Raw genomic sequence first — 114,233 nt, 5'->3', positions numbered from 1 at the left:
AAGTCAGTTCCTTGTAAACGGTCTGTAAATTTATTCAGTGGTGCTTGTTTCATCTTATTTCTTGCCTCCAAGTGTCCGGTTGGCTCCCCGCCCGTAGACGAAGTAGATTACTAGGGTATTAATCACCATTAAGAGTACTGAGTATACCAAGTTGATAGCTTTGGCGTCAATGGTCGACGAGGGGTCGGAGTTGGCCCGGATAATTATCCCGAGGGTTTCGCTCCCTGGCTGGAAGAGGAAGGCTGACATATTGTATTCAGCCAGATTGCTGTTGAAGTTCAAGGCAATCAAGGCCAGGGCTGTTGGCATGAGAGCCGGCAGGATGACCTTCCAGAAGGACCGCATGCTGGAAGCCCCTAAGATTTTAGAAGCATCTTCGAGGTTGGAGTCAAAAGAATAATAGGCACTCTTTAGATAACGCATGGTATTGGGCAGGAGAATAACCATGTAAGCGATGGGAAGAATCCACTGCGACCCGATGACGGATTGGCCGAAAAGTAGGGGGTGGGGCCGGTCATAGGTCAGGATATAGCCCAGGGCAATCATGATGGTAGGGAAGAGCCAGGGAATGTAATAGGTGTATTCCATAGCTGTTCGGAAGAGGCCACTCTTCTTCTGCATAATCCAGCGCACCAGGAGGAGCATTAGAAGTACGGACCCAACCGCCGCAAAGGCAGAGAAGGCTGCTGAACGCAGGAGGGGCTCATAGGTAGCGGGATTGGTGATGATCTTACTGTAGTGCTCCAGGGTGAAGCCTGAGAGTGACAGCTTAGAAGCTGCAATCGAAGCTGTATCCATAAAGGAGAAGAGGATCACAAAGACGATAGGCAAGGTATAAATCACAAAGAGGACCCAAGAGACAATATGGACAATTAGATTAGCCGTCGGATTATTAATCTTTTGCTTGACTAACTTTCCCTTGGTCTTTGAAATCGAGAGATAGTTACCCTTGCGCTCGTTGGCTGTAATAACAAAGAGTAAGAGTATTTGTGCAGCCCCGAGGATAATGGAAAGCAAGGCAGCAATATCACGTGATGCTGGCCGTCCGGAGAAGGTTAGAATCATGGGCGCAATGGTCTGGAAATCTTTGCCTCCAACCATTAAGGGCGCTGAGAAGGCACCCAGACCAGTGGCGTAGGTCATGACAATCAAGGTCAGAAAAGTAGGCTTAAAAGTAGGTAGCACAACTTTCTTTAGGATAGACCATTGACTGTCTCCCAAGTTTTTGGCGGCATCAATGGTATTATTATCCAAGCTGCGTACAGCATTGCTCAAAAAGAGCATGTGGTTAGAGGTACAGGCGAAAGTCATTACTAAGAGGACCGCTGGAAAACCCGTGAACCAGGCTGTATTCATATTAGGAAAGAAATTGGTCAGAAACTTAGTAACGACACCTTCTTGGCCATAGAGGTAGAGCCAACCATTGGCTACAATCAATCCGCTAAAGACTAGAGTCGACATAAAGCCGACTTTAAGAATTTTTGACCTTTTAATATCGAAGTATTTGGTGACTAAGACGATGAAGGTTCCCACAATATTCACTGTGAAGGTCAGAACCACAGCCAATAGGAAGGAGTTAGCGACTGACTTGAGGGCCCGCTCGGAATCCAAAATCTTATCAATCGCCGTAAATGACAAGCTACCGTCTTGAACAAAGGTCTGTAAAAAGACGCCAACCAGCGGATAGACTAGGAAGGTAATGGCGAACCAAATTAAAAAGACAATGAAGATAATCTTGAAAAGATTGAGGTCATTGGATTGTTTCTTGAATAATTTGTCCATCTTAGACCACCTCATAACTTAGAATGTCTTCTGGGTGGATCAGCAAAGTTACCGTATCGCCAATGTTATAGCTGGAATTACGATCTTCTTTATTAATCACCTCAAGCAAGTCGCTACCGTTAACATCAACAAAGAGGCTGCTGAAGGCCCCCTTGTAGCCGACACGTTGGACGGTTCCTGTCACTTTAGCTGTATTGCTTTCATCGACGCTGTAGAAGCGGATCTTTTCGGGACGGATGTAATGGCGCAGCTTGGGATCAAGCTGGCCTGGAATCTGCTCATTAATGCTCTGGACTAAGCCATCGTTTAATAATTTCGATTCACCAATAAAGTCGCAGACGAATTCAGTTGCTGAATGGTTGTAAATTTCTTCAGGGGTACCGATCTGTTCGATAAAGCCCTTATTAAAGACGGCAATATGGTCAGAAAGCTCGAGGGCTTCTTCTTGGTCGTGGGTCACATAGATGGCAGTCATCCCTGTCTCACGTTGGATACGTTTGAGCTCCACCCGCAATTGCTTTCTGAGCTTAGCATCCAGGTTAGATAGGGGCTCGTCAAAGAGAACCACATCTGGACGCATGGCCAGGGCCCGGGCAATAGCTACCCGCTGTTGCTGGCCCCCAGATAATTCAGATACGTTTTTTTCTAATTGTTCGGGCGTCATGTCCACGAGTTCAGCGAGTTCCATGACCCGTTTTTTGATGTTTTCTTTGCTGACTTTTTTGACTTCCATCCCATAGGCGATGTTGTCGTAGACACTCATGGTAGGGAAGAGAGCGTAAGATTGGAAGACCATGCCCAGTTCACGCTTTTCAACTGGTACATGGGTCAGGTCACGGTCATTGAGGACGATCTTCCCCTTAGAAGGGAACTGGAAGCCCGCAATCGCTCGGAGGGTGGTCGTCTTCCCACAGCCAGATGGCCCGAGCAGGGTAAAGAATTCGCCATCCTGAATCTCTAAGTTGACCCCATCAATAGCAACAAAGTCACCGTATTTTACTTGTAAATCTTCGACTAATAACATATTTTTTCTCCTTTAAATAAATGACAGGGGAAAAAAGGCTTTCCCCTGTGGCATTATGTTATGGTAAGATGTCTAATTCGACTTTTTCAATCCAGGCGTCGATGTTTTCGTTGATGAAGTCCCAATCGACACGCTTAGCTGTGGTTTGTTCCATTAATTCTTTCATGCGGTCAGAGGCACCGTCTTGGGCCTTAGGGTTGACAGGCCAGGTCCCAAATTCCTTGGCCCATTCCCGTTGGACGTCAGCTGAACCGAACCAGTTGACAAATTTCTCAGCAGTCTCGTAGTTGTGGTCGTCGCCTTTATTTACAATACCGATTTGTTCGGACATGGAGAAGACACCGCCTTCACTATTAATTGGTTGAGCTTTGAAGTCGTATTCTTCTTCAGCTGCTGGAATACCTGACGAATAGTAGTAAGAGATTGGTGTGGTCCCATCAGCGAATAGTTGGAGGGCTTCTTCTGATTCAGAAGGCATATAGCCGTTATCGAACCATTGTTGAAGGGTATTCCAACCTTCTTCGGAGATGCCGAGTTCACCGTTCTCATCGCGGTAGTTGAAGAGGACGCTCATGGTTGCCTTTTGGTCGGTACCACCCCCAACGCCAGCTGGCACTCGGTATTTTTCTTTGAGGGCCTCGTCTTTAGCAGGTTCTTCCCAAGACTTAGGCAGGTCTGCTTCATCGATATGGTCTGGATTAGCGATCATAAAGATCCGTTGCTCAACCAATGGGGCATAGGCTTCCTTGTTTTGAAGCATTTCTTCAGGAATATCAGCTACCCAGTCTGCTGTATAATTGTGGAGGATGCCCTCTTCGTCTAACTTCTTGAAGTAGCCTTCATCCATCCCAAAAGTGACGTCTGCTTGTGGGGCATTCTTCTCAGCCAAGAGCCGGTTATAGATATCACCGCCTCCTGCATCAACGAATTCAAGCTCCATACCTTCTTCGCTTGCTTTCTCTTTCAACCAGTCGCTACGGCCATCACTCAAGGAGTTGGAGTAGATAATGAGTTTAGAATCAGCTTCAGCACTTCCTTCGTTTGAAGAGGAAGCACTTGAACTTTCGCCGCCGCCACCTGAACAAGCAGTTAACATGATGGCTGAAGTTAACAAGACCCCAGCAGATTTAAGCCATTTTTTCATAAAATATAACCTCCAAATAATTATTGTAATAACATCTTTCAACATCATACCTGACGATTGTTTTTTTTGTAAAAAAAGATGTAAATTTTGTGTAAATCTTGCTGGCTCCAGACTATTTCTTATTTTAGATGTCAATAATTTACTTGAAGGACCCTATCCACAATAAAAAGCCTCATAGCGACTATCTGAAATCTTGATAGGAGGCTATGAGGCTAGGCCTTTTACAAGTAATCTGTTAAGAATGCTGCGACTTTTTAATCACTTTACTGTCTTCCCCCATCCAACTCAACCGTCACTGGTTCACCCAAGGAGGTCCGCTGGTCCCTTGCTATCCGACCGCTTTCTTCAGGTAGGGGGATCTTAAAGAGTTCCACTTGGATGGCGTCTTGCTTGATTAGGTCTTGGTAGGTTTCTTTGCTTCTGGCATCGCCTGAGAAGTCAAAATTGGCTTGGAAGTCGACTAGTCCGGCTGTAGTTGAGGCTTTCATTTCAGAAGCGCCTGTCAGGGTCAAGCGGCGGCCATCGGGGAGGATGAGGTCGGCTTCGATCATGGCGTCTTTAGCGTCTGCTTCAGGGATTTGAGCTTGGATTTGGGTTTTTAAGGGGTGGAGTTTGACAGCTTGGATGTTGACTGCATCCGCTTTAGCTGGGGTGTCCTTGTTCGGGTTAATATATCGGGTCCCGCCGTTCAGGTCTTCCGGCCGGCCAGAGAGGTCGAAGGCGGCGTCGGTCATGGAAATAACTTCCTTAGCATTCTTCATCAAGCCAGAAATCTGTAGGTAGATCTGGTTATTGGTCTGAAGCTCGACCGGTTCATCGAAGCTATAGGTCATGGTCGTTTGGTAGATGCCGTTATCCAACAAGCGAGCCGAGCCAGCTGCTGAAGAGATCCGGGTCGTTTTTCCGTTAACCGCTATGGCCATGCCGACAAAATCATAAAAGTCTTGATCAGATAAGGTTTGGGGCGATTCGACCAGGAAGGAAGCGGTCACGGAGTTCTCATCCAGAAGGGCATCCTCCAGCTTGACTTGGTGGTCGCCCATTTGGATGGTCTGTCCGACTGGAAAGGTCTTTTCATCCATGTCTCCGGCGCTAGCCGAGAGGGTGAAATGGGTGGTATCGATCAGTGACTTGACGGAAGCGGAGGCTTGCTGGCCCCAGGGGGTGAGGGTCAGTAAGGCGATGGCAAGCACTAGGCCTAGGATTAGGGGGCGTCGATAGGATTTGGTCTTTTCTTGGACGACAGAAGCCTGGAATTGGGCGTAGAGGCGGTCTTTTTGCTGGGTGGACAATTGCTCGTCGGGATAGTCCGATAAGTTCATTTGTGCCTGGTTGAGCAGTTGGTAGATCTTATTCTTGTTCATGCTTTCTCTCTCCTTTTAATTTTTCGCGGCCGCGGTGGATACGCTGGTAGAGGGCATTGGGGCTCAGCTGGTGGGCCTGGGCCACTTCCTTGACGTCCTGCCCCTCGTAGAAGAGGGCGAGGAAGATGGCTTGGTCCTCCTCAGACAGGGACGAAATTAAATGCTCGAGGTCTTCTCTAAGGATCAACTGGTCGAGAATTTGCCTGTCCCCAGATTCATAGTGGTCGTCATAGCTTTCCTGCTGGGCAATGCGTCGGTTATCACGAACCAGGTTCAAGGCCTTGTAGCGGGCGATGGCACAGATCCAATTCTTGAAGGATGACTTCTTGGCGTCATAGGCCGAAATATTATCCCAGATCGCTAAGAGCGTGTCGTTAAAACATTCCTCGTGATAGGCCTCATAACCCAGGGCGTGACGCTTGATGACCGCCATCAAAAGCCCGCCGTACTGGTCGATCACAGCGCGGATGCCGCTTTCCTTGCGGCGTTTAATTTGTTGGATGGTCCAAAAATCTTTCAACATGGCCTGTCCTCCTTTCACTATGAATACACCAGCTAAGGGGCAATTCTTACACAAAATCCGATTTTTTTTTTGATTTTTTGTCGAGGAGAGAGCTAGCAGTGATGAACAAGTCTTAGGTCCACTATAACCTGTCCCAGCTCTTTTTGCATTCGTTATTATTGAGCAAATTTGCGTCGAAAGTGAGCATGGGAGGGGCTGATAAGTTTTGAAAAGCATGCTGAAGCTTGACCTAACAAGCTTTTAGAAAAATAGCGGAGTTTCTGCTTGTAGATTTAAATTTAGTTTGTAAGGTAATTCCCTTACGCGCACGCGTGCCTTTAATTTATTTTAATTCATTTTGTCAATTCGTTATTTGTAAACTTAGTAATTAGTATTTTGTTAGTTAGTACTTAGTAGTAGGCGATTTCCATCTACTAGCTTTTCTAGTTGATGGAAAGTAAGGGAGAAGCTTTCCATGTTCTAGCTTTTCTCTTCCTAAAAGCGACAAGCTTGTCACATTTAAATTCAAGCTAGAGAACATATAGAAAAAATTCATTTTATGGGAAGAAGCAGATTGATTTATCTGCTTCAAACATCTAGGACCAGTAGTGATGCAAATTGAACAGCTTGCTTATTTGATAGATACCCAATTAAAGAAAGCAAAGGAATTGTTTTTCAGCATAGCCTCTGTTAGACTAGGGTTTATCTTTAAGCCATAATAAATAAAGGAGGAAAAGTGATGCCATTAGAAATAAGACCTTACCAAGCGTCAGATTTTGATGCGGTTAAGGCTATGATCCAAGAAACCTGGTATCCTGATGTGACGACAGAAGACCCTGCTTTAGCCGCTCGCTTGGCTGATATTGATGCTAAGATGCGTTTGGAGATGGGAACTTTTGCCTTGGTGGCGGACTTTGATGGTGAGAGCCTGGGGATCTTTATCGGGGATGTCCAAGGGGCGGACAAGCTTCAAGCTCCGCTTGATTGGGAGGCCTATCTAGAAGAATTAGAGATTCAGGATAAGACCGTTCTCCAGGTGCTTGACCGTGAGCGTGAAGCTAATGCTTGCCTGGACCGCGGCCACCAAGAGGCCTACCAAGGCGTTCTCCAATTGTTTATCTTGAGCGCTCGGTCCCGGGGCAAAGGGATTGGTGGCAAGCTCTGGCGGGCAGGTTTGGAGGCTTTCCGCGATTACGGGGTGGATGACTTTATCCTTCACACGGATAGCGATTGCGATGTTAGCTTCTATGACTACAAGGGCTTAGTGGCTGATGAGCCTTTTAGCTTCGATGACAAGGACGCCTTCCAATACTTCCTCTACCACGGCAAGACTCGTTAAGTGACCCAGGGCGCATATGACACGCAGTCTAGCTTGTGTTATGATAGCATTGCATGAAAGAATGAAGGGGGAGGCTGATCATGGTGAAGCAATTATCTTCGCAAGTGATTCAGAAGGGGGACCGTCAAGCGATTGCTTTGAGTCAGCGGGCCTTAGACCTGTCAGATTTAGAAGTGGGCGACCAGGTTAATCTAACCATTGAGAAGGAATCGATTTTAGTGACCAAGAAAAAAAGCCCCCTCAAAGAAAAAATTCGCGCCTTTTACCAGGCTGGGGGGACTTATGAGGAAGGCCTGATCGATTATGGAGAAACTGCTGGTGAAGAATGGTAAAACAATTCGATATTGCGGTGATTGACCTCGATCCCGCCAGAGGCCATGAAAAAGGCAAGACACGTCCGGTTCTAATTGTCAGCAATGAAATGATGACGGAGAGTGCCGGCTTCGTCTGGGCCATGCCGATCACCGAGCGGGATGCTAAGTATCCCATGGACCTGAAGCTAAAAACCGAGAAAAATGCGGTCCAGGGAATTATCGATACGGTTCAAATCCGCTGCCTCGATTATGACAACCGCAATGGACGCGTGGTCGATCATTTAGTGGAGGACTTGCACCAGGATGTCCTGGATACCATTATGGCGCATATTGATCCTGATTGATATTAGAGAAGTTGAAGACTGGTCTTTTTGGGACCAGTCTTTTTTGTGCTACAGAATTATTTTCAAATCAAAAAGCCTCTTACCGGCAAGTAAGAGGCTGATATTTTTAGCATTTATTCTAAGCTTTTAACATAGGCGTCGACTGCGATGAGGGCATCCGCGATATCTTCTGGTGTGAAATCCCCGACCATTTCGTGGATGGTTTCGCCGTCTTGGAGGGCGAGTTCACCGACTTTAACTAGGTCTTCATAGGATGTTTGGTCAAGTTTGAGTTCGGCAAGTGTGGTCGGAAGACCGACTGCTTGGTAGAAGTGGATGAAGCGGTCGATGATGGCCTTGTCAGCTTGTTCAAGGAAGAGTTGGGTGAGGGTGCCATAGACGACTTTTTCACCGTGTTGCATGTGGTGGATGTCCCCGCTGAGGGCGGTAAAGCCATTATGGATAGCGTGAGCAGCTGCTAATCCGCAACTTTCAAAGCCTAAGCCACTGAGTAAAGTATTAGCTTCAATGACGGCTTCCACAGCTGGGGTAACGCGCTGTTCCTTAACAGCAGCTAAGGCAAGCTCGCCGTATTCAAAGAGGGTTTCCTGGCATTTTTCGGCGATGGCCTGGCCCGCTAAGCTAGCTTTTCCGCCTGCCATAGTCTTACCTTGGGCTTTGATAACAGATAAACCTTCCACACAGGTCGCCATGGCATCGCCGATTCCGGCCGCAAAGAGGCGAGCGGGAGCTTGGACGACAACGCTGCTGTCTACTAAGACGAGGTCAGGGTTCTTGTCATAGAAGCGGTAGCCTTCGAAGACCCCTTCATCACTGTAGATGACGGATAGGGCAGAGGTTGGCGCATCACTCGAAGCGAGGGTCGGTACTACAATCACAGCAATTTTAGCATTATCTCCGATTGCCTTGGCTGAATCGATGGTTTTCCCTCCACCTAAGCCAATCACGGCGTCGCAGGCTTTTTCTGTGACGATTTCTGAGACACGGTCAATTTCGTTGACTGAGGCTTCACCGTTGAAGGGCACATGCTCCACTTCTAAGCCTTGGTTATTGAGGAAGTTATGGAACGATTCCCCGACAATTTCCCAAACGGTGTCATCACAGAGCAGGAGAGGGCGTTTAGTTAAGGCTTTGATGTAGTCAATTCCTGTTTTCAAGGCACCTTTCCCTTGAACATAACGTGATGGGCTCGCAAATACTCGATTCATATGAACTCCTCCTTGGCATATGTTAATTATTTCACATGTTTATTTTAACACTTTTCGTGGAAATGATGAAGGAAAAAGACTAGAGAATTTCATAATGGGACCAATGATAGATAAATATAAAGGAAATGGTTACCATACGCCTAGCATGCTATAATAATTAAAAATTAAAAGCGATGGGAAAAGGACGCTCAGCTTAATCACAGATAGGATGACCTGTTATCTCTGACCAAGGCTGAGCGTCTTTTTATAGTTTGATTAGGGGTAGTTTCTTACAATTATTTCCTAGTCACAGCCAACCATCGCCAATCAATAGAAATGAGAGACGTCATGTTTTTGATGATTGACAATTACGATTCCTTTGTTTACAATTTAGCCGCCTACTTTAGGGAATTGGACGCTGACTTGGAGATCTTATCTGCCGCTGACTTGGAAGAGAGGAGAGCTGAGCTTGATCTGACGGCTTATGAGGGCCTTATCATTTCCCCTGGTCCCAAACGTCCTGAAGATGCGACAGTTTCACTTGACCTCTTCCAGCTAGCCCAGGGCAAACTGCCTATCTTAGGGATTTGTCTCGGCCACCAGGTGATTGCCTATGCTAGCGGGGCCCAGGTGGCTCGCGCGCCTCGTCCCCAACATGGCAAGCTCCATAGCTTAAGGCATGAAGACCGGGGCTTGTTTGAGGGCTTGCCCCAGGCTTTTCAGGTCACCCGCTATCATTCGCTCTGTGTCGATCCAGCTTCTTTGCCAGCAGAGCTCAAGGCAGAGGCCTGGACTGAGGACGGTTGTTTGATGGCCCTAGCCAATCCTGACGCTTGTATCTACGGTGTCCAGTTCCATCCCGAGGCCGTCTTAACCGACTATGGCCATGAGATTCTCACTCGTTTCATTCAATTAGCCAAAGCTTGGAGGACTTAAGCTGTGGAATATAAACATTATCAAGACTATCCTGACTTGTACCAGATTTTTGCCTACTTAGCCGACCAGGGACCCTGCGTCTTCCTGGACTCCTCAAGCCGAGACCAAGAAGGGCTGTATTCAGTCTTAGCCTTGGAGCCTAAACTGGTCTTAAAAGATGTCGCTGGGCAAGCTTACCGGAATGACCAAGCCCTGGCAGGTGACTTTCTTACTGAGTTGCAGGCCTGTTTGGACGCCCAGGACAAGCTTGCGATTGATGGGCTGCCCTTAGTCAACCCTGCCCTCGGCTACTTCTCCTATGATTTTGGTTGCCACTTGCAGGGCCTAGCTAGCCAGCACGAGAAGCAATTGATATATCCCGATGCGGCGTGGACTTTTTATGAGACTTATCTAGTTGAGGACCATAGCAAGGGTCGCTTGACCTTAATCAGCCTGCATGAGGAACAGGAGAGCTCGTCTTTTTTTGCCAACTGGGAGAGGCGTTTTGAAACTATCAGGAAACAGGTCCCCATCTTTCAAGAGGGGACGGGCATCGACCAGGTCATCGCGGACTGTTCACCCGAAGATTATATGCAAAAGGTTGAAGAAATTATTGACTATGTTGAAGCAGGGGATACTTATGTGACTAATCTCAGCCGGCGCATCTGGCTGCTTACCGAGCAAGATCCCTTAAGTTATTATTTGACATTACGAGAGCTTAACCCAGCTCCATATGCGGCTTACTTTAACTTTGGCGACTTTCAGCTCCTATCTTCTTCGCCGGAACTTTTCCTCGAAGTGGCAAATGGACAAATCACCACCCGGCCCATCAAGGGGACCTGCCCGCGAACGGGGAATCCGGCTAAGGATAGCCGTTATAAAAAGGCTTTAGAAAAGTCAGATAAAGACCGTTCCGAGCTCTTGATGGTGACTGACTTGGAGCGCAATGACCTTAATCGGATCTGCCAACCGGGCACCGTCGAGGTCAAGGGGCTCTTTGAAGTTGAAGCTTATGCCACGGTCTACCATTTAGTGTCAACCGTTGTCGGCAAGTTAGCATCAGACACAGACTTAAAGCAAATCTTTGAAGCGACTTTCCCTGGCGGCTCGATCACCGGGTCACCTAAGCAGCGTACCATGGAGATAATTGACGAATTGGAGGCTTCCGCCCGCGGCATCTATACGGGCTGTCTGGGTTATATTAGCCCCAACCAGGACATGAAGTTTAACATCATCATCCGCAGCCTGGTCCACCAGTCCGGCACTTATGAAATCGGTCTCGGTGGGGGCATCACTTGCGAATCCGACCCTCAAGCCGAGTACGAGGAGACTGTATTGAAAGGGCAAGCCTTAGTCCAAAGCTTCCAAAAAAGCTCAGAGCAAAAGGGGGAAGACGAATGATTCACTTAGATAATGGTTTTTATTACGGGATGGGCGTCTTTGAAACTATTGCGGTTGAAGCAGGCTGTCCGATCTTTCTCGACCGCCACCTGGACCGCTTACAGGCAGGGGCAGACTTCTTAGGAATTGATCTTTCGCTCGGGGCAGCAGATGTCCTGGCCTACCTAGCAGCCCATCCCTTAGACCACCAGGCCCTAAAGATTGCCGTGTCAGAGAAAAACCTCATTTATTCAATACGCCCTAACTCCTATACAGAGAGCCAATACCAAGAGGGAATCAGTTGTTGTTTGACTGACATTCAGCGCAATCCCAGTTCACCCTTTGTCTACCATAAGACCTTCCAATATGGGGACAACCTGTTCAGCCTCAAAGCAGCCAGAGCTAAGGGGTACCAGGAAGCCCTCTTCACTAATCCTGACGGCCTGGTCTGCGAAGGCGCAACTTCCAATCTCTTTATCGTCAAGGCGGGGGACCTCTATACACCTAAGCAAAGCGCAGGTCTCCTAGCCGGCACCGTCCGCGCCTATCTCCTTGATAACTTCCCAATCAAAACAGAGGGCATACCCTTAGCAAGCCTCTACCAGGCCGATGAAGTCTTTCTGACCAATGCCTTGATGGGGATCATGCCCGTCTGCCAAGTGGACCAGGAGACCTATCCCGTAGGCCCTCTTACCCAGAAGCTGATGGCGGCTTATAGGGAAGAAGTTAAGCGGCAGCTTGAAGCGTGCCAGCGCTAGAATAATTAATTTAGAGCCAATCAAGAGAACTGAATCGTGCGAAAGAAAGGATTGAAGTCTTTGAAGCTCAAAAAAGCCCAGCAAATAGTGGGCTTTCGAGCCTTAGACACCTAATTTTTCCTTGAGCGCTTCAGTTAGAGTTTGTGAGAAATTAATACCCTGTTTAGTGGCTTCGGCATTCAGCCAAGCAGGGATAGTGGTATTCTTCTTAACAGTAGGTGTTGTAATATCTTTAGCTGCTTGGTCTAAGTCAACGCCTACATAGAGTACTTGATCATCAGGAAACTGTTGTTGAATATCTGAAAGAGATGAGGGTTGGGGCTTTTCAACTTCGTCATAGAGCATGAGGGATAGTGCTTCAGAGGCGTTATACATGGCTTCTTTAAGGCCATTTCCGTAAGTTAAAGCACCAGGTACATCGGGAAACTCCACATTTAGAATATTAGGGTCGTCTTCGTCTGGGGTAAAGACGGCAGGATAGATAACATAGTTTGCAAGTGACATTTTTAATCCTCCTTTAAAGGCTATTTTAGCCCATTTGTTTTAAAATTGACTTGTATGTTTTTTTAGGGATAGTGTCTTTTTTAGATGTGTTCTGTAAATATAATATGCGCCCTAGTACGCATAAAAGCAAGTAATTTAATCCATTTGAAGTGATTATATTTGAAAGTTAATGAAAAATTGAAAAGAGGCAGAAAGATAGATGAGTTGGTAGATAGCTTAATAGTCAGTATCGAGAGTATTGGCCAATTACAATATAAATCATATGACTGGGCAATAGCTTGCTGTAAACAATTACTGAACTTATCGGCACACACTTGGGCTCCACGGTAAGGGTTTAGTTAGATAAAATATGCACATCTGAAGGGCAGTTTTGGCAAAGTGGGGGCTCCGCCGGAACGGATTGGTTGGCTTTCAGCCGTCTATTGCGTATTTTTTGTGCGGAAACATAGGGGTAAAAGATGATTTTGCTCGCAATTATTTTTTAAGTCGGAGACATGTTTAAAGGTATATGGGAATAGTTTATGAATGATAAAGTTTCTATAGTGAATGATAATTCCGATGATGTTAGGTCCAATTCTATTCAGTTTTGACCGAAAGAAAATTTATAATTTCTGGTCTGATTATCCCCACAAGTTAACGGCAAAGGAGAAACAGCTATTTGATGATGAGTTCCCAGACTTGACGAAGATGAAATAGCTGAGCGTTATCTACATAGGAAGCTGCCTAATTCTGATTACTTCAATAACTAATATTTTAGATTCACTTGAACTGGTTGAGGGCTTAGATTTACTAGCTATTGAAAGTGATGTTCATAAGCTTATTAGAAAGCTAACAGAAAGCAATGATGGCTTATTTCTATTAGAAAAGTGGCAGTTGGATGAATTGCTTGGCGAACGGTCTAACGAAGCTTGGAAGCTACTAACTGACATGCCCCTTGAGAAAGATGATTTCAATATTTATGTAGCTTTAGATCATGATGAGGGGAACCATTATGACCGTTGTCATCTAGAAGGCAAAATAAAAAGCACCTAATTTACTAGGTGCCAACTTACTCATTTAGCAGTGGGGATAGATTCAACAATTTTAAGCTTTAATTCGAAGGCTTAAAGCTCATTTATACGCCCAGAGGGAATCGAACCCCCATCTCAAGAACCGGAATCTTACGTGATATCCATTACACTATGGGCGCAAAAAATAACAACAAAATTATTATACAATTTTTCCTTGGAAAATGCAAATCTTTTTTAGGACTTTTTGCTTGACCATTGTTGACCAACCGTGTATGATAGAATTAAACAATGTATAGGGAGGTAGTTTTAATTTATGAATTTAATTCCTACAGTAATCGAACAATCTTCGCGTGGTGAACGTGCTTATGATATTTATTCTCGCTTATTAAAGGACCGTATTATTATGATGTCTGGGGGAGTAGATGACAATATGGCGAACTCAATTATCGCCCAATTGCTCTTCCTGGATGCCCAAGATCCTGAAAAGGATATCTACATCTATGTCAACTCACCAGGTGGTTCTGTCACAGCTGGCCTTGCCATCTATGATACCATGAACTTTGTGAATGCAGATGTGGTAACTATTGTGACTGGTCTTGCGGCTTCTATGGGTTCTGTGATTGCCATGGCTGGTGAGAAGGGCAAGCGTTATGCCTTACCTAACTCGGAAATCTTGATCCACCAACCTTTAGGCGGGGTCCAAGGACAAGCCACTGAGATTGAAATCACTGCCCGCCACATTCTGAAGACCAAGAAGAACTTGAACCGGATCATTTCCGAAGCAACCGGTCAAGATATTGAAGTGGTTGAAAAGGATACCGACCGTGATAATTGGATGTCTGCTGAAGAAGCCAAGGAATATGGGATCATCGACCATATTATGACCTCCAATTCAGAATTACAAAAATAGTCGCTTGAGTCAAGCTGTGCGAGCTGAGATTTTCTTACACAACTTAACAAGTGAGACTAGCTATAGACTGGAGTTTTTCCAGTCTTTTTTTACAAGCAATCATGTTCAAAGCATCACAAATAGCACTCTCAGTCAAAAATTAAGCGCTTTTAAACAAATTTATCTAATGATTAAAAGCGCTTTCTCTAGTATAATAAGGGTGTACGAGGCAGGTGGCAGAATGGAAGAAGAAATTTATGCGGGCTATGACCTGAAAGGCGGCGATGAGTGGTTAGAATTTCACACCCACCGCCAGCTGGAGATCTACCAGTTTATTGCTGGCTGCTGCTACTTTCAAATTGGCAGCCAGTTTTATGAGCTGGAGCCAGGGGATACTTTACTGATTGATGGCATGCGCCTCCACAAGGCTTTTGTCAAAGATGAGGGGGAGGTCTACCGACGCCATGTGGTGCATTTCACCCGGGAGTCGATCCAGCCCCTCTTGGCCAGCTTAGACGCTAGCCAGCTCTTGGAGCTCTTTAAGGAGGGCCAGGGGAGTCTCTACCGGATGACCAAGTCTTCGGACAAGGAAATTGTGGCTGAGAAGATGCGAGCTCTGGCGGAACTCACCCAGCTGGATTCCTCCTATGCCTTCCATGAGCAGCAGGTCAAGCTACAGATTGTGGACCTCTTGATGACCTTGGACCGGATGGACCACCAGTCGATTGTGGAAGTGAGTGCCCGCCAAGAAGAGCCCTTGCTCAGGGTCCAGGAGATTGCCTACTATTTGACCCAGCACTACCAAGAGAAGTTAGACTTGGATAAAATTGCAAGCGGTGTCAACCTGAGTAAGTCCTATGTCTCTCACTTGTTCCGTGAGGTGACCGGGATGACGGTGATCAATTTCCTCATGAAGTACCGCCTCTTACAGGCTCGCTATCATCTGATGATGAGCGATGATTTATCCATCCAGGAGATTGCCTTGGCGAATGGTTTTGAGAGCAATGCCCATTTTTCGCGTTATTTTAAGCAGAGTGTGGGCATGACCCCCAGCCAATTCCGCAAGGCTAACCGCTAAGTCAAAAAATATATTATAGAAGATAAATGAAGGAGATGTTATTATGGCAGACAAATTAAAATTCGCTATTATTGGTTTTGGGACACAGGGTTCAGCATACGGACGCTTTATTGATGAAGGTATGGTGCCTAGCATTGATTTAGTCGCTGTTTGTGATATTGATGAGGAACGTACTAAATTAGCTAAAGAACTCTACCCACAAGTAGAAACTTATTCTGACTACAAAGAACTAATCGATTCCGGCAAGGTGGAAGCAATTGTGACCACAGTGCCTCACTACCTCCACCCTGAAATGGCTATTTATGCCTTGAGCAAGGGCGTTCACGTCTTGAACGAAAAGCCTGCTGGGGTTTACACCAAACAAGTGAAGGAATTAAATGAATACGCTAAGACCGCAGATGCGACATATGCGATTATGTTCAACCAACGGAATAATCCGCTCTACCAAAAGATTAAAGCGATTGTTGACTCTGGTGATTTAGGAAACATTCGTCGTTCGAACTGGATCATTACCACTTGGTGGCGGCCACAAGCTTACTATAACCAAAGCGACTGGCGGGCAACTTGGGGCGGTGAAGGCGGCGGCGTCTTAGTGAACCAAGCCCCTCACCAATTAGACTTGATTCAATGGATTGCTGGTGTCCCTGAATCAGTTTATGCCATGGTTCAAGAAGGTTACCAACGCGAAATTGTCGTTGAAGACCAAGTCCATGCCATGCTCCGCTATGCTAATGGGGCAACAGGGGTCTTTGTGACTTCTACTAATGAAATCGCGGGCTCAGACCGCTTAGAACTTTACTTCGACAAGGGTAAAATTGTCGTTGATGACTCCCAAAAAGCAACGGTTTACCGCTTGAAGGAAACTGAACAAGAAATTAACAAGGAATTCGACGCCGCTAAGGTGAAGAGCATGATGGCTGGGGAAGATGTCTTCGGCGACCTCTTTGAAGCCGTTGATACCATTGAAGAAGACAATGTCTGGGGTGCCCAACACTCAGGCGTTATGGAAAACTTTGCCCAACATATCTTACACGGTAAGGACTTAATTGCACCAGGGGCAGAAGGAATCAATGGCGTGCGTCTGGCCAATGCCATCCAAATGTCAGGCTGGACAGGCGAAGAAGTGTCGATTAAGAACTTCGATGATGAAAAATTCCTTGGCATGTTGAACGAACATATCGCTGAAGAAGGTAAATTCGAACAACGCCAATAAGAAAGGAAGCTAGACATGCTTAAGGTTGGAGTTGTCGGATTAGGAACGGTGTCCGTGGTCCACTTGAGAGCGATCGAGAATGCCCAGGCAGCTGAGTTAACAGCTGTCTGTGACCTCGACGAAAGCCTAAAAACTCAAGCGGAAGGGGCTCGTTTCTATACCGACCTAGATAAGATGCTTGACCAGGAAGATTTGGATGTGGTCCACATCTGCTTGCCCCACTACCTCCACGATGAGGCAGCGCTCAAATGTTTAAAGGCAGGGGTTCATGTCTTCCTTGAGAAACCGGTAACAATTGACGCCGAGCGGACCCGCGAACTACTGGCAGCCCAGGAGAGTTTAGACAATAATGCGAAGTTAGCTATCTGCTTTCAAAATCGCTTAAATGCTACGGTTCAAGAGCTCAAGCGTATTCTGACAGAGGAAGATACCTCGCCAGTGATTGCGGTTAAAGGGATTGTCGCCTGGTACCGGCCAGAAGACTATTACACCATGAAGCCTTGGCGGGGACGGGAAGCTGAAGCAGGGGCTGGGACCATTATCAACCAGTCCATCCATACCCTGGACCTCATGCATTATGTGACCGATACGGACTGGCTAGCTTGCCGAGGCATGCTGGGTAATCTAATGGAATATGATATCGAAGTGGAAGATTCAGCAATGGCCAATTACAAACTAAGCGATGGTAGCCACGGCTTCTTTGCGGCAACCAATGCCTATTACGGCAACGATTCGATTGAATTACAAGTTGTAACCCAAAAGACCCGCTATACCATTAAAGACGACAAGCTCTTCGATGACCAAATGAACTGCTTAGCCGAAAACGAAAGCTTGCCAGGGACTAAGATCTACTATGGACCTAGCCACCAGCGCTGCATCGAAAACTTCTACCAGGCCATTATTGACGGCACAGACAACTATTGCCAACTGTCCGATGCCTTAACCACTATGGAAATGATCGATGCTATGAAAGCATCATCGAAGACCAAGCAAACCATCTATAAGGGGGATATTTAAATGAGCAAAATTGGCGTTCAAGCAATGATGTTGAAGGATAAGTTTGAGGAATTAGGAGCCTATGAAACCCTGAAAAAAGTTTCAGAACTCGGCTATTCAGCGGTTGAAATTTCTCAAATTCCGATGACAGAAGAGAATGTCCAAGAAATCAAACGAGCTAAGGAAGATTTCGGGATGGAAATTGCTTCCTTATCTTGTAACGTGATCGATGAAGGGGTACCAGGCGGGAACGATGCCTTGGATACCAAATTCGACAAAATTGTTAAGGACTGCAAAACCTTAGATGTGGACTTGCTCCGGATCGGCATGCTGCCCTTTAAGAATATGAAGAACAAGGAAACTGCCTTGGAATTTTGCCGGGAAGCGAATAAGTATGCTAAGCAGTTAAAAGAAGAAGGCATCCGTCTCTTCTACCACAACCACCATGTGGAATTCCGCCGCTATGAAGGCAAGTTCCTCTTGGATATCATTGCCGAAGAGTGTCCAGACCTCGACTTCGAATTCGACTTGCACTGGGTCCAACGGGGTGGGGCTAGTCCGATTTCAATCTTAGAACAATACGCGGACCGGACCGACCTTGTCCATATTAAAGACTACCGAATCGGTGAGATTCCGGACGAAGCTTTTGAAGCTCTCGAAGCTGAAGATGTAGAAACCTTCTATGGTTACTTCACGAATATTGTCGAATTTGCGGAAATTGGCCAAGGCTCTATGGACTACAAGGCGATTATCGACAAGGCGGTAGAATTAAATATTTCTTACCTCTTAGTTGAACAAGACATGCTTTACGGTCGCGATCCTTTCGACTGCTTGGCCGATTCACGGGATGCTCTTTATGAGTTAGGCTTCAAAGACTTGTTCTAAGATCTAACAGACGCAATGAAAGAATGATGAAGGAGGAATAACTTTGGGCGCAAATGATGGGATGAATTATGCACCAAAAGGAAAGGTTAATCATGTGGTTGAAGCTGGCGAATTCCAGGTTGGAGTGACGGCTCTTGACCACGGCCATATCAATGGGATGACCAATGGCTTAATCGAAGCAGGGGCCACGATTAAATACGTTTACGATCCGGACCCTGAGAAGGTCGCTGAATACCGGGAGACCTTCCCGGATGTGGAAGTGGCTGATTCCTTAGAACAAATTCTAGAGGATCCAGAGATCAAGATGGTAGCTGCAGCAGCTGTGCCTAATCTGAGAAGTGCCTTGGGTAACCGTGTCATGAAGGCTGGTAAGGATTACTTCACTGATAAGACTGGTTTTACGAGCCTAGACCAATTGGCAGAAACTCGCCGCGTACAGAAGGAAACAGGGCGTCGCTACTTTGTTTACTTCTCTGAACGCTTGCACGTCGAAGCCGCTGTCCTAGCGGGCCAACTGATTGAAGAAGGACGGATCGGCAAGGTCATCCAAGTAACGGGCTTTGGCCCTCATCGTTTGGACAAGGAAAAACGTCCGGACTGGTTCTTCAATAAAGAAGAATACGGCGGTATCTTAGCCGATATCGGCTCCCACCAAATTGAGCAATTCCTCTATTATACCGGTAATGAGGATGCGGAAGTGATCGCTTCTAAAGTGGCTAACTACGACAATCCAGATGTGCCTGAATTAGAAGACTATGGCGACGCGACCCTAGTCGGGGATAACGGCGCGACCTTCTTCTTCAAGGTGGACTGGTTCACACCAGATGGCTTGCCGACTTGGGGCGACGGCCGGACCTTTATCACTGGGACTAAGGGCACCATTGAATTGCGCAAGTACTTAGATGTAGGGCGCGAAGACAGCCTGGACCATGTTTACCTGGTGACAGAAGAGGGTGTTGAACACCGCCAAGTGACCGGCGAGATTGGTTTCCCTTTCTTTGGCCAAATGATTCTAGACTGCCTAAACGGGACTGAAGAAGCCATGACTCAAGAACATATCTTCAAGGCTCAAGAGCTCTGCTTACTTGCCCAGGAAAAGGCCCAAGTCATCCAAAGCAAAATATAAATTCGATAGCTTGGACTAATTATGTCCAAGCTATTTTATTTTTTGCCCCATATTTAGCGTGGATTTACATACTTTTTACAAATTTTTGCCAAAGTTTTTAAGCTGATAACTTGCACTTTGGACGGAAGCTTGCTATACTAACGGTGTAAAGAAATTGATCGCAAATTTTTTTTACAGACACTTGGTCAGAAATTGTCTACCTGGACGATATCTGTCCAAAGAAATGAGGGAGCTTATGGATCTATCTTTAAGTTTAATTGAAGATGTGGTTCCAGAGCTACACACAACTTACCGCTTGCGGATTCGGATGCTGAGTTTGCTCTTAGCTGAGGGGCCCATGGGTCGTAAGACCATGGCCTTGCGCTTGGATCTCACGGAGAGACGGGTGCGAGCTGAGACGGATGTCTTGGACAGGCAGGGGCTATTAGAGAAATCGGCCTCGGGCATGGTCCTGACAGATAAAGGGGAGGAAGCGATTACGCTTGCCCACCGTTTATTTAGACTCGAAACCGATATCCAAGTCCTTGAAAGAGAATTAGCTGACCTTCTAGGTATCCAGTCGGCCCTGATTGTTAATGGGGTTCTAGGCTTGGATGATGGGACGGAAGCTAAGATGGCCCAAGCCTTGTCAACTTACTTGGCTGACCATCTGGACAAGGGCCAGCAAGTGATTGCTGTGACAGGTGGATCGACCGTCCAAGCTGTGGTGCCTCATCTCTCCAACCGTCTCTTAACAGATGGCCGGGCCTTTACCGTCGTCTCGGCGCGTGGTGGTATGGGAGATGAAGCGGCTAACCAGCCCAACACCATCAGCGAAAGACTGGCTCAACTCTTGGGTGGCCAGAGTATTTCACTCTACGCTCCTGAAAGTTTGAACACAGCAACTTATCAAATGTTGCTCAAAGAGCCACAGATTAACAAAACCCTGCACCGCTTAAAGGAAGCTAATGTCTTAATATTTAGTGTAGGGAATGCGGATATCATGGCCAAGCGACGCGACTTGGATGCCAAGGCTTGTGACTTTATTAAGTCCAAGGCAGCCATCGGTGAAGCTTTTGGTTGCTTCTTTGATAAAGAAGGTAAGATTGTTTACCGGGTACCACGGATCGGGATTCAAATTGAAGATATCCACCAAATTAAGTGGCCCATTCTCGTGGCCGGTGGCGAAGTCAAAGCAGATGTGATTACTGCCTTCGCCAAAATCGCCCCCCAACAATTAGTTTTAATTACGGATGAAGGGGCAAGTCATATGGTATTAAATGGAGCCAAGCTCTATTGATATAAAATTGTTGTATAACTGTTGTAGTTCTTACAAGGAGGAATTTACATTATGGCAAAGAAATTAGCAATTAACGGTTTTGGCCGTATTGGTCGTTTAGCTTTACGTCGTATTTTAGAAAAAGGTTCAGATTTAGAAGTAGTTGCAATCAACGACTTAACTGACAACGAAGACTTAGCTTATCTTCTAAAATATGATACTGCTCAAGGACGTTTCCCTTACAGTGTTGAAGCTAAAGAAGATGCCTTAATTGTTGATGGTAAAGAAATCAAATCCTATGAAGAAGCAGATGCTTCTAAATTACCTTGGGGTGACTTAGGAATTGACTTCGTACTTGAATGTACTGGTTTCTACACATCAGTTGATAAAGCACAAGCTCACATCGATGCTGGTGCTAAGAAAGTTTTAATTTCAGCTCCTGCTAAAGGCGACCTTAAGACTATCGTTTATGGTGTTAACCACGATATCTTAACTGCAGACGACAACATTGTATCAGCAGCTTCATGTACAACTAACTGCTTAGCTCCAATGGTTAATGTATTAAACAAAGAATTCGGTGTGAAACGTGCATTAATGTCAACAATCCACGCTTACACTGCAACTCAAAAAACTCAAGATGCTCCAGGTGGCCGTAAGAACCGTGCTGGCGCTGACAACATCATCCCAGCTTCAACTGGTGCAGCTAAAGCTGTTGGTAAAGTAATCCCTGAATTAGATGGTAAGATCGACGGGACTGCTCAACGTGTTCCTGTAATCACTGGTTCAGAAGTTGAACTTTACTCAGTTCTTGAAAAAGAAGTTACTGCTGAAGAAGTCAACGCTGCAATGAAAGCTGCTTCAAGCACTGCCTTCGACTACACTGAAGATGAAATTGTTTCATCAGACATCATTGGTTACCCATACGGTTCTGTATTCGATGCAACCCAAACTAAGATCATGGATGCAGATGGTGGCCAATTAGTGAAGACTGTTGCTTGGTATGATAACGAATATGGTTTCACCAGCAACATGATCTCTACTTTAGAACACTTTGCTAACCTATAAGAGAAATCTTTAAACTAGCGGGGAGCTTCGCGCTTCCCGTTTTTTTAAAAGTAAGTAGACAAGGATAGAAAAGGGGTTTAGCATGGCTAAAAAAACAATTGAAGATATCGATGTAAAAGGGAAAAAAGTATTAATGCGCGTGGACTTCAACGTGCCAATGGATGGATCAACCATTACCGATGATAACCGGATGGTCCAAGCTCTTCCTACAATTAAATATGTCTTAGACCACCAAGGGAAATTAATCCTCTTCTCTCACTTAGGCAAGGTTAAGACCGAAGAAGACAAGGCTTCTAAGACCCTACGTCCAGTAGCTGAACACTTGGAAGAATTACTCGGTCAAAAAGTGACTTTTGTTCCTGAAACGCGTGGTAAAGACTTAGAAGACGCCATCAATAACTTAGGAGAAGGCGAAGTTCTTCTCTTTGAAAACACCCGTTTCGAAGACATTGATGGTAAGAAGGAAAGCGGAAATGATCCTGAATTAGGCAAGTACTGGGCTTCCTTAGGCGATGTTTTCGTTAACGATGCTTTCGGTACTGCTCACCGGGCTCACGCATCTAATGTTGGGATTTCTTCTAACATTGATACCGCTGTTGCCGGCTTCTTAATGGAAAAAGAATTAAAATTCTTAGGCGACGCTGTTGAAAATCCTAAACGCCCATTCGTAGCTATCCTCGGTGGGGCTAAGGTTTCTGATAAGATCCAAGTCATCGAAACCTTACTTGACAAAGCTGATAAGGTATTGATCGGTGGCGGTATGGCCTACACCTTCCTCAAGGCAAAAGGCTATGAAGTTGGGAATTCCCTCTTAGAAGAAGATAAGGTTGACCTGGCTAAAGACTTAATGGAACGCGCTGGCGACCGTTTGGTATTACCAGTTGACGTAACCATTGCAGATGACTTCTCTAATGATGCCAATACTAAGGAAGTTGCTGCGGATGAAATTCCTGCAGGCTGGGAAGGTTTAGACTGCGGGCCTAAGACTATTGAAGCCTTCAAAGAAGTGCTTAAAGATGCGAAAACAGTGGTATGGAATGGACCAATGGGTGTATTTGAAATGCCTGCCTTCGCTAAAGGGACCAATGCGGTCTGCGAAGCCATTGCCCATCTTGACGATGCAACAACTATCGTAGGTGGTGGGGACTCTGCAGCAGCAGCCCAAAAATCTGGCTTCGGCGATAAGTTCTCCCACATCTCAACTGGTGGGGGCGCATCCATGAAATTCTTGGAAGGCGCTGAACTTCCAGCTGTTGCCGCTTTAGATAACAAGTAAACCTTGCCTGAGCTTATACTAGGAAGGATCTGCCAAGCCGTAACTTCTGCGCGTCAGCTTGACCAAGCTATCGCTGGAGTCGATCGGGACCTTGGCCAGTCGGAAAGCGTCCAGCATATCCACTTCCTTCCTGCTATATTTATCAGCCAATTTTGCCCCAGCGCGTTTCAGGCATGCGCGCTTGGTAGCCAAAACTGCTCGGTTCAAAGTGACTATGCCGAATTAGGCGAAACTACAGCCTACCAGCTTCACCAAGCAGGCGTTACGCATTGCTTAATTGGTAGCGCTAGTCGCCGCCAAGCCTTCATGGAGGATGATTCCGACTTGTCTAGGAAGATTAAGAATTGCCTAGACGTCGGTATTCGTCCCGTGCTCTGCCTAAGCCTTCCCCAGATTAGTCGGGAATGGAACATGCAGAGCGTCTGGTTGGCCCAGCAGATTTGGCAGATTTATTCCAATTTGACGGCTGAAGAACAAGGTCAAGTCTTAATTCTCTTCGAAGGGGCAGAAGGAGACGAGCTCTCGGCTCAAGCCCTGGAAAGGGTGGCCCAATTAATCCGTGATACGGTCTTTGAGATTGCGGGTGAGGCCATTGCCCAGTCCCTTGAGCTTATCTACAGCATTAAGGCTTTAGAGGGGCTGAACTTGGACCTTTTAGCTCAAGGCGTATTTGATGGAGTTTGTTCCAATGACCGGACCCTATCAGATGACGATTGGCTAGCTGTCATTAAAAATTTGCAAGCCCATTATCTTATGGTAAAATGAATTTAATTTAAAAAAAGGAGCAATTAAAGCATGTCATTAATTACTGATGTTTACGCACGCGAAATCTTAGATTCACGTGGTAACCCAACCATCGAAGTTGAACTTTACACTGAATTAGGTGGCTTTGGCCGCGGTATGGTACCATCTGGTGCTTCAACTGGGGAATACGAAGCTGTTGAACTTCGCGATGGTGACAAAGACCGTTACCTTGGTAAAGGCGTTACCAAAGCTGTTGAAAATGTAAACACTACAATTGCGGAAGCCATCCTTGGTTTAGATGTCCAAGACCAAATTGGGATTGACAACACTATGATCCAATTAGACGGTACACCAAACAAAGCTAAATTAGGCGCTAACGCTATCTTAGCGGTTTCTTTAGCTGCTGCACGTGCGGCTGCTGATGAATTAGGTGTTCCTCTTTACAACTACTTAGGTGGATTCAACGCTAAAGTTCTGCCAACCCCAATGATGAACATCGTTAACGGTGGTTCTCACTCTGACGCTCCAATCGCTTTCCAAGAATTCATGATCATCCCTGCTGGGGCTCCTACATTCAAGGAAGCTTTACGCTGGGGGACTGAAGTTTTCCACGCTCTTAAAGATATTCTTAAAGGCCGTGGCTTAGAAACTTCTGTTGGTGACGAAGGTGGTTTCGCGCCTCACTTCAAGGGTACTGAAGACGCTGTAGAAACAATCATCGAAGCCATCAAATCTGTTCACTTAGAACCAGGCAAAGATGTCTTCATCGGTTTTGACTGTGCATCTTCTGAATTCTACCAAGATGGCAAGTATGACTATACAACCTTCGAAGGTGAAGGTGCGGCTGTTCGTAGCGCTGCTGAACAAGTCGAATACTTAGAAGAATTAGTTAACAAATACCCAATCATTACCATCGAAGACGGGATGGATGAAGATGACTGGGAAGGTTGGAAACTCTTAACTGAACGTTTAGGTGACAAGGTTCAATTAGTAGGGGATGACCTCTTCGTAACCAATACTGAACGCTTAAGCCGTGGGATTGAAGAAGAAATCTCTAACTCTATCTTGATTAAGGTTAACCAAATCGGTACCTTAACCGAAACCTTCAACGCTATGGAAATGGCTAAACGTGCAGGCTACACTAACGTAGTTTCCCACCGTTCAGGCGAAACTGAAGATGCTTCAATCGCTGACATCGCAGTTGCCTTCAACGCTGGCCAAATTAAGACCGGTTCATTATCACGTACTGACCGTATTGCTAAATACAACCAATTACTCCGTATCGAAGATGAATTGGGCGAATTAGCTGAATACCAAGGGCTTAAAGCCTTCTACAACCTTAAAAAATAAGGTCTGAAATGCCCGTCACTTAATTAATAATTGTTCATCCACTATCCTTGTTGGCCTTTTGGCTAGCGGGATAGCGCCAGGCTCATTGGGGCCTGGCTTTTTGTTTTTTTAAATACATTATGCTGTTGAGCATCCCTTGCGCTATTGAATTTGATCGTTAAATGATAAAAGATAAAGGGCTGGGCTTCTTTTGTGAGCTTGGTCCCTAAAGGATAAGGACTTAAATTCCTACATCCTGCTATAGCTCTTTTTGAAAAAATATAAAAAAGCCCTTGACTATAAAATGAAAAGATGGTTAAATAACAATAATTAAAATCTTAGAAACAAAAAGTAACAGATAGGATTCTCTTAAGCGAGCGGCTGGTGGTGGAAGGGTTGCGAGAAGCTAACTGTGAAACGTCTTGTTGAGATGGCCGGTGAAGCGAGTAATCGGACCCGCAGAAATTGCGTTAACATTAACTAAGTGAAGCTGACAAGCTAGGAATTAGAGTGGTACCGTGGAATTTTCCGCCTCTTATCGTCTGGGACGATAGGGGGCTTTTTTCATAAGGAGCGACTGGCTTGGCTGGGCTTCTGGGTAGTTTTACTTAAAGCTGCCAGTAGAGTGGTACCGTGGTCACACCGCCTCTACTGTCCTAGGACAGGGGTGGTGTTTTTTTATTTGAAAGCAAGCGTGAAGCTTAAGGAGGACACAAGATGTTACAAGGAAAAGATTTTTTAAAGATTAAAGATTTTACAAAAGAAGAGTTAACCTATTTAATTGATTTTGCAATTCACTTGAAGGGGCTGAAGCAAGCAGGTATTCCCCATAAGTACATGGAGGGGCAGAATATTTGTCTCTTGTTTGAGAAAAGCTCAACGCGGACCCGGGCTGCTTTTACGGTAGCAGGGGCTGACTTGGGAGCTACGGTTGAATTCTTGGGAGCTAAGGATATCCAGCTTGGTAAGAAGGAATCAGTAGCTGATACGGGACAAGTTCTCGGACGGATCTTCGATGGGATTGAATATCGGGGCTTTAGCCAGGAAATTGTGGAAGCTTTGGCTGAGGCGTCACCGGCACCGGTTTGGAATGGTTTGAGCGATGTCTCCCATCCTACCCAGATGCTCGCCGATTATATGACCATCAAGGAAGTCTTTGGCACGCTCCAAGGGATTAAGTTAGTTTACTGTGGTGATGGGGCCAATAATATGGCCAATAGTCTCTTGATGGCTGGCGCTATTCTTGGGGTGGATGTAACCGTGGCTGCACCAGAAGGGTACCAGCCGGAGCCTGCCATCTTAGCTGAAGTCCAAGACCGGGCCAAAGTATCAGGGGCTAAGATTGACGTGACGGCTGATATCAAGCAAGCTGTCCAAGGAGCCCATGTCATCTATACTGATGTTTGGATCTCAATGGGGGATGAAGCGGAGGCTGACCAACGCTTGGCTGACCTTCAAGCCTACCAGGTCAACCAAGACTTGATGGACCTGACAGAGCCCACCTGCATCTTCCTCCACTGCTTACCTGCCTTCCACGATGATCAGACCGATTTCGCTAAGGACAAGGGCGTATCCGAATTAGAGGTTACGGATGAGGTCTTCAAGAGTCCAGCCGCCTACCAGTTCCAACAGGCTGAGAACCGGATGCATTCGATTAAATCCATCATGGCGGCTACCAACGGCCACCTCTTTGTGCCTAACTTAGAGAAGGGAGGGGGTTACCATGATTAAGGTTGCGGTAATCGGAGGCAATGGTTATACGGGTCTTGAGCTCTTACGCCTCTTAGCCAAGCACCCCCAAGTTGACCTCTTCCATGTGACGTCTAGAAGCTATGCTGGGCAGGTCATCGGCCAGGCCTTTCCCCAATTAGTGGAGCTGGGGGATTTAGCCTTTGAAAACTTAGACCTGGCCAAGCTCCAAGCTTCTGACCTCGCCTTTATCTGCCTGCCTCATGGTCATGCCAAGGCTATTGTGAGAGAAGTTGACCTTGAAAAGACCCGGATTATCGACCTGGGCGCTGACTTTCGTTTGAAAGACCCGGCGACTTATGAAGCCTACTATGGGCAAACAGCACCAGGAGGCGACTTCTTAGACCAGGCTGTTTATGGCTTAGCAGATATTTATCCTGAGGCCATTCAAAAAGCCCAACTCGTTGCTAATCCAGGCTGCTTTGTGACTTCTGTCTTGCTGGGGCTCTATCCCGCTCTAAAAGCCGGCTTGGTTGACCCTCAAGAAATTATGATCTCTTCCGCCTCGGGCATTTCTGGGGCGGGACGGAATGAATCCCTAGATAATCTCTACGCGGAAATGACGGAAAACTTTAAGGCTTATAAGCCCTTGACCCACCGCCATGTTCCGGAAATGGAAGCCGAACTGGGTCGTTTCGCTAAAGAAGCAGTTAAAGTTCAATTTGTGCCCCACTTGCTCTCCATTGCCCGGGGCATCCAATCCACTATTTATACTAAATTGACAGGTACTGAGGATTTGACAGCCATCCACCAGCACTACCAAGCCGCCTACCAGGGCTCAGATTTTGTCCAAGTCTTGTCTTTAGGGAGCCTGCCTCAAGTCAAGCAAGTGCGGGGGACCAACCGCTGTCAGATTGGTCTGGCGGCTGATGCGGACACGGGTCACTTAATTATTTTCTCAGTGATCGATAATTTGATGAAGGGCGCCAGTGGCCAGGCGGTTCAGAATATGAACCTACTATTCAATTGGCCTGCCAACTTGGGCTTGGACCAGCTGACGGTTTGGCCCTAAAGGAGGAGAGTTATGACAAAAGAATGTGATGCAAGAGTGCTGGTCTTACTTGAGGCCCTGCCTTATGTTCACCAATTCCACCAAAAAATTGTTCTCATTAAATTTGGTGGCCATGCCATGGTCGATGAGGAGGCCAAGCTAGCCTTTGCCCAGGATATCGTCCTCATGCAGGCGGTGGGGATCCTGCCGGTAGTGGTCCACGGGGGTGGGCCTTTCATTGGCAAGATTCTGGAGCGAATGGGGATCCAGTCACGTTTTGAACAGGGGCTCCGGATAACGGACAAGGAGACCTTGGAAGTGGTGGAAATGGTCCTCGATGGCCAAGTGAATGGCGACGTGGTCAAACGGATTAACCAGATGGGCGGACGTGCTCTCGGTTTATCGGGCAAGGATGCCAAGCTGATTCAAGCCAGTCCCCTTGCCCTAACTAATGATGAGGGGGAAGCTCTTGACCTGGGCTATGTCGGCCAGGTGCAAGGGATTAATGCCGACCTGGTCTCAGAAGTTATCCAAGCAGGCTATGTGCCGGTCATTTCCTCTGTTGGGGTGGGCAAGGACGGCCAGGTCTACAACATCAATGCAGACACAGTGGCCAGCCAGCTAGCCCAAGCCCTAGGAGCTGTTAAGCTGGTGCTCTTAACGGATGTCAAGGGCGTTTACCGCGACCCCGAAGATCCCGAGAGCTTAATTTCGACCCTGAGCGTTGACGAGTTTCTTCAGCTTAAGGAGGAAGGCATTCTCACTGGAGGTATGTTGCCTAAGATTGAGGCTGCCCTTGCAGCTATCCATGCTGGGGTCGACCGAGTCCACCTGATCTCTGGGAGTGAACCCCATGCCTTATTAGAAGAATTGTTTTTTGATGCTGGTATTGGCACCATGATTGAATAGGAGGAGCGCTATGAGAGATGTATTAGACCAGGGACTCGCCAGTATTCCCGGCTTGGAAACTTGTGGGGTCCATCTCGGTTTTAAATATAAGAAGAAAGATATGGGGCTGATTTACTTCCCTGATGGGGCGGAAGTAGCGGGCGTCTTCACTCAAAATCCTGTCCAAGCCCATCCGGTTCATTTTTGCCAGGACCAATTGGAAAGATCGAATCGCTTCAAGCTAATCGCGGTCAATAGCGGCAATGCCAATGCCTGCAATGGTTCGGCTGGCTGGGAAGCCTTAAAAGCTTGCCAGGCCTGCTTGTGTGAGAGCTTAAAGATTGGAGAAGATGAGTTTCTGATGGCTTCAACAGGGGTAATTGGGGAAGCCTTTGATGTGAGTCCCTTGGTCTCTGCTTGCGACAGTCTATGTGGTCAACTCGGGGCGGCTTCTTCCGATGATTTTGCCCAGGCTATTCTGACGACGGATACCTGTACCAAGCAAGTGGCCTATCAGTTCGATCATTATCGGATTGCAGGGGTGGCTAAGGGCTCGGGGATGATCCACCCCAATATGGGCACCATGCTGGCCTTTATCGCAACGGATGCTGATCTTAGCCAGGCCCAGCTCGGCAAGGTCCTCCACCAAGTGACCCAGACGACTTTCAACCGGATTACGGTGGACGGGGACACATCGACCAATGATTCGGCTTTCTTAGCCGCTACTGGTCAGGCAGGTCCGACTGACGTCGACCAATTCGCCCAAGACTTAGAAGTGGTTATGCGCGACTTGGCCCAGATGATTGTACGCGATGGGGAAGGGGCGACCAAGTTTGTCACGGTAGCCGTTGAAGGTGCCCAAGCCGAGGACCAAGCCGTGTCTGTGGCCAAGTCGGTAGCAACATCTAATTTGGTTAAGACAGCCCTCTACGGCGAAGATGCTAATTGGGGTCGAGTCTTAGCCGCAGCTGGCTATGCAGATGGTCTGCCCATCGATCCGGACCGCCTGATCATTTCTTTTGAATCAGCAGGGGGGAGGATCACCCCTTACCAAGCTGGGCAGGCGCAAGGCATGGATGAAGACCTGGCTGGGCAGATCCTCCATGAAGAAGACATCCAGATCCACTTAAGTCTTGGTTTAGGCCAGGCCCAGGCCAGGGTTTGGACCTGTGACTTCTCTCACGATTACATTAAGATTAATGCGGAATACCGCAGCTAGAAAGGATGGTTGGATGACGAGTCAAGCAGAATGGAGCCAACGCGGCCAAGATGTCTTATTGAATTTATTTAACCGGGGGGACCGGGTTATGGTGAAAGGGGAAGGGTCCTATCTCTTTGATGCGGATGGCAAGGCCTACCTAGACTTTATGTCCGGCATTGCGGTTAACGCCCTAGGTCACGGCCATCCCGCTCTCGTTCAGACCATGGCTGACCAAGGTCAACTCGGCATGCACTTCTCTAATTATTATTGGAACACGCCCGCCATCGAACTTGCAGAAAAGCTCGCGGAAAAGACGGGCTTGGGCCAGGCCTTCTTCTGTAATTCGGGGACCGAAGCTAATGAAGCGGCGATCAAGTTAGCTCGCAAGTGGGGCCGTCAGCATAAGGGCGAAGCTGCTATCCAAATCATTAGCTGCCAGCAATCCTTCCACGGCCGGACCATGGGCTCGCTTGCAGCAACCGGTCAGGCGAGCTTGCAGGCGCCTTTTGCACCCATGCTCGAAGGTTTCTCCTATGTTCCCTATAATGATTGCCAGGCCCTCAATCAAGCGGTGACCAAGGAGACCTGTGCCATCATTGTAGAAGTGATCCAAGGGGAGGGTGGGGTCCATCCGATGACTCAAGCTTATGCCCAGACCCTAAAGGACCTCCAAGCGGAAGCTGACCTTCTGCTCATTATTGATGAAGTACAGACAGGGGTCGGACGGACCGGTCATTTCTTAGCCAGTCAAGGCTATGGCTTGCAGGCGGATATGCTGACCTTGGCCAAGGGACTAGCGGGCGGTTTTCCGATTGGCGCCTTGCTGGCGGGAGAAAAGATCCAAGCCAGTGTCCAAACAGGCGACCATGGGAGCACCTTTGGGGGGAATCCTTTAGCCTGCGCCTTAGCCAACACCGTCCTCGATGTTTTAGACCAGGACCACCTTTTGGCTAATGTCCAGGAACGGTCTAAGCAATTACAGGAAGGCCTAAATAGTATTCGTCAAGAAGTCGGTGGGATTGCTGATGTCCGGGGCCAGGGACTCCTGCTAGGCGTTGAGCTCAGCTTGCCAGTCACAGATCTTTGCCAGGCCTGCTATGAAGCGGGACTCCTCTTAGTGAGTGCTAAAGGCAATGTGGTCCGCTTCCTGCCCTCCTTGAATGTTTCTCAGGTAGACTGCGACCGGGCTTTGGCCATTTTTGCTCAAGTCTTAGGGGAGCTCCAGCCTGCTTAATTTTTTTGTCTGACTAGGCCGCTAGATCTGACTAGAAAGCATTGTTTGCTAGACCAAGTTATGGTAGAATATAGATTGTATAATTTTATTTATGAGATGAGGGGATGTATTGTACGATATTTTACTAACAGCAATGATTGTCATTGCGATTCTATTAATATTAGTCGTTATTGTGCAACCATCAAAGAATAATCCGAGCAATCTAACGAGTTCTGATACCTCTGTCGGTAAACGTAAAAAGGCCCGCGGTTTTGAAGCGGCCATGAACCGTTTTACCGTTGTACTTGGTTTTGTTTTTATGGTAATTGCATTATTAATTGCTAAAATTTCATCATAAGATTGACAAGAGCCAGGTTCAGCCTGGTTTTTCTTTTGCATTGGAATCCTCGCGTGTGTTCCATATTAGAATTTAGATAAGACCTCGTCTCGATGCTTTACAAACATTCATCGATAATTGCAATTAAATTAAAAATATAGAAGCATTCTTTTTTCCTGAAGGCTATGGGTTGTTTTCCCTAGGCAGTCTTCGGTAAAATGAAAGTAAGTGAAAGATCTTGAGGAGGGGTATTGTGAAATTACCTGGACCATTCTATTTTAAAGCCGGTCCCCGTGCGGTTCTCTTACTGCACGCTTATACTGGGACGGCTAATGACCAACGGATGCTCGGTCGCCGACTCAACCGGGAGAATTATACGGTGATGGGGCCTAACTTTACGGGGCATGCGACCACTGAGGTATTGCCGCTCGTTGAAACACCGGCCAGTCAATGGGTTGAAGATGGCCGGCAAGCATTGGCTCAACTGCGTGCAGACGGCTACGAAGAGATTGCTGTCTTCGGCCTGTCCCTAGGAAGCAGTATTGCCAGCCGCTTGCTGTTGGATGACTATGAACTTTTGGGCGGCGGCGTCTTTAGCTCCCCCTTGATGCTCGATTCGATCAGCAAAAGTCAAGTACCCCAAGCCTTCATGACCTATGCGAAGAAGTTATGGAAGCAGCTTGGATATAGCCAAGAAGAGATTGGTGCTGGGCTCCAAGCACTCCGGCCTAAGTTAGACCAGCGCCTAGCAGATATCGATCAGATGAACGCTCAGATTTGCCAGGACCTTGGGACTTTGGACAAGCCTTTCTTTATCGCCCAGGGCGAACAGGATGAATTAATCGACGGGACGGCTGGAAGCCAGCTCAAAACCTATATGGAAGACCTGGGTAAGACGGTTGACTTCGTTTCTTATCCAGATGCGGGGCATGTCCTCACCGTTGGCAGTAACCATAAACATTTAGAAGACGATGTCCTTGATTTCTTAGAAGGACTAGATTGGAAAGATAAGGCATGAATAAAGAACAAGTAAAAGACGAACTTTTACAAGCCATAAAGGCTAGTGACCAGGGGCAGACTGCTTCGGCTTACAGCAAGCTTTTAGGCTATGATGCGGCAAAGGACTTTACAGACTTTGTCAACCTGGTAGCGGAATTGGAGCGCCAGCACGAGATTGTGATTCTTGAAGACGGGACTTTAGGTCTCAGCCAGGACTATGACCAGCTGACTGGCCGGCTCTCAGTGAACAAGAAGGGCTTCGGCTTTGTGAGTGTGGAGAATATGGAACGCGATATTTTTATCCCTGCCAAGGACCTCAATGGGGGGATGAACGGGGATACGGTCCAAGTTGAGATCACCCAGGAAGCCAAGGAATGGGAAGATAAGTCGGCCGAGGGTAAGATTAACCAGGTCTTGGAGCGGTCCAACCAACAAGTCGTTGGGGAATTCTATCCCTTCTCCGATGACGACCAGAAGAAATACCAAGCTATCGGTTATATCAAGCCGCTCAACCATTCTTTAGGGCAAATGACCTGTCTGGTGACGGACCAAGGCCTCAAGCCTGTTGAAGGGGAGATTGTCCGGGCAGAAATTGTCGCTTATCCAACAGCCAAACTGGCGATGACCTGCCGAGTTCTAGTTAAGGAAACGGTGGGGCATAAGGATGCACCGGGAACCGATATTCTGGCGGTTCTTGCTATGTTTGACATTCCCCATGAATTCCCAGAAGAGGTCATGGCGGAAGCTGAGGCTGTCTCCGAAACCATCAGCTCCGAAGATCTAAAGGGACGGATGGACTTGAGGGACCAGCTCACCATCACCATCGATGGGGCCGATGCCAAGGATCTGGACGATGCCATTTCCCTGAAGACTTTAGCGGATGGTGGCTATGAGCTGGGGGTTCATATTGCGGACGTTTCCTACTATGTTAAGGAAAACTCTGCGATCGACCAGGAAGCCTTCGACCGGGGGACCTCTGTCTATCTAACTGACCGGGTGGTTCCCATGCTGCCCCAACGCTTGTCGAATGGGATCTGTTCCCTCCAAGAAGGGGTGGACCGCCTGGCCATGTCCTGCTTGATGACCCTGTCTAAGACGGGTCAAGTGACGGACTATCAGATTGGGCCGAGTGTCATTCAATCCGACCACCGCATGACCTATTCTGATGTCAATGCCATCCTCTCGGGTCAGGACCAAGACTTGCGTGGGCAATATCAAGATATTGTGCCCATGTTAGAAGGGATGGCAGACCTCCACCATATCCTAGAGGCCAAGCGTAAGCACCGGGGCGCCATTGATTTTGACACATCGGAAGCCAAGATCATTGCGGACGAGACAGGCTTCCCAGTGGATATCCAGCTCCGTGAGCGTGGTTTGGGTGAGCGGATGATCGAATCCTTCATGCTGGCCGCCAATGAGACGGTTGCTAGACACTACACCCTTGCTAAGAAAGACTTTATCTACCGGGTCCATGAACATCCCGATATGGACCGGATGCAGAACTTCCTCCAATTCGTGACAGCCATGGGGGTTAAGGTCAAGGGGACTTCTTCAGACATCAAGCCCAAGGAATTGCAGCAGATCCTCAAGAAGATCGAGGGCGAATCCTATGAGCCCGTCGTTAAGATGATGATGCTCCGGTCTATGCAGCAGGCCCACTATGATACCGAAGCCCTGGGTCACTTTGGCCTAGCAGCGGAAGACTATACCCACTTCACCTCGCCTATTCGCCGCTATCCAGACTTGATTGTCCACCGGCTTATCCGCCAGTATGCTAACCATGAAAGCAATACGTCGACCCAGAAAAATTTGGGTGATATTGCCGAGCAATCTTCCAAGCGGGAACGGCGCAGTGTCGATGCTGAGCGGGAAGTGGATAGCCTGAAGAAGACCGAATTTATGTTGGACAAGGTGGGCGAGACCTTCCCAGCCATTATCAGTTCGGTTACAAACTTTGGCCTCTTTGTCCAATTGGAGAATACCATTGAGGGCATGATCCATGTCTCCAGCCTCAAAGATGACTACTATAACTTTATTGAAAGTCACTTGGTCCTGATCGGTGAACGGACGGGACGGACCTTCAAGATTGGCGATCCGATTGAAGTGAAACTGATCAATGCGGACGTGGACTCCCGGCAATTGGACTTCCGCTTGCTGGAAGAAGAGGCTGAGTCCAAGCAAGATAAAGACCAGCAAGCTGGCCAGTCTAAGCCTAAGAAGAAAGGTAAGGGTAAGCACCACAAGGCCAAGCCTAAAGACTTCAAGTCCCCTAGGAAGGATAAGAAGGGCCATCCTAAGAAGAAACATGGAAAAGGCAAGAAAGGCAAAAAGTCTTCCCAGCATAAGCACAAAGGCCAGGGAGACTTTAAGATTCGTAAACGTCACAAGTAAAGGAGCTATCAAATGGCTAAAGAAAAAGATAACAGTCATGTGGTGGCCCGAAATCGCAAGGCCAACCACGATTTCACCATTGAAGATACTATTGAATGCGGCATTGTCCTGACGGGGACGGAGATTAAGTCCGTCCGCCAGTCCAAGGTTAACCTAAAGGATGCCTTTGCCCGGATCGAACGAGGGGAGGTCTGGCTCTACCAATGCCATATCAGCCCCTATGAGCAGGGCAACCGTTACAACCCCGACCCCATGCGCCGGCGCAAACTGCTCTTGAAGAAGCGGGAAATCGCCAAGTTAGAAAAGGCGACGGAAAGAGACGGCTACACCTTAGTCGCCCTCAAAATGTATATCAAGCGGGGCTTTGCTAAGGTCCTTATCGGCACAGCCAAAGGGAAAAAACGCTACGACAAACGCCAGAGCCTCAAGGAACGCGATATGAAGCGTGACATCCAACGGGCCCTCAAGGTGCGCTAGACTTTTATCCAGAAAGGGCATATCTGCCGGACTACCATTTCGAAATATATTTTCAAGCTGGGCCGAGCCCGGCTTTTCTTTTTGGAAAGGCGATTTTATGTCCTCTAATCCTTAATATTAGCTTGACGACCAATAAAAAACTTTATACCGATTCAAAAAGTGGAGCGGATGCTGGCTAATACAATTCGCTAAAGAATATTTTCTAGCAGAAAACAAAAAGCATGCTATAATGAATAGAAGATGTAAGTGTTTTCTTACAAATATGTTTGAAGGGATTAAGCGTATGGATACAAAAGCCTCCTATACACATGACCGTTACTTGCAATTACTGGCCCAAAAATTTCCTAACCAGGCTGCGGCAACAACTGAAATCATCAACTTGGAAGCCATTATGGAGCTACCCAAGGGCACGGAACATTTCATGAGCGACCTCCATGGGGAATTCAATGCCTTCAACCATGTCTTACGTAACGGCTCAGGGAATATTAAAGAAAAGATTTCTGAAGTTTTTGGTTCCTTGCTCAGCCAGGAACAGCGTAATGAATTGGCGACGATTATTTATTATCCTGAAGAGATGTTGGCCCACCTCCTCCCTCAATTCACTAGCGAGCGGGAAGTGGTTGATTTCTACTATACGATTATTTCCCGTTTGGTCAAATTAGCCCAGTTCGTGGTGTCTAAGTACACCCGGTCTAAGGTGCGCAAGGCTATGGCCAAGGATATGGCCTATATTATGGAAGAGCTGATTTTTAAGGATTCCGTTGTGACCAATAAGGAATACTATTACCATAATATTGTAGAGAATATCATTGAATTGAATGAGGCTGACCTCTTAGTGGTACGTTTGTCGGAGTTAATCCGTGAATTAGTCGTGGACCATCTCCATATTCTTGGGGACATCTACGACCGGGGCGACAGCCCAGACAAGATTATTGACCTCTTGATGGAGAAAAAATCTTTAGACATCCAGTGGGGGAACCACGATGTGATCTGGATGGGGGCCGCCAGTGGGTCCCGGGTCCTGATTGCCAATGTCATCCGCATCTGCGCCCGCTATGATAACTTGAATATTATTGAGGACGCTTACGGGATTTCGCTTCGCCAATTGGTTTCCTTTGTGGACGCAACCTATTCGGATGATGACTTAGGGATTTTTATGCCTAAATTAGACCCAGATATTGACCACTTCCCAGCTGAAATCGTCCAGATTGCCAAGATGCAACAAGCCATGGCCATTATCCAGTTCAAGTTGGAAGCGGCCATTATTAAGCGTCATCCTGAATTTAACTGTGACAACCGCTTGCTCTTAGATAAGATTGATTTTGACAAGGGGCAGGTCTTCGTCGACGGGAACTGGCACCGCTTGCTTAATACCCATTTCCCCACTGTCGATCCCGAAGACCCCTACCGGCTGACGGAAGATGAAGAGATGATTATGGACCGTCTCCAGGAAGCCTTTCTCAATTGCGACCGTCTCCATAAGCATATTGCCTTCCTATATCGCAAGGGGGGGATCTACAAGTGCTATAACGATAACTTGCTCTTCCACGGTTGCATTCCTTTTAATGAAGACCATTCCTTTAAGGAGCTGGAAATCGATGGCAAGTCTTATGGGGGACGCACACTTATGGATAAGTTCGATAAGCAGTTGCGCCTGATGTATAGCTTCCGCCAGGCTGATGAAAGCAAGAATCCCTACCTGGACTATTGTTGGTATCTCTGGCAGGGCGAAGCCTCTTCGCTCTTTGGCAAGAAGCAGATGCGCACTTTTGAACGCTACTATGTCAAGGACAAGGACACCCATGAAGAATATAAAAATACCTACTACAGCTGGCGTGAAGAGGAAGCGTGTGTGGATACCATCCTCGAAGAATTCGACCTGCCCGTGGAATGTGGCCATGTGATCAATGGGCATACCCCCGTCAAGGAAATCAAGGGTGAAGATCCTATCAAGGCTAATGGAAAGCTCCTGGTCATTGATGGGGGCTTCTCCAAGGCCTACCAATCCACAACGGGACTTGCGGGTTACACCCTGCTCTTTAACTCCTTTGGTATGCAATTGGTCTGCCACCAAGCTTTCAAGGGAGTCGAAGACGTGGTCATGAACGGAACAGATATTATTTCCACCCGGCGCGTGGTCGATAAGGAGTTGGAACGTAAGACAGTGGGGCAGACGGATGTCGGCCAAGCATTAAAAACCAATGTCCAAGACCTTAAAGATTTACTTTGCGCCTTCCGTTCTGGTAAGATAGCAGAGAAGGAAGTTAACAATTAATAAGGGAGAGATTGAAGCGATGTCCAAAGGTGTCAGCATTTACTTTATGCGCCACGGCCAAACTTATTTGAACAAGTACAACCGCATGCAGGGTTGGTGTGATGCCCCCTTAACGGATCAGGGGATCCGGGACGCCATGCGCAGTGGACGGGGCCTAGCGGAGATTGAATTTTCCGCTGTTTATACCAGTGACCTGCAGCGGACGGTTAAGACAGCTGAATTAGTCTTGGATCAGAATAAGCAGGGCCAGGGCCTAGAAATTCAAAAGCGCCCCGAATTCCGCGAACAGTTCTTTGGCAGCTTCGAAGGCCTGGATGCTAAGGAGATCTGGGACGGCGTGAGTCGGCATGTCCACCAAGACTTGAGCCGGGGCTATGAAGGTTTGACTTCTCCCGATGCAGTTAAAGTTGAAATGGACGCCTTCCATGAATTGGACCCTAGCCATGATGCCGAGGACTTTATGACCTTCTGGCTGCGGGTGGAATTGGGCTTGATCGATGTCATTACCAAGCACCGGGAAACCGACCAAAATATCCTCATTGTTTCTCACGGCATTACCATCCGCAATATGATCCATGAACTCATTCCCGATTTTGAGATCGACCAGATGTTAGACAATGCCAGTGTCAGCATCCTCCGCTACCAGGATGGTTTCTACCATCTGGAAGCTTACAACCAGACCAAGCATTTTGCGGACCTCACTGAAGATTAAGTCGCTGCGATCTGCCCTGGTGACTGGTCTAAGTAAAAACTTCAAAAAATAAAAGCAGGCTCTCTTACAAAAGGAGGGCCTGCTTTGGGCTCGACAGGGTATGAGACTTGCACTGAGCCTTAGTATTTGTTATAATTATCTTTGCATCATATTCGGGGATGTTCCGGAATTCGACAGGCATGCCCCGATGTATGACTACATTCCGAAGCGACGCCTTCGTAAAAACGTCAAACAGTTTAAATATAACTGACAAACAAGAAAATCAAACTTTAGCATTCGCTGCCTAGCAGCATGCTAAGATCCGCCTAGTATCGCCCATGTATTAGTTCCGGGTCCTATTGAAGTGGGATACGCTCTAACTTTCCACCTGGAAGTTAGAGAAGAGACTGACCAGGTTCGCTAACCAGATCGGTTCGTCATAAGACCCCTGGGGCGCTAAATTGAATCTTATGACTATGAGTGTAAACGTCATATAATCGGAATGTCTGGACAGGGGTTCGACTCCCCTCATCTCCATTGGAGGGGTTTGAATGCTTTAAAAATAGCTCTCAAACGTTGATATAACAAGCTTCTTAGAGAAATTGAAAATCTTTGTAAACCAATCTCTATAGTACGGTACTATAGAGATTACTATAGAGATTGAGGAAGAATTAATCACAAATATAACCCCGCAAGAGATGAGGAGGGACTGTATTTACTCCTCTAACAGATATGAAGCTACGGTTCAGCCGTGGCTTTTTCTTTTGCCTTTTTTAATGATGCTTAGGGGGTGCCCCACATGCACAAGGGATGAATAAGAGATGGGGTAGCGATTTGCGACCTCATCGAGGTAGCCCCACATACACAAGGGGTGAACAATTCGTTCTTTCCCTTAACTTCTTTATCTACGATAACCCTACATGCATATGGGGAGAATCATCGCAAAACACGACTTTAGAAAAGAGGTAGGCCCACATGCACAAGGGAGAATTGGCGAGTCGACTCGCTTTTTAGCTCTGAAGCTGTAGGCCCTACATACACAAGGGGGAGAATACTATCTTTTTCTAACAATTTGTCGGCATTGAGCTAGCTCCACATGTACAAGAGGACGATTGTTCAGATTCTGAACGAACAAATTATTCTGCTTGGTTAAAAGGCTGTCCACGGTACGGAAGCCCCTCATACACATAGAATTAAAGCGCCTTTTAATTACCAAGAAATCATAAGGAAAAAGCCCTCTCTGCACTTCCTGGGGAAACTGCCCAACCTTGATAAAACCTTGACATCACTTCTGGCCCATACATTCGGCTAGATAACAGGTTTTAACAGGTAGCTGGCACCACTCAAGCCTAGGCCTTTTAGTGTATGTTTTTGTAGGTTCTGGACACTCTGCAAGTCCACTGAACAGAATAAAAGGGGGTCGGCGCTTACGACTCCCCATTGAGGTTTTATGAGGTTGTTGGGGTGGGGTTGGCACTACAGACGCTAGCCCAATAAGCAAATTAAATTATCTGATATACCGAAACGGTACCTCAGAAAGTGCCACTACCTCACCCTAATCTAACCCTTATTAACAATCCTCCTGCCTACTGTCTGCCGTGGTCTAACGCTCTGAATAACTGCATCACTTGATTAACGATTCTGCACATACTTTTTAAGGTGTCCGATATGTCTATATGGATAAATGCCAGCCTTGCTAAGAGTTTGCTGTTTCTCTCTCTTAGTAAGACTGGCCTTAGCATTTGCTTTTAAAGCCTTCTAGCGGTCTATTACAGGCGTTTGGCATGCACTGAAACCTTATCCCCTAGAATGTCCACTGACCTATTTAAATTTAGTTGTTGATAATATTTCTCAGGCTTAGAATGCATCACGGGCTTAATCGTTTATAATTTCTCCGTCAATTATTTTTCTATCTGCCTGGGGAAGCATCTTATTCATATCGTCAGCCCAAGCCATTGCTAAACTAACCAAGTCTCTTATTCTGTCTGGGGCGCTACTGTTTCCCAAATTATTAATGATGGGCTTATACCTTCTTGGGGCCATTTCTTTGTCAAAGAATTCATGAAATCTTTCTTCCATTTCAAATAATTCTTCGGCTGAATCTATAAATTTTTTAGCTTTCGCTTTATCTTTGCGCAAGGTATCTATATCTTTTCTTAGGGCCTCAGCCGTGGCGCTGTCCTCTTCGTATTTTTGAAGTTCCGCATTAGCTTTTTCTATTTGTTGATTTAATCGATAAACCTGCGCATTCAATCTTTTGTTTTCCTGCTCCATCTGGTCATAGTTAGGGGGTACAACTTCCTTCGTGATGACTTCTGGCTCTTGTTCGTTCATCTCGTCAATTGTTTGATTCAGCCCATCTATTTGCTTGTCCTTCTCTGCAATTTCTTCTTTATAACGTTTCTCCAGCGCTTTGTATTCTTTGTGAGTGGTAATGTCTCCGTCAAATACTGCTTGATTAACATCGCCTATGGCTGAAGGCTTGGCCATCTCATTTTGAACTGATTTAGGGGCATCTAAGAAGACATCTCTTTCAAGGGGGTTTTCCAAATTTTGGAAAAGCTTATAAGCGTTGATATAGTTATAGACATTCGACTTAGAAAAGTTCTTGCTTTCAATCCATTTAATAAATACGCCTCCGTCATAATCAGCCAGTTCTTGCTGGGCCTTGTAAAGCACTGCGCCAACTTCAATTGAATAGTTCTGATAGATTCCGTCTAGTTGGTTACTAAGGCCCTTTAAGATGTGCCTGGTCTCTTGGTCAACTAATTCATAGTCAAATGGAACTGGCTGTTCTATTGCTTCGTACATCGTTTTACCTCCTCAGCATTCTTTTTTATCCACCATTTTCCACCATTACCGCAAATAGTTAATATGCTTGGCATAGCATTGCAAAATCTCATCTCTCATCTTGTAGATTTTATGCTTGGAACAATACAGGTCTTCCGTGAACACTTCCCAAGTGTCTTCATAAGGTCGCTCCTTAAATCTCAAGTGCATTAGATGAGCTGGCTCACTGGGCAAGGCTTCCGCTGTTTCGGTCACTGCCTTCTTAAAGCGTTCTTGCTGTTGAATGTACGGGTCGTCCAGTAGCTTCACCATATCCTGCTCATTGTGGTTCGTGATGCCAGCCTGGCGCTGTATCTCTGGTGTTAGGTTCTCCCGCTTCTCCAATAGCTCCAATTTTCTTAAATTAATCTCTCGGTCATAGTTTTTATAATTTAGAATGCACTCTTCTAGCCATTGCTTTTCGATTCTGCTTAGTGGTCGCATGAATAACCTCTTTTCTATGTTCTGTCCTGCCTAACGTTCAAGAGAAGGGCGACAATTATTCGCTTCTCATAGCGCTGTTTGCTGTCGCCTCAAACTCTTCGGGGGTAAACTCATCACCAGCATGAACAGTTCCAATTACACATTTAAGCGGTTCTATAGGCTGGTTACAGGTCTTGGCATAGCTTACCGCCTTGAACAAGTCATCGTTCCTTGTGGTGCTGGTACCGTTAATAATACGCTCATAGGCTTGTTTGCCCTTACCGTCTCCCGTCCGTCTGCTTGGTATGTGGCTAAAGTCGTAATTCTTCAAGACATTCTTAGCTGAATACTTTCTCATAGTCTGCTGTTGGTATGTCCCACTACCGCTAAAGATACGCTTTTCAAACTCACCATGATAGCGAACAGGGGGCACTTTATTAGATGTATAGCGTCCGTCAGACGTTACAGAACCATCTAACATGAAATAGGTGTTGTCCTGCGCCTTAATGTCTACACGCTCCAAATAGCCTAGATGCTGTCGGTAGTCAATGCCTTCGTTTTTCCTAAAAATTACATGAATGCCACCGCTGGGCGTATTCTGTTGCCAGGTATTGCCAGCATTAGCCACAAACTCATCATAGTAGGGGATTGCTTTAATCGATTCTAAGCCGTGCTTTTCTCCCGCTTTCTTCGGGGTGTCGAAATCTACGCACCATACACCACGGCACAAGACCGCTAAGGCCTGCGCTTTCTTATACCTACTGGCGTAATAGTTAATGAATCCTTCAGTAATTGGAATATTCCTAAAGCTTAACATTGGGGCCTTATCCTTCATGGGGATAACCTGAAGGCCTCTGTTCAAATAATCTAGGGCACAATCATAGCCGTTCATCATGCATTGCCTCCTTATTTTGCCATTTACTCACCCTTAATAACTCTTGTTTTTTCTAAGGTTAGGATGGATATTGTTGTCATATCAACGTTTCTAGCCTTTTCCTCACCCATAACCCTTATCACCCTCACTATATAAAATATATATAAGCATAAATAGCAAACATGTCTATATAAAATATAGTGAATAATAAATAAAATATTAATTAAGAGTGATAAGGGTTAGTTGTTGTTATATCAATATTCTTAGGGTGATACTTGAGTTAGTCAGGGTGATTATAGGTTAGCTTTTTAATCTAATAACTCATACATTCTTTGAAATAATTCTTCATTACCTATGGCATGGACTTTATGGCTCTGGCCATCTATCCATTTAGATTGATTAATTGCAACTCCAATGTCTTTTATGTCTTCTTTAGCTTGCTTGTATCTCAAACTTATGTAATCCGCTTGTATAGAATCCTGTAGCTGTTCCTCTCCTGCCAATATGAATCCTTGTTTGCCAATCACTCGCAATAATATTTCTTGGGTGTCCGTGAACTCGCTTGCTTTATTTACATTAGCGAACGTGTAAGACTTGAAATTGAATTGTCCGCCTTGTTCCTTCAAGTAATCTAAACTGGCAATCAGGAAGCTAACCCCTGCTTTCTGGTTAGGCTTCTTTTTAGGGGCAATCCAATTCCACCATGGTTTAAACGCCTGCTCGGTCTCTTTAGGGGTCTCCTGCTGTCTATCCCTTGGGGCAATGTTGACCATTCGGCGCAAGTTTGCTTTCAGTTCTGTGACCTCAATTTTTTCATTGGTATCTAGGATAAGCACCGCTTCACTCTTGAATGAAATTTGATTCGCACCAATATAGCGCCCCGTTAATACTTCGCCTGTCCCAATTCGTCTAAGGCTAGGCCATTGCTTAGAGGTGATTCGTCCTGTTTCGTTGAGATGAGCCACTTCAGCCCCTAAGAAGCGCATTAAGGCATTTTGCTTTTCAATACTCGAACCATATAGCAAGGAATCTGAATCAACTGGCGTAACTTCAAAGACTGCTTCTAAGGCATGCATGAATAAGCCTTTACCTGTTCCGCCTTGGTCTTTGATTAGAAAAATCTTTTCGGCTGGCACTATGTCCATCTTACGATACATCACGTATGCAAAGAGAAGGCTCATGTTATGTAAACATTCAGGCTTGTCGTTCATAAACTCAAGATATTTTTTAGCCCGTGATGTCTGTAAGTCTTCCAAATTTACACCAGGGAAATAACTGGCTACAAGTTCGTTGCTTTGTAGCTGGTATTCGTCCAACTTTAAGGCTTTTACATCATAAATCCAACCATTGCCAGCTATCACATAGGGCATTACTTTATAGCCGTGCTTTTCTTCAAAGTGATCGTTAAACAGTTCTTCAAAGACTTGTAAGAAATCATCTATCACTTGATTCTTATTAACGCAATAATGATTTTTAAACTGGCCATCTGTTAGTTGAATATATGAATGGGGTTCGCTTAGTAACAAGAAGCTTTCTAATTCGTGGCTGTAGATAATTTTTTCAGAACATAAATCTGCGATAAACATAGCATAGGCATTAAATCCCTTAGCTGGTTTATGCACTTCGTTTTCTTGGCCATTTTTTTGCTTTTCTGTTGTTATTCGGCCATAGTAAAGCCCCGTTTTTCCCGCCCGTATGATATAATTAAGGGGTAGGGAATTGAAGTATTTACCGTGTTCAAAGCCTTTTGCCTCATGGTATACGTTCCCGACATTCTCTATAGATTGGCTTTTGCTCTCAATATCAGCAAAATAAATCTGATTTAAAATGTCCTTAATTCTAGCTAGATTAGTGCTTTTTACTAAGTCTAGCTTTTCTTTTATCTGAAATAGACGTTCATGCAATTCTTTTGCTCTCAAACATGATTACCTCCTTACTTAATGCCTAGGTTATCTAGGAATTCTTGTAAATATTTTGGATTATCACTATTTTCTAGCGCACAATAGACATCTTCCAGCAAGTCATAATAGGTAGTGGTCATCTGCTCTATAAAGGACTCGCTGAGTTCTTTCTCCAGCTCCGCCATCTGCTGGGCGTGGCCCTCGCTCACGGGAACGGAAAGATCCAAAAGCTCCTGCAACGTCTTCTGTTGCGCTATCAGGTCAATAAGTGGCTTCAGCTTGTCTGCTAGCTGGTCATTCTGTTTACTGGTGAGATAGCTCTGTCTGTTGTCGGTTGTCTGGTCTAGTGAATGGGTTAAATTGGTCATTATAAATCCTCCTTTAAACTAGCCCCACCGCCTAAGATATGCTATAATATCAACAAAGGAAGGGAATTATTTCCGTCTTCTTTTGTCTTATCTGGCGGTAGGACTGAACAAGTGGCTCAGGCGTTAAGCTTGGGCCTTTTTTTATTGGTAAGGGTGGGCTTTTATGAAATCGTTCATTTCTTTTCGGTCAACATACAGCTTGTTGCCAACCTTGTAGAGGGGAAGGCCCTTTTCTTTGTGCCATTTCTCTGTAATGGTGTTTCGGCTAACGCTGTACATCTCGCTTGCTTCGTCTGTGGTCAACAACTCCCGTGTTACGGCGCAATCTCTCTGTGCCTGCTCAATGGCTTCACGGTAGACGGTTCTAAGTGAATTAGTTAGCTCCGTTTGGAATTGGTCGGGTAATTCGAACTGTAGCATGCTTATTCCTCCTCGCTCTGCGCTTTTAGCTTCGTGATGGTAGCCTCTGATTGCTCAAGGCTTTCAGATAATAGGCGGTTCAGGGTAAACAGTCGCTTCGATACGCCTGCGCACTCAGCGCCATAGATAGCCAGCTCGGTAGGGGTGAGCTGGGGCAACTTCTTGCCTTTTAGCTTCAGGGCTTCCAACTGCTCCCAAAGAATATCAGTCAGGACTTTTTGCTCTTCTGCTTTTTCTTCTAAAAATGAAATACGGTCTTTTGTTTCTACGTTCATTGTATCTGCTCCATTTCTAGCGCTTCAGGGGCTAGGAGGTATAAACACCTTGCCCCATGTGGTCAGCGCTCTATTTTCTTTTACTATAAGTCTTGTCAGCCAACTAGGGCGTTTATTCTTAATAGCCCTCGTCTGCTCCTCCTATTTGCTGTAAACTTCGTCTGCTTGAATAATTTCTTCGCCTGTCACTTTCTCATAGTGATGGGCTTGTAGGGAATAGGCATCATTGCCAGCTTTGTAGCGTTCCAGGTAAACATGGTTCGTATAGGTGAGTAGGGCATACACAAAACCAAATATGGCCACTAGCGCTAAGGCACCGCCTAAGATTGCTTTCTTCATGGGTTCGTCTTTCTCCTTCAAATTGGCTAGCTTGCGCAAGCGTGTAGGCCATTGACTTGCTTTTAGGTATAAACCCCTTGCCGTGATGGCCTAGGGTGTATTTCCTTGTACTGTAAGCGTATGGACGCAAGATTGGCATTTTAAGCTTTTAGCCTTGTGCTCGGGCCTTCCTCAGCCGCTCTGCGGCCGCCTGCTTCTGCTCCTCGGTCATTACTCTATGGCCTCTAATAGAAACAATGCCGTCTATTTCTCCCTCAAGGGCAATGAGCTTGCCTGTGTCCCTGTGATAGGTCTTTCGGCTGTTCACGCCAGCGCTAGGAATAATCTTGTCTTCCCACTTCCTGGCATGTGGCCCATAGTTGGTATAGAAATACCATGCCTGGCGTTCCACGTCATAAGTGATAATTGTTTCCGCTTCCTCCCGTGGGGTGGTGGTGTCTTCGTACTCTCTAAATTCCATGTTTGCATCTCCTTCTTGTTGTCTGATAATACAGTCCGTCCTCAGCTCTTGCGGGGCATTTTTATTTTGTTATTTAGAACGTCTGTTTCATCGTCAATATGCTATAATTAATGTGTTAAATTTTTTTCTTTTGGCGCTTCTAGTCTGCAAACTAGGGGCGCCTTTTTGTCGTCTAGTAACTTGTCTTTAATTTCTTGGTAGGTCAGGCCCTGGCTAAGATAAGCAATCGTTAAGATAGCATTCTCTCGGTACTGGGCAAGCTCGGCATCACTCATTAAGTCTAGGCCTGGCGTGCTATCTGGGGCGTCCGCTTGCTCCTTTATCTTGGCTGGTGTAAGCCCTGTGACTGATTTACAAAGCAATCTAGCAATGTTGTTAAAGGAAAAACCATTCTTATGCTCCCAAGTGTCGATAGACTCATTGAGTTCTTTATGGATAACCCTCTCAATCTCCCGTTGAACTCTGAAAGCTTGGTTCTCTTTCTCTAGTTTCTCTATATAGTCGTATAGCCAGTTTCGGAACTGTCGGCCTTCTTCCGTTCGGGATAGCATGCCTATCTCCGTGATGCCTCGCTTGTTGAATAGTCGGGTCTTATATTCTTTTCCGTCAGTAGCCCTCAGTTTGAGGGGTACTGAAAGTTTCTTTTCTTTGAGATAGGGGTATCTGGCCATGAGGTTTTCAATCCCTTTTCTCGTCTTATATCCAAAGCCCTGCGCTAGCTGGTCAATGGTCAGATAGATGTCTCGGGCTTCGTCTACGTAAAAATCCACTTGTAGGGTGCCATATTGCTGATTCTGCATTAAATGCATTTGTCTTCCTCCTTCCGTGTTGTGTCGCTATCGTCTGCTTGGTACTGCAAGGGCCTCACCTCCTTTAAATAACTTTTGCTAACTTGTTAACTAAAAAAAAGAGCATCGATTGTTAAAGTGGGGTCCACTGCTTTGAATAACTCTAAAATAATTACTTTATCTTTATCATTGAATGATATTTTTCCATGTTCTTTAAGCCAATAAGATTGTTTTGTGATTCCTAACTTATCAGCCATATCAGTTTGAGTTAATCCCAACATAGTTCTATAACCTCTTATTTTATTAGCTGTGTCAACGGCCATGTTTTCACCTCCTCTGATAACTTACGCTAACTACATGGTATAACAATAAATTAAATAAGTCAACAAAATACTTTAACTTTTGCTAACATATGATATTATTATATAAACAGGAGGTGTTGTTGGTGGATAATGTGAATAAGAAATTAGTAGGTCAGAAAATCAAACAAATTCGCTTAGAAAGAGGTGATACACTAGAAGAGTTCGGGGAGAATTTTAACACTAGCAAAGTAACGGTTTTTAATTGGGAAAAGGGTAGAAATTTACCTAATAAAGAAAATTTAAAAATCATTGCTGATTTAGGGGGGATTACAGTTGAGGACTTACTGAATCCCATGTCAAAGAAAAAAATCAAGTCATATTTAGTTAATTTGTTAATGCCTAAAGAAATTGAAACTAATGATGATGATGTGTTAGTTTTACCTGCTCATGATGTGCCCGCCTGGTTTCGCTCATATGTAGAATCAACTACAGATTTCCATGAAATTGTAATCAATGGAATTTTTATGGGTAAAGATGTGGGCTCCATGCCCTTCAGTAAAAGAAATGAAAAAGAAAACGAAAAAACTCAAATAATATTTAAAGAGGTAATAAATGATACGATAGATAATGCCGTTGACTATATTTATTCTACACAACCTCAAAATGATAGTGATATTGAACTAGCTGCTACTTATTTTTATAGGGAATTAGAAATAAAACAATCACGTAATTTTGAAAATAGGGCTAGAATCTTGAAAAAGAATATAAGAGAAACGCCTCCTTTTGATGGCTCTATTATGGGCGGGGACGTTGATTATATATATTCAGTTTTTAAAAATATGAAGAAAGATGTAGAAGATGATGAGCTCTATTTAGAGGCTGTCGAAACTTATGCACAAAATACGCTTGATACCATAATGCACGAAACGATTCAAAGAGTAGATGAATTAATACATGAATATAAAGAGTATAAAAATAACGCCACTGATTGCGACAAAATCTGATTAAATTCCTAATACAGTCCGTCCTCAGCTCTTGCGGGGCATTCAAGGAAGGAATGTATTCAATGGCAACCTACAAGCAATATACTAATACCAAGGGGGAATTTTGGTCAGTAAGTGGCTATCTAGGTACAGATGAAACCACTGGCAAACAAAAAATGCTGAACAAGAGGGGCTTCAATACAAAAAAAGAAGCACAAGACTATTTTAGACGCTGTCAATTAGATTTTGACAACGGCATTAGTCGAGTGCTTCCAAAGAAAATGAAGTTTGTTCAAGTATATCATGAATGGGTAGAAATTTATAAGAATGATGTGCAAGATTCTACACTTGCTAAAGCAGATAATATGTTCAGGCTTCAGATATTGCCCGCTTTTGGTGAATGCTACGTTGATAAAATAACTGCTTCTATGGTTCAGCAGCAATTGAATAGCTGGCACAAGGAATATAAAAAGTATCGTTCGATTTATAGTTACTTTAAACGGGTGATGAAGTACGCCTATATTAACGGCTATGTGAAGGAACTAGTTACAGATAAAGTCATCACGCCCAAGAAGAAATTGAAATATGAATGTGATGAACATGACCTTGTTCCTTACTATAATATAGAAGAACTCCGCCAGCTCATGAAGATTTTAGAAGCTTAGAAAAGTAGGAAGTGGCATGCCTGCATTCGCACGCTAGCCTATACAGGGCTTAGGCGTGGGGAAATCCTGGCGTTAACTTGGAATGATATTGACTTTACCAACAAAACATTGACGGTTGATAAGGCTGTCGGGCAACGCAACGGCAATGAACTTTACCTAAAGGAGCCTAAGAATGAAAATAGTGTCCGCACGATTAGCGTTGACGACATCACTTTAAACGTTCTTAGACGCTGGCGGGCTGAGCAAAGTCAATGGCTTCTGAAGTTTGGCTTTAAGCCTCTGGGGAAAAAGCAACTTATATTCAATAACACCAAGACAAACGGCTTCCTCAATTTGACGTCTATTTATTCGGCGTTCAAACGTATCTGCGAACAGAATAATTTTAGGTTTATCAAGGTTCACGGGCTAAGGCATACACATTGCTCCTTACTCTTTGAAGCGGGTGTTCCTATGAAAGACGTGATGCAACGCCTGGGCCATGGGGACATTCAAACGACAATGAACATCTACACGCACGTAACAGAACAGTCACAAGAAAGAAGTGCCCAACTGTTTGCAAATTACGCCAATTTTTAACTTTTCCAGTGAAAACTATAGAGATTACTATAGAGATGGCAAAAAGAGAAAATATAAATAAGCTAGAAATGTTGATATATCAACGCTTGTAAGGGTTGCTAATACTTAAAGTATTCGACTCCCCTCATCTCCATTGAAGGGGTTTGAATGCTTTAAAAATAGCTCTCAAACGTTGATATGAAGGCTTTCTTGAAAAAGTACGAAATGTTTGAAAGCATACCCCTCTAGTAAAAAGCTTGAGGGATTGCTTGAGGGATAAAGCCCCCGCAAATACCCGACAGGTCTCCAATAAGTGGAGGCCTTTTTTGTGTTGCTAAACAAGCCCTCAAGCAGTCAAAAATGCAAATATTAGCAAAAATATTAAAATGATGTTAAAATAAGACTAGTAGCTATTATTTGTTTCCAAAGAAAGAGGCGTAAGTATGAAAATTAAGCTGACTCCTGAAGTTCAAGCGTTGGTTGAAACGGAGCTAAGAAGGGGAACAAGCAAATCTCGGATTGCGAATTTGATTGACCTTTCCTATGAAGAAGCCTGCGCTGTTATTGATCAGGTAAAGAAATCGGTTCGTCCTGATGTTGGAGATGAAATAAAATTTCAATTTAGAGACTGCGATATGACCGGAATCATCGAAAAATTGCTCACCAATTCAGCCGTTGTCCGTATTTATTGGGATTATTCCAATGAGAAGATGCTGGATATCTGCGAAGAGCGAACCATTGTTAACTTCAAAGATATTGATGAATTTGTAAATATTTACCAATAATCGACCTGTGCGACAAAAGTTAAGCCGTCCTGGCTGTCCCACTGTTTTTTTGCAGGGGAGGGGGGAAGTCTTTTGTTGCACTTTTAATTTATCTAAATAAAGTATATTATAATTTGACAAATTAAAAACAATAAGTTATCATACTTTTTGTTGAGAATTTGAAGAGCTGTGACGGCTTTAAAAAATTCTTTAAGTCTAGCTGACTTAAATTGACAAGTCCATGGACTTAGTTTAAGATAGCTCTAATCGATCCATTCAATGAATGGTAAAAATTTTCTTATAAAATAAAGGAGACAGAATAATGACAACATTTGAAAAAATCCAAGAAATTATCGTTGACCAATTAGACGTTGAGGCAGAAGAAGTAAAGGCTGACACTAATATCCAAGACGGTTTAGATGCAGATAGCTTAGACATCTTCCAAATTATCAATGAAATCGAAGACGAATTCGATGTTACTATCGATGAAGATGAAACTAACATTGCGACTGTTCAAGACCTCGTTGACTTTGTTGACAACAACCAATAAGCCGACAGTTAAGAGAGTAGGCGCTTAATGAAAACTGATTTATGGAAAGAAATGGGTGTCACTTACCCAATCGTCCAAGGCGCCATGGCATGGGTGGCAGATGCAGACCTTGCATCTGCTGTCTCTAATGCCGGAGCTTTAGGTGTGATTGGGACGGGACATGATCCTGTTGAACTCGTCCAAGAAAAAGTCGAGAAGATGCAGGCTTTAACGGACAAGCCATTTGCGGTTAATGTCATGTTACTCAATGCCCATGTGGATGACTTGGTTGACTATCTTTGCCAATCTGGCGTAAAGATTGTCACAACCGGTGCGGGTTCACCAGGCAAGTACATGAAACGTTTCAAGGCAGCCGGTATTAAGGTGATTCCCGTTGTTGCTTCCGTTGCCCTTGCTAAGCGCATGGCCCGTGAGGGGGTTGACGCTCTGATTGTGGAAGGTATGGAGTCCGGTGGTCATATTGGTAAATTAACCACCATGGCCTTGGTTCCACAAGTAGTTGATGCCGTCGATATTCCGGTCATTGCAGCCGGTGGGATTGGTGACGGCCGGGGCATGGCAGCTGCATTGATGCTGGGTGCTTCAGGGATTCAAGTGGGGACCCGTTTTGTGGTCGCCAAGGAATCGAATGCCCATCCTAATTTCAAGAAAAAAATTATCAATGCCAAGGATATTGATACAGTGATTACAGGCGAATCGACTGGCCATCCAGTCCGTGTTTTACGTAATAAACTGACGAAGAAATATCTTAAGCTGGAACATGAAGAAGCGGCCAAGGACCAACCTGATTGGACCAAGCTAGAAGCTTTAGCCAAAGGGGCCTTAAAACGAGCGGTTGTTGATGGGGATGTGGATAATAGTTCATTAATGGCCGGTCAGATTGCCGGACTTATTCACCAAGAAGAGGCCTGTGAAGAAATTATTCAGTCCTACATGCAAGAATGTCGCGAGCTGATTCAGCAGCATGCCAGTATGAATTAAGACGGACAGTGAGGGCTAACTTTTTTATTGCTTTCACTGTTTTTATTTTAACTATAAATAATAAACAATAAGGAAAGAAAGAGGGATTCCATGTCAATTGCCTTCATGTACAGTGGCCAGGGTGCTCAGTTTAAGGGGATGGGGCAGGATATCTTAGCCCACTATCCTCACTTGGAGACGTTTTTTGAGGAAGCGAGCGCAGTCACATCCTATGATATGAAAGCAATCTGCTTTGAGGACGATGAGAAGATCCATGAGACCGAATATACGCAGCCTGCCTTGATTACGATTGAGGCTATGCTGACCCGGGTCCTCCATGAAGCGGGGATTCAGGCGGACTATAGTCTGGGGCTTAGCCTTGGTGAATATGCGGCTCTGATGGATGCAGGCGCCTTGTCTTATGCCTCTTGCTTGGACTTAATCCGCCAGCGAGGCAAGATTATGGCCGAAGCTGTACCTTCCGGCTTAGGGAAAATGGTGGCTGTGATGAACACTCCCCGCGAGACCATTGAAGCGGCCTGCCAAGAAGCCCGCGAAGAAAATGGCGCCTATGTGGCCCCCGCTAACTACAATACCTCTAAGCAAGTGGTCATTGGGGGGTATGAAGAGCCAGTTGACCTAGCCTGTGAGAAACTCAAGGCACGTGGGAGCAAGAAGCTAATCCCTCTCAAGGTCTCTGGGCCCTTCCATACGGCCTTGATGGAGCCTGCTAGTGAGGATTTTAAGCAGGCTTTGGAGGCGGTTGATTTTGACCACATGCAGTATCCCGTCATTTCTAATACCACAGCCCAACCCCATGATATGGCGCATTTAAAAGAAAACTTGGCCAAGCAGATGTACTGTCCCGTTCGCTGGGAGGATTCGATCCGTTATCTCTTAGACCAAGGCGTGGATTGTTTTATTGAAATCGGTCCAGGCAAGACCCTGTCTTCCTTTATGAAGCAGATCGACCGGTCAGTAGCTTGCTACCGGATAGGCGACCTCGATAACTTACAGAAAACCATTAATGAATTAGCAGGAGAATAAGCATATGTCTAAAGAAGAAACACTTATTATTACAGGTGCTAACCGCGGCATCGGCACCGCGACGGCGCTCGCCTTTGCCAAGGCCGGCTACCACATTGCCATGGTCAACCGGTCCCAAGCGGATGAATCGGTCTTGGAAGCCATCCGGGACTATGGGGTAGAAGTAAGAGAGTACCTGGCTGATGTTTCAGACTTTGACTTGACCAGCCAGGTGGTGAAAGCCATTCACAAGGACTTCGGTCGAGTGGATGTCCTAGTCAACAATGCCGGGATTACCAAGGACAGCCTCTTGATTCGGATGTCTGAAGAAGATTTCGACCAAGTCATTGACGTGAACCTTAAGGGAAGTTTTAATTTGATCCGTCATGTGTCAAAAATAATGCTAAAACAACGTAGAGGTGCTATCATAAATGTATCGAGTTTATCCGGCATTATTGGAAATGTCGGCCAGGCTAATTACTCGGCTTCCAAGGCTGGTTTGATCGGTTTGACCCGGTCGGCAGCCCGCGAGCTAGCCAGTCGTCACATCACCGTCAATGCCGTGGCACCTGGCTTCATTTCCAGCGACATGACCGATAAATTATCAGACAAAACAAAAGAAGCCATGCTAGATGAAATCCCGCTCAAGCGCTTCGGCGAACAAGAGGAAGTAGCAGAAGCGATCTTATTCCTAGCAAATAACAAGTATATTACTGGTACCACCCTTGAAATCAACGGTGGTCTCAATATGAACTAGGAGGTTCTTATGACGAGAAGAGTTGTAGTGACAGGTCTAGGGGCTGTGACCCCCTTAGGAAATTCAGTCGATGAATTTTGGACCAATTTAAAAGCAGGCAAGCACGGTATTGGACCGATTACCAAGTTCGATGCTAGCGGCCTGGATACCCAGTTAGTAGCTGAAGTCAAAGACTTCGACCCTAAGAATTATATGGATCGCAAGTCAGCCAAACGGATGGAGCCATACGCCCAATACGCCATTGCAGCATCAAGCGAAGCTCTCAAAGACGCAGGCTTAGACCTTGACCAAGTGGACCGCGACCGGGTGGGTATTTATTTTGGGACCGGTATTGGTGGGGTTCAAGAAATGGAATCAGGGATCCGCAAGATGATTGCTAAGGGACCAAAACGGGTGAATCCTTTATTCGTTCCGATAGCCATCTCCAACATGGGTGGGGCCAATATCTCCATGCATTTTGGAATCCATGGCCCAGCCCAAACCGTCTCAACAGCCTGTGCTTCAGCTAATAATGCCATTGGTGAAGCCTTCCGCTATATCAAGCACGGTTATGCCGACTATATGTTAGCTGGTGGGGGGGAATCATCCATCTGTGAGATTGCTATGTCCGGCTTTGAAAACCTCACCGCGATGAACACCACTTCTGACCCTGACCGTGCCTCCATTCCCTTCGATAAGGAACGGGCAGGCTTCATTATGGGCGAAGGAGCTGGCATCTTGCTTCTTGAAAGCTTAGAATCCGCCCAAGCCCGGGGTGCTAAGATTTACGCTGAAGTGGCTGGCTACGGAGCAACTTCCGACGCCTACCACCTGACAGCTCCTCATGCAGAAGGCCAAGAAGCTGTCAAGGCTATTGAACTTGCTCTAAATGAAGCTGGCCTCGGCCAAGACGATGTGCAATATGTCAACGCCCACGGAACCTCTACCCCAACTAATGACCGAGTAGAAAGCCATGTCATCAAAACGGCTTTTGGCGATTATAGTCAAGACGTCGCAGTGAGCTCAACCAAGGCGGCAGTCGGCCATCTCTTGGGCGCTGCGGGTGCCGTTGAAGCGATTGCTAGTATTAAAGCTATGGAAGAAAGCTTTATCCCAGGCATGGTAGGCTACCAAGTGCCAGATGAAGACTGTGACCTCCACCTGGTAACTGGCCAAGGGGAAGGCCGCCAAATTGATGCTTTAGTTTCTAATGCCCTTGGTTTCGGTGGCCACAATACGGTGATTTGCTTTAAGAAGGTGACTCAAGACTAATGGAAACAAAAGAAATTAAGGCGCTTATCCAAGCCGTAGATGCATCCAGTTTACAGCAATTTGTCTTCAAGAATGAAGACTTAGAGATTGTTATGTCCAAGTTGGAAACCGATGCTCTCAATGCTAAGGGCATAGACCAAGCGGCCAGTTCTGTCGACGCCTTGGCTGCTGAAAAGGCAGGTCAAGCTGAGGCAACGTCTGCTCCTGACCCAGCGGCAGAAGAAGCGACCAAGGAAGAAGAAAGCTTCTCTGGCCAAGTTGTGACCAGTCCTATTGTGGGTGTGGTCTACCTAGCGCCAGGTCCTGACCGTGACCCTTATGTGAGCTTGGGTCAGACCATCCAGGCGGGGGAAACGGTATGTATCGTTGAAGCCATGAAGATTATGAATGAAATCCCAGCTGAATGCTCAGGGACCATCAGTCAGATTTTAGTCAAGGACGGTGAAGTCGTTGAATACGGCCAGCCTCTATTTGAGATTAGTTAAGGAGAGATCGTGTGGAAAATAATGAAATTATCTTAGATGCCCAAGAGATTATGGACATCATTCCTAACCGCTATCCAATTTGTTTTATTGACCGGGTACCGGAATTAGAGGTTGGCAAACGCGTGGTGGCACGCAAGAACGTGACCATTAACGAGCCTTATTTTGTCGGCCACTTCCCAGGTGAACCAGTCATGCCAGGCGTCCTTCAAATTGAAACCATGGCCCAGGCTGGTTCGATTCCACTCTTGATGACGGATGGCCTCACCAAGCGGACCGGATATCTAGCAGGAGTGGACAAGGTTAAATTCCGCCAGAAGGTTGTGCCAGGCGATGTCCTTACCGTAACCGTTGATATCTTAAAGATTAAGCGGAATATTGGCTTGGCTAAGGCTACCATCCACCGTGAAGATGGCGTTCTATGCAGTGAATGCCAAATGACTTTCGCCGTATCAGATGTTGAACGCGATATTTAAGTAATAAAGAAAGTGGTCAAATGTTTAAGAAAATACTTATTGCCAACCGTGGCGAAATCGCCGTTCGAATCATTCGAACTTGTAAGGAGATGGGCATCCAAACAGTGGCTGTATACTCCGAAGCGGATGCCGATGCAATGCATGTCTCCTTAGCTGATGAGGCAGTCTGTATTGGGAAAGCGTCCGCAGCTGACTCCTATTTAAACATGCCCTCTATCCTCAGCGCAGCTGTCGTTACTGGGGCCCAGGCCATCCATCCCGGTTTTGGCTTCTTATCAGAAAACAGTAAATTTGCCCGCCTCTGCCGGGAGATGAATATTGTCTTTATCGGACCGGAAGCGGATGTGATTGACCAGATGGGGGATAAGCAACATGCCCGGGATACCATGAAGGCCGCTAAGGTGCCGGTTATTCCGGGGAGTGAAGACTTTGTTCGTAGTGCTGAGGAAGCCCAAGCCATTGCTGAAGAAGTCGGTTATCCTGTTCTCTTCAAGGCAACGGCTGGGGGCGGGGGCAAGGGCATGCGCCTGGTTAACCAGGCTAGTCATTTGCAGACGGCCTTCGATGAGGCCCGCTTGGAAGCCCAGCAGAACTTCCAGAATGACCAGCTCTACATGGAGAAGGTCATCCATCCTGCCCACCACATTGAAGTTCAAATCCTCGGTGATAACTATGGTAAGGTGGTCCATCTAGGGGAGCGGGAATGCTCCCTCCAGCGCAACCACCAAAAAGTACTCGAAGAGAGTCCAAGTCCCTTTATTAGCCAAACAACGCGCGAAAAGATCTGTGCAGCAGCTGTTAAAGCTGGTGAAGAAGTCAATTACACGGGGGCGGGCACCATTGAATTCCTGGTAGACTATGACCAGAACTTTTATTTTATGGAGATGAATACCCGGATCCAGGTGGAACATCCAATCACGGAAATGGTTACCGGCGTCGACTTGGTCAAAAAGCAAATTGAAATTGCGGCTGGTCAACCCCTAAGCTTGGACCAGGAGGATATTCACTTTGAAGGGCATGCCATTGAGGTCCGCTTGAATGCGGAGCGGCCAGAACAGCACTTCTATCCTTCGACCGGATCCTTTGACTTTATTCATTTTCCGGCAGGTAATTTGGGCTTGCGACTAGAATCAAGTGTTTATAATGGCTATCAAATGCCGCCATACTATGATAATATGTTTGCTAAATTGATTGCGTACGGAGCGGATCGAGAAGAAGCCGTGCAACGGATGAAGCGGGCCCTAGGAGAGTTGCGGATTGAAGGCATTGCCTCCAACCAGGCCCTTCTCCAGGCCATTCTAGAGGATGACGGTTTCCTTTCCGGTGACTATAGTAATGACTACCTGGAAGCCAGCCTCTTACCTGCCTGGCTAGCCGAACAATCAAACTGAGAAGGGAGCTGAGCTGATGGCTTTCAAGCGGAAAAAGAAATCTTATATTCATGTGCCCCAGTCTAGTCAAGTGGACGTTGTTGATCCTAACCATAAGCCCTATATTCCTGACGGCATGTGGCAGAAGTGTCCCCAGTGCCAGCAAACTATCCTGACCCAGGATATGAAACCGGCCTATGTCTGCAGCAACTGTGACTATCATTTCCGGATTTCAGCCCAGGAGCGGATTCGTTTGATCTTGGATCCAGATTCTTTTGAGCCTCTTTTTGAAGATGGGAGCCATGCCAATCCCCTGGACTTTCCAGGCTATGAGGAGAAGCGGGCCAAGGCCCAAGAACGGGCTCAGACGGATGAAGCCATCACCACGGGCCTTGGTAAGCTCAATGGACAGAAACTAGCCTTTGCCTGTATGAATCCCTTCTTCATGATGGGGTCCATGGGCGCCCGGGTGGGGGAGAAGTTAACTTCCCTCTTCGAGTTAGCCCTTAAAGAAAGCCTGCCAGTTGTGGTCTTTACAGCGAGTGGGGGGGCTCGGATGCAAGAAGGGATTGTTTCCCTCATGCAGATGGCCAAGATTTCGCTGGCTGTGGAACGACACAGTGAGGCCGGCCTCCTCTACCTGGCCGTTTTGACTGATCCGACAACGGGCGGGGTAACAGCTAGTTTTGCCATGCAGGCTGATATTATTTGTGCCGAACCTGGTGCTTTAATCGGCTTTGCCGGCAAACGGGTGATCGAACAAACTATCCACCAGGCTGTGCCTGACAGCTTCCAGAGTGCCGAGCACCAACTGGCCCATGGTTTCGTTGACCGAATCATCCCCCGCCAGCAATTAAGAGAAGAACTATCTGCCTTGCTGTCCATCCATTGCCAAGCTTAAGGAGTGTATTATGCTAGAAAGTCATTCAAAAAAACGACCTTCTCTCCATCCGAGTGAGGTCGTTAAAGCTGCTCGGGATACCCAACGCTTGACCACTTCGGAACTGGCCAATTACATCTGTGACGATTTCTATGAACTCCACGGCGACCGGGCCTATGGGGACGATGCCGCGATTTATGGTGGGGTGGGTCGTTTAGATGGCCGGCCAGTGACCATTATCGGGACAGAAAAGGGTCACACCACTAAAGAAAATGTGGAACGGAACTTTGGCTCTCCCCATGCGGAAGGTTACCGCAAGGCCATCCGCCTAGTGGAACAAGCCGATAAATTTAAGCGTCCGGTCATTAGCTTTATCAATACTTCTGGTGCTTTTTGCGATATGGAATCGGAAGACCGGGGGGTTGGTGAAGCGATTGCCCGGTCCATGCAGGCTTTCGGTCGTTTATCTGCTCCTAATATCTCCGTCTTAATTGGTGAAGGAGGGAGCGGTGGGGCCCTAGCCCTGGCAGTGACCAACCGGGTTTGGATCCTAGAGGACGCCATGTATTCCATTCTTTCCCCAGAAGGCTTTGCGACCATTCTGTGGAAGGATGTTAACCGGGCCAATGAGGCAGCGGAACTGATGAAGTTCACCGCTAAAGACCTCTATGAACTGGGTGTAGTGGATGAAATCATTCCCGTCCGCCAGCGGGGAGAAGCGATCACCAAGGAACACTTAGCTGACAATATCAAAACCATGCTCATCAAGGAATTAGAGGACTGGGATGGCAAGTCAGCTGAAGCCATCCGCCTAGCTCGCGAAGCGCGTTTTCGTCAATTTTAAGGAGAATGTGACAACAAAGGGAGGCATGTGCCATGTCTATGGAAAGAAATGCTGAATGCCGGTCCCTGATCGAGGAAGCCCTAGCTCTTAAGACAGCAGGGGGTCTCAGTCAGGGCCTGGCAGCTATCCGCCAAGCTCAGCAACTGGCCGGAAATTTTTCCAAGTTTTTCCTGGACTTACTCCAGGTATTGCTGGACCAGGACCAGGCTGACCTAGCTCTGGCCTTGACCCAGCAAGTTTTAGAGGAGCTTGACCAAGACCGAGCCCTCCTCTTATATGAAAGTGCCATGTCCCTACTGGCTCAGACAGCCCCAAGTACTTTGAAAGAGTTTTCAGAGTTGGGGCTTTTTGTGCGTCAGGGACCAGCTGTCGATCAGGATTGGATCGATTTTATCTTCTATCCCGATCAAATAGCTGCTAAAGAAGCGGCTGCTAGTCAAATGGCTCTGACCGCTTACTTAGATAGCGACTTGGCCTCGGATCCGAGCCAGGCTATAGCCTGCTACCAGGTCTTAGACAGCTTAGCAGCTGACCAGGTTCAAACTTTCATCCGAGCCTATCTGACTAGACATCCTGGCCCTAGTCTGGTACGGACGGATTTCCTGGCGCGCTTGTTGGAGGCTGGAGACCAAGGCCACTTAGTTCTAGAGGGACCGTTAGGGAAGTGCCATGAGCTCCATTTAGCTACTTTAAACCAGCCCCAGGACCGGTCTTTCTTCCAGGCTGGTCAAGACTACTTGGAGGCTTGTTTCTTTAAGGAGCCCTTAGTTAAGGCCTATCTGGAGGAGGAGTGGGTGCTTCTGACGGGCTTAGTCTATCCCTTCGAAGAAGAGCTCGACCAGTCACCCGCTGACTTATTGACTGCTCTAGCGACAGCTGATCCAGAAGACGACACTTACCGCTTACTTAGAAAAATCATGAAAGGGGTGATCTAGGTGATACGTCTCGCCATCGATGCTTCGGTCAATGTTAAGGACGGTCGGGTGGGGGTCGGGATTCTCTGGCTGGAAGGGGGCAAGCAATACCCCCTCAAATTCTCCCTGCCTCAAAAAATGGACAACCACTTAGCTGAATTCTCTGCCCTTAAAATCGCCTTAGAGCTACTCGAAGACCAAGGGCGTACAGATGACCTGATCATCTGCCAAACGGATAGTCGGGCCGTTTATGACGCCATACGCAAGAAAAAAAGCAAGAACAGTCCCTATAGCCAGGCCATCCAGGCTATCTTACTTGCTCTTGCTAAATTTCCTCAATTTCATTTGAACTGGGTACCGGAAGCTGACAACCGGGGGGCTGACCAGCTCGCCAAGCAGGCCATGCGCCAGGCCTCGCTTTAGCTTAATGCGCTTTCTTCTTCTTTCCCCAGAATTGGAAGAAGTCGGTCCGCAAAGCGCCGTTGTAGAGTTTGCGCTTCTTGGTGGCCTTGTCACCGTAATAGTCCTCAAAGGCCAAGTCTGAAGTCAGGATATACTTGCTCCAGGTCTCTAGGGGCCGGAAAACCTCGCCCATCTCCTGGTAGAGTTGGTGGACACTGTCTTCGTCGTTGAGACGTTCCCCATAAGGCGGGTTGCTGATCATAATGCCGAAGTCTTTATTCGTTGTAAAGTCAGCTACTTGCATCTGCTTAAAGGTAATTTGATGGTCAACTCCTGCCGCTTGGGCATTGGCCTTGGCAATTTCAACCATGCGGTGGTCAATATCCGAAGCTTGGATGTCCAATTGGATGTCATGGTCAATGGCCGCCTTAGCAGCAGCCCGCTCCTTGTCGAATTCCTGGTCTCGGAAGATATCCCAGTCCTCGCAGACAAAGTGCCGGTGGATGCCGGGAGCAATATTCATCCCAATCAGGGCGGCTTCAATGGCGATGGTCCCTGAGCCACAGGTAGGGTCCACCAAGGGCCGGTCAGGGAACCAGGTGGTCAGCTTAACCAAGGAAGCTGCGAAGTTTTCCTTGAGTGGTGCGCCCCCTTTAACCTGGCGGTAACCCCGCTTAAACAAGCTATCTCCCGTCGTATCCAGGGTTAGGAGGGCCTGATCTTTGTGGATGCTGACCTCAATGGGGTAGCGGGCACCGGTTTCAGGCAGCTGTCCGCGCCGGAAATAAGCTTCTTTTAAGTGGTCCACAATAGCTTTTTTAACCATCTTCTGGCAGGTGGGAACCGAATGGAGCTGGGACTTGACGGACTTGCCGGAGACAGGGAAATTGGCGTCGAAGGGCAGGAGATCCGACCAATTGAGGGCCTTGACTTGGTCGAAGAGAGCCTCGAAAGTTTTGGCTTCAAATTCACCGACGATAATTTTAACCCGGTCAGCTGTCCGCAATTGGATATTGGTCCGGGCAATGTCTTGGGGGGTCCCTTCAAAGCGGACCCGGCCGTTCTCGACCTGGCAGTCATAGCCCAGGGCCTTTAATTCATTCTTCACCAGGGCCTCGATCCCGCTCGCGCAGCTGGCCATTAACTGATACGTCTTCATGGAATCCTCCTTATAATTTTTTAACATACTGTGCTGGTAATCAATGTCTAGTTACCAACACAAAAAAATAATCGATAAAAATATAAAAAATCCAAGCCTGGGGATAGACCACACAAGCTTGGATTCTTTACAAACCTGATGTAAATTTCTATAAGCCATGTTCTGTTCCCTTGCATCCCAGGTTGTTTGCAAGTTCGGTAATCATCTATCTGCATTGCTGCCTCGGCTTACATTCATTTCTGCTTGCCAAGTGCCCCTACCGAATTTGGGTTGCTCACTCGAGGGGTTTACCTCGTTCCACTTAGCTGGTTTCCCAACTAACTTCGTCACTGTGGCACTTTTCAGGGATACTGGGGCATAGCCCTAGGGCTGAAGCCGTTTTTCCCGCCGTCTATGCCTTAGCTTATGTTTTCGCTAAGCACGAACACTACTGACCTCTCAGTCAGTGTGAGCATGGACTTTCCTCAGGTATGACTACCCGCGATTACCCGAAATTTACATATGATAACTCATTATAACGCAAATCGGCGTGAAATGCTAATAATTTTGGCGAATAATGGTATCGCCCATATGGTCTTCTTCGTCATAGCTTTGGGAACCAAAGACCGCCTTCTCTAATTTGGATAGGCGGCGGAGAATATCATAATTGGTGGTTGCACCGGTTTTGTTAGTTCCGCTAGCTTTGGATCGGCTTTGCCGACTCTTATCTTCGCCAGTCTGCCGCTTGGCTTTCTCCAGTTCGGCTTGTAAGTAGGCAATTTCTTTTTCATAGGACTCATAGTCCCGCATGATGATATCTAGAAATTCATCCACTTCTTGCATGTTAAAGCCGCGGATGGCTGGTTTAAATTCTTTTTGTAAAATATCTTTTGTTGTCAGATTACGTTCGGACATCCTTACACCCCATTTTTAACACTGTCTTCCAATAGTATAGCATATCTTCTTTGGTCAAGGTCAGTGAAAAGAGGGCTTTAGAGAACTTTTAATAAATTAGGAGAACAAGGATGGATAAGCTATAATAGAGAGAAGTGAAGGCCCCAAGATAGGGCAAGCAATGACCAAAAGGAGTGTGGACAGATGACCGAAAAGAGCTTATTTGAATACCTATACCAGGAGTGGCAGGGTTTACGCTTCCAGTTTCCCTGGCAATTAACCTATGATGAGAGGAGTACAGGGATTATTCTCCAAGTTCACCTGCCCAGTCGGCAGGAGCCGGCTTCCGATCATATGATGCGAGACGCCTTAAATAAGCAAAGCGATCAATTTGCTTATTTGAGTTTAACCTTTCGTTTCGGCTATTATAGCAAAGATATTAGCTTGCAGCCTGGGATTTTTATCCTGGCACCTAACCTAGGCAATGGGACTTATACGGGCGACTATGTCCAGGTTCTTCTCAAATGGATGCGCTACACCCTCCGCCAAGCTGACCAACAGTTGCGCGAACTGGACCGGGGTGAGCGGGAGACGCTCGATTTGACCTGGCCTCATGAGGCAGTGAGGCAAGATGTTGCCCAGCGTCAGGCAGTCAACCGTTATGGAAACAAAGAACGCTATTCATTGGAGGTATATTAATGGGATTCTATGAGGTGACAATCGACGTCAAATACGGAGATTCCGACCAGGTGTCAGACAGCTTGTTGGCATTGGGGTCACAGGGGGCACTGATCCAAGATGTCAAGGATTTTGATGCGCTAGAAGAGGAAGGATCAGTGGTTAAGTTAGAGGCCAAGCGCCAGGCCTATCCGCTCTTTCCCCAGGTGGTGGGTTATTTTTCTGATACGGCTTGGTCCAAGAAAGATCTGGCTCAGGCTCTTTTAGCAGCTTTGAGGGATTTAGACCCAGCCTATAGCGAAGAAGAGGTCGCGATTGGTCAATTGGCGGAGACCAACTGGGAGGAAGAGTGGAAGCGTTACTACCAGCCTATAGTGATCAGTCGTTTTATTCATATTATTCCTTCTTGGCAAGAAGAAGAGACCCAGGCCCTGATTCCTATCTATATGGACCCTGAAATGGCCTTTGGGACCGGGGACCATGCCACTACCCAGCTCTCCCTCCAACTTCTGGAAAGCTATCTCGAACCAGAGGACCGGGTCTATGATGTGGGCACCGGTTCAGGGATCCTTGCTATTGCAGCAGCTAAGCTGGGGGCCCAGTCCGTCCAGGCTTTTGACTATGATGAGCAAGTCATTCCCATTGCCCAGAAAAATTTTGAAGTCAACCAGGTGGCTGACCGGTGCTCGGCTCGGGCTAATGATAAGCTAAGCGGGATTTCTGACCCCGTCGACCTGATTACGGCTAATATCTTGGCTGATATTTTGATCCCGTTCATCCCCCAAGCCTATGACTGCCTTGAGCCTCAAGGGAAGTTCATCCTCTCGGGCATCTACTATAAGGAATTTGAAGCAATCAAGGCGGCCTTGATCCAAGCAGATTTCCGTATCGAAGAGATCGTCCGCCGGGGCGACTGGTTTGGTATCTATGCCGTTAAGGGCCGAGCGGAAGCGACTAAGGATTCCATTTAAAGGAATACTTCTCATTATCCTCTCAGATATGGTAAAATATGAGTTAAACCATTCATCAAGAGACATCTAAACTGCCATAGCTTACCTAAGACTGTCCGCGGTATTGAGATGTAATTAGAAAGGGGTAGGTTTGATGTCTGAAAAACAAAATTATACTAAAGAAGAAGTATTGGACCTCTGCAAGTCCTATATGCCAGAAGATAAGCTGGCCTTTGTCTCTAAGGCGGCTGATTTTGCTGAGCGGGCCCATCGTGACCAAGTTCGCAAATCGGGAGAGCCTTACTTTACCCATCCTATCCAGGTGGCTTCGATTCTAGCGGAGCTTCACATGGATCCTGACACGGTGGCGACCGGTTTTCTCCACGATGTGGTGGAAGACACGGGCATTTCCTTGGATGATATTGCCTATTTCTTCTCCGATACAGTGGCGACTCTGGTGGACGGGGTAACCAAATTAGGGAAGCTGAAATACCGGTCCCAGGAGCAGCAGCAGGCGGAAAACCACCAAAAAATGCTCCTCGCCATGGCCAATGACCTCCGCGTAATTATGGTAAAATTAGCTGACCGCCTCCACAATATGCGGACCCTTAAGTGGCATAAACCCGAAAAGCAGGTCAGTATCTCTAGAGAAACGCTGGAGATCTATGCCCCGCTGGCTGACCGCTTGGGGATGAGCCAGATCAAGTGGGAATTAGAAGATACCTGCCTGCGTTATATTAATCCCGAAGCCTACTATCAAATTGTTCATCTGATGAATGCCAAGCGGGATGAGCGGGAGAACTACATCAATGAAACCATTGAAAAACTCCAAGCTCAGATGGAGGGCGTCATTGCAGAGCCCTTCGAAATCTATGGGAGGCCCAAGCACATCTATTCCATCTACCGGAAGATGAAGAAGCAGAAGAAGGAGTTCTCGGAAATTTACGACCTCCTAGCTATCCGGGTTCTGGTCGACACGGTCAAGGATTGTTATGCCGTCCTGGGAGTTGTCCACACTAACTGGAAGCCCCTTCCTAACCGCTTCAAGGACTATATCGCTATGCCCAAGGCCAACATGTACCAGTCCCTCCATACCACGGTATTAGGGGATAAGGGAGTCCCGGTTGAAATTCAGATTCGCACCTACCAGATGCATGAAGTTGCCGAATACGGGGTTGCTGCGCACTGGGCCTATAAGAAGGGCGTTACCGGTGAAGTAGAAAAGGATGACTTAGACGACCAGATCGCCTGGTTCCAACAAATCCAAGACCTCCAAGATGATTCGGTTGACGCAGAAAACTTTGTAGAAAGCGTCAAGGAAGACATTTTCAAGGACAAGGTTTACGTCTTCACCCCCCAAGGCGACGTCCAGGAACTCCCATCAGGTGCTGGTCCACTAGACTTTGCCTACCAGATCCACACAGAGGTAGGGAATAAAACGATCGGAGCTAAGGTCAATTCTAAAATTGTCCCGCTTAACTATAAGTTAGAGAATGGCGATATTGTGGAAATCCTAACCTCGAAGAATTCCGCCGGCCCTAGTCGAGACTGGGTCAACCTAGTGGCAACCAACCGGGCCAAGAACAAGATTAAGCGTTTCTTCAAGCTCTTAGACCGGGAAGAGAACCTGGAAAAGGGACGACAAGCAGTCGAAGATGCGGTCAATGAGAGCGGCTTTGCCTTCAAGGACCTCTATACCAAGACCAGGCAGGCTGATCTTTTGGAACGCTTTAACTTCTCTTCCTTAGATGACCTCTTTGCAGCAGTTGGTTTTGGTGAACTATCGGCTTCGGCCGTGGCCAACCGCCTGACAGAAAAGGCTCGGGCTAAACGCCGGGAAGAATTGCATAAGAAGGATCTGGAAGAAGTTATCCACGATGAAGAGGAGAAGGACCGCAAGCCTGCTATGACAGTCCGTCATAATGATGGTGTCTTTGTGGAGGGGGCCGACAACCTGCTCTTCCGCCTGGCCCACTGCTGTACACCGGTGCCTGGGGATGATATTGTCGGTTATATTACCAAGGGACGGGGGATTTCTGTCCACCGCCGCGACTGTAAGAATGTCGATTTGGATGATGAACTTTCTGATCGCCTGATTGAAGTTGAGTGGGAGAATACACAGGATGATGCGGATATCAGCTTTGAGGTGGAACTGGTGATCGAAGCCTTTGAACGGAGTGGGCTCTTGAATGAAATCATCCAGGTGGTCAGTCCCTTGACCAAGTCGATCTCTAACATTAACGGGAATGTTGACCACAAGACCAATATGGCCAAGATCCGCCTCCGCCTGGCTATCCAAAATATTGACCAATTGGATAAGATCATTGATAAGGTGAAGGATATCCCTGACGTCTATGTGGTGGAGCGGGCCTCCACCCAGTAAAAAAGAAAGGAAGAGTGACTGTGCGAGTAATTATTCAACGTGTTAGCCAAGCATCTGTAAGTGTTGACGACCAGACTTTGGGCGCTATTCAAGAAGGTTTCATGCTCCTAGTAGGTGTCCATGATGACGACAACGAGGAAACGGTGGACTATATGGCAAGAAAAATTGCCAAAATGCGAATTTTTGCTGATGAAGAGGACAAACTCAACCTGGACATTAACCAGGTAGGCGGCAAGATCCTTTCCATCTCCCAGTTCACCCTCTATGCCCGGACACGCAAGGGCAACCGACCTTCCTTTGTAGACGCCGCCCATCCCGACCACGGTGAAAAAATCTACCTGGCGCTCAATCAAAAACTACGCGAAGCCTATGATCTTGACGTCGAAGAAGGCCAGTTCGGTGCTGACATGCAAGTTAGCCTAACCAACGATGGCCCAGTAACTATTATCTTAGACTCTGAAGAATAAGGGTGAGAGACTTGAGGTTTAGGCTTGGATGATTGGAGCAATTAAGGATAAGAGCGAAGTATTCGTTCGTTCCTTACTTGTGAAATCACTCCAAGCCTGCCAAGTCGAACCCGACTAGATAGGGTGTGAAGGCTAGCGGGAGAAATAGACCTCTGGAGCCAAAAGCCAGAGAAGGATGAAAGCCTTCGACGGATTTTGGTGAAGAGGAGCTATTTCTGCTAGCCTGAGCCCAACTAGGGTGTGAGGGAGCCACTTCTGCGCAACCGAACGCAACTGGAGGGTGTAAGCAAAGGCGGCTAGATAGGGATGACTGGAGGCAAAGAGGATAAGAGCGGCTTTAGCCGGTCGCTCCACTTTGCTGAAGTCGATCCTTTTCTGCCTTTGCGAACCCGACTGAAAGGTGAGAGCAAGAGCGCTCAGCCAAAAAATTCCCCTTCAAAAAAGGCCAGGAATCTTATCCTAGCCTTTGATCAGTGGACCGGCCTAATGGTGGCCGGTCTTTTTTTATTAATGAATTTTTTTAAACTTGCTCCTAGAGTCAGGACTAACCGCCTTTAGTCACAGTCTCTTTTCTTTGGTAGAGCTTTTGGGCGACAAGCGGGGAGAGGAGGGAGCTGGCGATGCAGACCATCATCACGATGGCGGTCGCGGCTACCACATCATCGCCGAAAGTTTCGGGTAAGGTCAGGCCAATGAGCGCTGGGTTGGCGACAGACATGCCAGCCACATTCCAAATCGCTGCTCCATCAATGCCCGCATTCTGCTTGGTGACGTAGCGGTCAAAGAAAATGAGTGGAAGCATCAGAATAAAGAAGGCAAGTGTCATCAAGAGGCCTGAGCCACCAGATGCCAGAGCGTCTTGGATCCGCATACCGGCTCCCAAGTTCCAACCGAGGAAGGGCAGGAGGCGGCCGATCATTGGCGTAAAGAAGTCCGCGAAGTCAGGATCCAAGTTACCCAGGGACATCCCTACAATAAGAGGAATAAAGATCGAAATAATGGGGTTCCAGTCAATGCCGCCTGCCCCTCCATCAGCGGTAAGCAGACTCAGGAGAATAAGCGGGGTAAAGGACATACCCAGGATACCGAAGATTCCATAGACCGCCCCAAAACGCTGGTCACCATATGAGGAATGGATGGCTAGGGCTACAGCTGGATTCAGGGAATAAATCACACAAGCAAAGCTCAAGAGTGAAATCCCAAAGATCCTCTGGCTACCAAAAGCTAGATAGTAGAAATAGATCAGGAGGCTTGACCAAAATAATTTAAATAAGATCATGGGCAGGTGGCGCTTTAATAAGGGAACAATCTGCTTGAGGTCAAGACTCGTCCCTGCTGCAAAGACCAAAAGGCCAATGACAACCGGCGTCCCCATCTGGAAGCTAGCCTGACTGGTGCCGCCAAAACGGTCGTACATATTGGGAAAAATGGAAATTAAGACCATGCTGACGACCATGGGAACTAGGAACATGCCAGCAGGTAATTGGTTGATTTTCTTTAACATAAGAACCTCTTTTCTTTTAAAATTGACTAGCTTATAAGTTTAAAGAAAGCCTTTCTTAAAGTCAAGCTAATAAAAGAGAGTACGACAAAAGCTCATACTCTCCTTCATTTTACACGGTTAATCTTTTTGTTCAAACCACTGGCGGATAATGGCTTGGTACCAGGCGATGCTTTGGTAGAATTCACTGACGGTGATGTGTTCATCGGGTTCATGTAAGCTTTGGCCCGGGCCAATAATAATGGTTGGTATATCGGCTTGGTGGCGGATAAATTCCGCGCAATCGGTTCCTCCGCTGAAGGCAGCTAAACCTGCTGCTTGGTCGAGGGTATCTTTAGATGTCTCGAGCGCAATTTGGACGAGGGGGTCTTGGTCGTCGGTCCGCAAGGGATAGAGATTGGTGAAGAGGTCCATCTGTCCCTTAAAGTCAGGATCTTCAGCTTCTAAGTCTTTGATGATTTGTTCAAAACTAGCGTAGAGCTCGGGATGGTCTTGGCCAGGCACGGTCCGGATATCCACCTGGGCTTGGGCACGGTCTGGGACTACATTGACCACACTGCCGCCAGAAATTTGGTTAAAAGACATGGTCGATTGGCCAAGGAGATCATCTTCGTGGTCGTCGGCATGGTAGGTCTGAGCGATCCGGTCCAGCCACTTGATCATTTTTTCTACGGCATTGACGCCTTTTTTAGGGGTCGATCCGTGGGCAGTCCGGCCTTGAGTTTCCAGTGACAGCCAGAAGACTCCTTTGTGGGCCCGCGCCACTTGGAGGTTAGTTGGTTCGGCACAGATCAGGGCATCGACATAGGGGAGGAGGTCTTGGTCGACTAAATCCTTGGCGCCCTTACCACCCATCTCTTCATCCGCCGTAAAGACTAGGATAATTTTTCCTTTTTTAGGAAGATTTTCGGCTTTTAGTCGAAGAGCGGCAGCGACGAGGGCAATTAGGCCACCCTTCATATCGCAGGCGCCTCGGCCGTAGATGACCCCGTCTTCAATTTCTGCGGCGAAGGGCTCGTGCTCCCAAGGGTTATCGCCGACTGGGACGACATCCATATGGCCGGTTAAGCCGAGCGTAGGTCCTTCTACGCCACTATCTAATGTTGCTATAAGCTGGGTCCGATCACCCTTATAGGAATAGCGTTTGGTTTCTAGGCCTGCCTCCTGTAAAATAGGTTCTATAAGGTCGGCCACGGCAGTTTCATTGCCATTGGTTGAGTTTACTTTTAAAACATCTTGAAGCAATTGGAGTGCTTGTTCATTATTCATTATGATCACCTCCACCTTATTATGCACTTAAAATTAGTAAGTTACAAATTGAAAAGTTTTAGAGAGGGGAAAGATATGCTAGGCGCAATCATTGGAGACATTGTAGGCTCACGTTTTGAATTAAATAATTACCGGGGAAAGGACTTTGAACTCTTCCATCCAGACTGTCATCTAACGGATGATTCGATCATGACCCTAGCGGTGGGCCAGGCCTTGATGCAGACTGCAGAAAGAGCAGGAGGCTTGGCTAAGGACGCTGATTTCTTAGCCCTGCTGGAGGAAGAAACAGTGCGGTCTATGCAGGCTTGGGGGCGGAAATATCCGACGGCAGGTTATGGTAAGAACTTTTTCCGCTGGATCTATAGTCGGACTCCCCAGCCCTATCAGAGTATCGGCAATGGGGCAGGCATGCGGATCAGTCCCGTCGCTGACCTAGCGCGAAGCGAAGAAGAAGTTCTCGCTTGGGGATCAGTAGTGACTGGGATTAGTCATGACAGTGAGGAAGCTTTCCTTGGGGCCTGGACCCTTGCTTTAGCGATTTACCAGGCGAAGACGGGAGTAGACCCAGAGGATATTTTCAAACAAATTGCTACAGAAGTATATGACTTAAACTTCACCATTGACGACTTACGCCCGCATTACAGCTTCCATGCTAATTGTGCTGACTCTATCCCCCAAGCCCTAGTGGCCGTAAGGGATAGCGAGGATTTCGAAGACTGCTTGCGCCTGGCCGTTTCCCTAGGCGGGGACTCTGACACCATCGCTTCCATGGCCGGTGCCATGGCTGCCTACCTCTATCCCATTCCTCAGGCTATTGCAGACCAGGCCCTGTCCTATCTTGATGACGACCAAGCCGCCCTTTACCAAGCCTGGCAAGATTTTTGCCGAAAATACCAGGCTTAACTAGGGGGATTTGGCCTTGATCAATTGGATAAAGGTCCTTTAAGCCGGATCATTGGATCGCTCGGCCATTGCAAGCCATAAAAAAGCAGCTGGACCATATTAGCGTCCAGCTGCTTTTATTAAGGATTGGGGAGTGAAGTGAGGACTCTAGTCCAGCTGTCCGATTGACTTACTCCAAGCATCCAAAGCTAACCGCTCTTGCTCACACCCTGTAGTCGGGTTCGCAAGAGCAGCTTGGGAGTGCTTTCGCAAGTTGGGAACGTGCAAGCGTGGCTTGCCCTTATCCTAACTTACTCCAAGCATCCAAAGCTGAACGCTCTTGCTCACACCCTGTTTATAAATTTCTAAATTGCTGACTAGAGAAATGGATATCCTGGCCATAGAGGATTTCTTTTTTGCCATTGGCTTTGGCAATGATCAGCTGGCCTTCGGGATTGACGCCAACGATGATTCCAGACTGCCAGTCGCCATTGTACTGGTAGGAAACCTCCTTGCCTACGCCCATGAGCCGGTCCTTGTATAAGGGGAAAAAGGCTTTGTCATCGAAGTTGGCATGGTAGGTCAAGATTCGGCTCACAATTTGTGCTAAGAATTGGTTGATATTGAAGTCTTCTGGAGTTTCTTGACCAAAAATGGTGCCTGCGACTTCTCGAACAGCGGGGTCTGAGTCTTCAAAGGAACCCGCTAGGTTGATTCCAATTCCAATCATGACAGCGGAGGTATCAGCCGCTTCAATGGAGCTAATCATTTCGCTCAAGATGCCAGTGATCTTGCGCTTGTGGTAGAAGATGTCATTCACCCATTTGATCTCGCACTGGTCGTCGACATAGCTTTCAATGGTCTCGACAACAGCAGTCGCTGCCAGGATGGTGTACATAGGCACGTCCTGGAGTTTCACCTGATGGGGGCGGAGGGCCAGGGTGAAATAGAGACCTTCTGCCAGGTCGCAATAATAGGCCTTGCCTCGCCGTCCTCGGCCCTTGGTCTGCTGTTGGGTGGCGTACAAGAGATAATCCGCCTGGCTGTGGGCTAGGGCCTCTTTCATCAAGTCATTAGTCGAGCTCATGCTGGGGCGGACCTCATAAGCTATGTCAAACGAGCCGACTGCTTGCTTGAGGAAGTGGTCGATTTGTTGGGGGTCCAAGTCATCGCTCAGACTTTCTAGCCGGTAGCCCTTATTGGGGGTCGAAGAAATTTGATAGCCCTGGTCTTTGAGAGCTTGGATGGCTTTCCAGATGGCATTGCGAGAAACCCCTAATATTTCAGCCAGCTTCTGTCCAGACAGATAAGCACCATCCGCTTTTAAGAGATGATCGAGGACTTTTTGCTGTGAATTCATAATAAGACTCCTTTGTTGTAAATGATTTAACTGTCTTGCCTAATCGACAATTTTGGCGTCTAGGCAGGTCTCGAAGTGGGTTAGGGCCCAGTCGTGGCCTGCTTGGTTGAAACTTGCCACGGCTGTGGGGTGGATTACTAATTGATAGCCCAGATTATAGGCGTCCACAGCAGTATGGAGGATACAGATATCGGTGCAGACCCCAACTAAGTGGAGGGTTTGGATATGGCGCTCCCGCAGTTTCATATCGAGATTGGTCCCCGCAAAGGCGGAGTAGCGAGTCTTTTCCATATAGTAGACATGGGCTTGGTCCTTGGCCCCTTGGTAGATGCCAGCGAGACGTCCGTAGAGCTCTTGACCCTGGCTGCCTTGGATATTATGGCTTGGGAAGAGCCGGCTCTCGGGATGGTAGGGATCATCTTTTTGGTGGCTATCGATAGCAAAGACCACAAATTCTTGATCTTGGATAAAGCGCTCCGTTAAGTCACAGATCTTGTCTTCGATAGCCTGACCGGGTTGGCCACAGGTTAAACTGCCATCGTCTGCGACAAAATCGTTGGTGTAGTCAATGTTAATTAAGGCTTCTTTCATGGTGAGATTCTCCTTTTAATGTGAATAGATAAAATTGCTTTCATAGTAGAAGTTTTTCTTTAATTTTAAGAATTTTTTGCAATCTGTCAAGATCGCGAAGAGGGTAGCCCGGAGCTCAAATTCTTTGCGGGTCTGGGGCAGGTCGCTCTCCCTGTAAGTCTTAATGAGCTGGTCCAATTCTGCGCTTAGTCCCAAAGCTGGATTGCGCTCGTTCAGCTGTTCGGACACGTGGATGAGAAACTGGGCTAAATCCTGGTGCTGGGAGGTCTTCTGGTCGAGCCGCTGCAAGCTCTCCGCTATCTGGTAGAGAACATTGCTTTGGGCCTGGCGCATGGCAAAATACTGCTTATAGTATAGGGTATCCTGGTTCATTCGGTTGGCATTCTCCCTGGCAGCCAGACCTTGCCCATCTTGGATGAGCTGGCTGAGTTCGTGGAGGACCAAAACAAAATGATCTTGCTCAAAGAAAGTGCCTTGGTCTAATTGATCGGCATAGGAGCAAAGGACCGTCCGCATCCGGTCTTCAATCGTCTCTTTTAACTGGGCCATTTCCTTTTGGTGGGAAGGTTGGAGGAAGTTAACCAAGAGGGCGATCCCGGTCCCGATGATGAGAAGTAGAAACTCGTTCATCAAGTCGGGAAAAGCTATGGTCTGGTCCAAAAGCAAGTGGGAGACCGATACCGCACAAGGAGCAATGGCATTCCCCGACTTCATCCAGGCGGCCAGTGGATAGGTGATCAAAAGATAGAGGGCAAAGACCCAAACGGTAAATCCTAGGTAATAAAAAAGCAGTCTAGCAACAGTCAAGCTTAAGACCATGGCCAGGCTAATATTTCCGATATAATGGACGGTTTGTTGGTTAGTGTCAGCTAAGGTCAGGATAGCGATAATGCCAGCGGAAACCGCATAATCTAAATGGAGCCACTGGGCCAGGAAGATGGCAAAGAAGGTCGCCACCCCGTACTTGAGGGCTTTAATTAAATGCAAGGTCATTGGTTCGATCAGTCCTCCTTTAATTCTAATAAACTTATTATAGCAAAAACTCCCTAGAAAAGCCTGAGAGTCCAGTTGAAAGAAATATACAATAATTGTATTCATTTTAACTGCTTTAATCACTAAAATAAAGCAAAGCTAAGCAGACTATACACTGGAAATTTACTTTTATTTGGCAGAATCTGGTTTTTTCAGTGAAACTTTTTTCTTAACTTTCAATCGAGATGAGCAGACTATTTGTGTAAGCGCTTAAACATGTTATAATTGATTTAGTTAATTTTAAAGGAGGAGTCATTATATGTTAACGGATATTCAAATTGCCCAGCAAAATGAACCGAAGCGAATCACTGAGATTGCTGAAGGCCTCGGCTTTAAGGAAAGCGATTTAGACCAATACGGACTCTATAAGGCCAAAATCCCTCAAAGAACTCTGGATCAAATCCAAGATCGAGAAGATGGTAAGTTAATCCTGGTCACCGCTATTAACCCAACGGCAGCTGGTGAGGGGAAAACCACAATTACAGTCGGTCTAGGGGATGCCCTGCAAAAAATTGGAAAGAAATCCATGGTGGCTCTTCGTGAACCTTCATTTGGCCCGACTTTCGGCTTGAAGGGCGGCGCTGCTGGTGGGGGCTATGCCCAAGTTGTGCCGATGGAAGATATCAATATGCACTTTACGGGGGACATGCATGCCATCACAACCGCCAACAACTTACTATCAGCTGTGATTGATAACCACATCCACCAAGGCAATAAATTGAATATTGACAACCGCCGGATTACTTGGAAGCGTGTCGTTGACATGAACGACCGGAACTTGCGGCATGTGGTCGTTGGTCTGGGTGGACCAGGCAACGGTTATCCACGCGAGGATGGTTTTGATATTACAGTGGCTTCCGAAGTAATGGCAGCCCTCTGCTTGGCTACTGACTTAAGTGACCTGAGAGACCGCTTCAACCGGATCGTTATCGGGGAAACCCGGGACAAGGAACCTGTGACGGTTGAACAATTGGGCTGCGCTGGTGCCATGACCCTAATTATGAAAGACGCGATCGAACCTAACTTGGTACAAACCTTAGAACATACGCCAGCTTTAGTCCACGGGGGGCCCTTTGCCAATATCGCCCATGGCTGTAACTCCATTATCGCCACCAAGGCAGCCTTGAAACTGGCTGACTATGCGGTAACTGAGGCTGGTTTCGGTGCTGACCTAGGTGGGGAAAAATTCATGGACATCGTGACTCCTAACCTCGGTAAGACGCCGGATGCTGTGGTTATTGTAACCACGATCCGTTCGATGAAGATGCACGGGGGCATTCCGAAGAAAGAATTGAAGGATGCCGGTGAAGATGTGGAAGCTGTTAAAGCCGGTGTGGTGAACTTAGAAAAACACATCGAAACCATGCAAGGCTACAATGTACCAGTTGTTGTCGCTTTAAATGAATTCGTTACCGATACGGAAGCAGAAATTGCTGCTGTCCAAGAAGCTTGTGACCAGCTCAATGTGCCATTCGTCAAAGCATCCGTCTGGGAAAATGGTGGTGAAGGTGGTGTTGACCTAGCCAAGGAAGTCGTTGAACTCATCGACCAAGCCGGAAATCCTGAATTTAAACCTTTATATGACGCTGAAAATACCAGCATCAAAGAAAAACTCGATGCCATTGTAACGAAGGTATATGGGGGCCGCGGCGTCGTTTATGAATCCAAAGCCGAAAAACAAATTGCTGATTTCGAGAAGAATGGTTGGGGTCACTTGCCAATCTGTATGGCTAAAACCCAGTATTCGCTGACTGATGACCCTAGTAAGGTAGCTCGTCCAAGCGACTTCGATATCCATATCCGTGAATTTGTGCCTAAGATTGGGGCTGGCTTTATTGTTGCTCTGACAGGAGACGTGATGACCATGCCCGGTCTGCCAAAAGAACCAGCTGCTATGAAGATGGATATTAAAGAAGACGGTACCATTGAAGGGCTTTTCTAAGTCTTTACTCATTTGATAAAAAATTGGGAGACAGTTTTGTCCTGTCTCCTTTTTTACTGGGCTAGGTCAGGCTTTTTATTTAGACATATGTTAAAATAGAATAAGATCAAAAAAGTGGAGGAGGCTAGTTATGCGCTTAGATAAATTAATTGCCAATTACACGCTCTTAAGCCGCAAGGAGGCCAAGCAAGCCATCAAAAAAGGGCGCGTCCAAGTGAACGGTCAGACGCTTAAAAAAGTTGACCAACACTTGGATCCAGACCAGGATCTGGTCAGCTTGGATGGGGAGAGCGTCCGCTACCAACCCTTCATTTATTTTATCTTGCACAAGCCAGCAGGTTATATGTCTACGACTAAGGACGGGCAGACAGCCATTGTTACTGATCTTCTGCCCCAAGACCTGGTCCAAATCTACGATCCCTTCCCTGTGGGGCGCTTGGATAAGGACACAGAAGGCCTGCTTTTGATCACGAATGATGGCCAGCTCAGTCATGACCTCCTGTCCCCACGCAAGAAGGTGGACAAGGAATACTATGCGGAAATTGCAGGCATAGTGACTGCTGAAGACCAGGCGGCTTTCGCTTCCGGCCTGGCCATTGACCAAGGAGAAACTTGCCTGCCTGCTGAACTCTTTATTGACCAGGTCGACCTGGATTCTGGGAGGAGCCAGATTCGTCTCATCCTCCATGAAGGGAAGTTCCACCAGGTCAAGCGGATGTTCCAAGCGGTCGGTAAGGAAGTGACCTATCTCAAGCGCCTCCGCATGGGCGGCTTGCGCTTAGACCCTGACCTGGACCGGGGAGACTACCAGGAAGTAGACAAGGCCAGCCTTCTCGCTTTACTCCACTTAGATGAAACTGAGGCCAGGGCCTCGCAAAGAAAGGAAGACCAAAAATGACACAGACCATCTATACCGTTTACTGGGAAAATAAACGCCACGGCGTCCGCAAACAACACGGCTCTTATAAGAGCGAAGAAGAAGCTATCGAGGGCATCAAGGCTTGGTGGGAGCTGCAGAAGGACAAGTACGATAATGTCAACTACGAGCGCACCAATACCGGTGCTTTGGAGATCACCTACGATGACGACAACTATGTCTACCGGGTGGAAAAGGAAGAAAGCGACCAAGAACTTCCTAGCCGCCAATACAAACTGCGTTCAGAAGGCGAAAACGAAGCCAACCGTAAAAAATACAACCTCCACGATGAGGAATTTCTCTTTGACGAATTGGCCGAACCCTACCGCGACCGCCTGATTCTGAGCATGGCTAGCAGCCAAAAAGCCCGCGACCACGTCTATGACGAACGGGGCCGTTTGATCCGCAACTTGGACCAACGTCCTCCTAAAGCTTAAAATTAAAAAAACGCCTTAGCAGTTTCTTATGAAGCTGCTGAGGCGTTTTCATTTGCTTGCTTTTGATCGCTAGAGGCTGGGACACTCTGGCCCTGGCTATTGCCGCCTTCTTGGAAGTAGCAGACCAGGCCGTTGTAGACGGCTTGAGCGACCCGCTCGTGGTAGTCTTTTTGGCTAAATTTCTGCACATCATTAGGGTTGGACATGTAACCGAGCTCTAAGAGAAGGGCAGGGGGATGGGAGTCCCGGATGACCTGGAAGTTCCCGAATTCGATCCCATTATTGGGCACATTCATCTGTTCGATGAGCTGACTTTGGAGCTCTTGGGCTACTGGAATCGAGGCTTCATCGTAATAGTAGACGGTATTACCGCTGACGGTCGCTTCAGCTGCCGAATCGTAGTGGAGGCTGAGGAAGAGGTCGCCGTTGACTTCATTGTAGAGTCGACCCCGGTCAGCCAGTTCGATGAATTGGTCGTCCTCCCGGGTCATGATGACCTTGGCACCGGCCGCTTCCAGTTTTTCCTTGAGGATCTGAGCCGAGGCTAGGGCAATGTCTTTTTCATAGACTTTTTCGTCATCGGAGATAGCACCTGGGTCCTTGCCCCCGTGGCCTGGGTCGAGCACGATGGTTTTTTGGCTGAGAGTGGTTGTAGCTTCTGCTTCCTGGGCTTTCTTGGACATTTCCGTGGCGTCGGACTTGGCCAGCCAGTTGGCCAGGTAGCCTTCTTGGCCGTCCTTGGTCTTGACCTTGTAGTAGACGTCCTCTTGGCCTAGGTAGGCGAAGCCCTCGTTCATCTTGCCCTTGTAGATCACATCGGACTCATTGGTCGGTGCCTCCCGGATATTGACGCCAGCTGCGGTGGCCACGACCTTAGCGGGATAATCCTTGAGTAAGTTATCGACGGCCGCCTGCTCGTCCTCGGACAGGCTGGTAATGTACTCGTTAGCAATCGTACCGGGCGTGATGTCGATAGCGCTCTGGTCGATCCAGGCAGTTTCATTTTGGAATTGGACTTGGATCCATCCCTTGTCCTGGTAGAGAATGGTGAACTTATCGCCTTGCTTAGCCTCGCCAAGCTTGTCGCCATCTTTGGCCTGAGAGAGGATAGGGACCTGGTCGTCGATCACGGTTGCGATAAAGCCCCGGTCTTTGTCATCTTGGCCCTGGGGCATGAGCCAGCTAGGCAGCCAACCTGTCTGTCCATTAGCCAGGCGGACATAAAGCCAGTCATTGGCCTCCCGCATCACTTGGTAGCCCGTTCCCTTCTTGACTTGTTCCTTGATGTCATAAGTAATACCGGGTCCCTGGCGGAGGTTGATCAGGTCAGCCTGGGTCTTCTTCTGCTGGTTTTGACTTAGGTGAAAAATCGTTAAAAAAGCCCCCAACAAGACCAGGATGACGACCAAGCTGTAGATAAAATAATGGCCCCGCCTGGCTTCCCAATGGTCTTTCCAGTTCATTTTCAACCCCCTTTCTGAATGGTTTCTTTCTATAAGTTTACCCTTTAATTAAAAAGAGCGCAATTCAAAAGACAAAAAAGCTTGAGCTAAAACTTAGTTAGCACTTGGGGCTGACTGGGAGAGGATGGCTTCTATCTCTTGCCCGAAACAAAAAGTCCCGGTTGGGAAAGATTTTTAAATTGACTTTTGTCTAAAGATTGGTTAAGCTAGTTACTGATAAAACCGTTGAAAGAGAATGACTTATGGAGAGAATCCCTAGAGAGAATGCGGAGGGTGTAAGCATTTATTCTTGACTTAAGTTGGACACTCTGGAGGTGAGTGAAGACTCCGTTGCGCACGTTACGCGCTAGAGATTTCTAGCCAATAGCTAGAATAATTAAGGTGGTACCACGAAACTTTCGTCCTTATCCTGTTTTTCAGGATAGGGATTTTTTTATGGAATGATTAAGGGGGATGTGAATGATTCAGCGACCAAAAGGAACGGTTGATATTTTACCTGAAGAAATTGCCAAGTGGCATTATGTAGAAGACAAGGCTCGGGCGATCCTGAGCCGCTACCGCTTCCGTGAAATTCGAACACCGATGTTTGAGCACTACGAACTCTTCGCACGGGGAGTGGGAGAGACCTCAGACGTGGTCTCTAAAGAAATGTATGACTTTAAAGACAAGGGCGATCGCCATATTGCCCTCAAGCCAGAAGGGACGGCACCGGTTGTTCGGGCCTATATTGAAAACAAACTTTATGGCCCAGAACACCATCATCCTTACAAGGTCTACTATCTGAGCCCGATGTTCCGCTATGAGCGGCCCCAGGGTGGGCGCCAGCGCCAGTTCAACCAATTAGGAGTGGAGGTCTTCGGCGATTCCCAGGCACTCATTGATGTGGAAACTATCGCCCTGGCTTGGGAAATTCTCACAGGCTTAGGGATTTCTGACTTGGAATTAGTGATTAACTCACTGGGCGATATCGATTCACGTATAGCCTACCGCCAGGCTCTCATTGACTATCTGGAGCCCTTCGAAGACCAGTTGAGTGAAGACTCCAAGACCCGGCTCCACAAGAATCCTCTGCGCGTCCTCGATAGCAAGGACCCTAAGGACAAGGAGATTGTAAAGGATGCGCCAAGTATTCTGGACTTCTTATCCGAAGAATCTAAGGAACGCTTTGACCTAGTCCAAAGCCTTCTCGATCAATTAGGGATTCCTTACCGGATCGATGCCAATATGGTCCGGGGCTTGGACTACTACCAAGATACCATCTTTGAGATCATGACCAAGAATGAAGTTTTCGGAGCAGAAACCACTATCTGCGGGGGCGGGTCTTATTCAGGACTTGTTAAGGAACTCTCAGATGGAAAGCAGGATGTACCAGGTTTTGGCTTTGCGATTGGTTTAGAGCGGCTCATGCTCCTCTTGGAAGCCCAAGAAGTGGCCTTGCCTGACACGGATCCTTTAGATGTCTACTTGGTGACTATTCCAGGGATCCAGGTTGCAAACAGCCTGCCCTTAATTGAGGCCATCCGCCAACAGGGCTATTCCTGTCAGCTCGATTACAAGCACCGCAAGCCGGGCAAGCAATTCCGGGATGCCGATAAGTTGGGCGCCAAGTTCGTGATTACTCTGGGTGAGAGCGAATTAGAAGAAGGGGCCCTCAATGTTAAAGACATGGCTTCGGGCGAGGAGAAAAAATTCGCCATTGACCAAATTAAAGAACAATTTTCAGATGTTATTGCAAGTTTTCATGCTAATGCATAAGGAGGAACAAGATGAAACGTACAACATATTGTGGAAATGTATCTAAAGAATTAGTCGGCCAGACGGTCACACTCAAGGGCTGGGTACAAAAACGCCGGGACCTTGGTGGGGTAATCTTCGTTGACCTGAGAGACCGTGAAGGCTTCGTTCAAGTGGTTTTCAACGTAGAAAATTTAGGGGACCACTTCGACCAAGCGGAAAAATTACGGTCTGAATATGTCATCGAAGTGACTGGTGACGTCATCAACCGTGACGAAGACATGGTTAACCCTAAGATTAAGAATGGGGACATCGAAGTCATGGTCAAAGAATTGACTATCTTAAACAAGGCTAAGACCCCACCATTCATGGTAGAGGACGACATCGATGTGAACGATGATATCCGCTTGAAATACCGCTATGTGGATCTCCGCCGCCCTGAAATGAACGCTAATATTGTTTTACGTGCGAAAGTCACCCAAGCCATCCGCCGCTTCCTTGAAAAAGAAGGCTTCTTGGATATTGAGACCCCTTACCTGACCAAGTCAACACCAGAAGGCGCCCGCGACTACTTGGTTCCTTCCCGTGTCCACCCTGGTGAATTCTATGCTCTGCCTCAGTCACCTCAGCTCTTCAAACAATTGCTAATGGCTTCAGGTATGGACCGCTACTACCAAATCGTTCGTTGCTTCCGTGATGAAGACTTGCGGGGGGACCGCCAACCAGAATTTACCCAAGTGGACTTGGAAACCAGCTTCCTCAGCCAGGAAGAAATTCGTGAGATCGTCGAAGCCATGCTTAAAGATGTCATGAAAGAAACCCGGGGCGTTGAAATTACCGAAGACTTCCCTATTATTTCCTATGATGACGCCATGAATTATTACGGGACAGACAAACCCGACACCCGTTTCGGCATGAAATTAGTGGATGTATCGGACGTGGTCAGCCAGTATGAATTGAAGGTCTTCAACCAAGCCATCGAAAATGGCGGTATGGTCAAAGCCATCAATGTCAAAGGTGCAGCTGACCAGTACTCTCGTAAGGACTTAGACGGCTTAACTGACTTCGCCGGCACATATGGTGCCAAAGGGGTCGCTTGGATTAAGGTCAGTGAAGAAGGCTTGACTGGTCCGATCGGTAAATTCTTCAAGGAAAATCCGGATCCACTTGTTGACCGTCTCCAAGCAGAAGCAGGGGATATCCTCCTCTTCTTAGCTGACAAGGCCAGTGTGGTCCACCAATCCCTGTCCGAAATTCGCTTGAAATTTGCCCGCGAACTAGGATTAATGGACAAGAACCAATTCAACTTCCTCTGGGTCGTAAATTGGCCACTGCTCGAGTATGATGAACAAGAAGGCCGCTACAATGCCATGCACCATCCCTTCACCATGCCTAATGAAGAAGATCTCGACAAGTTAAGCAGCCAACCGGAAGAAGTCTATGCCCAAGCCTATGACATCGTCCTCAACGGCTATGAAATCGGGGGCGGGTCCATCCGTATCCACCAAAAAGATATCCAGGTCCAAATGTTAGAAGCATTAGGCTTCAGCGAAGAGAGCGCCAATGAACAATTCGGCTTCTTACTGGACGCCTTGGAATACGGCTTCCCACCACACGGCGGCTTAGCGATTGGTCTCGACCGTTTAGTGATGCTTTTAGCCGGCGAAGATAACATTCGTGAAGTCATGGCCTTCCCTAAGAATGGCCGCGCCTTCGATCCATTGACAAATGCGCCTAGTGAAGTTTCCCAAGACCAATTAAACGACTTGAGTCTTGAAGTGACTCGCATCGATGTGGACTAAGCTACAATTTAAGTGTCAAAGGAAGGAGAGCTTGTAAATGAAAGCCAAATCATGGATTTTGGTCATTGTGGCTGCTTTACTCTTGATTCTCGGACTTGCTAGCCGCCGACAAAGCCAAGAGCGACTTAAAGAAGTCAATTGGGAGGAATTGAGCAAGCCCTTTGCGGGTAAGGAAGAGGTCCTTGAGAGCGGAAATTCGAGTCAACGGATTGCCGTCCTCAAGGTGGAAGGTACCATAGCGGATACAGGCGATGGCTCTAGCTTGCAAGGGACTGGTTACCGCCACCAGGAAGTCCTGGACCAGATTGCTGACCTCAAGGAAGACGACAGCGTCAAAGCCTTGCTCCTAGTTGTTGATTCGCCAGGTGGGACCACCTACCACAGCCAGGAACTCTACCGCGCACTTAATGACTTAAAAGACGACCGCCAGCTGCCCATCTATGTTAGCATGGGATCGATGGCCGCCAGCGGGGGCTATATGATCTCCATGGCAGGGGATAAGATCTTTGCCGATAACAATACAACTACCGGCTCTATTGGGGTCATCATGTCCTCGCTCAATGTCAAGGACTTCATGGACGAGCACGGCTTCAAGATGGAAGTCTACAAGTCTGGTGACCAGAAGGATATGGGCAGTCCCTTCAAGGATGCTTCTGACGAAGAGAAGAAGATCTTTGATGGCCTGATCAAGGAATCCTACGACGAATTCGTCCGCATTGTCGCGGATGGGCGAGGCATGGATGAAGACCAAGTCCGCAAATTAGCGGATGGGCGGGTTTATTCCGGCAAGCAGGCGAAGGATAATGGCCTCATCGATGAGATGGGCTACCAAGCCGACGCCTTAGCTGCCCTCAAAAAGGACCAATCCTTAGAAGAAGCTGAAGTCGTTGATGTAACACCTAAGGCTTCCGAAATGGACTCCATCCTCGGTCTCTTCTCCAAATCCTTGGATCTCAAAAGCGTCATCCCTAACTGGGACACTCTCCAAGGCCAGGCCCTCCACCAAAACACCCCTCAAGCCTACTATCTCTACGGAGGTGTTTAAAGATGGCCAAGGAAAGAGATGACAAGCTCCAAGGACCTCTGCCCCAACTCAATGACCAGCTCTACCACGGCCGTTTAGAAGGGGAGGCAGAGGCTATCCGACATGATAAGCAAAAGAAGGCCCAGAAACTATCGGGCCAAGACCTACTCATGTCCTACCGCCGCCATGTCGACCGCAACCTAGTCAACGGCTTTAGCCGCAAACTCTATGCTGGCTTTTGGATCCGGCTCTGGGCCTTTCTCGTGGACCTGATCTTTGTGGGGGCCCTCCAAGCCATCCTCTTGGCCTGTGTCCTGACCTTTCTGCCTGATGCCTACCTGGTTCAGTGGCCCTTAGTAAACTATTTAGCGTGGCAGTTAGTTTTAGTGGTCTACTTTAGCCTGGCCTCATATCTATTAAACGGCCAGACCCTGGGCAAGGCCCTCTTCAAGCTACAAGTTGTTAAGGCGGACCAGTACCGCTTGAATTTTGGCACTTGTTTTGTCCGCGAGGGTTTAGGCAAGCTGATCCTAAGCAATTTGCCCATTCTCGGCCTCTTTGTGGTCGTTACGCCTAAGCGGCAGAATTTCATGGACTTCTTTACCGACACCAATGTCGTCGCCCTAGACCAATTCCGCTTCCTCTATGAAGAGAATCGGATTTAAGCGATAAAAAGGCCGCCTAGTCACTGTTTAAGTGTGACTAGGCGGCCTTTTTTTAATCTTCAACCTCTTTTTCTTGGAAATTGAGGAACATGAGAATGAGGGTGGCGGTTTCTTCGATGCTCCGGTCGGCAACATTGATGACCGGGCAGCCGAGTTCAGCGTAAATCTGATCTGCATAGTCCAGTTCTTTTTGGATACGCTGGTCGTCACTATAGCGGCCCAGCTCCTGGATGCCGTAAGAGCGGAGGCGTTCCCTTCGAAACTTGTTGAGGACATTGACATCATTGGTTAGTCCGATTATTTTTTTAGGGTCAACTTCATAGAGCTCTTCAGGTAAGTGGGCTTCGGGAACTAGGGGGAGGTTGGTGACCCTGTAGCCCTGGTTGGCGAGAAAGAGACTGAGCGGAGTCTTCGAGGTCCGGGAAATCCCTAAGAGGACAATATCCGCCTTCTTGAAGTCAGCGGGGTGCTTGCCATCATCGTTCTTGACTGCGAATTCAATGGCTTCGATCCGCCGGTAGTAGTCCTTATCCAAGGCCTTCTTATTGCCTGGTTTCTGCCGGGGAGCCTGGTCCGCTTCCTTAGCGATATGTTGGACGAGGGGATCGATTAAGTTGTAGTAGAAGAGGTCATTAGCCTCACAGTAGTTACTGGCCATTTCCTCTAATTCTTGCTTGATAAAGGTGGAAATAATGCTAGCCTGGCAGTCTTTAGCTGATTTCAGAATCCGTTTGAGATAGTCCGTATACTGGACAAAGGGAAAGATGCGCACCTTGTATTCGATATTCGGAAACTGGACAAAGGCGTTGTTCAAGGCATCCTTAGCAATGGTTCCCACTGCATCGGATAGGACATAAAAAATTTTTGTTTGGTCTTCACTCATAGACTTCACCCTCCATTGATAGTGGCCCCATTATAGCATAGCTGAGGAGCCGGGCCCAGCCTAAGACAAATGAATTATTAGTCATCTAAGCCTATCCTGTGTTATAATCAGGTCACAAAAGGGGGCTTAATGATGACAAATTTTGTGACGGAGTCCATGGATGAACTCAAAGATGCGGGCTACAAGTATACCCAAAGACGGGCTGATCTCTTAGCGGCTTTTGACCAAGCAGAGGGCCAGTATTTGACCGCTAAAGAAGTCCAACAGGCTATGGAAGACAAGTATCCGGGGATGAGCTTCGACACCATCTACCGCAACCTGAAGCTCTTCAGTGACTTTCATTTCTTAGAAGAAACTGATGTGAACGGGGAAATGTTATTCCGCAAGCACTGCGACCCTGAAATTGGCCACCACCACCACTTCATCTGTGAGAACTGCGGCCGCGCTTTCCCGCTTGAAATGTGCCCCTTGGATTTCTTCTCCGACCAGGTGCCCGGCGCCGAAATCCACAGCCACGATTTCAAGATTATGGGCCTGTGCGCAGACTGCAGTAAGCAAAAGAAATAAGAGGGAAATTCAGGACTAAAGGCTTGAGGAGTCACAATCAAATGGAAAATATAGACGACTTCTATTTCTGCTCCTCATATTAGCTTTAATTCTTTGAAAGCGTAGATAATAGAAGTCATAAAAATCCAGGGGGTGGTTGACATGAAAAATAAATACCATGCTTTTGTGCTAGTGATTGTACTTGGTCTGTTGATTTTCGGATCGCCCTTTTTTCAAGATAAAATTGTCAATTTTATCTTTGGGCTAATTGTTATCTTGGCTAGTGGGGGTCTGATGGCCCTAGCAGAAGGAGATATCAGAAAGAATAGCAGGAAAAATTAATTAACAGCTGTTGCCTTTTGCTCCTTTAGCTCATAACAGTAAATCTCATTTAGAACTTAAATTCAGACTTTATTTTTGTTTAAGAAATTTAAAGAGGCTGGGACAAAAAAGTTCCAACCTCTTTTTAAAAAACGAACTTTTTTCAAAGATCTGTTCCAAAAGTCAGACCTGACATCCACTTCACGAACTATGTCCAATCGTTTGCAAACGATTGGACATAGTTCGTGAAGTGGTTCAGCCCTGAACGACTTTTGTCACACTCTTTTTTAACAACTTAAAATTCTGTCAGGAAATGGCTTTCTTTATTAATTTATGACTATTGAGTGTTATAATGAAACTATCATAATTGGAAAAGGAGATGCGAAAATGACAGAACAAGTTTGGTTAGACGACTCCAAGTCGCCTAAGGAGCGAGCAGAAGCCCTGGTCGCTGCCATGCCTTTAGAAGATAAGATTGGGCAATTGCACGGAGGCATGAAGACCATCAATATCTACAACATTGATATGGAAGCCATCCAGAATTTATCCGAAGAAGAATATGAAGAACAGATGACCCAATTACGGGTGGAACGCCATGTTAAAGAGAATGAAGAATTTTCAATCCCCCGCATGCGGGTGACCAATGGCCCAGTAGGCGTGGGTATGGGGGATGGCTATCCGAGCCCCAAGGCGACTGCCCTGCCGATGACTATCGGGGTGGCGGCTTCCTTCGATCCCCAGTTAGCCTATGAATATGGGGATATTATTGGGAGTGAGACTCGGACCCTGGGCCAACATGTCTTGGAAGGGCCAGCTGTTTGTCTTCACCGCCTGCCCATTTCAGGTCGGAACTTCGAATACTTCTCAGAAGATCCTTATCTCAGTGGACGCATGGGGGTAGAAGTGACCAAGGCTATCCAGAGCCATGATGTGATCGCTATGGGTAAACACTTCGTCCTCAACGACCAGGAAGATGAACGCTTCCGCCACAGCGTGGAAGCTTCCGATCAAGTCATGCGGGAGCTCTACTTGCTGCCCTTTGAAATGTTAGTGAAAGACGGCAAAATTTCTTCAATTATGAGCTCTTACAACCGGATCCGTGGGGTCTATGGGACGGAATACCGGGAAACCTTAACCGAAATTCTTCGCCATGAATGGGGCTTTGAGGGCTATGTTCAGTCCGACTTCTGGTCTACCCGGTCAGCTGCCCCTTCGCTCAACGCTGGACTAGACTTGGAGATGCCTGATGCCAAGTGGTTCAATGAAGAGAATATCAAGGCGGCCCTTGAAGACCAAAGCCTGGAAGAAAAGACTATTGACCGGGCTCTTATCCGTCGCTTTACCCAAATGTTCCGCTTCAACCAGTTCGATTGGGAATATAATCCTGGTGAAATCGATGCTAAGGGCCATGGCGAACGCGCTCGTAAGATCGGTCAAGCTTCAGCTGTCTTGCTCAAGAACGATAAGAAGCTTTTACCTGTGGATCCTGCTGACTACGACCACATCCTCTTGGTTGGTCAAGAGAAATTCGCTGGCCAAGCCTGCAATGGGGGTGGGGGTTCTTCCAAGGTTGAACCAATCTATACTGTTAAACCTGAAGACGGTTTGAAAGATGTTCTGAGTGACCTAGGGGCTAAGACTGAGCTCGAGACCGTAATCGTAGCAGATAATCTCTCGAATATTGAAGAGGCCCTGGCAAAGGCTAAAGAGGCTGACTTGGTCATTATTATGGCAGGAATTGTGGCTTCTGAAGGCTTTGACCTGGCCAAACCGAGTCTGCCTAACCAACAAGATATCATGGTGGAACAGCTCCTTGCGGTCAATTCCCAAAGTATCTTAGTCCTAAAAGATTCGACTCCCGTCCTCATGCCTTGGATTGATGACGCCCACACCGTCCTTGAAACCTGGAACCAGGGGACAGAAGATGGCCATGTGGCAGCTGACTTAATCTTTGGTTTAGCCAATCCTTCAGCTAAGGTGCCAACCACTTATGCTAAGCGCGAAGAAGACTTGCTCTACTACGACCATCCTGAACGCCATCCGGGTGTGGATGAAGGGGACGGCTATCCTGTTATCCGTTACTCAGAAGGGCTTGAGATGGGCTATCGCTGGTACCAAGCCAATGACATCGAACCGCTCTTCCCCTTCGGCTACGGTTTGTCCTATACCGACTTTGAAGTGACAGATGTCGAGTTGAAGCGGACAGAAGACCAAGCTAAGGATGCAGCTTTTGAAGTCACAGCTACCGTCAGCAATACCGGCGATCGTGACGGGGCCGAAGTGGTCCAAGTTTACCTTGGCATCCCACAAGACCAACAGCCACCTAAGCGCTTGATCGCCTTCCAAAAGGTTCAGCTAGAAGCTGGTCATTCAAAAGCCATCTCCATCACTATCGATCCTAAGGGAAGTCACCATCCGCTATCCGTATGGGATCGGGGCGCCCATGATTTTGTGATTCCAAATGGTGACTTTACCCTCTACGTCGGCACCTCCAGCGAAGACAATAGCGCTAGCTTTAACTTCACCATTGAAGATTAAGAGTGTGCCTGGTGGCTACTATAGGTGGTAAGCGCCTAAGGCATAGGCTAGCAGAGGGCTAGACTTGTTCTTAGTTCTCTAAATCTTTAATAAGTAGCTTTAAAAGACCAATGGATGCCCAGCATGCTGATAGGAAAAGATTAATTGATAACAAAAAGGCTCCCCGTCAATTGAGTGACGGGGAGCCTTTGCTTACTTCATTTAGACTTTTTTTGCTTCTTTGAGCTCCGTATGTTGATCTTGACCGGGGTGACCAAAGAGCCATTTAGCAATAATTGGGGTGAGGATACTTGAGATCACAACCCCGAAGGCAATCTGTGCGGTCGCTGCATCCACATAGGCTTGGTAGGCCGGATTGGTCGCCCCAATTAAGGCTGGAACAGAGACTGACATCCCGGCGATGGTCGACATGGCGAGAGAAGTTACGCCATCCTTCTTTAAGACATAACGCTCAACGAGGACTAAGATCACAACCATAGGAATGTAGAAGAGGAGGGTGAGGAGGATCCCTTGTCCGCCTGCTTTGAGGGCATTGACCAGGTTAATATTAGCTCCGAAAGCCCAACCCATGAAAGGAAGGGAGAGGGCCGCCCCGGGCTTGAGGAAGTCGGCCAATTTCTGGTCGGTATTGCCGATAATGACCCCGAGGATAACTGGGATCAGGGTGGAAATAATCGGCATCCAGTTAATAGGGGTTGCCTGGGAAACAGAGAAAACTAACATGGGATAGGCTGGCGTACAGAGGACAGCCAGTAAACCGAAGGCAGCGGAGTCGCTTTCCGTCCCATATTCTTCTTCTAAGGCTAAGAAGAGGGAGGGGTTGGTCGATGCGATAGTTGTAATATAGGCAATGGCAGAGATGCCGAAGATACCTGGCAAACCAAAGAACTTGAAGAAGAGGAAGCCCAGTAGAACATTCAGAATAATTTTACAGAGGATCAAAATCCCTTCTTTTTTGAGGACCACCCGGATGGTATTGAGCTTGAGGGTTGTGCCGGAACACAAACAGGCAAAACCAATAATATAGTTCAAACCTTTCGAGGTAAAGAGGGCCTCCGTTGCCCCACCAATTTCAAAAAGGCCGGGGAAGAAGGTACAAAAAAGAGCGCTGATCAGCATCGGAACTAGGAGCAGGCCGCCCGGTACCTTTTTCATCAATTTAAACATGTCCATCTCTCATTTCTATCACTATATTTTTAATTAATTATAACACAATGCCTTCAAAATTGTTGTAATAAAAGGGATAATCGCTGTTTTGAAAAAAACTTCAAGTAAAAATTGACGGAAGAGAAGAAAAAAGCTATAATGAACGATGTACATTTTCAATGGGAAAATGACAGGTTGAAACGAGGGGAGGTATTGTTCATGTCAAAAACTGTAGTTCGTAAAAACGAATCTCTTGATGATGCTCTTCGTCGCTTCAAACGCACGGTTTCTAAGTCAGGTACTTTACAAGAAGCACGCAAACGTGAATATTACGAAAAACCATCAGTTCGTCGTAAGAAAAAATCGGAAGCTGCTCGTAAACGTAAATACTAATTTATATATGAGCTGATAGGAGGCGAATTCATGGCACTTATTGATGAATTAAATCAAGATATCAAACAAGCCATGAAAGCTAAAGATAAGACAGCCTTATCTGTCTTGAGAATGCTTAAGGGTTCAGTTCAAAACGAAGAAATCAACGAAGGCGGATCTTTAACTGAGGACCAGGAAATGACCGTGCTTTCTCGTGAGTTGAAGCAACGCAAGGACTCGATTTCGGAATTTCGGGCAGCCGGTCGCGAAGACTTGGCTGAGAAGACTGAAGCTGAACTAGGCTATGTTGAAAAGTATTTACCTGAGCAATTAAGCCGCGATGAGATTGAAGCAGTAGTTAAGGATCTTATCCAAGCTACTAATGCCCAATCCAAAGCTGACTTTGGTAAGGTAATGGGCCAGGCAGTTGCTCGCATGAAAGGGCAGGCTGCGGGGGCAGAAATTCAACAAGTCGTCAAAGAATTATTAAAATAATTCCAAAAGGCAGGTCAACTGCCAAAAGAAAGCTGGAGCTCTTGTTCCAGCTTTTTTCTTTGCTCAGGCTGATGACTTAATTTCATTCGTATTTTAGGCGGATATTTGGTATACTTTGAAGTAAATAGAAGAAGGAGGCCGTGCACATTTGACAGCAGCAGATGCGACATACACTTACCAGATTGATCATCCAGACATTGCCCAACAAATTTTTGGCAGCCAGGACCGCCATTTAGCTTTCTTGGAGCGGAGCTTTGAGGCAGAAGTCTTTGCCCGCGGAAATGAGGTCGTGGTGAAGGGGGAGGAAGGCCCGCAGATTATTGATTTAATCAAGACGCTAGAAGGCCTACTGCTCAAAGGCCAGATGCTTGAAGAAGCTGATATCGTGACCGCTATCAAGATGGCCAAGAAGGGGACCCTGTCTTACTTTGTCAACCTCTACGATGAAGCGATTGGGAAAACTTATGACGGTAAGGAGATTCGAGCCAAGTCAGCCGGTCAGAAGCGCTATGTCGATGCGGTGAAGAAGCATCCGGTAACTTTCGGGGTTGGACCAGCAGGGACTGGGAAGACCTATCTAGCTGTGGTCCTGGCTGTATCTGCCCTGAGAAAAGGGGAAGTCAAACGTCTTGTTCTGACCCGGCCTGCCGTTGAAGCAGGGGAGAGCCTGGGCTTCTTGCCTGGCGACTTGAAAGAGAAGGTCGACCCCTATCTCCGGCCTATCTATGACGCCCTCTACGCCATTTATGGTGTGGAGCAGACCGAGCGATTGATCGAGCGTGGAGTCATTGAGATTGCACCCCTGGCTTACATGCGGGGACGGACCCTGGACGACGCCTTTGTCATCCTCGATGAGGCACAAAATACAACCATTGCCCAGATGAAGATGTTTTTAACCCGTCTCGGCTTCGGCTCCAAGATGATTGTCAACGGGGACCGGACTCAGATTGACCTTCCGCGCGGCGTCAAGTCTGGTCTGATCGATGCCCAGCACAAGCTGCAAGATCTCTCCGATATTGCCTTTGTCTCCTTTGATACGTCGGATGTGGTCCGCCATCCCGTCGTGGCTGCCATTATACAAGCCTATGAAAACTAAGATTAAATAAAAAGCAGGTGACGCCATGTTAACAATTGAATTTACGGATAAAACCCAAGCCCTTAAGCCCGAGCACTGCCAAATGGTCCAAGAGCTCTTAGCCTATGCCAGTGACTACCTGGACTTAGCTGACCAGACCGAGATGTCAGTGACTATCGTAGATGATGAAGAGATCCACCAGATCAATAAGACCTACCGCGGTGTGGACCGGCCGACTGATGTGATCAGCTTTGCTATCAATGATGAAGTAGCGGATGAATTTGAAATCCTAGAGCTTCCTGAAGGCATGCCTTATGAACTAGGGGACCTCTTCATTTCTTTAGACCGGGTCAAGGCTCAAGCTCAGGAATATGGACATAGCTTTGAACGTGAACTTGGCTTCTTGACCGTCCATGGCTTCCTCCATCTCAATGGTTATGACCATATGACGGAAGAAGACGAGAAAGAAATGTTTGCTTTGCAAAGAGAGATTCTAGATAATTATGGACTCAAACGATCAGAATAAGGAACAAGTCGGCAAAAACCGCCACTTCCTAGGGGCCTTGGGGCATGCCCATGACGGCCTACGCTTTGCCCTCCACCATGAGCGGAACTTTCGCTTCCAATTGGCCATGGTTCCCTTGCTGGGGGCTTTGGGCCTGTACCTCGGCTTAAAGCCCACGGAATGGGCCTTGCTCGCCCTAGCTTGTGGCCTGGTCCTTTTGGCTGAACTCTTCAATACTAGTGTGGAATGGCTCTGTGACCTGGTGGTGGGGGACCACTTCCACCCCTTGGTCAAGACCATCAAGGATGTCGCGGCAGGAAGCGTCCTCTTGATGACCCTAGTAGCTATATTTGTCGGTTTTGTTATTTTTGGTTCCTATATTCTTTAATAAAGTGAGGAAAAATTTTGAAGGAAAACACACATGATACATTTAAATCAGGCTTTATTGCCATTGTCGGTCGTCCCAATGTGGGCAAGTCGACCCTGATGAACCAAATTGTCGGCCAAAAAGTCGCCATCATGAGCGACAAGGCCCAGACAACCCGCAATAAGATCCAGGCTATCTACACCAGTTCCGACAGCCAGATGATCTTTATTGATACACCGGGGATCCATAAGCCCAAGAATGAGTTAGATGATTACATGCTCCAGAGTGCCTACCAGGCTTTAGACGAGGTGGAAGCTATTCTCATGCTGGTCAGTGCGGACGAAAAGATCGGACCGGGTGACCGCTTTATCATGGACAAGGTCAAGGATCGGGAGAGCCCCGCTTTCCTAATCGTCAACAAGACCGATAAAGTCTCTGAGGAAGATTTGGCGGCTTATATGGCCGATATTCCTAATCCAGAAGCCTTTGAGCAAATTATCCCCATGTCTGCCCTGAATTCTGGCCAGGTGGAGGGCTTAATCGCTAAGCTGGAAGACTTATTACCGGAGGGCCCCCAGTATTATCCCGAAGACCAGCTGACTGACCACCCTGAATACTTTGTGGTCAGTGAATTGATCCGGGAACAAATCCTACAGAAGACCCGGGAAGAGATTCCCCATTCGGTGGCCGTCACTGTGGATAAGATGCAAAAGGACGAACTGGACCGGGTCCATGTCTATGCCAATATCATTGTCGAACGCAAGTCCCAAAAAGGGATTATCATCGGCAAGGGCGGCAAGATGATCAAGTCGATCGGGACAGGAGCTCGCAAGGAAATTGAAAACTTGCTAGGGTCCAAGGTCTTCTTGGAACTCTGGGTCAAGGTCGAGAAGAAGTGGCGGGACAAGAAGTCCCTGCTCAAGGAATTTGGTTATAACACCAAGCAGGATTATTAGAAGCTAGAGGGGATTTTTTGCAGGCGGAAGAATTTGCAGGAATTATTCTATTTACACGCAAGCACCGGGAGAAGGACATGCTGGTCAAGATCTTCACCCGCGAATACGGCAAGCGGATGTTTTTCCTCCGCAATATCCAAAGGGCCAAGAATCCTCTGCGACCAGCTGCCTTTGCCTTTGTCCGCGGTCACTTTATCGGTCAGGTTAATGCCTCGGGCCTGAGTTTCCTCAATGATGTCCGGGACAGCCTCTTTCCCCGCTTGACGACTGCGGATATTAGCGTCAATGCCTACGCCAGTTACATGACGGGGCTCCTGGACGCAGCACTGGAGGACGGGGAAGTTAATGCGATTCTCTTTGATTCGCTCTGGCAGGCTCTCGGACAGCTTGAAGCAAGCAAGGATCCAGCCGTCGTCGCCAATATTTTTGAACTCCAACTCCTGCCCCAATTTGGGGTGGTTCCTAATCTCAAAGCCTGTGTCTTCTGCGGCCAGGCAGATACGGTCTTGGACTATTCCATGAAGTATGCGGGTTTTTTGTGCCAAAAGCACTTCGACAAGGATCCCCGCCGCTTGCATTGGACGCCGCGAACGGCTTATCTGGTCCAACATTTGAGCCAAGTCAATCTCAGCCGCCTGGGGTCTGTCAGCTTGGGAGAAGCTAATAAGCGGGCCCTCCGCTCAGCCATCGATGACCTCTACGAAGAATATGTGGGCATTCATTTAAAAAGTCGGTCCTTTATCGACCAGTTGGAAAAAATGATAAACCCTCTTGACGGTGAGGAGGGAAATCGAGTATAGTAAACGTATATATCGCATGCAAAGATAACCGAATAAGGAATTCCCTTTTTAGCGAGCCTAGTTAGTGAAAGTAGGCAACGAATTCTAAGGCAGGTTAGAGCATGTCCTGTTAAAGAGTGCCGGCGCTTTGCCGGAAATAGGGTGGAACCGCGATTGAATCGTCCCTATGCACTATTTTTTAGTGTATGGGGCTTTTTTGTTTGTTAATTTAAATAAAAGAAAAGAGGAGAAGACAAGATGAACCAAGCAGCCAATACCTTACAAGGGATGATTTTAACCTTGCATCAGTTCTGGTCCGAGCAAGGCTGCCTCATTCTGAATGCATATGATACGGAGAAGGGAGCAGGAACCATGAGTCCTTATACTATTCTCCGGGCAATTGGGCCGGAGCCATGGAATGCTAGCTATGTGGAACCCTCCCGCCGGCCAGACGATGGCCGCTATGGGGAAAACCCTAACCGGCTTTACCAACACCACCAATACCAAGTGGTGATGAAGCCCCATCCCGATAACATCCAAGAGCTCTACATCCAGAGTCTGGAACGTTTGGGCCTTGATGCCAAGGACCACGATATTCGCTTTGTTGAGGACAACTGGGAGAACCCTTCTATGGGCTGTGCCGGCCTAGGCTGGGAAGTGTGGATTGATGGGATGGAAATCACCCAATTTACCTACTTCCAACAAGTCGGGGGCTTAGATTGTCACCCAACCACCTGTGAAATTACCTACGGACTCGAGCGCCTAGCTTCCTACATCCAAGGTGTCGATAGTGTCTACGACCTGGAATGGGGCGGTGGCGTGAAATACGGTGAAATCTTCAAACAACCGGAGTATGAACATTCCAAATATACCTTTGAAGAATCGAATTATGAAGAGCTCTTCAAGATGTTTAACTTCTACGAAGAAGAAGCCCTCAAGCAAATTGACAACAAGCTGGTTCATCCAGCCTATGACTATATTTTGAAGTGTTCCCATACCTTCAACCTTCTGGACGCGCGCGGGGTGATTTCGACAACCGACCGCCAAGCCTATCTGAGCCGGATCCGCAACATGGCCCGGCAAGTAGCCAAACAATTTGTCGCCAACCGCAAGGCCCTGGAATATCCATTATTAAGCCGGGAAGAAGCGAAAAAATTATTAGAGGAGGACGCAGCTAATGAGTAAGCAGCAGTATTTATTAGAAGTTGGTTTAGAAGAAATGCCCGCCAAATACGTGCGTCAAATCAGCCAACAATTCCAAGACCGCGTCGCTAACTTCTTAACTGAAGAGCGATTGACTTATGACGCTATTAAGGCCTTTGCCACTCCTCGCCGTTTTGCGGTTTTAGTGGATGGTTTAGCCGATAAGCAAGCTGATTTTGTTGAAACAGCTAAGGGCCCTTCAGAAAAGATTGCCAAGGATGACCAAGGGGAATGGACCAAGGCTGCCCAAGGTTTTGCCCGGGGTAAGGGCTTATCGACTGACGACCTCTATGTAGAAGATGGTTATATCTATGCGGAAATCAAGGAAGAGGGGAAGCCCAGCCGGGAAATTCTGCCTCAAATCAGCCAATGCATCACGCAGATGACTTTCCCTGTATCCATGTACTGGTCTACCCATCGCAATTTCAAGTACATTCGGCCCATCCACTGGTTCCTCTCTCTCTTAGATGATGAGGTCCTACCTTTTGAAATTTTGGGCATCCAAGCTGACCGCTATACCCGCGGCCACCGCTTCCTCGGTCATGACCAATTAACGATCGACAAGGCTTCAAATTACGAGAAACTCCTGGAACGAGACTTTGTCATTGCTGACCAGGATAAGCGTAAGGAAGTCATTGTCCAACAGATTAAAGATCTCGCTCAGGCGGAAGACGTCCAAGTCAGTCAAGATGAGGCCCTCCTAGAAGAAGTCACTCAAATTGTAGAATACCCAACCGCCTTTATCGGCAGCTTCGATGATAAGTACCTGGCCCTGCCTGATCCTGTGCTTATTACCTCGATGGCCGAACACCAACGTTACTTCTATGTGTCCGACCAAGAAGGTAACTTGCTGCCTAAATTCGTGGCCGTCCGCAACGGTAATGAAGAAGGGCTAGAAAATGTCCGCCACGGAAATGAAAAAGTCTTGGTGGCCCGCTTAGAAGATGGTCTGTTCTTTGTGGAAGAAGATAAGCAAGAATCGATCGATGACTTCGCTAAGCGTCTCAGCCATGTGACCTTCCACGCTGAAATTGGGACCATGAAGGAGAAGATGGACCGGGTCAGCCAAATCGCTAAGCTCTTATACAGCCATTGGACCATGGAAAACCTCTTTGCCGACTACTTATCGACTGACTTTGAGCCCTTGATTGAGCGGACCGGAGCCATCTATAAGTTCGACTTAGAAACTAATATCGTCAATGAATTTTCTGAACTCCAAGGGATTATGGGCGAGTACTATGCCAGAGAAGCTGGCGAGGCAGAAGAAGTTGCCGTCGCTATCCGGGAACACTACATGCCGATCGCTTCTGATGCGGCATTAGGCCAATCAGCCCTGGGGATTCTCTTCGCCATTGCCGATAAATTAGATACGATTATTAGCTTCTTTAAGATTGATCGGATTCCTTCTGGCTCAAACGATCCCTTCGCCCTGCGCCGGCAAATGATCGGAATCGTTCGTCTAATGGCAACCGAAGAGCTCCCCTTCGATTGGGATAAGGATCTGAAAGCTATCTTAGAGGCCATTTACCCATCCGATGACGACCAAGTTGCCTTGGCGGAAGCAGTCTATACCTTCATGTTAGAACGCTTGAAGAATGTTTTGGAACAAGAAGGTTATGCCCGGGACATTATCCAGGCTGTTTTAGGGTCTGCTAGTCACGGCATCAACCAAAAACGTGCAGCCGCTAAAACCTTAGCTGGCCATCATGAGGATGAAGACTTCAAGACTGTTATCGAATCTTGGAACCGGATCCTAAATCTCAAGGATAAAATGAAAGAGTTTGATATTGACCAAGTCACAGTCTCAGCAGACCTTCTGGAAAGCGAGAGCGAAGAGGCCCTCTACCAGGCTGTGGATAGTCTCTACCTAGTGGATACGCCAGCTGACTACTACCAAGCCTTGGCTGAACTGGCACCGCTTATTGAGCAATTCTTTGAAGACAATATGGTCTTTACCGATGATGAAGCGGTTCGTAACAACCGCCTGGCTCTCCTAGAAAAAATTGGTCAGCCAGTCAAAGTACTTGCCAATACCAAGGAACTCCTAATAAAATAAGAAGTGAAATAAAGAAAAAGAAGAGAAAGGAGGCAAAAGATGTCAACCTTTTATGATTATGCTAAAATTTGGGTGAAAGCCGGCAAGGGGGGCGACGGCCTTGTCGCCTTCTTGCGTGAAAAATACCGGCCCGATGGTGGCCCTGCTGGTGGCGATGGAGGCCGCGGTGGCGATATTATATTCCAGGTGGACGAGGGGCTAAGGACCCTGCTCGACTTCCGCTATAACCGCCACTTTAAGGCCAAAGCCGGCCAGAATGGCATGACTAAAGGCCGTTATGGACGGGGCGCAGAAGACCTCATTGTTGGTGTTCCCCCAGGCACTATTGTCAAGGATTTTGATACGGGCCAAGTCTTAGCCGACCTGGTAGAAGAAGGTCAGGAAGCTATTGTTGCTAAGGGTGGCCGGGGTGGCCGGGGCAATATGAAGTTTGCCACTCACAATAACCCCGCCCCTGAAATTGCAGAGAATGGGGAACCTGGTCAAGAAAGGACCCTGCAATTGGAACTCCGGGTCCTAGCTGACGCTGGTTTGGTAGGTTTTCCTTCAGTAGGGAAATCAACCATCCTATCCATTGTTAGTGCTGCTAAACCCAAGATTGCTGATTACCATTTCACCACCCTGTCACCAAACTTAGGGGTTGTTGATCTGTCCGACCAACGTTCCTTTGTCCTGGCCGATTTGCCGGGCCTTATTGAAGGAGCTGCGGAGGGGATCGGTCTCGGTTTTCAGTTCTTGCGCCATGTGCAACGGACCAAGGTAATTCTCCATGTTGTGGATATGGGAGGCTTTGAGAACCGCGATCCCTTCGAGGACTATGTGGCCATTAATGAGGAATTGAAGACTTATGACGAGACGATCTTAGAGCGGCCAACTATCATTGTCGCTAACAAGATGGACATTCCCGAAGCGGAGCTCTATATTGAGGAATTCCGGGAGAAGTTAGCCGCATACTTTGAGGAACATTTTCCTGGTCGTGACTTGCCGGAGATCTTCCCGATTTCGGCCATTAGCCAGTCTGGCTTGAAGGACTTAATGGAAGAAACTTACCGCTTGATTCAAGAAGAAGAGGTCCGTCTGGCTCAAATCGAAGCTGAAAAAGTCGATGAAGTCGACCAAACATACAAGCTTTACCAAATCGAAGCTGAAGAACCCTATTTCAATCTGTCCTATGACCAAGCCGATAAGATGTTTGTCTTATCCGGCGACCGGATTGAAAAAGACTTCTTGATGGCCAATCTTGAATATGATGAGAGCGCCCTGCGTTTTGCGCGCAAGCTTAAGCACCATGGCGTCGACCAAGCCTTGGTTGATGCTGGAGCCCAAGCCGGGGATATCGTCCGCATTCGAGACTATGAATTTGAGTTTTTTGATTAAGGAAGATGCGATAAATACTGGGGTAGGGCGATGAGACTGGGTGCTGATGAGGCAGTTTGGTCCTAAGACCTACCCCTCTTTTATCCTCATCCTGGGCTGTGCCAAGAGGCATTTAGAAAGGTTTTTGAATTGGAATTACATTTTTTAGGAACAGGAGCTGGTGTGCCGAGTCGTCAACGCAATGTGTCTGCTCTAATGCTTAAGCTATTGGATGAAATTAATGAGATGTGGCTTTTTGACTGTGGGGAAGCCACCCAGCAGCAGATCCTCCAGACCACCCTTAAGCCAGGCAAGGTCAGTCGGGTCTTTATTACCCACCTCCACGGCGACCACCTTTATGGACTACCGGGCTTTTTAAGTTCTAGGTCCTTCCAAGGTGGGGCAGAGCGTCCCTTGACAGTCTACGGGCCTAAGGGCTTGAAGCAGTATGTCTGGACTGCGCTGAAAGTGTCCCAGTCTAAGTTGAACTACCCTCTAAAGATTGTGGAATTAGAAGGGAAGGGCCTGGCTTTTGAGGATTCTTCCTTCAAGGTGAGCTATGGACCTCTTGACCACGCCGTAGAATGTTTTGGCTACCGGGTGGAACAAGCCGACCAAGAGGGGGAACTCTTGGTTGATAAGGCCCGGGCTGCCGGAGTTCCGAATGGGCCCCTCTTAGGCAAGCTCAAACAGCGGAAAAAAGTGACCTTGGAAGATGGACGCGTCCTCGATGGCAATGACTTTGTCGGCGATAAGCAGGCGGGGAAGACTGTCACTATTTTTGGCGATACCAGGCCTTGTGACCAGGCCCTGAGCTTGGCTAAGGATGCGGACGTCTTGGTGCATGAGGCCACCTATGAGGCGGGCGAAGAGAAGATGGCCCACCGTCATTTCCATTCGACTGCCGCCCAAGCGGCCAAGCTTGCCAAAGAAGCAGGCGTTAAGCAGCTCTACCTGACCCATATTTCCTCACGCTATGTCACGGCGCCCCAGATCAAACAATTGGTCCAAGGTGCCCAAAAAATCCACCCTCAAAGCTTGGTGGTTAAAGATTTTGACCAGTTTCAGATCAAGTAGAAAGTAGGGAGATACTTGCTTAAAGCAAACTATGATTGGAAAGTAAGATCTGACCAGTTAACAGACCAAGACCTGGAGACTATTGCCCACTTAAAGGAAGCGGTAGACCTTCCTGAATTGATGGTGAACTTGCTCTACCAGCGGGGCTTCCAAGATGAAGCCACTATTCATGGCTTCTTGGACGAAGAGCCTGTCATCCACGACCCCTTCCTCCTATCCGACATGGACCGAGCAGTGGACCGACTGATGGCTGCCATTGAAGCAGGCGAGGCCATTTTAGTCTATGGGGACTATGATGCCGATGGAATTACGGCAGCTACCATCCTCGTTGAGAGCCTGGAGAATATGGGCGCCAATGTCCATAGCTACCTACCGGACCGCTTCGTGGATGGCTATGGACCCAATATCGAGGTTTACGATTACTATATCAAGCAAGGGATCCAAGTCATCCTTACCTGCGATAACGGGGTCAAGGGCCATGAAGCGATTGCCCATGCCCAAGCCCAGGGGGTGGATGTGATTGTTACCGACCACCATGAAATCGGTACTAGCTTACCCGAAGCCTTTGCCATTGTCCATCCCCGCCATCCCGACCAGGACTATCCTTTCGATGACCTGAGTGGCGCAGGGGTGGCCTTGAAGCTGGTCCAAGCCCTAACTGGAGACTTACCCGTCGATCTCTTAGACCTCTGCGCTATCGGGACAGTAGCGGACTTAGTCAGCCTCACTGATGAAAACCGGTCCTTGGTCAAGTTGGGCATCCAAGAGCTTAAGCAGACCCAGCGTCTCGCCTTCATCCGGCTCTTTGAAAAACTGGAAATTAACCGGTCGGCAATTGATGAAGAGACCATCGGCTTTAAGATTGCCCCTCGGCTCAACGCCTTAGGGCGGCTCTCCGATGCCAACCTAGGCCTTAGACTCTTGATGAGCTTCGATCCGGATGAAGTGGACCAACTTCTCCAAGAAATGGAAGCCATCAATGACGAACGTCGCGGCCTAGTCGACCAAATCGAAAGAGAAGCCCGGTCTCAAATTGACCAGCGCGATGATTTGGACGATATCTTGGTCTGCTGGCAGGAGGACTGGCATGAGGGCGTCTTGGGTATTGTCGCCAGCCGCCTGGTTGAGCGTTACCAACGTCCTTGCATTGTCCTTAGCCATAAGATTGACCAGGATGTCTACAAGGGATCTGGTCGGTCGATTGAGGGCGTCAACCTCTTTGATCTACTGAGCCAAGTCGACGACCTCATGCAAGCCTTTGGGGGCCACGCTATGGCAGCAGGCTTGACGGTTGCGGGTGAAAACTTTGCAAACTGGCAGTCCCAGCTCCAAGCACTCAGCCAGACTATCCATGAGATGGTTCAAAAACCTGCGCCCTTGGTCCTAGATGGCCGCATCCAGCCGGAAAGCATTAGCTTGACCAGCCTCGAAGCCTTAGACCGCCTGAAACCTTTTGGGACGGATAATCCGAAACCTAGCTTCTTGCTTGAAGCCGGTCCTTTGAACCGGGTCCAGCAGATTGGCCGCGACAAGCAGACTTTGAAATTAGGCTTAGAGGAGGCGCCTGACCTGGCCCTGATTGGTTTTCGCATGGGAGACTTGGCCCGCCAGCTCGCTGTTGGCAATAATTTAGAGGCTGCCGTTGAATTGAATATTAATGAGTGGCAGGGCAAGCGCTCGTCCCAGGCCCTTTTGATTGACTTGAGGGTGGATGAGGCCAGTGTCATTGACCTCCGCCAAGCCCGGGCCCGGGAAGAGGTCTTTGCGGTTAAAGAAGCCTTCTATCTCTTCCAGGACCCCAAGTACTTGGCAGCCTACCGCGACCAAATTCCTAGCTCGAGTCGGGCCATTTTGGTCGATGAATTGGACCAGGATCAAGGCCTAAGCTACCAGCAGGCCGTCCTCTTTGACTGCCCCTTGGTTCTAGAAGACGTGCGTCGCTTTGTTCAAGGCCAAGGGATTAAGAACCTTTATCTCTTTGCCTATTCGCCCAAGCAGGTCTACTTGAATGGCTTGCCCCAGCGCGAGGATTTTGAGCGCTACTACCGTTATCTCTTGGGCCATCCCCAACTCCCGCTTAAAGGACAGACAGGTGTCCTAGCTTCTTATCTCAAACTCGCTGAAGGACAGCTCATCCTGATGACGGATATTCTTGAGGAAGCGGGTCTGGTCGCTTGGCAAGGACAGACCCTTCACATTTTGCCTGTCCAAGGCAAGGTCGACTTGAAGGCCTATCTGACCAAGTATGAGCAATTATTAAACAGTGAACAAGTTTTGCTTTATAATGATATTGAATCAATTACGAGCTACTTTTTTGCGCCAGAGCCAGCCAGTGCACCATAAGGAGGAAATTATGAATTTTGAAGACTATATTGCTAGTATTGAGAACTATCCTGAAGAAGGAGTGACTTTCCGCGACATTACCCCTCTGATGGCTGATGGGGAAGCCTTCCACGCTGCCATTGACCAGATTGTCCAGTTCGCTCAGGATAAGCAAGTCGATATGATTGTCGGACCAGAAGCGCGGGGCTTTATTGTGGGCTGTCCCGTGGCCTATCAATTAGGGATCGGCTTTGCGCCCGCTCGTAAGAAGGGCAAGCTCCCCCGCGACATCATCAGCGTAGACTATGGATTAGAATACGGGGAAAATACCCTCCAGCTCCATAAAGATGCTGTTAAGCCCGGCCAGCGCGTCCTCATCGTCGATGACCTCCTAGCAACCGGAGGCACCATCCAAGCCACCACCCAATTAGTAGAAAAACTCGGCGGCCAAGTCGTCGGCGCAGCCTTCATTATTGAACTAGAAGCCCTCAAAGGCAGAGAAAAAATCCCCAACCTAGACATCTTTAAAATACTGACTTATTAGAAAAGGGTGTGAGCAAGAGCGTTCAGACTTGAATGATTGGAGGCTCATCGAAAAAGACTGACGCTAGTCAGACGTTTCGATGGGCAGAAATCACTTCAAGTCTGCTCTTGCGAACCCAACTAGATAAGGGTGTGAGGGCGCGCGTTTAGCTTCCTTTCACTGGAGCAAGTCACCAGAGCAGTCTGAGGGACTGCGGCGGAGACTTGTGAAGTGACAAGGAAGCTGCGCGACCGAACCCGACTAGGAAAGGGTGTGAGACTTGGCGTTTAGGCTTGGATGATTGGAGCAAGTCAGAATAAGAGCGGAGCATTCGCTCGTTTCTGACTTGTGAAATCACTCCAAGCCTGCCAAGTCGAACCCGACTACACAGGGTGTGAGCAAGAACGTTCAGAAAGGAATGACTGGAGGCAAAGAGGATAAGATCGGCTGTAAGCCGATCGTTTCACTTTGCTGAAGTCACACCCTTTCTGCCTTTGTGAACCCGACTATAGACTGCGAGCAATATCCCATAGAAAAAATAAAAAGGAAACTGGCAAAAATCCAGTTTCCTTTTTCTATAAAAAATTTCACTTTAGAAGGTATGCTCTCTAAAGAGGGAAATAACCTTGCCTAAGATGGTACAATTGTCCAAGATAATCGGGGCCATTTCATGGTTTTCGGGTTGCAGGCGGATATGGCCGTCTTCTTTAAAGAAACGTTTGCAGGTAGCCTCATCAGCATCAGTCATCGCAATGACAATCTCGCCGTTCTCAGCGCTCTGCTGTTGGCGAACGAGAACATAGTCCCCATTGAGGATACCAGCTTCAATCATTGAATCCCCGCGAATCTTCAGCATGAAGAGGTCTTCATCACTCTCGGCGAGGTGGGGTGGCTTAGGAAAATAACCTTCAATATCCTCGTAAGCAGTAATAGGCTGACCCGCTGTCACGGTCCCTAGCATGGGGATGCCACGGGTGTTGATGCCCAGTTTATCTAGGCCCTTTTGAGTGATTTCTAGCGCCCGGGGCTTGGTCGAATCTTTGAAAAGATAGCCTCCTTCTTCTAGACGGTTCAAATGGCCATGGACTGTGGACGTTGAGGCCAGGCCAACTGCATCGCATATTTCGCGGACAGTCGGGGGATAGCCCTTGTCGTCAACACAATCAAAGATATAGCGTAAGATTTGCAGTTGCCGTTCTCTCATCTCTGTGTCCTCCTCGAATGATTTGCCCTCATTATAGCATAAATCGATCACAGACACAAACAAACGTTCTCATTTTATTCTTTATTAGCGATCTGGGCTGGTTTGACAAAGACGGTTTTTTGGTTGAAGTAGTTGACAAAGCCCGGCTTAGCCCCGTTCGGTTTCTTGACGTCCTTAACCTGGGTGTAGTCAACCGGTACATTGTTGGAGTGGCGCGACTTGGAATAGTGGGCAGCGATACTAGCGGCTTCGAGAATATCGTCATCACTAGCTTGGTCTGTCTCTAAGATGACATGGCTGCCGGGCACGTCCTTGACATGGAACCAGTAATGGTTCTTGTTGGCCTGGCGCATGGTCAGTTGGTCATTTTGTTTGTTATTGCGGCCCACTTTAATGGTATAGCCGGAGGGACTGGTGAATTGCCGGGGTTTGAGCGGCTTGATCCGCTTATGGGTCTTCTTTTTACGGTCCTTGATATAGCCTTCTTCTTTGAGCTCTTCGCGGATCAGTTCCAGTTCTTTAGGATTAGACCATTCGATTTGGGCTTGGATGGATTCCAGGTAGTCGATTTCTTCCTGGCTCTTAGCCAATTGTTCCTGGATATGTGACCGCGACTTAGTGAGTTTATTGTATTTTTGATAGTAGGCTTGGGCATTCTCGGCAGGCGACAGCTCTGCTTTGAGAGGGATATGGACCAGGCGGTTGTCGTCGTAATAATTGGGCAGATCCACACTAGCTTGGTTCCCATGGAGCTGGTAGAGGTTGGAGGTGAGGAGCTCTCCTAAGAGCTGGTAGTGGTCAGCTTTTTGACTCTTTTCCAGGTCCTTCCTGAGGTTCTTCTGTTTCTTTCTCTGGTGCTTGAGTTCCCACTGGGTAACTTGGTCGATCTGCTGGCCGATTTCTTGGACTTGCTGGCGCTCGGTATGACGGGCATAATAAACATCCAAGAGCTGGCCGAGGCTGGCGTAAGTTTCTTTATCCCCAGTCAGACTGAGATAGGGGAAGGCCGTGAATTCTAATTTCTTGTCAGTGCCTGTCAGGCAGGGCTGGGGCTGGTCGAAGGCCTGGCAGAATTCTTGGATAATCTGCCCCAGAGCCTTATCTGGATTGGACTGGGCACGGAAGATAATTTCATCCGCTGATTCCCGGCCTAGCCCCATGAGTTCTTGCTGGAGGACTTGCCGGGACAGGTTCTGTTGGCTGGTAGGCTGCCAATCGCTCCCAATTTTGAAAGGATTGGCCTTGTTTTGATAGGGAGGGAGTTGGTAGCTAGCCCCGGGCAAGAGGGTCCGGTAGCGGTTCTGGTAAAGAGGGACCCGTTTGATCATATCCAGAATTTGCCCCTGGTGGTCGACTAAGATGATATTGGAATGGCGTCCCATCATCTCGACGACTAAAGTTAGCTTCTGTTGGTCGCCGATCTCATCCGTCCGCAAGAGCTCCAAACGAATCACCCGGTCGTTTTCGTATTGGTCAACGGCGAGTACTAGGGCGCCCTTGAGGTATTTGCGCAGGACCATGCAAAAATTGGGTGGGGTATCGGGCATAGGGTAGTCCACTTGGCTCAATTGGGCCCGGGCAAAGTCCGGATGGGCGGAGAGGAGGAGCTTATGATTTTGCCCCTGTTTGCGTATGGTAAGTAGAACTTCATAATCAGAAGGTTGTTGGATCTTGTTGATTTTACCTTGTGTCAATGTTTCTTTGAGTTCGTGTGTCATGCTGTGTGTAAACATTCCATCAAATGACATTCAAACACCTTCTTTCCAATCACTAATTATAGCAAAAAAGCCTATAATATCAAAACTAAGGAGGATAGCAAGGGACTTTTATGATAAATTCTTAATAAAGTTATTGCAAATTCAGAATTAATCTGCTATCCTAGAGCTAACAAATCAAAGGGAGGTTATCACATGTCAGTTTTAGATACAAAACTTAGAGCTTGGCAAATCCGCACGGCTTAGTTGTATTTATTACTGTTAAAGCAATAGATACAACTTCAGACAACTGAGGCTGTATCTGTGCGGTGTGATAACAAGACAATTTTGAGTACCCGCATAGACGCATAAAGAGTGACTTTATGTCTGTGCGGGTTTTTCTATGGACCTGCAGCTTCTGCTTTAGCTGGAGGTTTTTTATTTTTAATAAGGAGGAAAGAAGAAATGAAACGATTTACAGCTTTAGGCAGTTTCTTGATTGCTGCCTTGATGGTATTATTTCTAGCTATGCCAACGCTTATCGAGAAAAATAAGGCCGCTCAAGCACCTAAGACTAATTCGGGGAACCAGGCCGTGACGGCTAAGGCCTTAGATGAAGACTTGAAGGTAGGCCTGCTCCAACTCATGGACCATCCCGCCCTGGACCAAATCCGCCAAGGCTTCTATGACCAACTGGCCAAGCGGGGGTATGTGGATGGGGAAAACATCCATATTGACTACCAAAACGGCCAGGGTGACCAAAATAACTTAAAAATGATTTCGGATAAATTTATTGCCGATGACGCGGACTACCTAGTAGGGATTGCAACCCCGGCTGCCCAGGCCTTGGCCAATGCAGCAGAAGGGAACGTGCCGGTTGTTATGGGGGCCGTTGCCAATCCTAAGTCCGCTGGTTTAGTGGAAAATTACGAGAAACCAGGGGCTAACATCACCGGAGTTTCTGATATTCCACCGGTTAAAGAACAATTTAGACTGATTCAAGAAATCCTTCCTGAGGCCAAAACCATCGGCATTATCTACAATTCTTCCGAAACCAACTCTCACGCCAATGTAGCTTTGGCCAAAGAAGTCGCTGCAGACATGGGCTATGAGGTTAAAGAAGCGACCATCAATTCCACTAACGATTTAGCCCAAGTCGCCGAACAATTAGCCAATGATGTGGATGCCATCTGGGTCCCAAATGATAACTCGATTGCTTCGTCTATGCCGACTCTGATTGCTGCTACCGACAGCAAGGGCATTCCTGTCTTCCCGGTTGTAGATACCATGGTTAAGGACGGGGGCCTGGCAACAGTCGGCATCAACCAATACCAATTAGGGGTCGATACAGCCAATGTCACCGCTGACCTCATGGATGGCCAGAGTCCAGCTGACCATCCGATCGTCTTTACAGATAAGACAGATACCTATGTCAATAAAGAAAAGGCCGACCAATTAGGGATTAAATTGCCTGATTCCGTCCTTGAAAAAGCAAGCGATGTTAATGAAGGAGGGCACTAAGCATGGATATGATTATTTCTGCCTTATCACAAGGCGTGATCTGGGCCGTTATGGGTCTGGGCATCTATATTAGTTTCCGGATCCTAAACGCCCCTGATATGACGACAGAAGGTTCCTTTACTCTAGGGGCAGCCATTGGGGTTCAGATGATCCATTTCGGTCTCAACCCCATCCTTGCCTTATTGATTGGCTTTCTAGCCGGTATGGCAGCGGGGGCCATCACAGCCCTCCTTGTCACTAAGCTAGACATCAACCCCCTCCTGTCAGGGATTATTACTATGACTGGTCTTTATTCCATCAACCTGAAGATGATGGGCCAGGCCAATCTCAGCTTGAGTGGCCAAGAAACCTTCAAGACCATGCTGAGTGGGCTAGCTCTCCCTCGAAATGTAGATACCATCCTGATAGGGAGTGTCATTGTAGCCATCGTTATTGCCCTGATGGCATACTTCTTCAAGACCGACCTGGGCCAGGCGCTGATTGCGACTGGGGACAATGTTCACATGGCCCGGGCCGTGGGAATCGACAGCAATGAAATGACCATGTTAGGCTACATGCTGGCCAATGGTTTGATTGCCGCTTCCGGCCTCTTGGTGGCGACCGACAACGGTTATGCGGATATCTCTATGGGGATTGGGACTGTGGTTATCGGCCTGGCCTCCATTATTATCGGCGAGGTCATCTTCAAAAATGTCAGCCTGACCACCCGTTTCATCACGATTGTAGCGGGTTCGATCATCTACCGCTTACTCTTAAGTCTGGTGCTCATGCTTAACTTTAATGCAGATGATTTTAAACTCTTCTCTGCGATTATCGTAGGTCTCTGCCTAGCCATTCCTAAACTTCACAAGTCCTTTAACCGCAGCAGTCGTCAAAGTAGAAAGGGGTAGACCAATGACGCACTTATTAGAGCTTAAAAACGTAGACAAACGCTTCAATCCCCATACACCGGATGAATTCTATGCCTTGGATGATTTGAATCTCACGATTGAAGGCGGGGACTTCATCACGATCATTGGGGGCAACGGAGCAGGGAAGTCCACTCTCCTTAATGCTATAGCTGGGACTTTTGATCTGGATGCTGGACAGATCCTTCTGGAAGGGGAGGACATCACGGACACTTCGGACATCGAGCGAGCGGCCTATATTTCCCGGGTCTTCCAAGATCCTAAGATGGGGACGGCACCGCGGATGACAGTGGAAGAGAACCTGGCCTTGGCTGAGAAGCGGGGACAGACCCGGGGCTTACAATTGGCCTTGGACCAAGACAAGCAAAGCAAGTATCAGGCACTCCTCAAACAATTAGGCCTAGGTTTGGATGAACGCTTGGAAGCGGAGATTGGCCTGCTCTCAGGGGGCCAACGTCAGTCTGTCGCCTTGTTGATGGCAACTATCGTGAAGCCGAAGCTCCTCTTACTGGACGAACATACGGCTGCCTTGGACCCCAAGACCTCACGGCGAATCCTAGAGATTACCGCCCAACAAGTCTCCCAGGAAAACTTGACGGCCCTGATGATCACCCACAACCTCCAAGACGCCTTAACATACGGCAACCGCATGATCTTAATGGACCGCGGGCATATCATCCGCGACTTCAGCCAAGCGGAAAAAGAAGCCCTCAACCCAACCCAACTCTATAGTTTGATGGAAGAGATCAACCAGTAAAAGACTTTTCACATCATTCAAAAAGCCCACTGACCGATTGTCAGAGGGCTTTTGTATTGGGCTTAGGCAAATTTTGCTAAGATATCTGGGCGGAAGCCGTAGAAGGGTTCTTCGCCATCCGCTACGATCACCGGTAGGGCTTGGAAGCCAAGGGCCTTGACTTCTTCTAGAGCGGCTTCGGATTCAGTAACATCGATCATTTCGAAGGCTACCCCATGTTCGTCTAAAAATTTCTTTGTAAATTTACATTGCATGCAATTAGGTTTAGAATATACTTTGACCATTTCCGTCATCCTTTCAATCCATCTTTTTCTTTTCGCCTAGATATAGTATCATAGAATCATAGGAGATACAAGATATAGCTTTTATAAAAAATCAAGGAGGGTTGAAGCCAATGCAAGCCATAAAAATTACAGAAAAACGGGTGGTCGATTGGCTGCCCCAGCGGCCCCGTCACTCCTATAAGGGCTCTTATGGGCGCCTGCTCTTAATTGGAGGCAACGCAAATATGGGGGGCGCTATCCAGATGGCGGGTCAAGCGGCCCTAGCTGGGGGTGCAGGTCTAATCACGATAGCCACTGATCCGGTGAATGTGCCTGCTATCCATGCCAGCCAGCCTGAATTAATGGTGGTCGACTGGTCAGACGTAAAACAAGTCCAAGCCGCCCTTGAAAGCAGCGAAGTTATCCTCGTCGGGCCAGGTATGGGGCGGTCACTCTACCGCTGGCGACGCATCAGCCAGCTTCTCTACCAAGAAGCCCGGACCAAGCCCCTTATTATTGACGGGGATGCCCTAACTATGCTGGCGGCAGATATCAAAGACCAGGTCGCTCGCTTAAAAGAATTTAAGCAGCTGATTCTAACCCCTCATCCTGGCGAATGGGGTCGGCTCTATGGGATTTCCGAGCCCAAGGCCGATCCAGTCAGCGTCCAGGCCTGGTGCGACCGCTACCAAGTCTATTTGGTTAAGAAGAGTGAGGCCAGCCAAGTCTACCTGCCGGGCCAGACTGCCTATTACCAGAACACTTGCGGTAATCCTGGCATGGCGGTCGGCGGGTCGGGGGATACCCTGGCTGGTATGATGGCTGCCTTTATCGGCCAGAGTCAGGATGACTTGGCAGGGGCTATCTTGAGTGTCCTTTACTGCCACAGCGCCTTGGCTGACCAGATTTACCAGGACCATTATGTGGTCCGGCCCAGCGCCATTGCGGCGGGCTTATCAGCCTTTATGCGGGATTTAAGTCGGAAGAAGGGAGTCTAAATGGGAAAGAAACACAAGAAAACTAATGCTATCCGCATGGTCGAACAAGCGGGGATAACTTATGAACAGCATGAATACGACTACGATGAAAACCACCTGTCGGGACGGGACGCCGCCAAGCATTCCGACCTGCCGGCTGAGCAGATGTATAAGACCATTGTCTGCCAGGCCAATCCTCGGGACCACTATGTCTTTGTCCTTCCGATTCTAGAAGAATTGGACCTCAAGCACTGTGCCCGGATTGCTGGTGTCAAGAAATTGGAACTTTTACCCTTACAGGATCTGCTCAAAGTGACCGGCTATGTTCGCGGGGGCTGTTCGCCAGTTGGCATGAAACAGCTCTTTCCAACCTATATTGACCAATCTAGCCTAGCTTATGATATGATTTATGTCAGTGCCGGCAAGCGTGGCTTCCAGTTGGGCCTTGCGCCTAGGGACTTGGCCAGCTTAGTTCAGGCGGAATTCCATGCGCTTAGCCGCGATGAATAGAAAGAGGGAAACTATGTCAAATCATCATCTATCGCCCAGTGCGGGCATCCTCATCCTAACACGCGAGTGCGAAGGACAAAGGGAAGTCCTCCTCCAGCACCGGGCCAATACAAAAATGCTGCCCCAACAATGGGACCTCATTAGTGGTCATGTTGAAGCAGCTGAAAGTGTCCGCCAAGCCATTGTGAGGGAAGCCAAAGAAGAAATCGGCATCGACCTTCATGTCGATGATCTCGACTTTGTCCTCCTCAGCCACAATCGCATTAGCCAAGACACGACTTATTATAATATTTTCTTTACCAGCCAGCATTTTCAAGGCCAGCCTCACATCTTGGAAGCGCAAAAGCATGACGCTTTAGACTGGTTCCCCTTGGACGACCTGCCTAGCCCCTTGGTCAAGGACCGCAAGCTCGCTTTAGAGGCCTTAAGGACAGGTCAGACCTATGTGGAAGTGGACTTCGACGCTTACGAAGACTAGCGGCCAGGGAAGTATTCAGCCTTTTCCGTAACTATATGGGGGACTAGGTGGTCGTGGGGGGCCATAGGTATTTCGTCCACCATTAATTCCTCGAAGTAGGGGAGACTGATCTTCCCTTGGTATTGGGCCAAGAAGCGATCATAGAAGCCGCCCCCATAGCCTAAGCGTTCGCCTTTAGGATTGCAGGTCATGCAGGGCAGGGTTACCCAGTCAATGTTTTCAAGAGGAACAATCTCCGCTTCGGGGCTGGGTTCTTCGATATTTAAGTTACTCATAATCAGTTCATCGCCTTGGTCATAGCGGCGTAGGCTCATCTGCCCCATACTTTCCACCCGGGGAACGACAATGGTTTTCCCATCCTGCCAGGCCTGACGGATGAGCGCTTCGGTATCAAATTCCCGGGGCATGGTCAGGAAGGTGAAGATGCATTGGGCCTCTTGGTAGGTCTCGCTTTTAATGAGGCGGTTCGTAATTTTCTGACTGGCCGAAGCATAGTATTCGGGACTCAGTTCTTGACGTTTGGCTTTGACGGCTTTACGCAGTTCTTTTTTGCTTAACATAAAATAACCTCCTGTTAATTCTAGAAAGGATCACAATGTACGTACTAGCTTTTGAATTGACCTGTCGCTTATCCGGCATCCAGTCACTCAAAGACAAGCGGCGATTGGTCAAGAGTATCATTCAACGCTGCCAGCGAAACTATGGGGTATCAGCTGCTGAAATTGCTCACTTAGACGACCACCACTTCATGAGTCTGGGCTTTGCTTTAGTATCTAATACTTACAGTAAGACTCGCAACCGCCTCCTCCAGTTAAAAGAAGAAGTCGAAATGACCTATCCTATTGAAATCGTCGCCTGTGACTGGTATGAAGGGGTCTAGAAAAAAGTTTCTGCTGATTCAGGCCTAATGACTTTTGTCACACGCTCATAAGAGAAAAGGAGAAAAAATCATGAGTAACCGCATCCCTTGGGACCAATACTTCCTGGCGCAGAGCCTAATGCTATCCATGCGCTCAACCTGCCAGCGTTTAATGGTGGGCGCCGTTATCGTTCGAGACAAGCGGATTATTTCGGGAGGCTATAACGGCTCCGTTTCCGGTGAGGTCCACTGCCTCGATGAAGGCTGTTATATGGAAGACGGCCACTGTGTGCGAACCATCCACGCCGAGATGAACGCCTTACTCCAGTGCGCCAAATTCGGGGCTCCGACAGCTGGGGCTGAAATCTACGTCTCCCACTTCCCCTGCCTCCAGTGCAGCAAGGCCATCATCCAGGCTGGCATTTCGAAGATCTATTACTTGTATAACTACCACAACCATCCTTATGCCCTCCATCTCCTGGACCAAGCGGGAATCGCCTACCAGGAAGTCCAGCTCGAAGAGGGCTTCTTTAAGGAAGTGGGCCAGCAACACCAAAAAAATCTCAAGCAGACAGACTAAGGGCTGGCTGCTTTTATTGTGAGGAAATTCCTGGCTTTATATGCATCCAGGCGAGGCCATTCACCTTTCTTATGCATTTTTTTCATCTAGGCATTGGTAGAGTTGGGGATAGTCCCGGCAGTCAGGATTTTTGGGATGGCAGATATTGCGGCCAAAGTAGATCAAGGCTTGGTGGGCCTGGGTCCACTCACTAGGGGCCAAGAGGCTGGTCACCCGGTCCTCAATCTCTCTGACACTGGCATCTTGGGCGACGATCCCGTGGTGCTTGCAGACCCGGGTCACATGGGTATCCACCGCAAAGGCGGGGATATCAAAGGCAATACTTAAGACGACATTGGCAGTTTTCCGTCCAACACCTGGCAGTTTCTCCAGGTCTTTACGGTTCTGGGGCACCTTCCCATCAAAATCTTCCACCAGCATCTTGGCGCAGGCGACCAGGTATTTGGATTTGTTGCGGTAGAGGCCAATCCGGTTGATATAGTCCGCCACATCATCTTCCTTCGCCTGGCTCAGGCTTTCTGGATCAGGATAGGCCGCAAAGAGGGCAGGGGTGACCTTATTGACCTGGACGTCTGTTGTCTGGGCGCTCAGGATCACAGCTACCAATAATTCAAAAGGATTTTGATAATCAAGGGCGGTTTCCACGTCAGGATAGAGGGCAATAATCTCTCTTAGAACCTGACGGGCACATTGGTCAGTTAACATAGTACACCTCCTTTAACGAGTTGCTCTTATTTTATCATAGTTTTAAAGAAAACGGTTGCTATTCAATTATTGTACTTTTATATGAACAATAAATGTATAAATACCAAGCTTTTCTAGTCCAAAGAAGAATTTTTTGAGGAAAGACCCTTGGCAAAAATTGACATGTATTCGCTTTCGTCATAAATTAGAAGAAAGACATGTTGGTTAAAGAAAGGAGTTCCGAGATGACGGAATATAGTATCTTAGACTATGCAGTAATGGATGAAGGGGAGAGTGCGGTTGAGGCCTTAGCCCATACGGAAGAATTGGCCGAGCTAGCTGAAGACTTGGGCTATCAACGCTTCTGGGTGGCTGAACACCACAATATCCCCGCCTTCGCTTCCTCTAGCCCGGAAGTGATTATGATGCGCCTGGCGGACCGGACCAAAAGCATTCATATTGGGTCAGGTGGCGTGATGCTTCCTCATTACAGTCCCTACAAGGTTGCGGAAAATTTCAAGGTCTTAGCGGCCTACCATCCGGGGCGGATTGATTTAGGCTTCGGTAACAATAAGAGCGTGCCCCAAATTGCCAAGGTGATGAATGAATATCAAGAAGGGGAGCTCTCTTACGAACAGGCCATCAAGGACCTCTATAAGTATATGACTGATGAGGACCAGACCGACCACCGCTTCAATGATCTCAAGGCCAATCCGACAATCGGAGAAGATTTAGAGATGTGGATCCTCTCCTCAAGCGTAGACAATGCCAAATTAGCGGGACGCTTGGGGCTTGCCTATTGCTTTGGGATCTTCCCCTTTGCCCGGGATAATGTCTTAGAAATTGCGGAAGAGGCGGTGGCTGCTTACCGGGATAACTTCAAGCCCTCCAAGGCAACAGCCGAGCCCCGGGTGATGTATGCCGCCTTTGTCGCCGTGGCAGACGACCCTGACCATGCCGAAGACCTAGCTCAAGCTTTGGACTGGTGGCTCTTGGGTCAAGATAATTTCCGCTATTATGACCGTTTTCCCTCCATCGCTAGCAGCCAGTCCTTTGAAGCAACAGCGGACCAAAGCCAGGCCATGAAGGAGAACCGCAAGCGCATGATTACGGGAGGAATTGACCAGGTAAGCGCCGAAATCGCCGATTGGAACCGCCGCTTAAACGCCGATGAGGCCCTTTTGATTCCCTTAGTGCCCGGCTTTGATAACCGGACCAAGAGCTTAGAGTTGCTAGCTGAGGCCCTGATCAAGTAAAGCAGGCAAAGGGTCCCATTATTTGGGAAAATATGTTATCATGATAAAGTAAGTTTTAACTTGGAGGTATTAGAATGAAAAAACGTGCAAATTTCTTATTTATCGAAAAAGACGGCGCTAATTATGTCGTTTCTATGACCCCTGAACTACAAGATGATGTCGGCACCGTTGGCTTCGTTGAATTCACTAGCGAAGACCACTTAGAAAAAGATGACCCTATCGCCAATATCGAGGCTTCAAAAACCGTGATGGAAATCCAAAGTCCATTAGCTGGTAAGGTCGTAGAAAAGAATACGGCGGCTGAAGACCAAGCGGAACTCTTAAACTCAGCCAAGTCAGAAGAAAATTGGTTGCTTAAATTAACAGATGTTGATGAAGAAGCCTTTGCGGGCTTAGAA

At 47.5% G+C, this 114,233-nt stretch carries 117 protein-coding genes, 1 tRNA gene, 2 other RNA genes and 1 other annotated feature (2 of these 121 cut by a window edge); of the genes, 84 read left to right on the top strand and 36 right to left on the bottom strand.

The genetic code is table 11. From position 1 onward, the window contains the following. The 6 genes from QP339_RS00850 to QP339_RS00825 all read right to left on the bottom strand — a co-directional run. A protein-coding gene (locus QP339_RS00850) for a glycerophosphodiester phosphodiesterase family protein (RefSeq protein WP_284910020.1) crosses the window boundary here: on the bottom strand, positions 1-53 show its 5' portion. The gene continues 802 nt to the left of window position 1, outside the view; the window shows 53 of its 855 coding nt (coding positions 1-53); it begins with the start codon at positions 51-53; its stop codon lies off the left edge, out of view. Between the two features lies 1 nt (position 54). Further along, entirely contained in the window at positions 55-1,782 is a 1,728-nt protein-coding gene (locus tag QP339_RS00845; protein WP_284910019.1) for an ABC transporter permease, read from the bottom strand. A gap of 1 nt (position 1,783) precedes the next feature. Next, entirely contained in the window at positions 1,784-2,806 is a 1,023-nt protein-coding gene (locus QP339_RS00840; RefSeq protein ID WP_284910018.1) for an ABC transporter ATP-binding protein, read from the bottom strand. Between the two features lie 58 nt (positions 2,807-2,864). Continuing rightward, positions 2,865-3,950, bottom strand: a complete 1,086-nt coding sequence (locus QP339_RS00835) for an extracellular solute-binding protein (protein WP_284910016.1) — start codon at positions 3,948-3,950, stop codon at positions 2,865-2,867. A 263-nt stretch (positions 3,951-4,213) separates the two neighbouring features. Further along, on the bottom strand, positions 4,214-5,314 hold the full coding sequence (locus QP339_RS00830; protein ID WP_284910015.1) for a hypothetical protein: 1,101 nt from the start codon (positions 5,312-5,314) through the stop codon (positions 4,214-4,216). After that, positions 5,301-5,837 (bottom strand): sigma-70 family RNA polymerase sigma factor, encoded by a 537-nt coding sequence (locus QP339_RS00825; protein ID WP_284910014.1) that lies wholly within the window; start codon positions 5,835-5,837, stop codon positions 5,301-5,303. Before QP339_RS00825 ends, QP339_RS00830 begins: the two co-directional genes overlap by 14 nt. Before the next feature lie 718 nt (positions 5,838-6,555). Here QP339_RS00825 and QP339_RS00820 point away from each other — a divergent pair. From QP339_RS00820 to QP339_RS00810, 3 genes are all read left to right on the top strand, one after another. Then, the gene (locus QP339_RS00820) at positions 6,556-7,155 is read left to right on the top strand and encodes a GNAT family N-acetyltransferase (protein ID WP_070619751.1); all 600 of its coding nucleotides are present in this window, start codon (positions 6,556-6,558) and stop codon (positions 7,153-7,155) included. Between the two features lie 80 nt (positions 7,156-7,235). Beyond that, on the top strand, positions 7,236-7,487 hold the full coding sequence (locus QP339_RS00815; protein ID WP_284910012.1) for a hypothetical protein: 252 nt from the start codon (positions 7,236-7,238) through the stop codon (positions 7,485-7,487). Further along, positions 7,481-7,813 (top strand): type II toxin-antitoxin system PemK/MazF family toxin, encoded by a 333-nt coding sequence (locus QP339_RS00810; RefSeq protein ID WP_070619745.1) that lies wholly within the window; start codon positions 7,481-7,483, stop codon positions 7,811-7,813. Before QP339_RS00815 ends, QP339_RS00810 begins: the two co-directional genes overlap by 7 nt. Before the next feature lie 113 nt (positions 7,814-7,926). Here the strand turns inward: QP339_RS00810 and QP339_RS00805 are convergent, their stop codons facing one another. Beyond that, positions 7,927-9,021: a glycerol dehydrogenase gene (locus tag QP339_RS00805; protein WP_284910011.1), complete on the bottom strand. Its 1,095-nt coding sequence runs from the start codon at positions 9,019-9,021 to the stop codon at positions 7,927-7,929. Positions 9,022-9,348: 327 nt separating this feature from the next. Between QP339_RS00805 and QP339_RS00800 the strand changes: the two genes are divergently transcribed. From QP339_RS00800 to QP339_RS00790, 3 genes are read left to right on the top strand one after another with little or no spacing between them, the layout of a single operon-like run. Then, entirely contained in the window at positions 9,349-9,936 is a 588-nt protein-coding gene (locus QP339_RS00800) for an anthranilate synthase component II (protein ID WP_284910010.1), read from the top strand. Positions 9,937-9,939: 3 nt separating this feature from the next. After that, positions 9,940-11,316: an aminodeoxychorismate synthase component I gene (gene pabB / locus QP339_RS00795; protein WP_284910009.1), complete on the top strand. Its 1,377-nt coding sequence runs from the start codon at positions 9,940-9,942 to the stop codon at positions 11,314-11,316. Next, positions 11,313-12,053, top strand: a complete 741-nt coding sequence (locus QP339_RS00790) for an aminotransferase class IV (protein WP_284910008.1) — start codon at positions 11,313-11,315, stop codon at positions 12,051-12,053. The genes pabB and QP339_RS00790 overlap by 4 nt, the downstream gene beginning before the upstream one ends. Before the next feature lie 102 nt (positions 12,054-12,155). On the opposite strand, the gene QP339_RS00785 is transcribed toward QP339_RS00790, so the two are convergent. Then, a complete protein-coding gene (locus QP339_RS00785; RefSeq protein ID WP_284910007.1) occupies positions 12,156-12,557 on the bottom strand; it encodes a type II toxin-antitoxin system HicB family antitoxin in 402 nt (133 codons plus the stop codon). 546 nt (positions 12,558-13,103) lie between these two features. Here QP339_RS00785 and QP339_RS09660 point away from each other — a divergent pair. Further along, positions 13,104-13,253, top strand: coding sequence for a DUF7675 family protein (locus QP339_RS09660; protein ID WP_502869639.1), 150 nt, complete (start codon positions 13,104-13,106; stop codon positions 13,251-13,253). A gap of 421 nt (positions 13,254-13,674) precedes the next feature. Here the strand turns inward: QP339_RS09660 and QP339_RS00780 are convergent. Further along, positions 13,675-13,746 (bottom strand) — tRNA-Arg (locus tag QP339_RS00780). A gap of 134 nt (positions 13,747-13,880) precedes the next feature. Here QP339_RS00780 and clpP point away from each other — a divergent pair. From clpP to ssrA, 23 genes are all read left to right on the top strand, one after another. After that, complete coding sequence (gene clpP / locus QP339_RS00775; protein ID WP_067976413.1) at positions 13,881-14,477, top strand: ATP-dependent Clp endopeptidase proteolytic subunit ClpP; 597 nt, start codon at positions 13,881-13,883, stop codon at positions 14,475-14,477. Positions 14,478-14,697: 220 nt separating this feature from the next. Then, positions 14,698-15,534 (top strand): helix-turn-helix transcriptional regulator, encoded by an 837-nt coding sequence (locus tag QP339_RS00770; protein ID WP_284910006.1) that lies wholly within the window; start codon positions 14,698-14,700, stop codon positions 15,532-15,534. 43 nt (positions 15,535-15,577) lie between these two features. Beyond that, a complete protein-coding gene (locus QP339_RS00765) occupies positions 15,578-16,747 on the top strand; it encodes a Gfo/Idh/MocA family protein (protein ID WP_284910005.1) in 1,170 nt (389 codons plus the stop codon). A 15-nt stretch (positions 16,748-16,762) separates the two neighbouring features. Then, on the top strand, positions 16,763-17,764 hold the full coding sequence (locus tag QP339_RS00760; RefSeq protein ID WP_284910004.1) for a Gfo/Idh/MocA family protein: 1,002 nt from the start codon (positions 16,763-16,765) through the stop codon (positions 17,762-17,764). Further along, the gene (locus tag QP339_RS00755) at positions 17,765-18,628 is read left to right on the top strand and encodes a sugar phosphate isomerase/epimerase family protein (RefSeq protein ID WP_284910002.1); all 864 of its coding nucleotides are present in this window, start codon (positions 17,765-17,767) and stop codon (positions 18,626-18,628) included. Positions 18,629-18,671: 43 nt separating this feature from the next. After that, complete coding sequence (locus tag QP339_RS00750; RefSeq protein ID WP_210382810.1) at positions 18,672-19,754, top strand: Gfo/Idh/MocA family protein; 1,083 nt, start codon at positions 18,672-18,674, stop codon at positions 19,752-19,754. A 235-nt stretch (positions 19,755-19,989) separates the two neighbouring features. Further along, positions 19,990-21,033 carry a sugar-binding transcriptional regulator gene (locus QP339_RS00745; protein WP_284910001.1) on the top strand — a complete coding sequence of 348 codons (1,044 nt, stop codon included), beginning with the start codon at positions 19,990-19,992 and terminating at the stop codon, positions 21,031-21,033. Between the two features lie 51 nt (positions 21,034-21,084). After that, positions 21,085-22,077, top strand: a complete 993-nt coding sequence (gene gap, locus QP339_RS00740) for a type I glyceraldehyde-3-phosphate dehydrogenase (RefSeq protein WP_067976407.1) — start codon at positions 21,085-21,087, stop codon at positions 22,075-22,077. An 82-nt stretch (positions 22,078-22,159) separates the two neighbouring features. Continuing rightward, positions 22,160-23,353, top strand: coding sequence for a phosphoglycerate kinase (locus QP339_RS00735; RefSeq protein WP_284910000.1), 1,194 nt, complete (start codon positions 22,160-22,162; stop codon positions 23,351-23,353). Between the two features lie 3 nt (positions 23,354-23,356). Further along, positions 23,357-24,118, top strand: a complete 762-nt coding sequence (locus tag QP339_RS00730) for a triose-phosphate isomerase (RefSeq protein ID WP_284909998.1) — start codon at positions 23,357-23,359, stop codon at positions 24,116-24,118. A 30-nt stretch (positions 24,119-24,148) separates the two neighbouring features. Next, positions 24,149-25,447 (top strand): phosphopyruvate hydratase, encoded by a 1,299-nt coding sequence (eno, locus tag QP339_RS00725; RefSeq protein WP_070619716.1) that lies wholly within the window; start codon positions 24,149-24,151, stop codon positions 25,445-25,447. 309 nt (positions 25,448-25,756) lie between these two features. Further along, positions 25,757-25,965 (top strand) — a binding site (T-box leader). A 178-nt stretch (positions 25,966-26,143) separates the two neighbouring features. Further along, positions 26,144-27,157: an ornithine carbamoyltransferase gene (gene argF, locus QP339_RS00720; RefSeq protein ID WP_284909997.1), complete on the top strand. Its 1,014-nt coding sequence runs from the start codon at positions 26,144-26,146 to the stop codon at positions 27,155-27,157. Further along, complete coding sequence (argC, locus tag QP339_RS00715; RefSeq protein WP_284909996.1) at positions 27,150-28,187, top strand: N-acetyl-gamma-glutamyl-phosphate reductase; 1,038 nt, start codon at positions 27,150-27,152, stop codon at positions 28,185-28,187. Before argF ends, argC begins: the two co-directional genes overlap by 8 nt. 12 nt (positions 28,188-28,199) lie before the next feature. Next, positions 28,200-29,075 (top strand): acetylglutamate kinase, encoded by an 876-nt coding sequence (gene argB / locus QP339_RS00710; RefSeq protein ID WP_284909994.1) that lies wholly within the window; start codon positions 28,200-28,202, stop codon positions 29,073-29,075. Positions 29,076-29,085: 10 nt separating this feature from the next. Then, positions 29,086-30,273, top strand: coding sequence for a bifunctional glutamate N-acetyltransferase/amino-acid acetyltransferase ArgJ (gene argJ, locus QP339_RS00705; protein WP_284909992.1), 1,188 nt, complete (start codon positions 29,086-29,088; stop codon positions 30,271-30,273). 13 nt (positions 30,274-30,286) lie between these two features. Then, positions 30,287-31,489 carry an aspartate aminotransferase family protein gene (locus tag QP339_RS00700; protein ID WP_284909991.1) on the top strand — a complete coding sequence of 401 codons (1,203 nt, stop codon included), beginning with the start codon at positions 30,287-30,289 and terminating at the stop codon, positions 31,487-31,489. Positions 31,490-31,598: 109 nt separating this feature from the next. Then, positions 31,599-31,826 carry a preprotein translocase subunit SecG gene (gene secG, locus QP339_RS00695; protein WP_284909990.1) on the top strand — a complete coding sequence of 76 codons (228 nt, stop codon included), beginning with the start codon at positions 31,599-31,601 and terminating at the stop codon, positions 31,824-31,826. A gap of 232 nt (positions 31,827-32,058) precedes the next feature. Beyond that, positions 32,059-32,823: an alpha/beta hydrolase gene (locus tag QP339_RS00690; RefSeq protein WP_284909989.1), complete on the top strand. Its 765-nt coding sequence runs from the start codon at positions 32,059-32,061 to the stop codon at positions 32,821-32,823. Further along, entirely contained in the window at positions 32,820-35,195 is a 2,376-nt protein-coding gene (gene rnr / locus QP339_RS00685) for a ribonuclease R (RefSeq protein WP_284909988.1), read from the top strand. Before QP339_RS00690 ends, rnr begins: the two co-directional genes overlap by 4 nt. A 12-nt stretch (positions 35,196-35,207) precedes the next feature. Next, positions 35,208-35,672 (top strand): SsrA-binding protein SmpB, encoded by a 465-nt coding sequence (gene smpB / locus QP339_RS00680; protein ID WP_284909987.1) that lies wholly within the window; start codon positions 35,208-35,210, stop codon positions 35,670-35,672. A gap of 283 nt (positions 35,673-35,955) precedes the next feature. Beyond that, a complete protein-coding gene (locus QP339_RS00675; RefSeq protein ID WP_284909986.1) occupies positions 35,956-37,947 on the top strand; it encodes a fructose-1,6-bisphosphatase in 1,992 nt (663 codons plus the stop codon). Positions 37,948-37,966: 19 nt separating this feature from the next. Further along, complete coding sequence (locus QP339_RS00670; RefSeq protein WP_070619692.1) at positions 37,967-38,659, top strand: histidine phosphatase family protein; 693 nt, start codon at positions 37,967-37,969, stop codon at positions 38,657-38,659. A 154-nt stretch (positions 38,660-38,813) separates the two neighbouring features. Next, positions 38,814-39,178: a transfer-messenger RNA gene (gene ssrA, locus QP339_RS00665) on the top strand. A 1,335-nt stretch (positions 39,179-40,513) separates the two neighbouring features. Here the strand turns inward: ssrA and QP339_RS00660 are convergent. From QP339_RS00660 to QP339_RS00610, 11 genes are all read right to left on the bottom strand, one after another. After that, positions 40,514-41,449 carry a hypothetical protein gene (locus QP339_RS00660; protein ID WP_284909985.1) on the bottom strand — a complete coding sequence of 312 codons (936 nt, stop codon included), beginning with the start codon at positions 41,447-41,449 and terminating at the stop codon, positions 40,514-40,516. A gap of 45 nt (positions 41,450-41,494) precedes the next feature. Further along, the gene (locus QP339_RS00655) at positions 41,495-41,911 is read right to left on the bottom strand and encodes a DUF722 domain-containing protein (protein WP_284909984.1); all 417 of its coding nucleotides are present in this window, start codon (positions 41,909-41,911) and stop codon (positions 41,495-41,497) included. A 55-nt stretch (positions 41,912-41,966) separates the two neighbouring features. Beyond that, entirely contained in the window at positions 41,967-42,785 is an 819-nt protein-coding gene (locus tag QP339_RS00650) for a bifunctional DNA primase/polymerase (RefSeq protein WP_284909983.1), read from the bottom strand. Positions 42,786-43,072: 287 nt separating this feature from the next. Then, the gene (locus tag QP339_RS00645; protein ID WP_284909982.1) at positions 43,073-44,683 is read right to left on the bottom strand and encodes a phage resistance protein; all 1,611 of its coding nucleotides are present in this window, start codon (positions 44,681-44,683) and stop codon (positions 43,073-43,075) included. A gap of 14 nt (positions 44,684-44,697) precedes the next feature. After that, positions 44,698-45,033: a hypothetical protein gene (locus QP339_RS00640; protein WP_284909981.1), complete on the bottom strand. Its 336-nt coding sequence runs from the start codon at positions 45,031-45,033 to the stop codon at positions 44,698-44,700. 141 nt (positions 45,034-45,174) lie between these two features. Then, positions 45,175-45,453, bottom strand: a complete 279-nt coding sequence (locus tag QP339_RS00635; RefSeq protein WP_284909980.1) for a helix-turn-helix domain-containing protein — start codon at positions 45,451-45,453, stop codon at positions 45,175-45,177. 2 nt (positions 45,454-45,455) lie between these two features. After that, positions 45,456-45,728 (bottom strand): hypothetical protein, encoded by a 273-nt coding sequence (locus QP339_RS00630; protein WP_284909979.1) that lies wholly within the window; start codon positions 45,726-45,728, stop codon positions 45,456-45,458. Positions 45,729-45,869: 141 nt separating this feature from the next. Next, positions 45,870-46,067, bottom strand: a complete 198-nt coding sequence (locus QP339_RS00625) for a hypothetical protein (RefSeq protein ID WP_284909978.1) — start codon at positions 46,065-46,067, stop codon at positions 45,870-45,872. Between the two features lie 148 nt (positions 46,068-46,215). Next, positions 46,216-46,527, bottom strand: coding sequence for a hypothetical protein (locus QP339_RS00620; RefSeq protein ID WP_284909977.1), 312 nt, complete (start codon positions 46,525-46,527; stop codon positions 46,216-46,218). A gap of 107 nt (positions 46,528-46,634) precedes the next feature. Continuing rightward, entirely contained in the window at positions 46,635-47,336 is a 702-nt protein-coding gene (locus tag QP339_RS00615; protein ID WP_284909976.1) for a BRO family protein, read from the bottom strand. A gap of 86 nt (positions 47,337-47,422) precedes the next feature. After that, positions 47,423-47,638 (bottom strand): helix-turn-helix transcriptional regulator, encoded by a 216-nt coding sequence (locus QP339_RS00610; RefSeq protein ID WP_284909975.1) that lies wholly within the window; start codon positions 47,636-47,638, stop codon positions 47,423-47,425. 122 nt (positions 47,639-47,760) lie between these two features. Here QP339_RS00610 and QP339_RS00605 point away from each other — a divergent pair, with 122 nt between their 5' ends. The 16 genes from QP339_RS00605 (at position 47,761) to QP339_RS00535 (ending at position 60,517) form a co-directional block, all read left to right on the top strand. Next, complete coding sequence (locus QP339_RS00605) at positions 47,761-48,621, top strand: helix-turn-helix domain-containing protein (RefSeq protein ID WP_284909974.1); 861 nt, start codon at positions 47,761-47,763, stop codon at positions 48,619-48,621. A gap of 62 nt (positions 48,622-48,683) precedes the next feature. Then, positions 48,684-49,265, top strand: coding sequence for a tyrosine-type recombinase/integrase (locus QP339_RS00600; protein WP_284909973.1), 582 nt, complete (start codon positions 48,684-48,686; stop codon positions 49,263-49,265). A 24-nt stretch (positions 49,266-49,289) separates the two neighbouring features. After that, on the top strand, positions 49,290-49,841 hold the full coding sequence (locus tag QP339_RS09615) for a site-specific integrase (protein WP_350225020.1): 552 nt from the start codon (positions 49,290-49,292) through the stop codon (positions 49,839-49,841). Between the two features lie 422 nt (positions 49,842-50,263). Then, positions 50,264-50,605, top strand: coding sequence for a DUF2187 family protein (locus QP339_RS00595; protein ID WP_284878741.1), 342 nt, complete (start codon positions 50,264-50,266; stop codon positions 50,603-50,605). A 301-nt stretch (positions 50,606-50,906) separates the two neighbouring features. Continuing rightward, positions 50,907-51,134 (top strand): acyl carrier protein, encoded by a 228-nt coding sequence (locus QP339_RS00590; RefSeq protein WP_067976378.1) that lies wholly within the window; start codon positions 50,907-50,909, stop codon positions 51,132-51,134. A gap of 27 nt (positions 51,135-51,161) precedes the next feature. Beyond that, the gene (fabK, locus tag QP339_RS00585; RefSeq protein ID WP_070619687.1) at positions 51,162-52,115 is read left to right on the top strand and encodes an enoyl-[acyl-carrier-protein] reductase FabK; all 954 of its coding nucleotides are present in this window, start codon (positions 51,162-51,164) and stop codon (positions 52,113-52,115) included. 90 nt (positions 52,116-52,205) lie between these two features. After that, the gene (fabD, locus tag QP339_RS00580; protein ID WP_284909972.1) at positions 52,206-53,141 is read left to right on the top strand and encodes an ACP S-malonyltransferase; all 936 of its coding nucleotides are present in this window, start codon (positions 52,206-52,208) and stop codon (positions 53,139-53,141) included. Positions 53,142-53,145: 4 nt separating this feature from the next. Then, entirely contained in the window at positions 53,146-53,877 is a 732-nt protein-coding gene (gene fabG / locus QP339_RS00575) for a 3-oxoacyl-[acyl-carrier-protein] reductase (protein ID WP_284909971.1), read from the top strand. Positions 53,878-53,886: 9 nt separating this feature from the next. Further along, entirely contained in the window at positions 53,887-55,128 is a 1,242-nt protein-coding gene (gene fabF / locus QP339_RS00570) for a beta-ketoacyl-ACP synthase II (RefSeq protein ID WP_284909970.1), read from the top strand. Further along, positions 55,128-55,613 carry an acetyl-CoA carboxylase biotin carboxyl carrier protein gene (accB, locus tag QP339_RS00565; RefSeq protein WP_070619674.1) on the top strand — a complete coding sequence of 162 codons (486 nt, stop codon included), beginning with the start codon at positions 55,128-55,130 and terminating at the stop codon, positions 55,611-55,613. The genes fabF and accB overlap by 1 nt, the downstream gene beginning before the upstream one ends. A gap of 11 nt (positions 55,614-55,624) precedes the next feature. Beyond that, positions 55,625-56,086, top strand: coding sequence for a 3-hydroxyacyl-ACP dehydratase FabZ (fabZ, locus tag QP339_RS00560; protein ID WP_284909969.1), 462 nt, complete (start codon positions 55,625-55,627; stop codon positions 56,084-56,086). A 20-nt stretch (positions 56,087-56,106) separates the two neighbouring features. Continuing rightward, the gene (gene accC / locus QP339_RS00555; protein ID WP_284909968.1) at positions 56,107-57,477 is read left to right on the top strand and encodes an acetyl-CoA carboxylase biotin carboxylase subunit; all 1,371 of its coding nucleotides are present in this window, start codon (positions 56,107-56,109) and stop codon (positions 57,475-57,477) included. Between the two features lie 16 nt (positions 57,478-57,493). After that, on the top strand, positions 57,494-58,357 hold the full coding sequence (gene accD, locus QP339_RS00550; RefSeq protein ID WP_284909967.1) for an acetyl-CoA carboxylase, carboxyltransferase subunit beta: 864 nt from the start codon (positions 57,494-57,496) through the stop codon (positions 58,355-58,357). A gap of 10 nt (positions 58,358-58,367) precedes the next feature. After that, complete coding sequence (gene accA / locus QP339_RS00545) at positions 58,368-59,180, top strand: carboxyltransferase subunit alpha (protein WP_284909966.1); 813 nt, start codon at positions 58,368-58,370, stop codon at positions 59,178-59,180. Between the two features lie 32 nt (positions 59,181-59,212). After that, the gene (locus tag QP339_RS00540) at positions 59,213-60,115 is read left to right on the top strand and encodes a hypothetical protein (RefSeq protein ID WP_284909965.1); all 903 of its coding nucleotides are present in this window, start codon (positions 59,213-59,215) and stop codon (positions 60,113-60,115) included. Next, a complete protein-coding gene (locus QP339_RS00535) occupies positions 60,116-60,517 on the top strand; it encodes a ribonuclease HI family protein (protein ID WP_284909964.1) in 402 nt (133 codons plus the stop codon). Between the two features lies 1 nt (position 60,518). Here QP339_RS00535 and QP339_RS00530 read toward each other — a convergent pair whose 3' ends face one another. From QP339_RS00530 to gpsB, 3 genes are all read right to left on the bottom strand, one after another. Continuing rightward, complete coding sequence (locus tag QP339_RS00530) at positions 60,519-61,655, bottom strand: THUMP domain-containing class I SAM-dependent RNA methyltransferase (protein WP_284909963.1); 1,137 nt, start codon at positions 61,653-61,655, stop codon at positions 60,519-60,521. Between the two features lie 146 nt (positions 61,656-61,801). Beyond that, an RNA gene (gene rnpB, locus QP339_RS00525) (RNase P RNA component class B) lies at positions 61,802-62,151 on the bottom strand. A 41-nt stretch (positions 62,152-62,192) separates the two neighbouring features. Further along, complete coding sequence (gene gpsB, locus QP339_RS00520; protein WP_284909962.1) at positions 62,193-62,549, bottom strand: cell division regulator GpsB; 357 nt, start codon at positions 62,547-62,549, stop codon at positions 62,193-62,195. Positions 62,550-62,732: 183 nt separating this feature from the next. Here gpsB and QP339_RS00515 point away from each other — a divergent pair, with 183 nt between their 5' ends. From QP339_RS00515 to dtd, 4 genes are all read left to right on the top strand, one after another. Next, the gene (locus tag QP339_RS00515) at positions 62,733-63,227 is read left to right on the top strand and encodes a hypothetical protein (protein ID WP_284909961.1); all 495 of its coding nucleotides are present in this window, start codon (positions 62,733-62,735) and stop codon (positions 63,225-63,227) included. Beyond that, positions 63,227-64,177 (top strand): 50S ribosomal protein L11 methyltransferase, encoded by a 951-nt coding sequence (gene prmA, locus QP339_RS00510; protein ID WP_284909960.1) that lies wholly within the window; start codon positions 63,227-63,229, stop codon positions 64,175-64,177. Before QP339_RS00515 ends, prmA begins: the two co-directional genes overlap by 1 nt. A gap of 133 nt (positions 64,178-64,310) precedes the next feature. Next, positions 64,311-66,539 carry a RelA/SpoT family protein gene (locus tag QP339_RS00505; protein ID WP_284909959.1) on the top strand — a complete coding sequence of 743 codons (2,229 nt, stop codon included), beginning with the start codon at positions 64,311-64,313 and terminating at the stop codon, positions 66,537-66,539. 20 nt (positions 66,540-66,559) lie between these two features. Then, entirely contained in the window at positions 66,560-67,006 is a 447-nt protein-coding gene (gene dtd, locus QP339_RS00500; RefSeq protein ID WP_284909958.1) for a D-aminoacyl-tRNA deacylase, read from the top strand. A 544-nt stretch (positions 67,007-67,550) separates the two neighbouring features. Here the strand turns inward: dtd and QP339_RS00495 are convergent. Continuing rightward, positions 67,551-68,510, bottom strand: a complete 960-nt coding sequence (locus QP339_RS00495) for a 2-keto-3-deoxygluconate permease (RefSeq protein WP_284909957.1) — start codon at positions 68,508-68,510, stop codon at positions 67,551-67,553. Between the two features lie 117 nt (positions 68,511-68,627). Next, positions 68,628-69,776 carry a M20 family metallopeptidase gene (locus QP339_RS00490; RefSeq protein WP_284909956.1) on the bottom strand — a complete coding sequence of 383 codons (1,149 nt, stop codon included), beginning with the start codon at positions 69,774-69,776 and terminating at the stop codon, positions 68,628-68,630. Between the two features lie 75 nt (positions 69,777-69,851). Between QP339_RS00490 and QP339_RS00485 the strand changes: the two genes are divergently transcribed. After that, positions 69,852-70,679: an ADP-ribosylglycohydrolase family protein gene (locus QP339_RS00485; RefSeq protein ID WP_284909954.1), complete on the top strand. Its 828-nt coding sequence runs from the start codon at positions 69,852-69,854 to the stop codon at positions 70,677-70,679. Positions 70,680-71,013: 334 nt separating this feature from the next. On the opposite strand, the gene QP339_RS00480 is transcribed toward QP339_RS00485, so the two are convergent. Genes QP339_RS00480 through QP339_RS00470 form a run of 3 tightly spaced genes read right to left on the bottom strand, consistent with a single transcriptional unit; the run spans position 71,014 to position 73,602 of the window. Next, a complete protein-coding gene (locus tag QP339_RS00480) occupies positions 71,014-72,018 on the bottom strand; it encodes a biotin--[acetyl-CoA-carboxylase] ligase (RefSeq protein WP_284909953.1) in 1,005 nt (334 codons plus the stop codon). Positions 72,019-72,057: 39 nt separating this feature from the next. After that, the gene (locus QP339_RS00475) at positions 72,058-72,609 is read right to left on the bottom strand and encodes a cysteine hydrolase family protein (RefSeq protein ID WP_284909952.1); all 552 of its coding nucleotides are present in this window, start codon (positions 72,607-72,609) and stop codon (positions 72,058-72,060) included. A gap of 15 nt (positions 72,610-72,624) precedes the next feature. Next, positions 72,625-73,602 (bottom strand): aromatic acid exporter family protein, encoded by a 978-nt coding sequence (locus QP339_RS00470; RefSeq protein ID WP_284909951.1) that lies wholly within the window; start codon positions 73,600-73,602, stop codon positions 72,625-72,627. Positions 73,603-73,900: 298 nt separating this feature from the next. Here QP339_RS00470 and QP339_RS00465 point away from each other — a divergent pair, with 298 nt between their 5' ends. The 3 genes from QP339_RS00465 (at position 73,901) to QP339_RS00455 (ending at position 76,936) form a co-directional block, all read left to right on the top strand. Then, a complete protein-coding gene (locus tag QP339_RS00465) occupies positions 73,901-75,583 on the top strand; it encodes a formate--tetrahydrofolate ligase (protein ID WP_070619622.1) in 1,683 nt (560 codons plus the stop codon). Between the two features lie 130 nt (positions 75,584-75,713). Further along, positions 75,714-76,481 (top strand): pseudouridine synthase, encoded by a 768-nt coding sequence (locus QP339_RS00460; protein WP_284909950.1) that lies wholly within the window; start codon positions 75,714-75,716, stop codon positions 76,479-76,481. Beyond that, the gene (locus QP339_RS00455; RefSeq protein ID WP_067976321.1) at positions 76,478-76,936 is read left to right on the top strand and encodes a hypothetical protein; all 459 of its coding nucleotides are present in this window, start codon (positions 76,478-76,480) and stop codon (positions 76,934-76,936) included. Before QP339_RS00460 ends, QP339_RS00455 begins: the two co-directional genes overlap by 4 nt. Positions 76,937-76,962: 26 nt before the next feature. Here QP339_RS00455 and QP339_RS00450 read toward each other — a convergent pair whose 3' ends face one another. After that, positions 76,963-78,399 (bottom strand): N-acetylmuramoyl-L-alanine amidase family protein, encoded by a 1,437-nt coding sequence (locus tag QP339_RS00450; protein ID WP_284909949.1) that lies wholly within the window; start codon positions 78,397-78,399, stop codon positions 76,963-76,965. A gap of 459 nt (positions 78,400-78,858) precedes the next feature. On the opposite strand from QP339_RS00450, the gene hisS reads away from it, so the two are divergent. From hisS to QP339_RS00430, 4 genes are read left to right on the top strand one after another with little or no spacing between them, the layout of a single operon-like run. Then, complete coding sequence (gene hisS, locus QP339_RS00445) at positions 78,859-80,154, top strand: histidine--tRNA ligase (RefSeq protein WP_284909948.1); 1,296 nt, start codon at positions 78,859-78,861, stop codon at positions 80,152-80,154. 11 nt (positions 80,155-80,165) lie between these two features. Continuing rightward, positions 80,166-81,935, top strand: a complete 1,770-nt coding sequence (gene aspS, locus QP339_RS00440; protein WP_284909947.1) for an aspartate--tRNA ligase — start codon at positions 80,166-80,168, stop codon at positions 81,933-81,935. 37 nt (positions 81,936-81,972) lie between these two features. Beyond that, entirely contained in the window at positions 81,973-82,980 is a 1,008-nt protein-coding gene (gene sppA, locus QP339_RS00435) for a signal peptide peptidase SppA (RefSeq protein ID WP_284909946.1), read from the top strand. Positions 82,981-82,982: 2 nt separating this feature from the next. Then, a complete protein-coding gene (locus tag QP339_RS00430) occupies positions 82,983-83,624 on the top strand; it encodes an RDD family protein (protein ID WP_284909945.1) in 642 nt (213 codons plus the stop codon). A gap of 52 nt (positions 83,625-83,676) precedes the next feature. On the opposite strand, the gene QP339_RS00425 is transcribed toward QP339_RS00430, so the two are convergent. Further along, positions 83,677-84,507: a pyruvate, water dikinase regulatory protein gene (locus QP339_RS00425; protein WP_070619599.1), complete on the bottom strand. Its 831-nt coding sequence runs from the start codon at positions 84,505-84,507 to the stop codon at positions 83,677-83,679. Between the two features lie 132 nt (positions 84,508-84,639). Between QP339_RS00425 and QP339_RS00420 the strand changes: the two genes are divergently transcribed. The 3 genes from QP339_RS00420 to QP339_RS00410 all read left to right on the top strand — a co-directional run bounded on the left by QP339_RS00420 (position 84,640) and on the right by QP339_RS00410 (position 87,912). Beyond that, positions 84,640-85,074 carry a Fur family transcriptional regulator gene (locus QP339_RS00420; protein WP_070619596.1) on the top strand — a complete coding sequence of 145 codons (435 nt, stop codon included), beginning with the start codon at positions 84,640-84,642 and terminating at the stop codon, positions 85,072-85,074. A 141-nt stretch (positions 85,075-85,215) separates the two neighbouring features. Further along, positions 85,216-85,395, top strand: coding sequence for a hypothetical protein (locus QP339_RS00415; RefSeq protein WP_070619593.1), 180 nt, complete (start codon positions 85,216-85,218; stop codon positions 85,393-85,395). Positions 85,396-85,761: 366 nt separating this feature from the next. Continuing rightward, complete coding sequence (locus tag QP339_RS00410; protein ID WP_284909944.1) at positions 85,762-87,912, top strand: beta-glucosidase family protein; 2,151 nt, start codon at positions 85,762-85,764, stop codon at positions 87,910-87,912. A gap of 201 nt (positions 87,913-88,113) precedes the next feature. Here QP339_RS00410 and QP339_RS00405 read toward each other — a convergent pair whose 3' ends face one another. Next, complete coding sequence (locus tag QP339_RS00405) at positions 88,114-89,079, bottom strand: 2-keto-3-deoxygluconate permease (RefSeq protein ID WP_284909943.1); 966 nt, start codon at positions 89,077-89,079, stop codon at positions 88,114-88,116. A 198-nt stretch (positions 89,080-89,277) separates the two neighbouring features. On the opposite strand from QP339_RS00405, the gene rpsU reads away from it, so the two are divergent. From rpsU to QP339_RS00340, 13 genes are all read left to right on the top strand, one after another. Then, positions 89,278-89,451: a 30S ribosomal protein S21 gene (gene rpsU, locus QP339_RS00400; protein WP_070619792.1), complete on the top strand. Its 174-nt coding sequence runs from the start codon at positions 89,278-89,280 to the stop codon at positions 89,449-89,451. Positions 89,452-89,481: 30 nt separating this feature from the next. Next, the gene (locus QP339_RS00395) at positions 89,482-89,925 is read left to right on the top strand and encodes a GatB/YqeY domain-containing protein (RefSeq protein WP_284909942.1); all 444 of its coding nucleotides are present in this window, start codon (positions 89,482-89,484) and stop codon (positions 89,923-89,925) included. 148 nt (positions 89,926-90,073) lie between these two features. Beyond that, positions 90,074-91,021 (top strand): PhoH family protein, encoded by a 948-nt coding sequence (locus QP339_RS00390; RefSeq protein ID WP_070619581.1) that lies wholly within the window; start codon positions 90,074-90,076, stop codon positions 91,019-91,021. Between the two features lie 25 nt (positions 91,022-91,046). Then, complete coding sequence (ybeY, locus tag QP339_RS00385) at positions 91,047-91,526, top strand: rRNA maturation RNase YbeY (RefSeq protein ID WP_070619578.1); 480 nt, start codon at positions 91,047-91,049, stop codon at positions 91,524-91,526. After that, positions 91,504-91,893, top strand: a complete 390-nt coding sequence (locus QP339_RS00380) for a diacylglycerol kinase (protein ID WP_246818946.1) — start codon at positions 91,504-91,506, stop codon at positions 91,891-91,893. Before ybeY ends, QP339_RS00380 begins: the two co-directional genes overlap by 23 nt. Before the next feature lie 17 nt (positions 91,894-91,910). Beyond that, positions 91,911-92,828, top strand: coding sequence for a GTPase Era (era, locus tag QP339_RS00375; RefSeq protein WP_284878744.1), 918 nt, complete (start codon positions 91,911-91,913; stop codon positions 92,826-92,828). 17 nt (positions 92,829-92,845) lie between these two features. Next, complete coding sequence (gene recO, locus QP339_RS00370) at positions 92,846-93,628, top strand: DNA repair protein RecO (protein ID WP_284909941.1); 783 nt, start codon at positions 92,846-92,848, stop codon at positions 93,626-93,628. Between the two features lie 237 nt (positions 93,629-93,865). Then, positions 93,866-94,792, top strand: a complete 927-nt coding sequence (gene glyQ, locus QP339_RS00365; RefSeq protein ID WP_284909940.1) for a glycine--tRNA ligase subunit alpha — start codon at positions 93,866-93,868, stop codon at positions 94,790-94,792. Beyond that, positions 94,785-96,866, top strand: a complete 2,082-nt coding sequence (glyS, locus tag QP339_RS00360; RefSeq protein ID WP_284909939.1) for a glycine--tRNA ligase subunit beta — start codon at positions 94,785-94,787, stop codon at positions 96,864-96,866. Before glyQ ends, glyS begins: the two co-directional genes overlap by 8 nt. Positions 96,867-96,905: 39 nt before the next feature. Further along, positions 96,906-98,243, top strand: a complete 1,338-nt coding sequence (gene obgE / locus QP339_RS00355) for a GTPase ObgE (protein WP_284909938.1) — start codon at positions 96,906-96,908, stop codon at positions 98,241-98,243. A 129-nt stretch (positions 98,244-98,372) separates the two neighbouring features. Continuing rightward, positions 98,373-99,299: a ribonuclease Z gene (rnz, locus tag QP339_RS00350; protein ID WP_284909936.1), complete on the top strand. Its 927-nt coding sequence runs from the start codon at positions 98,373-98,375 to the stop codon at positions 99,297-99,299. 15 nt (positions 99,300-99,314) lie between these two features. Continuing rightward, positions 99,315-101,642, top strand: coding sequence for a single-stranded-DNA-specific exonuclease RecJ (gene recJ / locus QP339_RS00345; RefSeq protein ID WP_284909935.1), 2,328 nt, complete (start codon positions 99,315-99,317; stop codon positions 101,640-101,642). A 10-nt stretch (positions 101,643-101,652) separates the two neighbouring features. Then, positions 101,653-102,165, top strand: coding sequence for an adenine phosphoribosyltransferase (locus QP339_RS00340; protein ID WP_070619550.1), 513 nt, complete (start codon positions 101,653-101,655; stop codon positions 102,163-102,165). 571 nt (positions 102,166-102,736) lie between these two features. Here the strand turns inward: QP339_RS00340 and lexA are convergent. Next, positions 102,737-103,348 (bottom strand): transcriptional repressor LexA, encoded by a 612-nt coding sequence (gene lexA / locus QP339_RS00335; RefSeq protein WP_067976286.1) that lies wholly within the window; start codon positions 103,346-103,348, stop codon positions 102,737-102,739. Between the two features lie 74 nt (positions 103,349-103,422). Further along, the gene (locus QP339_RS00330; RefSeq protein WP_284909934.1) at positions 103,423-105,096 is read right to left on the bottom strand and encodes an Rqc2 family fibronectin-binding protein; all 1,674 of its coding nucleotides are present in this window, start codon (positions 105,094-105,096) and stop codon (positions 103,423-103,425) included. A 411-nt stretch (positions 105,097-105,507) separates the two neighbouring features. Here QP339_RS00330 and trpX point away from each other — a divergent pair, with 411 nt between their 5' ends. From trpX to QP339_RS00315, 3 genes are read left to right on the top strand one after another with little or no spacing between them, the layout of a single operon-like run. Continuing rightward, a complete protein-coding gene (trpX, locus tag QP339_RS00325) occupies positions 105,508-106,563 on the top strand; it encodes a tryptophan ABC transporter substrate-binding protein (RefSeq protein ID WP_070619545.1) in 1,056 nt (351 codons plus the stop codon). Positions 106,564-106,565: 2 nt separating this feature from the next. After that, the gene (locus tag QP339_RS00320) at positions 106,566-107,453 is read left to right on the top strand and encodes an ABC transporter permease (protein WP_284909933.1); all 888 of its coding nucleotides are present in this window, start codon (positions 106,566-106,568) and stop codon (positions 107,451-107,453) included. A gap of 4 nt (positions 107,454-107,457) precedes the next feature. Next, a complete protein-coding gene (locus QP339_RS00315) occupies positions 107,458-108,228 on the top strand; it encodes an ABC transporter ATP-binding protein (RefSeq protein ID WP_284909932.1) in 771 nt (256 codons plus the stop codon). Positions 108,229-108,290: 62 nt separating this feature from the next. On the opposite strand, the gene nrdH is transcribed toward QP339_RS00315, so the two are convergent. Continuing rightward, on the bottom strand, positions 108,291-108,512 hold the full coding sequence (gene nrdH / locus QP339_RS00310; RefSeq protein ID WP_070619535.1) for a glutaredoxin-like protein NrdH: 222 nt from the start codon (positions 108,510-108,512) through the stop codon (positions 108,291-108,293). Positions 108,513-108,622: 110 nt separating this feature from the next. On the opposite strand from nrdH, the gene QP339_RS00305 reads away from it, so the two are divergent. The 3 genes from QP339_RS00305 to QP339_RS00295 are packed head-to-tail and all read left to right on the top strand — an operon-like array spanning position 108,623 to position 110,456. Next, on the top strand, positions 108,623-109,489 hold the full coding sequence (locus tag QP339_RS00305) for an NAD(P)H-hydrate dehydratase (protein WP_284909931.1): 867 nt from the start codon (positions 108,623-108,625) through the stop codon (positions 109,487-109,489). Continuing rightward, positions 109,490-109,978, top strand: a complete 489-nt coding sequence (gene ybaK / locus QP339_RS00300) for a Cys-tRNA(Pro) deacylase (protein WP_070619531.1) — start codon at positions 109,490-109,492, stop codon at positions 109,976-109,978. It begins immediately after the preceding gene. A 13-nt stretch (positions 109,979-109,991) separates the two neighbouring features. Then, positions 109,992-110,456, top strand: coding sequence for an NUDIX domain-containing protein (locus tag QP339_RS00295; protein ID WP_083294401.1), 465 nt, complete (start codon positions 109,992-109,994; stop codon positions 110,454-110,456). Here the strand turns inward: QP339_RS00295 and QP339_RS00290 are convergent. Then, complete coding sequence (locus QP339_RS00290; RefSeq protein WP_070619528.1) at positions 110,453-111,016, bottom strand: 5-formyltetrahydrofolate cyclo-ligase; 564 nt, start codon at positions 111,014-111,016, stop codon at positions 110,453-110,455. The two genes, QP339_RS00295 and QP339_RS00290, sit on opposite strands and share 4 nt — an antisense overlap. Before the next feature lie 35 nt (positions 111,017-111,051). Here QP339_RS00290 and QP339_RS00285 point away from each other — a divergent pair, with 35 nt between their 5' ends. Both QP339_RS00285 and QP339_RS00280 read left to right on the top strand, forming a co-directional pair. Further along, positions 111,052-111,336 (top strand): DUF503 domain-containing protein, encoded by a 285-nt coding sequence (locus QP339_RS00285; RefSeq protein ID WP_284909930.1) that lies wholly within the window; start codon positions 111,052-111,054, stop codon positions 111,334-111,336. Positions 111,337-111,406: 70 nt separating this feature from the next. Then, the gene (locus QP339_RS00280) at positions 111,407-111,895 is read left to right on the top strand and encodes a ComE operon protein 2 (RefSeq protein ID WP_067976265.1); all 489 of its coding nucleotides are present in this window, start codon (positions 111,407-111,409) and stop codon (positions 111,893-111,895) included. Positions 111,896-111,964: 69 nt separating this feature from the next. On the opposite strand, the gene nth is transcribed toward QP339_RS00280, so the two are convergent. Continuing rightward, the gene (nth, locus tag QP339_RS00275; protein WP_284909929.1) at positions 111,965-112,600 is read right to left on the bottom strand and encodes an endonuclease III; all 636 of its coding nucleotides are present in this window, start codon (positions 112,598-112,600) and stop codon (positions 111,965-111,967) included. A 224-nt stretch (positions 112,601-112,824) separates the two neighbouring features. Here nth and QP339_RS00270 point away from each other — a divergent pair, with 224 nt between their 5' ends. Then, entirely contained in the window at positions 112,825-113,835 is a 1,011-nt protein-coding gene (locus tag QP339_RS00270) for an LLM class flavin-dependent oxidoreductase (protein WP_284909928.1), read from the top strand. A 74-nt stretch (positions 113,836-113,909) separates the two neighbouring features. Beyond that, on the top strand, positions 113,910-114,233 hold the 5' portion of the coding sequence (locus tag QP339_RS00265) for a glycine cleavage system H family protein (protein WP_070619515.1). It continues 9 nt past the right edge of the window; the window shows 324 of its 333 coding nt (coding positions 1-324); its start codon is at positions 113,910-113,912; its stop codon lies beyond the right edge, outside the window.

It is taken from the genome of Aerococcus sp. UMB7834, assembly GCF_030215145.1.
Classification (GTDB): Bacteria; Bacillota; Bacilli; order Lactobacillales; family Aerococcaceae; genus Aerococcus.
Note: the sequence above shows the minus strand (reverse complement) of the source record. Positions and strands in the feature narration are given on the sequence as shown.

What these genes read in the sequence shown, in the direction of transcription:
- QP339_RS00845 (WP_284910019.1), bottom strand. Translation starts at nt 1,782, where the DNA reads ATGGACAAATTATTCAAGAAACAATCCAATGACCTCAATCTTTTCAAG.
- QP339_RS00840 (WP_284910018.1), bottom strand. Translation starts at nt 2,806, where the DNA reads ATGTTATTAGTCGAAGATTTACAAGTAAAATACGGTGACTTTGTTGCT.
- QP339_RS00835 (WP_284910016.1), bottom strand. Translation starts at nt 3,950, where the DNA reads ATGAAAAAATGGCTTAAATCTGCTGGGGTCTTGTTAACTTCAGCCATC.
- QP339_RS00830 (WP_284910015.1), bottom strand. Translation starts at nt 5,314, where the DNA reads ATGAACAAGAATAAGATCTACCAACTGCTCAACCAGGCACAAATGAAC.
- QP339_RS00825 (WP_284910014.1), bottom strand. Translation starts at nt 5,837, where the DNA reads ATGTTGAAAGATTTTTGGACCATCCAACAAATTAAACGCCGCAAGGAA.
- QP339_RS00820 (WP_070619751.1), top strand. Translation starts at nt 6,556, where the DNA reads ATGCCATTAGAAATAAGACCTTACCAAGCGTCAGATTTTGATGCGGTT.
- QP339_RS00815 (WP_284910012.1), top strand. Translation starts at nt 7,236, where the DNA reads ATGGTGAAGCAATTATCTTCGCAAGTGATTCAGAAGGGGGACCGTCAA.
- QP339_RS00810 (WP_070619745.1), top strand. Translation starts at nt 7,481, where the DNA reads ATGGTAAAACAATTCGATATTGCGGTGATTGACCTCGATCCCGCCAGA.
- QP339_RS00805 (WP_284910011.1), bottom strand. Translation starts at nt 9,021, where the DNA reads ATGAATCGAGTATTTGCGAGCCCATCACGTTATGTTCAAGGGAAAGGT.
- QP339_RS00800 (WP_284910010.1), top strand. Translation starts at nt 9,349, where the DNA reads ATGTTTTTGATGATTGACAATTACGATTCCTTTGTTTACAATTTAGCC.
- QP339_RS00790 (WP_284910008.1), top strand. Translation starts at nt 11,313, where the DNA reads ATGATTCACTTAGATAATGGTTTTTATTACGGGATGGGCGTCTTTGAA.
- QP339_RS00785 (WP_284910007.1), bottom strand. Translation starts at nt 12,557, where the DNA reads ATGTCACTTGCAAACTATGTTATCTATCCTGCCGTCTTTACCCCAGAC.
- QP339_RS09660 (WP_502869639.1), top strand. Translation starts at nt 13,104, where the DNA reads ATGATAATTCCGATGATGTTAGGTCCAATTCTATTCAGTTTTGACCGA.
- clpP (WP_067976413.1), top strand. Translation starts at nt 13,881, where the DNA reads ATGAATTTAATTCCTACAGTAATCGAACAATCTTCGCGTGGTGAACGT.
- QP339_RS00770 (WP_284910006.1), top strand. Translation starts at nt 14,698, where the DNA reads ATGGAAGAAGAAATTTATGCGGGCTATGACCTGAAAGGCGGCGATGAG.
- QP339_RS00765 (WP_284910005.1), top strand. Translation starts at nt 15,578, where the DNA reads ATGGCAGACAAATTAAAATTCGCTATTATTGGTTTTGGGACACAGGGT.
- QP339_RS00760 (WP_284910004.1), top strand. Translation starts at nt 16,763, where the DNA reads ATGCTTAAGGTTGGAGTTGTCGGATTAGGAACGGTGTCCGTGGTCCAC.
- QP339_RS00755 (WP_284910002.1), top strand. Translation starts at nt 17,765, where the DNA reads ATGAGCAAAATTGGCGTTCAAGCAATGATGTTGAAGGATAAGTTTGAG.
- QP339_RS00745 (WP_284910001.1), top strand. Translation starts at nt 19,990, where the DNA reads ATGGATCTATCTTTAAGTTTAATTGAAGATGTGGTTCCAGAGCTACAC.
- gap (WP_067976407.1), top strand. Translation starts at nt 21,085, where the DNA reads ATGGCAAAGAAATTAGCAATTAACGGTTTTGGCCGTATTGGTCGTTTA.
- QP339_RS00735 (WP_284910000.1), top strand. Translation starts at nt 22,160, where the DNA reads ATGGCTAAAAAAACAATTGAAGATATCGATGTAAAAGGGAAAAAAGTA.
- eno (WP_070619716.1), top strand. Translation starts at nt 24,149, where the DNA reads ATGTCATTAATTACTGATGTTTACGCACGCGAAATCTTAGATTCACGT.
- argF (WP_284909997.1), top strand. Translation starts at nt 26,144, where the DNA reads ATGTTACAAGGAAAAGATTTTTTAAAGATTAAAGATTTTACAAAAGAA.
- argC (WP_284909996.1), top strand. Translation starts at nt 27,150, where the DNA reads ATGATTAAGGTTGCGGTAATCGGAGGCAATGGTTATACGGGTCTTGAG.
- argB (WP_284909994.1), top strand. Translation starts at nt 28,200, where the DNA reads ATGACAAAAGAATGTGATGCAAGAGTGCTGGTCTTACTTGAGGCCCTG.
- argJ (WP_284909992.1), top strand. Translation starts at nt 29,086, where the DNA reads ATGAGAGATGTATTAGACCAGGGACTCGCCAGTATTCCCGGCTTGGAA.
- QP339_RS00700 (WP_284909991.1), top strand. Translation starts at nt 30,287, where the DNA reads ATGACGAGTCAAGCAGAATGGAGCCAACGCGGCCAAGATGTCTTATTG.
- rnr (WP_284909988.1), top strand. Translation starts at nt 32,820, where the DNA reads ATGAATAAAGAACAAGTAAAAGACGAACTTTTACAAGCCATAAAGGCT.
- smpB (WP_284909987.1), top strand. Translation starts at nt 35,208, where the DNA reads ATGGCTAAAGAAAAAGATAACAGTCATGTGGTGGCCCGAAATCGCAAG.
- QP339_RS00675 (WP_284909986.1), top strand. Translation starts at nt 35,956, where the DNA reads ATGGATACAAAAGCCTCCTATACACATGACCGTTACTTGCAATTACTG.
- QP339_RS00670 (WP_070619692.1), top strand. Translation starts at nt 37,967, where the DNA reads ATGTCCAAAGGTGTCAGCATTTACTTTATGCGCCACGGCCAAACTTAT.
- QP339_RS00660 (WP_284909985.1), bottom strand. Translation starts at nt 41,449, where the DNA reads ATGTACGAAGCAATAGAACAGCCAGTTCCATTTGACTATGAATTAGTT.
- QP339_RS00655 (WP_284909984.1), bottom strand. Translation starts at nt 41,911, where the DNA reads ATGCGACCACTAAGCAGAATCGAAAAGCAATGGCTAGAAGAGTGCATT.
- QP339_RS00650 (WP_284909983.1), bottom strand. Translation starts at nt 42,785, where the DNA reads ATGATGAACGGCTATGATTGTGCCCTAGATTATTTGAACAGAGGCCTT.
- QP339_RS00640 (WP_284909981.1), bottom strand. Translation starts at nt 45,033, where the DNA reads ATGACCAATTTAACCCATTCACTAGACCAGACAACCGACAACAGACAG.
- QP339_RS00635 (WP_284909980.1), bottom strand. Translation starts at nt 45,453, where the DNA reads ATGCTACAGTTCGAATTACCCGACCAATTCCAAACGGAGCTAACTAAT.
- QP339_RS00630 (WP_284909979.1), bottom strand. Translation starts at nt 45,728, where the DNA reads ATGAACGTAGAAACAAAAGACCGTATTTCATTTTTAGAAGAAAAAGCA.
- QP339_RS00625 (WP_284909978.1), bottom strand. Translation starts at nt 46,067, where the DNA reads ATGAAGAAAGCAATCTTAGGCGGTGCCTTAGCGCTAGTGGCCATATTT.
- QP339_RS00620 (WP_284909977.1), bottom strand. Translation starts at nt 46,527, where the DNA reads ATGGAATTTAGAGAGTACGAAGACACCACCACCCCACGGGAGGAAGCG.
- QP339_RS00615 (WP_284909976.1), bottom strand. Translation starts at nt 47,336, where the DNA reads ATGCATTTAATGCAGAATCAGCAATATGGCACCCTACAAGTGGATTTT.
- QP339_RS00610 (WP_284909975.1), bottom strand. Translation starts at nt 47,638, where the DNA reads ATGGCCGTTGACACAGCTAATAAAATAAGAGGTTATAGAACTATGTTG.
- QP339_RS00600 (WP_284909973.1), top strand. Translation starts at nt 48,684, where the DNA reads ATGGCAACCTACAAGCAATATACTAATACCAAGGGGGAATTTTGGTCA.
- QP339_RS00595 (WP_284878741.1), top strand. Translation starts at nt 50,264, where the DNA reads ATGAAAATTAAGCTGACTCCTGAAGTTCAAGCGTTGGTTGAAACGGAG.
- QP339_RS00590 (WP_067976378.1), top strand. Translation starts at nt 50,907, where the DNA reads ATGACAACATTTGAAAAAATCCAAGAAATTATCGTTGACCAATTAGAC.
- fabK (WP_070619687.1), top strand. Translation starts at nt 51,162, where the DNA reads ATGAAAACTGATTTATGGAAAGAAATGGGTGTCACTTACCCAATCGTC.
- fabD (WP_284909972.1), top strand. Translation starts at nt 52,206, where the DNA reads ATGTCAATTGCCTTCATGTACAGTGGCCAGGGTGCTCAGTTTAAGGGG.
- fabG (WP_284909971.1), top strand. Translation starts at nt 53,146, where the DNA reads ATGTCTAAAGAAGAAACACTTATTATTACAGGTGCTAACCGCGGCATC.
- fabF (WP_284909970.1), top strand. Translation starts at nt 53,887, where the DNA reads ATGACGAGAAGAGTTGTAGTGACAGGTCTAGGGGCTGTGACCCCCTTA.
- accB (WP_070619674.1), top strand. Translation starts at nt 55,128, where the DNA reads ATGGAAACAAAAGAAATTAAGGCGCTTATCCAAGCCGTAGATGCATCC.
- accC (WP_284909968.1), top strand. Translation starts at nt 56,107, where the DNA reads ATGTTTAAGAAAATACTTATTGCCAACCGTGGCGAAATCGCCGTTCGA.
- accD (WP_284909967.1), top strand. Translation starts at nt 57,494, where the DNA reads ATGGCTTTCAAGCGGAAAAAGAAATCTTATATTCATGTGCCCCAGTCT.
- accA (WP_284909966.1), top strand. Translation starts at nt 58,368, where the DNA reads ATGCTAGAAAGTCATTCAAAAAAACGACCTTCTCTCCATCCGAGTGAG.
- QP339_RS00540 (WP_284909965.1), top strand. Translation starts at nt 59,213, where the DNA reads ATGTCTATGGAAAGAAATGCTGAATGCCGGTCCCTGATCGAGGAAGCC.
- QP339_RS00530 (WP_284909963.1), bottom strand. Translation starts at nt 61,655, where the DNA reads ATGAAGACGTATCAGTTAATGGCCAGCTGCGCGAGCGGGATCGAGGCC.
- gpsB (WP_284909962.1), bottom strand. Translation starts at nt 62,549, where the DNA reads ATGTCCGAACGTAATCTGACAACAAAAGATATTTTACAAAAAGAATTT.
- QP339_RS00515 (WP_284909961.1), top strand. Translation starts at nt 62,733, where the DNA reads ATGACCGAAAAGAGCTTATTTGAATACCTATACCAGGAGTGGCAGGGT.
- prmA (WP_284909960.1), top strand. Translation starts at nt 63,227, where the DNA reads ATGGGATTCTATGAGGTGACAATCGACGTCAAATACGGAGATTCCGAC.
- QP339_RS00505 (WP_284909959.1), top strand. Translation starts at nt 64,311, where the DNA reads ATGTCTGAAAAACAAAATTATACTAAAGAAGAAGTATTGGACCTCTGC.
- QP339_RS00495 (WP_284909957.1), bottom strand. Translation starts at nt 68,510, where the DNA reads ATGTTAAAGAAAATCAACCAATTACCTGCTGGCATGTTCCTAGTTCCC.
- QP339_RS00490 (WP_284909956.1), bottom strand. Translation starts at nt 69,776, where the DNA reads ATGAATAATGAACAAGCACTCCAATTGCTTCAAGATGTTTTAAAAGTA.
- QP339_RS00485 (WP_284909954.1), top strand. Translation starts at nt 69,852, where the DNA reads ATGCTAGGCGCAATCATTGGAGACATTGTAGGCTCACGTTTTGAATTA.
- QP339_RS00480 (WP_284909953.1), bottom strand. Translation starts at nt 72,018, where the DNA reads ATGAATTCACAGCAAAAAGTCCTCGATCATCTCTTAAAAGCGGATGGT.
- QP339_RS00475 (WP_284909952.1), bottom strand. Translation starts at nt 72,609, where the DNA reads ATGAAAGAAGCCTTAATTAACATTGACTACACCAACGATTTTGTCGCA.
- QP339_RS00470 (WP_284909951.1), bottom strand. Translation starts at nt 73,602, where the DNA reads ATGACCTTGCATTTAATTAAAGCCCTCAAGTACGGGGTGGCGACCTTC.
- QP339_RS00465 (WP_070619622.1), top strand. Translation starts at nt 73,901, where the DNA reads ATGTTAACGGATATTCAAATTGCCCAGCAAAATGAACCGAAGCGAATC.
- QP339_RS00460 (WP_284909950.1), top strand. Translation starts at nt 75,714, where the DNA reads ATGCGCTTAGATAAATTAATTGCCAATTACACGCTCTTAAGCCGCAAG.
- QP339_RS00455 (WP_067976321.1), top strand. Translation starts at nt 76,478, where the DNA reads ATGACACAGACCATCTATACCGTTTACTGGGAAAATAAACGCCACGGC.
- QP339_RS00450 (WP_284909949.1), bottom strand. Translation starts at nt 78,399, where the DNA reads ATGAACTGGAAAGACCATTGGGAAGCCAGGCGGGGCCATTATTTTATC.
- hisS (WP_284909948.1), top strand. Translation starts at nt 78,859, where the DNA reads ATGATTCAGCGACCAAAAGGAACGGTTGATATTTTACCTGAAGAAATT.
- aspS (WP_284909947.1), top strand. Translation starts at nt 80,166, where the DNA reads ATGAAACGTACAACATATTGTGGAAATGTATCTAAAGAATTAGTCGGC.
- sppA (WP_284909946.1), top strand. Translation starts at nt 81,973, where the DNA reads ATGAAAGCCAAATCATGGATTTTGGTCATTGTGGCTGCTTTACTCTTG.
- QP339_RS00430 (WP_284909945.1), top strand. Translation starts at nt 82,983, where the DNA reads ATGGCCAAGGAAAGAGATGACAAGCTCCAAGGACCTCTGCCCCAACTC.
- QP339_RS00425 (WP_070619599.1), bottom strand. Translation starts at nt 84,507, where the DNA reads ATGAGTGAAGACCAAACAAAAATTTTTTATGTCCTATCCGATGCAGTG.
- QP339_RS00420 (WP_070619596.1), top strand. Translation starts at nt 84,640, where the DNA reads ATGACAAATTTTGTGACGGAGTCCATGGATGAACTCAAAGATGCGGGC.
- QP339_RS00415 (WP_070619593.1), top strand. Translation starts at nt 85,216, where the DNA reads ATGAAAAATAAATACCATGCTTTTGTGCTAGTGATTGTACTTGGTCTG.
- QP339_RS00410 (WP_284909944.1), top strand. Translation starts at nt 85,762, where the DNA reads ATGACAGAACAAGTTTGGTTAGACGACTCCAAGTCGCCTAAGGAGCGA.
- QP339_RS00405 (WP_284909943.1), bottom strand. Translation starts at nt 89,079, where the DNA reads ATGTTTAAATTGATGAAAAAGGTACCGGGCGGCCTGCTCCTAGTTCCG.
- rpsU (WP_070619792.1), top strand. Translation starts at nt 89,278, where the DNA reads ATGTCAAAAACTGTAGTTCGTAAAAACGAATCTCTTGATGATGCTCTT.
- QP339_RS00395 (WP_284909942.1), top strand. Translation starts at nt 89,482, where the DNA reads ATGGCACTTATTGATGAATTAAATCAAGATATCAAACAAGCCATGAAA.
- ybeY (WP_070619578.1), top strand. Translation starts at nt 91,047, where the DNA reads ATGTTAACAATTGAATTTACGGATAAAACCCAAGCCCTTAAGCCCGAG.
- QP339_RS00380 (WP_246818946.1), top strand. Translation starts at nt 91,504, where the DNA reads ATGGACTCAAACGATCAGAATAAGGAACAAGTCGGCAAAAACCGCCAC.
- glyQ (WP_284909940.1), top strand. Translation starts at nt 93,866, where the DNA reads ATGAACCAAGCAGCCAATACCTTACAAGGGATGATTTTAACCTTGCAT.
- glyS (WP_284909939.1), top strand. Translation starts at nt 94,785, where the DNA reads ATGAGTAAGCAGCAGTATTTATTAGAAGTTGGTTTAGAAGAAATGCCC.
- obgE (WP_284909938.1), top strand. Translation starts at nt 96,906, where the DNA reads ATGTCAACCTTTTATGATTATGCTAAAATTTGGGTGAAAGCCGGCAAG.
- QP339_RS00340 (WP_070619550.1), top strand. Translation starts at nt 101,653, where the DNA reads ATGAATTTTGAAGACTATATTGCTAGTATTGAGAACTATCCTGAAGAA.
- lexA (WP_067976286.1), bottom strand. Translation starts at nt 103,348, where the DNA reads ATGAGAGAACGGCAACTGCAAATCTTACGCTATATCTTTGATTGTGTT.
- QP339_RS00330 (WP_284909934.1), bottom strand. Translation starts at nt 105,096, where the DNA reads ATGTCATTTGATGGAATGTTTACACACAGCATGACACACGAACTCAAA.
- trpX (WP_070619545.1), top strand. Translation starts at nt 105,508, where the DNA reads ATGAAACGATTTACAGCTTTAGGCAGTTTCTTGATTGCTGCCTTGATG.
- QP339_RS00320 (WP_284909933.1), top strand. Translation starts at nt 106,566, where the DNA reads ATGGATATGATTATTTCTGCCTTATCACAAGGCGTGATCTGGGCCGTT.
- QP339_RS00315 (WP_284909932.1), top strand. Translation starts at nt 107,458, where the DNA reads ATGACGCACTTATTAGAGCTTAAAAACGTAGACAAACGCTTCAATCCC.
- nrdH (WP_070619535.1), bottom strand. Translation starts at nt 108,512, where the DNA reads ATGGTCAAAGTATATTCTAAACCTAATTGCATGCAATGTAAATTTACA.
- QP339_RS00305 (WP_284909931.1), top strand. Translation starts at nt 108,623, where the DNA reads ATGCAAGCCATAAAAATTACAGAAAAACGGGTGGTCGATTGGCTGCCC.
- ybaK (WP_070619531.1), top strand. Translation starts at nt 109,490, where the DNA reads ATGGGAAAGAAACACAAGAAAACTAATGCTATCCGCATGGTCGAACAA.
- QP339_RS00295 (WP_083294401.1), top strand. Translation starts at nt 109,992, where the DNA reads ATGTCAAATCATCATCTATCGCCCAGTGCGGGCATCCTCATCCTAACA.
- QP339_RS00290 (WP_070619528.1), bottom strand. Translation starts at nt 111,016, where the DNA reads ATGTTAAGCAAAAAAGAACTGCGTAAAGCCGTCAAAGCCAAACGTCAA.
- QP339_RS00285 (WP_284909930.1), top strand. Translation starts at nt 111,052, where the DNA reads ATGTACGTACTAGCTTTTGAATTGACCTGTCGCTTATCCGGCATCCAG.
- QP339_RS00280 (WP_067976265.1), top strand. Translation starts at nt 111,407, where the DNA reads ATGAGTAACCGCATCCCTTGGGACCAATACTTCCTGGCGCAGAGCCTA.
- nth (WP_284909929.1), bottom strand. Translation starts at nt 112,600, where the DNA reads ATGTTAACTGACCAATGTGCCCGTCAGGTTCTAAGAGAGATTATTGCC.
- QP339_RS00270 (WP_284909928.1), top strand. Translation starts at nt 112,825, where the DNA reads ATGACGGAATATAGTATCTTAGACTATGCAGTAATGGATGAAGGGGAG.